Source organism: Siphonobacter curvatus (assembly GCF_002943425.1).
Taxonomy (GTDB): Bacteria; Bacteroidota; Bacteroidia; order Cytophagales; family Spirosomataceae; genus Siphonobacter; species Siphonobacter curvatus.
In genome coordinates, this window is record NZ_PTRA01000006.1 from 57672 (window position 1) to 173014 (window position 115343).

The 115343-nt window shown below is 47.3% G+C and carries 81 protein-coding genes (2 of these 81 cut by a window edge); 39 read left to right on the forward strand and 42 right to left on the reverse strand.

Annotation, left to right across the window (positions count from 1 at the left end; genetic code table 11):
* The 4 genes in view from C5O19_RS21875 to C5O19_RS21890 are tightly spaced (at most 36 nt apart) and all read left to right on the forward strand, a layout consistent with a single transcriptional unit that may run on beyond the window.
* A protein-coding gene (locus C5O19_RS21875) for a sensor histidine kinase (protein ID WP_104715522.1) crosses the window boundary here: on the forward strand, positions 1 to 1033 show its 3' portion. 320 nt of this gene lie to the left of the window's left edge; 1033 of the gene's 1353 nt are visible here — the last part of the coding sequence; its start codon lies off the left edge, out of view; the stop codon is at positions 1031 to 1033.
* 24 nt (positions 1034 to 1057) lie between these two features.
* On the forward strand, positions 1058 to 1432 hold the full coding sequence (locus tag C5O19_RS21880) for a response regulator (RefSeq protein WP_104715523.1): 375 nt from the start codon (positions 1058 to 1060) through the stop codon (positions 1430 to 1432).
* Complete coding sequence (locus C5O19_RS21885; protein WP_104715524.1) at positions 1429 to 2472, forward strand: adenylate/guanylate cyclase domain-containing protein; 1044 nt, start codon at positions 1429 to 1431, stop codon at positions 2470 to 2472. Before C5O19_RS21880 ends, C5O19_RS21885 begins: the two co-directional genes overlap by 4 nt.
* A gap of 36 nt (positions 2473 to 2508) precedes the next feature.
* Positions 2509 to 3102 carry an HD domain-containing protein gene (locus tag C5O19_RS21890; RefSeq protein ID WP_104715525.1) on the forward strand — a complete coding sequence of 198 codons (594 nt, stop codon included), beginning with the start codon at positions 2509 to 2511 and terminating at the stop codon, positions 3100 to 3102.
* On the opposite strand, the gene C5O19_RS21895 is transcribed toward C5O19_RS21890, so the two are convergent.
* A complete protein-coding gene (locus tag C5O19_RS21895) occupies positions 3083 to 6187 on the reverse strand; it encodes a cyclic nucleotide-binding domain-containing protein (RefSeq protein WP_104715526.1) in 3105 nt (1034 codons plus the stop codon). The two genes, C5O19_RS21890 and C5O19_RS21895, sit on opposite strands and share 20 nt — an antisense overlap.
* Before the next feature lie 145 nt (positions 6188 to 6332).
* Here C5O19_RS21895 and C5O19_RS21900 point away from each other — a divergent pair, with 145 nt between their 5' ends.
* Positions 6333 to 7349, forward strand: a complete 1017-nt coding sequence (locus C5O19_RS21900) for a hypothetical protein (RefSeq protein WP_243406476.1) — start codon at positions 6333 to 6335, stop codon at positions 7347 to 7349.
* A 131-nt stretch (positions 7350 to 7480) separates the two neighbouring features.
* A complete protein-coding gene (locus C5O19_RS21905; protein ID WP_104715527.1) occupies positions 7481 to 8809 on the forward strand; it encodes an OmpA family protein in 1329 nt (442 codons plus the stop codon).
* Between the two features lie 131 nt (positions 8810 to 8940).
* Here C5O19_RS21905 and C5O19_RS21910 read toward each other — a convergent pair whose 3' ends face one another.
* The 3 genes from C5O19_RS21910 to C5O19_RS21920 are packed head-to-tail and all read right to left on the reverse strand — an operon-like array spanning position 8941 to position 14530.
* Complete coding sequence (locus tag C5O19_RS21910; RefSeq protein ID WP_104715528.1) at positions 8941 to 12051, reverse strand: efflux RND transporter permease subunit; 3111 nt, start codon at positions 12049 to 12051, stop codon at positions 8941 to 8943.
* A gap of 24 nt (positions 12052 to 12075) precedes the next feature.
* The gene (locus tag C5O19_RS21915) at positions 12076 to 13182 is read right to left on the reverse strand and encodes an efflux RND transporter periplasmic adaptor subunit (RefSeq protein WP_104715529.1); all 1107 of its coding nucleotides are present in this window, start codon (positions 13180 to 13182) and stop codon (positions 12076 to 12078) included.
* Positions 13183 to 13189: 7 nt separating this feature from the next.
* Positions 13190 to 14530 carry a TolC family protein gene (locus tag C5O19_RS21920; RefSeq protein ID WP_104715530.1) on the reverse strand — a complete coding sequence of 447 codons (1341 nt, stop codon included), beginning with the start codon at positions 14528 to 14530 and terminating at the stop codon, positions 13190 to 13192.
* 377 nt (positions 14531 to 14907) lie between these two features.
* On the opposite strand from C5O19_RS21920, the gene C5O19_RS21925 reads away from it, so the two are divergent.
* From C5O19_RS21925 to C5O19_RS21940, 4 genes are all read left to right on the forward strand, one after another.
* Positions 14908 to 15597 carry a response regulator transcription factor gene (locus C5O19_RS21925; RefSeq protein WP_104715531.1) on the forward strand — a complete coding sequence of 230 codons (690 nt, stop codon included), beginning with the start codon at positions 14908 to 14910 and terminating at the stop codon, positions 15595 to 15597.
* A 2-nt stretch (positions 15598 to 15599) separates the two neighbouring features.
* On the forward strand, positions 15600 to 17027 hold the full coding sequence (locus C5O19_RS21930) for a sensor histidine kinase (protein ID WP_104715532.1): 1428 nt from the start codon (positions 15600 to 15602) through the stop codon (positions 17025 to 17027).
* An 80-nt stretch (positions 17028 to 17107) separates the two neighbouring features.
* On the forward strand, positions 17108 to 19225 hold the full coding sequence (locus tag C5O19_RS21935) for an outer membrane protein assembly factor BamB family protein (RefSeq protein WP_104715533.1): 2118 nt from the start codon (positions 17108 to 17110) through the stop codon (positions 19223 to 19225).
* A gap of 1381 nt (positions 19226 to 20606) precedes the next feature.
* Complete coding sequence (locus C5O19_RS21940; protein WP_104715534.1) at positions 20607 to 21509, forward strand: replication initiation protein; 903 nt, start codon at positions 20607 to 20609, stop codon at positions 21507 to 21509.
* 36 nt (positions 21510 to 21545) lie between these two features.
* On the opposite strand, the gene C5O19_RS21945 is transcribed toward C5O19_RS21940, so the two are convergent.
* Positions 21546 to 21911 carry a hypothetical protein gene (locus tag C5O19_RS21945; protein ID WP_104715535.1) on the reverse strand — a complete coding sequence of 122 codons (366 nt, stop codon included), beginning with the start codon at positions 21909 to 21911 and terminating at the stop codon, positions 21546 to 21548.
* A gap of 127 nt (positions 21912 to 22038) precedes the next feature.
* Complete coding sequence (locus C5O19_RS21950) at positions 22039 to 22695, reverse strand: AAA family ATPase (protein WP_104715536.1); 657 nt, start codon at positions 22693 to 22695, stop codon at positions 22039 to 22041.
* A gap of 1264 nt (positions 22696 to 23959) precedes the next feature.
* Here C5O19_RS21950 and C5O19_RS21955 point away from each other — a divergent pair.
* Entirely contained in the window at positions 23960 to 28027 is a 4068-nt protein-coding gene (locus C5O19_RS21955) for a hybrid sensor histidine kinase/response regulator transcription factor (RefSeq protein WP_207766517.1), read from the forward strand.
* A 70-nt stretch (positions 28028 to 28097) separates the two neighbouring features.
* Here the strand turns inward: C5O19_RS21955 and C5O19_RS21960 are convergent, their stop codons facing one another.
* Both C5O19_RS21960 and C5O19_RS21965 read right to left on the reverse strand, forming a co-directional pair.
* Complete coding sequence (locus tag C5O19_RS21960; RefSeq protein WP_104715537.1) at positions 28098 to 29288, reverse strand: glycoside hydrolase family 88 protein; 1191 nt, start codon at positions 29286 to 29288, stop codon at positions 28098 to 28100.
* Positions 29289 to 29295: 7 nt separating this feature from the next.
* Positions 29296 to 30465 carry an alginate lyase family protein gene (locus C5O19_RS21965; RefSeq protein ID WP_104715538.1) on the reverse strand — a complete coding sequence of 390 codons (1170 nt, stop codon included), beginning with the start codon at positions 30463 to 30465 and terminating at the stop codon, positions 29296 to 29298.
* Between the two features lie 381 nt (positions 30466 to 30846).
* Between C5O19_RS21965 and C5O19_RS21975 the strand changes: the two genes are divergently transcribed.
* Genes C5O19_RS21975 through C5O19_RS22000 form a run of 6 tightly spaced genes read left to right on the forward strand, consistent with a single transcriptional unit; the run spans position 30847 to position 40280 of the window.
* Positions 30847 to 33984 carry a SusC/RagA family TonB-linked outer membrane protein gene (locus C5O19_RS21975; protein WP_104715540.1) on the forward strand — a complete coding sequence of 1046 codons (3138 nt, stop codon included), beginning with the start codon at positions 30847 to 30849 and terminating at the stop codon, positions 33982 to 33984.
* A gap of 39 nt (positions 33985 to 34023) precedes the next feature.
* Complete coding sequence (locus C5O19_RS21980) at positions 34024 to 35724, forward strand: RagB/SusD family nutrient uptake outer membrane protein (RefSeq protein ID WP_104715541.1); 1701 nt, start codon at positions 34024 to 34026, stop codon at positions 35722 to 35724.
* 19 nt (positions 35725 to 35743) lie between these two features.
* Positions 35744 to 36127, forward strand: a complete 384-nt coding sequence (locus C5O19_RS21985) for a DUF5018 domain-containing protein (protein WP_104715542.1) — start codon at positions 35744 to 35746, stop codon at positions 36125 to 36127.
* Between the two features lies 1 nt (position 36128).
* Complete coding sequence (locus tag C5O19_RS21990) at positions 36129 to 37106, forward strand: DUF4466 family protein (RefSeq protein WP_104715543.1); 978 nt, start codon at positions 36129 to 36131, stop codon at positions 37104 to 37106.
* Positions 37107 to 37151: 45 nt separating this feature from the next.
* Positions 37152 to 38333: an alginate lyase family protein gene (locus C5O19_RS21995; protein WP_104715544.1), complete on the forward strand. Its 1182-nt coding sequence runs from the start codon at positions 37152 to 37154 to the stop codon at positions 38331 to 38333.
* 6 nt (positions 38334 to 38339) lie between these two features.
* Positions 38340 to 40280, forward strand: a complete 1941-nt coding sequence (locus C5O19_RS22000; RefSeq protein WP_104715545.1) for a heparinase II/III domain-containing protein — start codon at positions 38340 to 38342, stop codon at positions 40278 to 40280.
* 59 nt (positions 40281 to 40339) lie between these two features.
* On the opposite strand, the gene C5O19_RS22005 is transcribed toward C5O19_RS22000, so the two are convergent.
* The gene (locus tag C5O19_RS22005) at positions 40340 to 40612 is read right to left on the reverse strand and encodes a hypothetical protein (RefSeq protein WP_104715546.1); all 273 of its coding nucleotides are present in this window, start codon (positions 40610 to 40612) and stop codon (positions 40340 to 40342) included.
* 961 nt (positions 40613 to 41573) lie between these two features.
* Between C5O19_RS22005 and C5O19_RS22010 the strand changes: the two genes are divergently transcribed.
* Positions 41574 to 43049, forward strand: a complete 1476-nt coding sequence (locus C5O19_RS22010; protein ID WP_104715547.1) for a right-handed parallel beta-helix repeat-containing protein — start codon at positions 41574 to 41576, stop codon at positions 43047 to 43049.
* Positions 43050 to 43101: 52 nt separating this feature from the next.
* On the opposite strand, the gene C5O19_RS22015 is transcribed toward C5O19_RS22010, so the two are convergent.
* The 14 genes from C5O19_RS22015 to C5O19_RS22080 all read right to left on the reverse strand — a co-directional run bounded on the left by C5O19_RS22015 (position 43102) and on the right by C5O19_RS22080 (position 62591).
* Positions 43102 to 44664, reverse strand: a complete 1563-nt coding sequence (locus tag C5O19_RS22015; protein WP_104715548.1) for a hypothetical protein — start codon at positions 44662 to 44664, stop codon at positions 43102 to 43104.
* A 49-nt stretch (positions 44665 to 44713) separates the two neighbouring features.
* On the reverse strand, positions 44714 to 45913 hold the full coding sequence (locus C5O19_RS22020) for a glycosyltransferase family 4 protein (protein ID WP_104715549.1): 1200 nt from the start codon (positions 45911 to 45913) through the stop codon (positions 44714 to 44716).
* Positions 45914 to 45960: 47 nt separating this feature from the next.
* Positions 45961 to 47232, reverse strand: a complete 1272-nt coding sequence (locus tag C5O19_RS22025) for a glycosyltransferase family 4 protein (RefSeq protein ID WP_104715550.1) — start codon at positions 47230 to 47232, stop codon at positions 45961 to 45963.
* Between the two features lie 5 nt (positions 47233 to 47237).
* Positions 47238 to 48122, reverse strand: a complete 885-nt coding sequence (locus C5O19_RS22030; protein WP_104715551.1) for a glycosyltransferase family 2 protein — start codon at positions 48120 to 48122, stop codon at positions 47238 to 47240.
* Complete coding sequence (locus C5O19_RS22035; protein ID WP_104715552.1) at positions 48119 to 49360, reverse strand: O-antigen ligase family protein; 1242 nt, start codon at positions 49358 to 49360, stop codon at positions 48119 to 48121. The genes C5O19_RS22030 and C5O19_RS22035 overlap by 4 nt, the downstream gene beginning before the upstream one ends.
* Positions 49361 to 49387: 27 nt before the next feature.
* Positions 49388 to 50545, reverse strand: a complete 1158-nt coding sequence (locus C5O19_RS22040; RefSeq protein WP_104715553.1) for a glycosyltransferase family 4 protein — start codon at positions 50543 to 50545, stop codon at positions 49388 to 49390.
* A gap of 20 nt (positions 50546 to 50565) precedes the next feature.
* Complete coding sequence (locus C5O19_RS22045; RefSeq protein WP_243406477.1) at positions 50566 to 51939, reverse strand: flippase; 1374 nt, start codon at positions 51937 to 51939, stop codon at positions 50566 to 50568.
* Positions 51940 to 51966: 27 nt separating this feature from the next.
* Positions 51967 to 52887: a glycosyltransferase family 2 protein gene (locus C5O19_RS22050; protein WP_165796100.1), complete on the reverse strand. Its 921-nt coding sequence runs from the start codon at positions 52885 to 52887 to the stop codon at positions 51967 to 51969.
* 137 nt (positions 52888 to 53024) lie between these two features.
* Positions 53025 to 53705 carry a sugar transferase gene (locus tag C5O19_RS22055; protein WP_104715555.1) on the reverse strand — a complete coding sequence of 227 codons (681 nt, stop codon included), beginning with the start codon at positions 53703 to 53705 and terminating at the stop codon, positions 53025 to 53027.
* 31 nt (positions 53706 to 53736) lie between these two features.
* Positions 53737 to 56028 (reverse strand): GumC family protein, encoded by a 2292-nt coding sequence (locus tag C5O19_RS22060; protein ID WP_104715556.1) that lies wholly within the window; start codon positions 56026 to 56028, stop codon positions 53737 to 53739.
* A 1459-nt stretch (positions 56029 to 57487) separates the two neighbouring features.
* Positions 57488 to 58951 carry a right-handed parallel beta-helix repeat-containing protein gene (locus tag C5O19_RS22065; RefSeq protein WP_133163424.1) on the reverse strand — a complete coding sequence of 488 codons (1464 nt, stop codon included), beginning with the start codon at positions 58949 to 58951 and terminating at the stop codon, positions 57488 to 57490.
* A 158-nt stretch (positions 58952 to 59109) separates the two neighbouring features.
* The gene (locus tag C5O19_RS22070; protein WP_104715558.1) at positions 59110 to 60006 is read right to left on the reverse strand and encodes a glycosyltransferase family protein; all 897 of its coding nucleotides are present in this window, start codon (positions 60004 to 60006) and stop codon (positions 59110 to 59112) included.
* A gap of 355 nt (positions 60007 to 60361) precedes the next feature.
* The gene (locus C5O19_RS22075) at positions 60362 to 61234 is read right to left on the reverse strand and encodes a hypothetical protein (RefSeq protein ID WP_165796101.1); all 873 of its coding nucleotides are present in this window, start codon (positions 61232 to 61234) and stop codon (positions 60362 to 60364) included.
* Between the two features lie 610 nt (positions 61235 to 61844).
* The gene (locus C5O19_RS22080; protein WP_104715560.1) at positions 61845 to 62591 is read right to left on the reverse strand and encodes a WecB/TagA/CpsF family glycosyltransferase; all 747 of its coding nucleotides are present in this window, start codon (positions 62589 to 62591) and stop codon (positions 61845 to 61847) included.
* A gap of 661 nt (positions 62592 to 63252) precedes the next feature.
* Between C5O19_RS22080 and C5O19_RS22090 the strand changes: the two genes are divergently transcribed.
* The 4 genes from C5O19_RS22090 to C5O19_RS22105 all read left to right on the forward strand — a co-directional run bounded on the left by C5O19_RS22090 (position 63253) and on the right by C5O19_RS22105 (position 68586).
* Positions 63253 to 63528, forward strand: coding sequence for a hypothetical protein (locus tag C5O19_RS22090; protein WP_104715562.1), 276 nt, complete (start codon positions 63253 to 63255; stop codon positions 63526 to 63528).
* 137 nt (positions 63529 to 63665) lie between these two features.
* Positions 63666 to 64766 (forward strand): DUF2235 domain-containing protein, encoded by a 1101-nt coding sequence (locus tag C5O19_RS22095; protein ID WP_104715563.1) that lies wholly within the window; start codon positions 63666 to 63668, stop codon positions 64764 to 64766.
* A gap of 75 nt (positions 64767 to 64841) precedes the next feature.
* Positions 64842 to 66692, forward strand: coding sequence for a DNA/RNA non-specific endonuclease (locus C5O19_RS22100; RefSeq protein WP_104715564.1), 1851 nt, complete (start codon positions 64842 to 64844; stop codon positions 66690 to 66692).
* Between the two features lie 67 nt (positions 66693 to 66759).
* Positions 66760 to 68586 (forward strand): alpha-amylase family glycosyl hydrolase, encoded by a 1827-nt coding sequence (locus C5O19_RS22105; protein ID WP_104715565.1) that lies wholly within the window; start codon positions 66760 to 66762, stop codon positions 68584 to 68586.
* Positions 68587 to 68602: 16 nt separating this feature from the next.
* On the opposite strand, the gene C5O19_RS22110 is transcribed toward C5O19_RS22105, so the two are convergent.
* From C5O19_RS22110 to C5O19_RS22140, 6 genes are all read right to left on the reverse strand, one after another.
* Positions 68603 to 69256 (reverse strand): DMT family transporter, encoded by a 654-nt coding sequence (locus C5O19_RS22110; RefSeq protein ID WP_317046528.1) that lies wholly within the window; start codon positions 69254 to 69256, stop codon positions 68603 to 68605.
* A gap of 348 nt (positions 69257 to 69604) precedes the next feature.
* On the reverse strand, positions 69605 to 69841 hold the full coding sequence (locus tag C5O19_RS22120) for a hypothetical protein (protein WP_133163426.1): 237 nt from the start codon (positions 69839 to 69841) through the stop codon (positions 69605 to 69607).
* Positions 69838 to 75651, reverse strand: coding sequence for a serine protease (locus C5O19_RS26100; RefSeq protein WP_104715569.1), 5814 nt, complete (start codon positions 75649 to 75651; stop codon positions 69838 to 69840). The genes C5O19_RS22120 and C5O19_RS26100 overlap by 4 nt, the downstream gene beginning before the upstream one ends.
* Positions 75648 to 76844, reverse strand: coding sequence for an AVAST type 1 anti-phage system MBL fold metallo-hydrolase Avs1a (gene avs1a / locus C5O19_RS22130; RefSeq protein ID WP_104715570.1), 1197 nt, complete (start codon positions 76842 to 76844; stop codon positions 75648 to 75650). Before avs1a ends, C5O19_RS26100 begins: the two co-directional genes overlap by 4 nt.
* 335 nt (positions 76845 to 77179) lie before the next feature.
* On the reverse strand, positions 77180 to 77485 hold the full coding sequence (locus C5O19_RS22135; RefSeq protein WP_104715571.1) for a helix-turn-helix domain-containing protein: 306 nt from the start codon (positions 77483 to 77485) through the stop codon (positions 77180 to 77182).
* Between the two features lie 114 nt (positions 77486 to 77599).
* Complete coding sequence (locus tag C5O19_RS22140) at positions 77600 to 78925, reverse strand: MFS transporter (RefSeq protein WP_104715572.1); 1326 nt, start codon at positions 78923 to 78925, stop codon at positions 77600 to 77602.
* A gap of 364 nt (positions 78926 to 79289) precedes the next feature.
* Between C5O19_RS22140 and C5O19_RS22145 the strand changes: the two genes are divergently transcribed.
* From C5O19_RS22145 to C5O19_RS22155, 3 genes are all read left to right on the forward strand, one after another.
* Positions 79290 to 80195 carry a DUF1338 domain-containing protein gene (locus C5O19_RS22145; protein ID WP_104715573.1) on the forward strand — a complete coding sequence of 302 codons (906 nt, stop codon included), beginning with the start codon at positions 79290 to 79292 and terminating at the stop codon, positions 80193 to 80195.
* Between the two features lie 195 nt (positions 80196 to 80390).
* Positions 80391 to 80954, forward strand: a complete 564-nt coding sequence (locus C5O19_RS22150; protein ID WP_104715574.1) for a biliverdin-producing heme oxygenase — start codon at positions 80391 to 80393, stop codon at positions 80952 to 80954.
* Positions 80955 to 81009: 55 nt separating this feature from the next.
* On the forward strand, positions 81010 to 82119 hold the full coding sequence (locus C5O19_RS22155) for a pyridoxal phosphate-dependent aminotransferase (protein ID WP_104715575.1): 1110 nt from the start codon (positions 81010 to 81012) through the stop codon (positions 82117 to 82119).
* Between the two features lie 80 nt (positions 82120 to 82199).
* Here C5O19_RS22155 and C5O19_RS22160 read toward each other — a convergent pair whose 3' ends face one another.
* The 7 genes from C5O19_RS22160 to C5O19_RS22190 form a co-directional block, all read right to left on the reverse strand.
* The gene (locus C5O19_RS22160) at positions 82200 to 83321 is read right to left on the reverse strand and encodes a cysteine desulfurase family protein (RefSeq protein ID WP_104715576.1); all 1122 of its coding nucleotides are present in this window, start codon (positions 83319 to 83321) and stop codon (positions 82200 to 82202) included.
* A gap of 30 nt (positions 83322 to 83351) precedes the next feature.
* Positions 83352 to 84104, reverse strand: coding sequence for a DUF4397 domain-containing protein (locus tag C5O19_RS22165; RefSeq protein ID WP_104715577.1), 753 nt, complete (start codon positions 84102 to 84104; stop codon positions 83352 to 83354).
* A gap of 11 nt (positions 84105 to 84115) precedes the next feature.
* Positions 84116 to 86866 (reverse strand): TonB-dependent receptor, encoded by a 2751-nt coding sequence (locus C5O19_RS22170; protein WP_104715578.1) that lies wholly within the window; start codon positions 86864 to 86866, stop codon positions 84116 to 84118.
* 71 nt (positions 86867 to 86937) lie between these two features.
* Positions 86938 to 87885: a cytochrome-c peroxidase gene (locus tag C5O19_RS22175; protein WP_104715579.1), complete on the reverse strand. Its 948-nt coding sequence runs from the start codon at positions 87883 to 87885 to the stop codon at positions 86938 to 86940.
* On the reverse strand, positions 87882 to 88355 hold the full coding sequence (locus tag C5O19_RS22180) for a protein-disulfide reductase DsbD domain-containing protein (protein WP_104715580.1): 474 nt from the start codon (positions 88353 to 88355) through the stop codon (positions 87882 to 87884). The genes C5O19_RS22175 and C5O19_RS22180 overlap by 4 nt, the downstream gene beginning before the upstream one ends.
* Before the next feature lie 12 nt (positions 88356 to 88367).
* Complete coding sequence (locus C5O19_RS22185; RefSeq protein ID WP_104715581.1) at positions 88368 to 88976, reverse strand: YceI family protein; 609 nt, start codon at positions 88974 to 88976, stop codon at positions 88368 to 88370.
* Positions 88977 to 89076: 100 nt separating this feature from the next.
* Complete coding sequence (locus tag C5O19_RS22190) at positions 89077 to 90366, reverse strand: peroxiredoxin family protein (RefSeq protein ID WP_104715582.1); 1290 nt, start codon at positions 90364 to 90366, stop codon at positions 89077 to 89079.
* Positions 90367 to 90984: 618 nt separating this feature from the next.
* Between C5O19_RS22190 and C5O19_RS22195 the strand changes: the two genes are divergently transcribed.
* The 7 genes from C5O19_RS22195 to C5O19_RS22225 all read left to right on the forward strand — a co-directional run bounded on the left by C5O19_RS22195 (position 90985) and on the right by C5O19_RS22225 (position 102342).
* On the forward strand, positions 90985 to 91908 hold the full coding sequence (locus C5O19_RS22195) for an alpha/beta hydrolase (protein ID WP_243406478.1): 924 nt from the start codon (positions 90985 to 90987) through the stop codon (positions 91906 to 91908).
* Between the two features lie 30 nt (positions 91909 to 91938).
* Complete coding sequence (locus tag C5O19_RS22200) at positions 91939 to 92592, forward strand: Rossmann-fold NAD(P)-binding domain-containing protein (protein WP_104715583.1); 654 nt, start codon at positions 91939 to 91941, stop codon at positions 92590 to 92592.
* 581 nt (positions 92593 to 93173) lie between these two features.
* On the forward strand, positions 93174 to 94883 hold the full coding sequence (locus tag C5O19_RS22205; protein WP_133163427.1) for a tetratricopeptide repeat protein: 1710 nt from the start codon (positions 93174 to 93176) through the stop codon (positions 94881 to 94883).
* A 156-nt stretch (positions 94884 to 95039) separates the two neighbouring features.
* The gene (locus C5O19_RS22210) at positions 95040 to 98129 is read left to right on the forward strand and encodes a SusC/RagA family TonB-linked outer membrane protein (RefSeq protein WP_104715585.1); all 3090 of its coding nucleotides are present in this window, start codon (positions 95040 to 95042) and stop codon (positions 98127 to 98129) included.
* A 1-nt stretch (position 98130) separates the two neighbouring features.
* Positions 98131 to 99495, forward strand: a complete 1365-nt coding sequence (locus C5O19_RS22215) for a RagB/SusD family nutrient uptake outer membrane protein (protein ID WP_104715586.1) — start codon at positions 98131 to 98133, stop codon at positions 99493 to 99495.
* A gap of 30 nt (positions 99496 to 99525) precedes the next feature.
* The gene (locus C5O19_RS22220; RefSeq protein ID WP_104715587.1) at positions 99526 to 100536 is read left to right on the forward strand and encodes a TlpA disulfide reductase family protein; all 1011 of its coding nucleotides are present in this window, start codon (positions 99526 to 99528) and stop codon (positions 100534 to 100536) included.
* 246 nt (positions 100537 to 100782) lie between these two features.
* On the forward strand, positions 100783 to 102342 hold the full coding sequence (locus tag C5O19_RS22225) for a Fic family protein (RefSeq protein ID WP_104715588.1): 1560 nt from the start codon (positions 100783 to 100785) through the stop codon (positions 102340 to 102342).
* A gap of 51 nt (positions 102343 to 102393) precedes the next feature.
* Here C5O19_RS22225 and C5O19_RS22230 read toward each other — a convergent pair whose 3' ends face one another.
* The 3 genes from C5O19_RS22230 to C5O19_RS22240 are packed head-to-tail and all read right to left on the reverse strand — an operon-like array spanning position 102394 to position 104839.
* On the reverse strand, positions 102394 to 103407 hold the full coding sequence (locus C5O19_RS22230; protein WP_104715589.1) for a sensor histidine kinase: 1014 nt from the start codon (positions 103405 to 103407) through the stop codon (positions 102394 to 102396).
* Positions 103404 to 103871, reverse strand: coding sequence for a hypothetical protein (locus C5O19_RS22235; protein ID WP_133163428.1), 468 nt, complete (start codon positions 103869 to 103871; stop codon positions 103404 to 103406). Before C5O19_RS22235 ends, C5O19_RS22230 begins: the two co-directional genes overlap by 4 nt.
* Positions 103872 to 103885: 14 nt before the next feature.
* Entirely contained in the window at positions 103886 to 104839 is a 954-nt protein-coding gene (locus C5O19_RS22240; RefSeq protein WP_104715591.1) for a heme-binding domain-containing protein, read from the reverse strand.
* Positions 104840 to 105027: 188 nt separating this feature from the next.
* Here C5O19_RS22240 and C5O19_RS22245 point away from each other — a divergent pair, with 188 nt between their 5' ends.
* Together C5O19_RS22245 and C5O19_RS22250 are read left to right on the forward strand one after the other, a co-directional pair.
* The gene (locus C5O19_RS22245) at positions 105028 to 105930 is read left to right on the forward strand and encodes a helix-turn-helix domain-containing protein (RefSeq protein WP_104715592.1); all 903 of its coding nucleotides are present in this window, start codon (positions 105028 to 105030) and stop codon (positions 105928 to 105930) included.
* 82 nt (positions 105931 to 106012) lie between these two features.
* Positions 106013 to 106912, forward strand: a complete 900-nt coding sequence (locus C5O19_RS22250; RefSeq protein ID WP_104715593.1) for an oxidoreductase — start codon at positions 106013 to 106015, stop codon at positions 106910 to 106912.
* A 70-nt stretch (positions 106913 to 106982) separates the two neighbouring features.
* On the opposite strand, the gene C5O19_RS22255 is transcribed toward C5O19_RS22250, so the two are convergent.
* The gene (locus tag C5O19_RS22255) at positions 106983 to 107303 is read right to left on the reverse strand and encodes a thioredoxin domain-containing protein (protein WP_104715594.1); all 321 of its coding nucleotides are present in this window, start codon (positions 107301 to 107303) and stop codon (positions 106983 to 106985) included.
* Positions 107304 to 107455: 152 nt separating this feature from the next.
* Here C5O19_RS22255 and C5O19_RS22260 point away from each other — a divergent pair, with 152 nt between their 5' ends.
* The 3 genes from C5O19_RS22260 to C5O19_RS22270 all read left to right on the forward strand — a co-directional run bounded on the left by C5O19_RS22260 (position 107456) and on the right by C5O19_RS22270 (position 110948).
* On the forward strand, positions 107456 to 109006 hold the full coding sequence (locus C5O19_RS22260; RefSeq protein ID WP_104715595.1) for a sensor histidine kinase: 1551 nt from the start codon (positions 107456 to 107458) through the stop codon (positions 109004 to 109006).
* Positions 109007 to 109016: 10 nt separating this feature from the next.
* A complete protein-coding gene (locus C5O19_RS22265) occupies positions 109017 to 110063 on the forward strand; it encodes a response regulator (protein ID WP_104715596.1) in 1047 nt (348 codons plus the stop codon).
* Positions 110064 to 110153: 90 nt separating this feature from the next.
* A complete protein-coding gene (locus C5O19_RS22270) occupies positions 110154 to 110948 on the forward strand; it encodes an MBL fold metallo-hydrolase (protein ID WP_104715597.1) in 795 nt (264 codons plus the stop codon).
* Here the strand turns inward: C5O19_RS22270 and C5O19_RS22275 are convergent.
* Together C5O19_RS22275 and C5O19_RS22280 are read right to left on the reverse strand one after the other, a co-directional pair.
* The gene (locus C5O19_RS22275) at positions 110911 to 111390 is read right to left on the reverse strand and encodes a DinB family protein (protein ID WP_104715598.1); all 480 of its coding nucleotides are present in this window, start codon (positions 111388 to 111390) and stop codon (positions 110911 to 110913) included. The two genes, C5O19_RS22270 and C5O19_RS22275, sit on opposite strands and share 38 nt — an antisense overlap.
* A gap of 615 nt (positions 111391 to 112005) precedes the next feature.
* A complete protein-coding gene (locus tag C5O19_RS22280) occupies positions 112006 to 113004 on the reverse strand; it encodes an aldo/keto reductase (RefSeq protein WP_104715710.1) in 999 nt (332 codons plus the stop codon).
* A 178-nt stretch (positions 113005 to 113182) separates the two neighbouring features.
* Between C5O19_RS22280 and C5O19_RS22285 the strand changes: the two genes are divergently transcribed.
* The gene (locus C5O19_RS22285; protein ID WP_104715599.1) at positions 113183 to 114088 is read left to right on the forward strand and encodes a LysR family transcriptional regulator; all 906 of its coding nucleotides are present in this window, start codon (positions 113183 to 113185) and stop codon (positions 114086 to 114088) included.
* 561 nt (positions 114089 to 114649) lie between these two features.
* Positions 114650 to 115343 carry the 5' portion of an acyltransferase family protein gene (locus tag C5O19_RS22290; RefSeq protein WP_104715600.1) on the forward strand. The gene runs 572 nt beyond the window's last position, so the window shows 694 of its 1266 coding nt (coding positions 1–694); its start codon is at positions 114650 to 114652; its stop codon lies off the right edge, out of view.

A 115343-nucleotide genomic window follows, 5' to 3' on the forward strand; every position in this document is an offset into this window, starting at 1 on the left:
CTATGAACAATTTGACGATTACCTCAATGCCGCCCGCTTTTTCGCTTTCGTTTGGGTATTCGCGTTGTGGCTAAATAACCGAAAGCAGGAAAAAGCGTTGGAAAATGAACGCCTCCGACGGGAACAACAGGAGCAACTCAGTAAGGTAACCGAAGCCCAGAAAAACGAATTAGAAGTACTCGTTGCCGAACGTACCGCCGAACTTCGTCTACAAAAAGAAGAACTGGAAAAAGCCCTTGATCACCTAAAAGCTACGCAGAACCAACTCATTCACGCGGAGAAGATGGCTTCGCTTGGCGAACTGACGGCGGGTATTGCCCACGAAATCCAGAATCCCCTCAATTTCGTCAATAACTTCTCGGAAGTCAGCGTCGAACTCGTGGAAGAACTTCGGGAAGAGTCACAGAAGGAAACCCTGGATACGGAATTAGTCAGTGAATTACTCAGCGATATTGAGCAGAACCTTCAGAAAATTCAGCACCACGGCAAGCGGGCGGATAGCATCGTAAAAGGGATGCTTCAACACTCGCGTACGTCTTCGGGGCAGAAAGAAGCGATTGATCTGAACGCTCTGGCTGACGAGTACCTGCGACTGGCCTACCATGGCTTGCGGGCTAAGGATAAAACCTTCAACGCCAAACTGGTAACGGACTTTGATGCCAGTTTAGGCAAAATCAACGTATTACCGCAGGATTTGGGCCGGGTACTGCTGAATATGTTCACCAATGCCTTTTACGCCGTCTCCGAACGCAAGCGTCAACAACCACAAGGATATGAACCTACGGTAAGCATTCAGACGCAACGTACCCGCAAACAAATCGAAATACGGATTCGTGATAATGGTACGGGAATGCCCGAGCACGTCAAACAGAAAATTTTTCAGCCCTTTTTCACCACCAAACCCAGCGGACAGGGTACGGGTCTGGGCCTTTCCCTAAGCTATGACATCATTACCAAAGCCCACGGCGGTACGCTGGAAGTGATTTCCGAGCCGGATGCTTTTACTGAGTTTATTATTCGCCTGCCCGCCTAATCCAACGATTTTAACGATTTCTTCATGCATATATTAGTTGTAGACGACGAACCCGATGTTCAGTCGCTTTTTGAACAACGTTTTCGTCGCGAAATCCGAAGTGGAGAACTTCGCTTTATCTTTACTTTCTCCGGAGAAGAAGCCCTTACCCGCCTCGAGGATCAGCATTCGGAAATTGTACTCATTCTATCGGACATCAATATGCCCGGGATGAGTGGTCTGGAATTACTGGAATCCATTCGACAGTCGCACCCCATGGCCCCGCCGCTGGTCATGATGATTACCGCTTACGGAGACGAAGAAACGCACGCCAAAGCTCTCAGCCTAGGAGCGAATGATTTTTTAACCAAACCGCTTGATTTCAGCGAGTTAAAGCAGAAACTCAAAGACACATTATGAAGGCAAAGATTTTGGTTGTGGATGATGAAACGGATTTGGAAATACTCATCAAGCAGAAATTTCGTCGTCAGATTAGGGAAGGAAAGTACGAATTCATCTTCGCCCAGAATGGCGTGGAAGCCCTTCAGCAATTGCAGCAGCACCCGGATACGGATGTGGTGTTGAGTGACATCAACATGCCCGAAATGGATGGTTTAACCCTGCTGGTGAAACTTCACGAAACCAATCCTATCGTTAAGGCGGTCATCGTTTCGGCCTACGGTGATATGGAAAACATCCGCGTGGCGATGAACCGGGGGGCGTACGATTTTCTGTGTAAACCTGTGGATTTTGAGGACTTGGAAGTGACCATGCAGAAGACGTTGAAGCACGTCGATCAGCTCCGGCAAACGCTGAAAGCCATCAAAGAAAACGATATTCTGCGGATGTACGTCGATGAAAACGTACTCCAGTTTATGACCCGTTCGGAGTTCGAATCTTCGCTGACGGCTAACGAAACGGTACAGGGCACCGTCGTGTTCGTGGACATTTGCGGATTCACAGCGATCACCGAACGCGAGCCCGCTGATGTAGTAGTGAAGCTCATCAACTCGTACTTCGAAGTGATCGTAAAGGCCATCATTGCCCAGGGTGGCTATATCGATAAGTTCATTGGTGATGCCGTTATGGCCGTATTCCGGGGTGAATTTCACCTGGATCGGGCCATTGAAGCCTCGCTGGCCGTGCGTACGCAATTGTCGGAGATGGAAGAAGTTTTACCCGATCAGACCTTCCTCCCGCAGGTAGCCATTGGTATCAACTCGGGAGAAATGGTTTCGGGAAACATTGGTTCGGCTTCGCTCAAACGACTGGATTATACAGTGATTGGTGATACCGTCAATCTGGCCCAGCGATTGCAATCCGTGGCAAAACCCGGGCAGATCCTGATCAGTGATGCCGTGTATCAGCAAGTCAAAGAATCCTTCCAAGGTCAGCCTTTGGGCGAAATTACGCTCAAAAATAAAGCCCAACCCGTGGCAGTAGTCGAAGTACAGGCTTAATCGCACCACATGCATCCCTTCCAAACCTCTCCTAGTATGAACCTTATACAAGCCGAAGCATTCATTCTTGATTTACTACGGCAACAATTACCCGAAACGCTCTACTACCACGGTCTACACCATACGGAAGATGTGGTTCGGGCCGCCGAATGGCTGGCTCGGAGCGAAAAGATCGAAGATCAGGAATCGCTTATGCTATTACGTACAGCAGCCTTGTACCACGATTGTGGCTTCATGTATACCTATGAAAACCACGAAGAAGCGGGTTGTGAAGTGGTGGAGCAATGCTTGCCTACATTTGGCTATTCAACCGGGCAGATTGAGTTGATTTGCGGGATGATTCGGGCAACGAAGGTTCCGCAAAACCCGCAAACGCATCTGGAACAAATCCTCTGCGATGCGGATTTGGATTACCTAGGTCGGCTGGGTTTCGAGTCCATTTCCCATACTCTCTACCAGGAATTACAGGCCCGACACCTGATCGGTACGGAAGCAGAATGGCTACAGAAACAGATCACTTTTTTAAGCTCCCATCAGTATTGGACGGCCACGGCTCTCGCTTATCGGCAACCCGCCAAAGCCGTCCAACTGGAGCATCTGCAAAAGCAGGCTACTTTGCTTGAGCCGTAACCACTTCATTCTGATGGCGAATCCGCTGGCAAAGTACCCGCATCACGTTCCGCAGGACTTCGTCGCGTTCTTCCATCAGGTCATAAAAATCTTCCTGATCGATCCGGAATAACGTAGCGGCCGTTTGGGCAATCACCGTAGCCGAACGGGGTTCGGAATCCAGCAGGGCCAGTTCGCCGAAGAGATCACCCCGGCCCATTTCGGCCAGTAGCGTATCCTGATCATAAATTTCTATCTCCCCCGACAGAATTACGAACATACTATCGCCCAGATCGCCCTTTCGGATAATCACCTCTCCCGCCGGGAAATGCACCTGTTTCATAATCGGAATGATACTGGCGAGTACGTTTTCGGCGGTACTGGCAAACAAAGGCGTATTCTTCAGAATCTGTACCAGTTCGTGAGCCGAATGGCTGGACGTTGCGTGAGCGTGCATAGGCGTATTTTTTTCAAAAGCAGCGAGCGTGTTTTCCGCACTTTCGCTGAGTAAATGAATCGGATGTGATAGATAAGCCGTCACCAGTTTCGGATCCCCCACCCAGGAATTCCAGCGACGCAGGGCTACGCTGACGGTCCACTCCGTAAACAGGGTCGTTCCTTCCTCCAGAATAGAGGCTACCGACTCAGCCATCGATTCGGGTACAATGGAAGCCGACGCTTCCAGTTGCGTACGGAACAAGCGATACACGGGCCGGGGCACCAGGTTTTCGAGCATTTCGAGGGCGTTGGCACTCCGCTCCTGTGAAGGGTGTTGCAGACTCTGCTGAATCTGATTCAAAGCTTCGGCATCGTATAGTTTACTGAGTATCCGTAAAATTCGTTTCAGTACTCGCTCCATTTCGTAACCCAGAGCCGATTGCCATTCGGCATCCATCGCGGCGTACTGTCCCGCCTGAATCTGCTCGGCCAAAGCGAGTTCTTCGGAAAGCAACGTCTCAAAAAACAGTCGATTTTCGGATGATGAGGGAAAATGCCGCAACGAATGCAGAGCCGTTTCCCGTACCGTGCGGTCCGATTCTCCGGCCAGTCGCATCAACCATTGCTCGCTTTCGGGCGTTTGCAGGGTACTCAGCAACTGAGCCAGCATGCGTCGCTGTTCGGTGGGAGCGTCCAGCAGAGGCGTAAAGGCTGATAAGTTTTCACTCGCGGCCTGACGTAAGTTCCGCAGCGTAGCTCGTCCGTACGAACGGTCGTGTAGTAAAGTTAATAATTGAGGGACCAGTGACGAATGTCTACCCGCCGTTTCAATGGCCTGTTTTACCACCGCAGGCTGGGTACTTTGTAAGCCTTTCTGAACAAAAGCCGTATACTCCGTTAAGTGCAAATGACGGATTACTTCGAGAGCCGCAACCTGCTCTTCTTCGGTGGATGCGTTCACCCAGCGATCCAACTGTTCGCGGGCAATGCTATCGGTACGATCTTTCTGCAGGCGTCCGAGGAGAGCTCCTTTCTGAATACCCCGGTCGGGCGATTCGAGCAACTCCCGAATGGGCCCCGCCTGCTGAGCCAGGAGCTGGGCCGTCCGCTGGCGTACCTGCGGATGCGTATCCGTCAGTAAGGGTTGCAAGGGCATTTGTTTGGCCTCCGGACCCAGGCGTTCCAGAACCCCCAACCGCACCAACGCATCGGGATGTCGCAACAGCGGCAATGTTTTCTGAGCTAGTAAAGTCGGTTGATTTTCTTCAAACCACGCTACTGCTGCCAGTACCCGCTCGGGTGAAGGACTCGTTAAATCCTGTTCGGCAGCCAGAGCTATTTCGCCAGGCAGGGCTACCTGTTCGCCGGGCAGGAATCGCCGGGATAAGGCATCGCCCAGGGTATGCAGATAAAACCGATAGGCCCGTCGAATGAGCAGACCCGTGGCTACTGGAAAAATCAGCCAGAACCAGATGACTTTGCTTTCGCTCAGCGATAACCACTGCGAAAGTCCCAGCAACAAACCTGCCAGACCCAGGCCCAGCGGTTCGTACATGCCTTTGGCCAGGGTATGGCCCAGCAGCCGTTGTTGCGGCGTCAGGGGTTGGAAAAGGACCAGAAAAACCGCATCAAATAAAGAACGACGAATGACCTCTACCGAAACGTAGAGCAAGCAGGCCCACACTAACAGAACCGTTTCGTCGCCTACTACACTCCGGGTAATGGCCAATCCCAATAATCCAATCAATGCTACCAGCGGTAATACTAATAAGGAAGTCTGCACCCCCAAACGATCCAGTGCCCGCCGGGACAGCAGGAGCTTCACCAGCATCGCCAGTACATAGGTACCCGCCAGCCAGTAGCTGACGTAAGCAATTACTTCGGACTGATCATGAAAGCGGTGTTTGACGTCCAGAAAGAAGTTAAACTCAATTTTGGTTGCGAAACACGCCACGGTCAGGATACTCAGACACATGAAAAAGACCAGTTCGCTCCCACCAAACAACTGCTGAATCAAACGCGATTGTGGACGACGACGGGCCGTCGAACGATCGCGGGTACGAATGGCGTGCGAACGCAGCGTTAGTTTCAAGGTGAATAAAGCTCCCAGAAAGGCCAGTAACGAAACGCCCAGTAAGGTCAGCAAATCGGCGTGAGCGTGTACCAGAGCGGCCAGTACGGCCCCCAGAGCTTTGGCGGGCATGTCGCCTGAACTGATGATACTAAAGAGGCGTTTGCCCTGCCGCGTGTCGAACACCACCGCCGATACTCCCCAGAATTCCAGACTGGTCAGCAGATAGATCATCCGGTACCCGACCATGATGCCAATGGCCGCTATGATCGAATGTCCGACCCAAACCACCAGCATCACCAACAGGGTCATAACACTTACGGTCCAGAGTACGCGTAACGCGACGGAACTCAGCCCCAGATGATGTTCGTAATGAGCGTAGGCTTTACCGATCAGAATCATTCCAATAGCCGAGGCTATGTACGCCAGGGGTAAACTCGTAGCCGGGTCATTTTCCAGTAGAATGGCATTCGCGGCTACATATAATTGAATCGTTCCAATTCCTAAGAGAAAGTGATGGAGGAAAAAAAGCCAGACGGTACGGGTTTCTTCAGGATGTATTCCTAAATAACGACGGAAGCCATCGGTAGTAAGCATTGCCAAGCAGTTAATTGAGCGTTTTAAAGGTTAAGTATAGCTATTTTTCGCGAGCTACGGACGCAGAAACATAAATCTTCTGTTTATTTGAAGGCTTTTCTGCTCCATTTCGGCCGTTATTTGTGCTTCTCAACTCCTACCTACGATGGCTCTTCGCGTTGATTTACAAGGCTCTTTTCTACCTCTTTTTCCCCGTTTCAGCCGCTTACTGGGATTATTTTGTTTAACGTTGAGTCTGTGGGCTTTTCAACGAAGTGAGTCTTTTCCCGAAACTACGATTTCCAATGGACTGATCACCGCTAAACTGTATGTACCGGATGCTCAACGAGGGTATTACCGGGCGGAACGTTTTGACTGGTCGGGTGTCATTACCGATTTACAGTATCAGGGCCACTCCTTCTTCGGCCCCTGGTTCGATACACACGATCCCAAGGTAAATGACGCCATCACGGGTCCCGTAGAAGAATTTGTAGCTATAGGTTACGCAGCCGCCAAGCCCGGCGAAACCTTTCTGAAAATTGGTGTGGGTGCTTTGCGTAAAAAAGACACGACCGCGTACCGTTTTTATCATTCTTACGAAAACATAAATCCCGGTCACTGGACGACCCGCGTAAGCAAAGATCAGGTTACCTTCGTGCACGAACTAAGCGATGCGGCGGGGTATTCGTACCACTATGAAAAAACGGTTCGACTGCTTCCCAACAAACCCGTACTAGTATTGGAACATCGCCTGAAAAATACCGGTACTAAAACGATTGAAACGAACGTCTATAACCATAACTTCTTCGTACTGGATCGTCAGCCGACGGGTCCCGACTGCCGGGTCACGTTTCCGTTTGACCTCCAAACCCAGGGCGAGACGCAGGGACTAGGTACGCTGGCGGCGGTGGAAGGAAACACGTGGCGTTTTCTGAAGGAACTGGAGCCGGGTGAATCGACGCAGGTCTTCCTGACTGGCTTTGGTACAACCGCCAAAGACTACCACCTCCGCGTGGAAAACAAAAGTGTAGGGGTTAACGTCACCGGCGATCAACCGTTGACCCGAATCGTGTGCTGGGCCAAGCGTACGACGTTTTGCCCGGAACTATATATTCCAGTCAAGGCCGAACCGGGCAAGGAATTTCGCTGGAACATTCAATATACGTTCTTCACCAAAGAATAAACGTATTTAATCCTGCCTGACAACCGATAATCCATTTTTAGTTCGTGTTCGTACTTCTTAAAGCCGCAGGCTATGGCAGAAGTAACTATACTTGCTGCCGCATTTGAAACTCCTTAACTCTTTATTCAGGCATGCAGAAATTTTTGGTACTAGTAGTTGTCAGCATGTGGGCGGGCAATGCTCAGGCTCAATTGTTAGACCGTATTAAAAGTAGAGTAGAGCAGAAAGTAAATCAGAAGATTGACCAAACCATTGATCAATCGATCGACAAGGCCACTTCAAAAAAGAAAAAGAAGGAATCAAAAGCGGGCGAAGAGTCTACGCCACCTACGTCTGATCCCCACGGTTCCAATAGTACCGTGGGAACTTCTAACGATCCTACTCCGTCTGTTTCTCCAGCAGCGGCACCCGCTTCGCCCGTTACTTTTACCTCGTATTCACGCTTTGATTTTGTTCCGGGAGAAAAAATCATTGTTCACGAAGATTTCTCGCAGGATGCCATAGGCGATTTTCCGGCTCAATGGAATACGCGTACGGGTGGCGAACTGGTTACAGTGAACAATCGACCCGGAAAGTGGCTACGTATGAATCAGGATGGCGTTTTTTATCCGGAATATCTGACACAGGATTTGCCCGAAAATTTCACCCTGCAAATGGATGTGATGGCCTCTCCGGGCATCGCCGGTATTGGTACGTTTATCATTAGTCTGATGCAGACGAAAAATGCGGATGAGAAGTTTAGCTGGGGAGCCGATGAATCTACTTCGTCAACCCCCAATTTTAAAATTGGATTCCGGCCCAAATCTTCGGGTTCTGGAAGTATTCACTACTCCTCGCATCTGATCGGCTCGCAGCACCGGGACGGCTCTCCGGAATTCGTAGTTCCCAAGAAAAATGCGGTAAAGGTGTCCATTTGGCGACAAAAACAACGCGTTCGGGTTTATCTGGATAGTACCAAAGTGCTGGATCTGCCACGGGCACTGGAAACTACTACGGCCTTGAATTCACTCGTGCTGGCCGCTTATGCTCCGGATTACGATAAAAAAGAGGGAGCTTTTTTCGTGAGTAATATCGAGCTGGCGGTGGGTGCTCCGGATACCCGTAATAAACTGCTGACCGAAGGAAAATTTACCACACACGGGATTCTTTTCGATGTAAACAGTGATCGCATCAAGCCCGGTTCGTTCGGGGCCTTGCAGGATATTGCCAATGTTTTGAAGGAAAATGCCAGTCTACGCGTGAAGATCGTAGGTCATACCGACGCGGATGGGAATGAAAGCACGAATGTGGACCTGTCCAAACACCGGGCGGAATCGGTGAAAAGAATTCTGATCTCGGACTTTGGCCTGGATGCATCCCGACTGGAAACGGATGGGAAAGGCAAAACTCAACCCATCGATTCAAATGATACGCTGGTAGGAAAAGCGAATAATCGGCGGGTGGAGTTTTTGAAGTTATAAAAAGGACTCGATTGGCGTGTTAGATAATTTTGTATACTAGTACAGGTTTGGAAACCTGTACTAGTAAAGGAAAAAAACAAGAAGAGCGACGTATGGTTACGTCGCTCTTCTTGTTAGCATTAACTTAAACTCTATAACTGATCTACCAAGTGAGCATACGTCCGTCGGTAAGACATATAAAACACCAGCGGGAAGACCAGCAACGTCAGTAAGGTTGCCGTAATCAAGCCACCAATGACGACAATCGCCAGAGGTTTCGAAGTTTCTGAACCAATGCCCGTAGATAAAGCCGCCGGAATCAGACCAATCGCCGCCATCATGGCCGTCATGACCACGGGCCGGACCCGCGACAATACGCCCTGCGAAATGGACTGGTTGAGCGGAATTTTCTTTTGCAGATTCTTCTTGAATACCGAGATTAAGATTACGCCATTCTGAATACAGATTCCGAAGAGAGCAATGAATCCAATGCCCGCCGAGATACTGAAATTGACGTGCGTAATCAATAGAGCGGCAATCCCGCCAATGATGGCGAAGGGCACGTTTACCAGTACCAGTCCGGCGTCTTTGGCATTGCCAAACAGTACGAACAAAATCAGGAAAATGCCCAGTAAACTAATGGGTACTACCTGAGCCAGTCGAGCCGTGGCCCGTTGCTGGTTTTCAAAATCCCCCGCCCATTTCACCGTATAACCCGGAGGCAGTTTCACCGCAGCAGCTACTTTCTGCTGGGCTTCAGCCACGGCTCCGCCCATATCCCGACCGCGTACGGAAAATTTCACGGCTCCGTAGCGAACGTTCCCTTCGCGATAAATCAATACCGGACCCGTTTGTGTACTGATCGTGGCAATCTGTTTGATGGGAATTTCGGTATTGTTCATCGTCGGTACCATCAGATTGGCAATCTGTTCCTCAGTTGAGCGGAAGTTGGGGGCGTACCGAATCCGTAAATCAAAACGGCGTTCACCTTCGTAAATCTGCGTGGCAGCTTTACCGCCAATGGCCATTTCAACGACGGCCTGAGCATCGGTTTTATTCACCCCGTACAGAGCCAGCTTTTGCTCATCCAGCAAAATGTGCATTTCCGGCTGACCGATGTTCCGAATCACCCCTAGATCCGTAATTCCCGATACGGTAGCCAGTTGAGCGTCGATTTCTCCGGCTTTTTCTTCCAGAATGTTCAGATCCTTTCCGTAGATCTTCACAGCGATACTACCCTTCACCCCTGAGACGGCTTCGGCCACGTTGTCCATAATGGGTTGCGAAAAGCCAAAATCTACGCCGGGAAATACCGAAAGTTTTTTCTGCATCTGAGCGATCAGTTGCTCTTTCGTGATACCGCTTTTCCACTCGTCCTTTGGATAAATATCCACCAGAAACTCAATGTTGTAGAAGCCGGTCGGATCCGTACCATCGTTGGGACGTCCGGTTTGGGAAATCACTGCTTTTACCTCGGGGAACTGCTCGAATACCTTTCGCATCTGCGTCGTCAGGCGTACGGATTCGGGCAATGAAATCGACATCGGCATGGTCGCCCGTACGTAAATGGAACCTTCATTCAGTTCCGGCAGAAACTCCGTACCCAATAGTTTAAAACCAGCCAGCCCAATAACGACGAGTATCGTCGTAGCCAGCAGCGTTAGTTTCTTGTGGGCGTACGTAAAGCCAAAGCCTTTCATGGTAGAGCGGGTGATGAAATCCGTGAAGAAGTTATGTTTTTCTTTCACGTTTTTCTTCAGCAGCATACTGGCCAGTACGGGCACCAGCGTCAGCGTAAAAATCAGTGCTCCGAGTAAGGCAAAGCCCAAGGTCCAAGCCAGGGGCGAGAACATCTTTCCTTCTACTTTCTGAAACGAGAAGATGGGGACCAGACAGGTAATGATAATGGCTTTAGAAAAGAAAATGGCTTTACCCATTTCCGTACCCGTTTTCCGAATCACGCCCAGTTTAGCCATCTTGTTGAAACGGCTCATGCCTTCGCGGTGAGCCATCTCGTCCAACGTTACAAAAATACCCTCCACCATCACCACCGCTCCATCGACGATGATTCCAAAGTCAATGGCACCCATCGAAAGCAGGTTGGCCGACATACCTTTCAATCGCAAACAAATGAAGGCAAAGAGCAAAGCCAGCGGAATGACAATGGAAACGGTGACGGTCGTTCGCCAGTCGGCCATGAAAATAAAGACGATGACGGTTACGAAAATCAGACCTTCCAGCAGGTTGTGGGTAACGGTATGCGTAGAGAAGTTAATGAGCGTTTCGCGGTTGTAGAACGTATTGATTTTAACGTCCTCGGGTAAAATCGTGGTGTTCAGCTCCTTGATTTTATCCTTTACCCGGGCAATGACTTCACTGGGATTTTCACCCTTCCGCATAATCACTACTCCTTCGACAACGTCGTCTTCCTTGTCGCGACCAGCCTGACCCAGTCGGGGTAAAGCAGACTCTGCCACATCGGCCACGTTACGTACCATGATGGGCGTACCCTTCACGTTTTTGATTACCGTATTCTCAATGTCCTGTAAGTTGTCGAGCATCCCGATGCCACGGACCACATAGGCTTCCGAACTTTTTTCAATGACGTCGCCCCCCACGTTGAGGTTGGCACTTTGTACAGCCTGGAATACTTCAAGTGGTGTAATGCCGTAATCAAGCAGGCGGTGGGGATTGATGGAAATCTCGTACGCTTTGGCTTCCCCGCCATAGCTTACTACGTCGGCCACGCCGGGTACGCTTTTGAACTGACGGTCAATGACCCAGTCCTGAAGCGTTTTCAATTCCCGTACCGACCGCGTGGGTGACTTGAGCGTATAGCGGAGAATTTCCCCCGTAGGTCCGTAGGGCGGCTGTACTTCGGGTCGAATACCTTCGGGTAAATCCACATTACCTAGCAGGTTGTTTACCTGCTGACGGGCGAAGGCATCGTCTACCCCATCGTCAAACATGACATTGACGACGGACAACCCAAACAGCGTCGACGAGCGAATGTCCGTTTTTTTCTGCACGGAATTCAGCCCAATTTCCACCGGAATGGTAACGAATTTTTCCACCTCTTCAGCGGAACGTCCCGGCCACTGCGTAATGATCGTAATCCGGGTATTCGTAACGTCAGGAAACGCTTCAATAGGGGTATTCTGATAGCAGATGAAACCCGCCACAGCGGCCAGCAGCGTCAGAAAGAAGATCAAGAATTTGTTCTTCAGCGAGAAGGACAAAATACCTTTAATGAACTTATTCATGGGAAAGGTCGGAGCCCGGCTCCATTAATTATCTAAGGCATTGTAAATCAACAGTTGGTTTTTCGTTACAATTCGGTCGCCCGCCTGCAAGCCACTGTTTAAATAGACCGTATCCCCGATGGTTTTAAAGATGGTAACTTCACGTACAACGGGCTGATTCTGCCGATTGACGACGACAACGAAATTCCGGCTCTTGTCGAATACGAGTGCATTACCGGGAATTGCTATACGTTCCCCCTGTCCCGGATACGAAACAATGACGTTGGCAAACATCTCGGGCTTGAGTTTAAAGTCGGCATTGAGCAGCGTAATTCGCACCTTCATGGTCTTGCTATCGGGGTCGAGTACGTTGAAAACCTTATCGATTCGACCTTTGTATACTTGATCCGGATAAGCGATGGTTGTAATGGTTGCTTCATCGCCTTCATTAATGTTACTCAGGTCGGCTTCGTACACGTTTGCCATTACCCATACCTGATCGAGGTTAGAGATGGTGAACAGCGTTTCGGGATCATCCGACCGAAGTTCCATTCCGGAAGCGGCCGTTTTTTCCACGATGAAGCCACTAATCGGGGCCTTCACGATGTAGGAAGCTCCACTCCCACCCATGATGCGGCGGCGTTCGTTGACCCGGTCAACCTCCCCCTTCGCCGCGGACAATTGTCCACGAGCCGCAACGAGGTCTTTCTGGGAAGACAATCCGGCTTGCACCATGTCTTCGGCTACCTGCATATTTTTCTGAGCCAGAGCTAACTGTCCCTGAGCGGCAATCGCTTCCTGGTGCAAGTCAGCCAGATCGCCCGAACTGATGACTGCCAGCGTTTGTCCCTTTTGTACGTGGGCCCCCAGATCTGCTTTCACATTTTCAATGCGGCCGCCCACCAGTGAAAAAACCTTGACTACTTTGTCCTGGTTAAAGGTGACTTTGCCCGTTAACTGAAGTTCGTTGGTAATGGGTTTTAGCCGGGCGGTGTCAATGGTAGCTCCGGCCAGTAAGTTCGAATCAACGGGCGTGGCTTCAGCCGTTTGCGTATCTTTATCCGAGTCGGAATGACAACCGGTCATGCCCAGACTTAGCAGCAGAGCTCCGTACAGGCACCATTTGAGGGCGAGAAATGAATTCGTTTTCATGAGTAGTTTATCGACTGAATAGATTTGTTCCGACCGCGTAGCCTAACTCTTCGAGGCTTTGCATCCGGTTGTTCTGGAGTTGACGGTACTGAATCTGACTATTTTTATACGAATCGAAAAAGTCCAGAAACTCGACTACGTCGATATTTTGCTTGCGGTAATTCGTAGTTACGCCATCAATGAGACGCGAAAAGTCTTCGTTAAAGCGAGTATCAAACTGCTGGTATAACTGGTTGGTCTGGAGCACTTTTACATACGCTTTCTGTACTTCGCTCTGCACCTGCAATCGATAGGCGGCAATGCCCTGTTGACTGGCCTGCGTACGAATTTTTGCCGCTTCGATGTTGCCTTGGTTTTTATTGAAAATGGGTACGGGCAATCCAACGCCCACCCCGACATAATTTGAACCAAAAGCCCCGTTGCGGTCAAAGGTCGCCTGCACGGTCAGATCAGGTTTGGCCAATGCTTTCTGTAGAATCAGATTCTGCTGTTCAAGTTTGGACTGATCGGTATACGCTTTCAGATCGTACCGATTTTCCTCCGCCCGATTGTACAAATCATTCAGCGTCAGTGAAGCCGGATTGTAGGCTTCAAGCTCCTGTGTCGTAACTTCAGGCCGTACCACCGTCGCCGGATTCATATTTAATAGTACCGCCAATTCAGCCTGATCGTTGGCCAGTTGCAAGATAAGTGACTGTTTTTCCGTCGTCAGATTAAACAGATACGCTTTCAGCCGGGTTAGATCTTTCAGGGGAACGTTCCCTTTTTCGTACTGCTGCTGGTACAGCGTCACCGTCTGCTGAAGCGTCTGAATTTCCTCGTCGTAAATACTAATTGACTGTTGATTAAAGTACAGACTGTAAAACGTACTCCGCAGGTCATACCGCAACGTTCGGATCACATCCTGAAAACGGTCACGAGCAATTTCGGTACTGGTTTGAGCGATGGCCAATTGCTTGTTCCGTTTACCAGCCAGCAGCAGGAGCTGTTGCAACTGTACAATCTGTTCGGAATTACTTTGGCGAAATGGCAATATAGCCCGTTCCTTACCCGCGGTAGCCGTACCATTATTGTAAGGCATGATTTCAGCGTATATCGTAGGGTTAGGCCGAAGTTTTGCCTGTATTTCCTGCTTTTGTGACTCGCTGATGCCCAACTGAGCAATCATCAGGTTTAAGTTCTGCCGGGTAAATTGCTCTTCGGCCTGCGTTAAAGTCAGCTGAAGCGTATCAGTAGGGGCCGCTATTAGCGGTATTCCTTCCGTAACCTTTGGTTGAGCCTGGGCCTGAAAACCAAGCATAGCCACCAGAAAGGCGATTGGATAAATCAATGACTGACGTACTAACATGGAGTAGTTAAGAAAACGTAATAAATCCGAGGCATTTATCAATTAATCGGGTAAAATCATCCGTTTTACTGCCGCTGGTAAAACCCTCGTAACAAATGTAAATGCCTAAGGTTAGGCCAACATTAAGAGAAGTTAAAGACAGGATTAGAATTCGTTAAAGGTTATATAGTTCTATTTTTAAAGCTTAGGAAAATTGTATCTTTGGCCTATATAGGTCTGTTTTTCAGCGTTTTATCAAACCATTAAAGATTAGTACAGGAGTTTTAGTTAAACCGTAAAACCGCTCGTCGGTGATTAAAAAATTTTAATGTGAGGATTGACGTAGTAACTTGACTTTTCCTGAGTGATTTTAATACGCCACCTCGATTGGGTTCTGTATGCGGATATTAATTGTAGAAGATGAGTTAAAACTCGCTACTTCGCTCAAACGCGGATTGGACGAATACGGCTTTCAGGCCTCCGTAGCTCTGGATGGAGCTTCCGCGAAGAAAGCTCTGGAACTGGGAGAGATTAATCTGGTCATACTGGATATTAATTTGCCCGACATCAATGGGTACGACCTGTGTCGCTACATTCACGAACGAAACAGCCATATTCCCATCATTATCCTGACTGCTCTGGGTACGATTGAAAATAAACTCACGGGCTTCGACGCGGGTGCCGATGACTATCTGGTAAAACCCTTCGAGTTCAGTGAACTGCTAGCCCGCATTCAGGTAAGCCGCAAACGGACCCAGCAGTCCAGTACCTCTGCCGCTCACAGCCAATTGAGCATTGCGGATCTGGTACTCGATCTACGGGAAAAAACGGTAAGCCGGGCCGGTCGCACTGTTAACGTTACTCCCCGTGAAATTGCCTTGTTGGAGTACTTTTTGAGAAATCAGGGGACCGTACTCACCCGAAACGAAATTGCCGAAAACGTCTGGGATATTCCTTTTGACACAGGCACCAACCTGATTGATGTATACATTAATACCCTACGAAAGAAAATTGATAAGGATTTCACGACCAAACTCATCCATACCCGCAAAGGGATTGGTTACATCATGAAAGAAATGGCCGAATAAACATGCACCTCCGTACCCGCCTGTCCCTTACCTTCGTCGTTGTGGTTTCGCCCGTGCTGCTCCTGTTTCTGGCGAACTTTTACTACTACTTCTCTACCTCGAATCGGGATTACTTTCTGAATATCGTTAAAAACCGGGGTGTGACGATGACGCACCTCATGTCGCGGGGGGAATCGCTGGATCGTTCGCTGTTACGATGGATTGACGAAGGGACTTATACCTCTTTATCCAACCGCCGCGTAGCCATTTTCGATGAACAAAATCAACTCCTGTACGACAGTGGGGAGCTGGATGACAAGGAAATCCAGGAACCTCCCTTTACGATCACCGAACCGCTGTTACAACAGATTACCAGTCAGAAGGTAGTTTCGATCAGCGATGGCGAACGCATGGGTTACGGTCTTTTACTGCACAACTCCAAAGGGCAACGGTACAAAGTAGTTTCGTACGCCATTGATGATTACGGGCAGCAGAAAATGCACGAAATGATTACGGTCTCAGTAGCTACCCTGGTGATTGCCTTTTTGGTAGTTATCGTTCTGAGTCAGATTTTCGCCCGCCGCTCCATCAAACCGATCTCGAATATGATCGAAAAAATTGAGCAGATCAAAGTTTCAAATCTGGAATTACGCTTGCCCGTACCGCCCGACGCGGACGATGAGCTGAGTCGACTGGCGGTATCGTTTAATCAGATGCTCGACCGGATTTCCAGTTTCGAAATGCAACGGAGTTTTGTCTCTAACGCATCGCATGAGTTACGAACTCCTTTAACTCTGATTACCAACCAGATTGAGGTATCTTTAATTAAACCTCGTTCGAGTGAAGAGTATCAGAATTTATTAAAATCACTTCTGGAAGATATTAATCGCCTGAACGCGTTATCGAATGGATTGCTCGAACTAGCTCAGTTTGACGTGAAGGAAATTCAGGTGACTTGGGCAACCGTACAGCTCGACGAAGTGATCTACGAAGCCGTCGCTTCGGTACTGCATAAATACCCTAATTACCGCATCAGTTTTGCAACGGATGCTCAGGATGAAGATGAATCTTTACCCGCCATTGCCATAAGGGGTGAAGAATCGCTTTTACAAATGGCCTTTATGAATTTGATTGAAAACGGCTGTAAGTTCTCGTCCGATCATCATACGCAGATCACCGTGAAGCCTCATTCGGACTACGTCGAAGTACTTTTCGAAGATCAGGGTATCGGCATTGCCGAATCGGAGCTTGACTATATATTCCAGCCTTTCTACCGGGCTACCAATTCTCATGCGATCAAGGGAAACGGGATTGGTTTATCTCTCACCGAGAAGATTATTAAACTACACCGAGGCCGAATTATGGTAACTTCTCTACTGGATCAGGGTACCCGTTTTCAGGTGGACTTACCCTCTTTACCCGCCCTCAACGAAGAAGTAAAAGAAAGCTAGAGCATGGGTCTAGACATTATCATTTCTAAACAATCCGGCGTCCACTCGCCTTATAGCGTATAGGCATCGCCACCTACGTTATGAAATACCTTGCATTGATCGGAGCCTTCGCTCTGTTAGGCTGGAGTTGTAGCAGTCCCGAAAAACCCTCGGAAGATTGGCCCACGTACGGAGGCAACTACGCTGGTAACCGTTACTCTAAACTCGATCAGATTAATCGCAGCAATGTCTCGCAGCTTAAAGTAGCCTGGAGCTATAAGGCCGTTCAGGGGGAAAATCCGTTTGAGATTCAGTGTCAGCCTTTAATGATCCATGGAATCCTGTACGGAACGACGCCGCTCCTGAAGCTCTTCGCTTTGAAAGCCGATACGGGGGAAGAACTCTGGAAGTTTGACCCTTTCGAGAATCAGATCCCTACCTTCCATCCCATCCGGGGTTTGATGTACTGGCCGGAAGGGAAACGGATTTACTATTCGGCGGGCTCCCGGTTGTTTGCTTTGGATGCCGAGAAAGGCACGTTGGTGTCTGAATTTGGCGAGAAGGGTTCCATCGATTTACATGAAGGTGTAGGCGATGGCCTGGACCGGGACGTAAACGCGTTACCGGTTGATGCTACCAGTCCGGGCATCATTTATAAAGAAACCCTGGTAATGGGTTCGCGGGTAGGTGAAGGTACGGATGCCGCTCCCGGTTACATACGCGGTTTCGATGTCCGTTCGGGCAAACTCAAATGGGTTTTTCATACCATTCCTCACCCGGGTGAATACGGCTATGATACCTGGCCTAAAGATGCCTGGAAAAAGAGTGGGGCCGCTAATAATTGGGGAGGCATGGTATTGGATGAAAAACGTGGGGTGGTTTATCTCGGTACGGGCTCTCCCTCCAGTGATTTCTACGGGGGTGCTCGGGAAGGAACAAACCTTTTTTCTGACTGTATTCTGGCTCTAGACGCGGAGACGGGGAAACGACTCTGGCATTTCCAGACGATCCATCACGACTTATGGGATCGCGATATTCCCTGTTCACCAACGTTAACCACCGTAGTTCATCAGGGAAAAAAAGTAGAAGTAGTCGTACAGGCGACGAAAGACGGTCTGGTGTACGTATTGAACCGAGATACGGGAGAATCGCTGTTTCCGATTGAAGAAAGCCCGGTACCAACCGAAGCTCTCCCCGGTGAAAAGCCCTGGCCTACGCAAAAATACCCGTTGAAACCAGCTCCGCTCACGCGACAGTTTTTAACGGAAGCGGATATCACTACGCGTACCCCCGAGGCTCATGCCTTTGTACTGAAGCGTTTTCAGCAAACGCGTTCCGGAAACAAATTCATCCCGCCCAGCAAGGAAGGAACGCTGGTTTTTGGATTAGGAGGTGGAGCTGAATGGGGTGGCAGTGCCGTTGACGAGCAGGGTATTCTCTATCAAAATGCCAATGAGATGGTCTGGGATGTGCAAATGGAAGAATTTAAACGTCAGAAATCCCAACCGCTCTCGGGTGAAACGTTGTACCTCGATCATTGCTCGATTTGCCACGGCTCCGAACGTAAAGGCAATGGGGTCGAATACCCCGACTTACGGAATGTAAAAGCCAAGTATTCACCTCAACAGGTGATGCAAATTTTGCAGACGGGACGTGGCCGTATGCCTTCGTTTCAGCAGGTACCGGAAAAAACGCGTCTGGCCATTGTCAATTTTCTTTTGGGAATTAATAAGCCCATTCCGCCTGATCCCCATGATTCAAAGCCCGCGGTAACTACCGCTGATACACCACCCCCTCCACCTTATGTGAATACGGGTTGGAAACGTTTTCTCGATCCCGATGGCTATCCGGCTATTACGCCACCTTGGGGTACCCTGAATGCAATTGATCTTAACACGGGGGAATACCTTTGGAGAGTTGCACTTGGTGAGTTTCCGGAATTGACAAAGAAAGGACTACCTGTTACGGGAACGGAGAGCTACGGAGGTCCCTTGGTTACGGCTGGAGGTTTGGTATTCATAGCTGCTACAAAGGATGAACGCTTCCGGGCTTTCGACAAAAAAACGGGTAAAGTAGTGTGGGAATACCAACTGCCTGCGGGTGGTTTCGCTACACCCATGACGTATCAGATGAACGGGAAACAATATATTGTATTAGCCGTAGGTGGTGTTAAAAATGGGCATAAACCAGGGGGTTACTATCTCGCTTTCAGTTTATAACAGTTTTATTGAGGAACTAATTTTGACGTTAAAATTAGGGGTGTAATAGACGTTTTAAAGGACGTTTGCTATGCCGCTAATTTTAGTTTTATGTGTTTCTTCGTTACCCTCTTTCCAACACGAAAACTGGCAATAGAACCTGTCATTAGGATTCGAATAATATACGCAATGCAGTCGGTATTTCGGATCGATTGATGAATAGTCACTTTAGAGTAGGATTTGTAACCAGCTTGTAATCAGGGTAATCGATTGCTTTTCCTTTCGCCCCATCTTAATAAAATGTAGTTTGGTCGGTCATTGCCATTTCGGTAAATCCAATAGTATGGTTGAAGCTAAACCACTGATAATCAATAGGTCTATATTAAATAAAATGTGGTTTGGTCGGTCATTGCTGGACTCACATCAGCTTGATCCCAATCCTGATTCTTTAATAAAATGTAGTTTGGTCGTCCCGTATTTTACTTGAAAATATAGATTGTAATTATCTGAAAATCAGAGAATTAACATGTCAATTTTTACACAAACCGCTTAATAAAATGTAGTTTGGTCGGTGTATTTCCCAAGTCTCAAAAAGAACCTAGTGGTTTATTAAGATGTCTCATAATCAGCTAGTTATTTGTTTGTAGCGATTTTACACCTCTCGTAACCAATCATTTTGGAGGAGAAGGGTTTTAATAAAATGTATTTTGGTCGGTGTACACCTGCAAAGATGGATCGGGAAAGGATACTTCTAGGCTTTGTAGCCTTGCTGACCGGGGATCGGAATAAAAAAATGTAGTTTGGTCGGTGTGATGAAGTAAGATTTTAAGGACGAGTTCAATAAGAGCCTTTGTGAGGCCTTTAAATGGCTAACTGGAGTAAGGGTGAATGCTTCGCTTAGAAAATGGCTGAGAGAGGCTGTATTTGCGAGCTGTCGGTTCTGACGTTGGTTGAGTTAAGTTCACTTTCTAGGCCAATTGATAAACTAAAAATATAGTTCACGCCCTGACTCCCTTTTTTTCTTTGCCAAGCTTTTTGATTTTTTTGATTTTTTACAAAAGTCTTTTTTTGATTTCAACAGAAACGAAGCGGGGGGGCTTTTTTCATTCATCAAGAGTTTGTGTTTTTCAATATCTCTTGATAATCTCTTGAAGGGAAAAACGAGCGTTGTAATGAGTTGATTATTAGTATTTTACCTTGTGGATAACTTTTATAAAATGTAGTTTGGTCGGTAAAAACATGGACTTTGGTCGGTATTTTCCATTTAAAAAATGGGGTTTGGTCGGTAAACCCGATCCATAAAAATGTAGTTTGGTTGGTAATAAAATGTATTTGTTCAAACTAGGTACATTATATTCTTTTTTATGCGTTATTTGTTCAGTCATAGCCGATCTCTTAACCCATGAATGCACAGATAGAAATTTATCAGGACAACTTCCTTACACAGGCCCGTTACGAGATGACGGAGACGGAGCGAAATATCCTCTACATGGTTATTGCTCAGGTTCGTCCCGATGATTCACCCATGAAAGTCTATCAGGTTTCCATCAAGGAAATTGCAAAAATTATGGGTAGTGAAGAGATTAAATTTGAAGCGTATAAAAATGCAACGGCCCGCATCGTCACCCGACTCGTACAGGGGTATTTGCCCAACGGGGATTTCCTGCAGACGACCTTTGCCGCTTCGGCGAAGTACAAAAAAGGGACGGGCATTATCGAAATTGCCCTGTCCCAGGAAATTCGCCCTTTCTACGTTGATCTGAAAGAACGCTTTACAAAAATTCAGTTACAGGCCGCGATAAGTTTGCAGTCCATTTACGCCAAGCGGATTTACGAATTGTTGTGCATGTACAAGAACATGAAAAACAAGACCTTCCGTCGTAAGCTCGTGGATCTAAAGCTCATGCTGGGTGTGATGGATACCAAGACGGGCAAGGATAAATACCCCGTATGGACGCAATTTCAACGGGATGTACTGGAAGTAGCCAGTCGCGAAATTAACGGCCATACGGATCTGACTTTTACGTTCACGCCTATTCTGGGGGATCGTCCCGGTCGGGGTCGTAAACCCGTGGAACAGGTAGAGTTTGAAGTTTCCTACATTACGCCCAATGTCATTGATTTTAGTCCCCTGATGGATCGTCTGCTGAATCGTTTCAAGTTACGACAGGACCAGGCCGAGGAAGTCATCGAGTCCTTCCCGATCGAGAAGATTAATAAAATCCTTTACGACATCGAGGTACGGATGGCGAACAACGAAATCAAAAACGTAGGTAGCTATACCGCCAAATCATTTGGGCTGTAGAGGGCACTACAGCCCCTCCCCTACTCCATTCGGGACTTACTCAACGCCGTATTTACGTTTTTCCCGATCAATTTTCTCTTGTACGGCTTCGATGATCCAGTCCGTAACCGAAATGGAAATCTTACGGGTTCTACCCCGTTGTGGGCGGTGATTCCGCAGCTCCTTGATCATATGCGTTTCGCTTTCAGTTAACTCAATCGAAAAGCGTTTGAGTACTTCCGGCACAAGCACAGGTTCGGCTTTCGCGGGTTTAGGCTTGGCTTCTTTACGAGCGGGTTTTTCTTCCAGCTCTTTCTCAACCGGGCGAGTCGTAGAACCTCCCCGATTGATCACCTCCAGAATTTTATCTTCAGCAACCGAATCACTGGAAGCTTTCTTTTTGGGTGCGGATGAAATGGCCATAACGTGAATAGATACAGTGATATTTGCCTTAAAAAATACGTTAAAAGGAGAGCTTTATTTAACGTTAAATTAAAAGGTAAAAATAACGTTAATATTACTAACGAATATTAACGTAAAATAATTTAGGTTATCTATTGACAATCAAAGGATTAATTGCTTCAAATAATTTAGTTATTTCGGTCGTTGCTTTGGGGTCTTTCGCTTCCATTTCCACCACACCTAATCCTTGAGAAGCAGCGTTGGAATAAGCTTTCCGATTGATTAGCGGCGTGGGTAAATAAGTAAAAACTTCAGAAGCCTGTAAGAGTTCAGCGGCATCGTTATTGTCCGTGCCTTTCGGGTCTGCCCGATTCAAAAAGGCAAAGGCAGTTAAAGGAGTCGCCTGAACGGCCCGGATTTCCTGTACCAGTCGTTCGACTTTGTTCAAGGTCCACAAATCAAAACTACGGGGATTGAATGGTACCAAGTAGACGTCCGAAACGGTCATAGCTGCCCGCTGACTAGTCGTATCCCGACCTCCAGTATCAATTACAATGTGATCATACTTGGGTACTAGCTTTAAAATCTGACTACGAACCGCCTCTCCCGAGAGTTTAATGGCGGTAAATCCAATTTCTCCCTGCAGATTCTCTTCCCGCCAAGCCGTAAAATCAGTAGAGGTTTCCTGTTCATCGGCATCTACCAGTAAAACATCGAATCCCTGCTTGGACAGTAAGACCGTAAGGTTGGTCGCAATAGTCGTTTTCCCACTTCCACCTTTAATCCCTCCGACGGTAAAAACCATGGTTGTAACGTTTAAATTAGCGTTAAAAAAAGCGTTGGATATTACACTAAAACTGAAGTTGTTTATGCCGTTCAAAAATGAACTACTATTAGCTCTGGATTGATCGCTGATTTTGACTCGAAATTCAGAATGCCAAAACACGTTATTTTCAAACACAAATCCAAAGCTAATTAAAACTTTATTTTTGAATTCAATTTTAACTCTAATTTTAACGTTAAAATTGAATTTATTAAAGACGCTTAAAATTAAGGTTATATGAACGCTATAATTAACGCTCAAAACAAAACTGACAAAGCGTTAAAAATAACATTTATAACAAAGGTATAAAAGATGTTATTTTTGACGCTAAAAATAGCGTACAGAATGAATTTATAATCAACGTGTAAATTAGCTTATAACATATGTAAAAACAACGTTGATTTTAACGCTAAAAAGATGATCAATCTTACAATGTTTGACGTTAATTTTAACGTTAAAATAAAGGCTATGTCTTAATGATGAAATCTAAATTTTAACGTTAAAAAAAACGTTATTTTTGACGTATGTAAGGATTGATAAATAGCTATTAAATAGTTTATTAAATTAGATAAGTGTGCTAAAAACACATAAATAAACAATTGGACGGGTTTACTTATTAATTTAGAGACTTACACAATTTTTTGTCTTTATTAGCTAAGTCATTCGCTTCAGCAGAGAAATTAGATTCATAGAGATAGAGCCAGTGAATGAAATAGCAATCAAGGGTTATGTTGAGTAGTTTCAAAAATAGGAGAGGTGTTTATTGAAAATTTATAAAAGAAATCATCCAATATTGTTTCTTTTATAACCAGTAGAAGTGCAGTAGCTAATGCCCCTGATAACTGTGAAATAAATTTGTTTTGACAATGACTGTTAATATAAAATTTAATGTACAAAAATAACTTATACTGCTGCCGCGATGGTATAGTATTAACAACACTTTTAAGTGAATTTTATTCAGTTGTTCCGCCCTGAGAAAGAGGGGTTTACAAGTCGGTTGCTGAAGTACTAATCTGATGCAATGATAGGTTTCGCAAGAACGACCAAAATCAGATACGTAGGGCAAACTATCATGCATACAAAAAACGCAGGATAGGTTAAGTACGAACAAGAGAAACGGAGGACGACTCTTGAGTAATTCGACCCTTAGTCAGATAAAATAAAATATGATTATTAAACTAAAATATATGAATAAAAGTATCTTTGGTAGGGCCCGTTGAGCTAAGAAAACGAGTCTGAAAATTTCATGAATGCTCAAACAAGTACGGGCTGGCTTTGTATTCTCTATTTATTTTTCCTGATACCTTTTTGTCAGGGACAAATGACTAAGCCTGTCTTTTCCCATCTCAGTGTTGATGAAGGCTTATCGCAAAGCAGCGTATACGCGATTACCCAGGACCGTAAAGGTTTTATATGGTTAGGCACCCGCGATGGCTTAAACCGCTACGATTCCCGGCAGGTGGTCGTATATAGAAATCAGCCTACGCGGCGAAAGAACTTGCCGTCCAATACAATCAATGCTCTTTTGCACGATAGTCAGGGAAGGTTATGGGTGGGAACTAGTAAAGGCTTAGCTCTGTACAAATCTGAAGGAGACGATTTTGAACGTATTTCAGCACAGGGTTTGCCGGATTCCACCATTTTAAGTATTACCGAAGATCGGCGACATCGCGTGTGGGTCGGTACGTCGAAAGGGCTTTATCAGCTCGAAGGCCCGAAACCGTATCGACTGAAGTCCTTACGGAGCTATACTTATCAGCGTACTGAACCGAGTCACCCCAACACGCGGGCTCTGTTTGAAGACCGTCAGGGCAACCTATGGCTGGGAACGTCGCTGGGATTAACCCAACTAAAAGCCCGTGGAAACGGTCAGCTTGACATACACGATTATTTCCTGCAACCCGCCGATTCCGTCTACCATAATCTCTCGAACGGAATCAATACCATTGCTCAGGATCCGCAGGGGCGTTTGTGGCTGGGTACGGACCGAAAGGGGATTGCCGTATTTGACCCGCGTCTGGGAAAAATTAGTAGTTGGAATCCCGTACCGGGACTAGATCTATCCACGCAAACCATTCGTACCATTCAACCGGACGGAAGCGGACACTTCTGGATTGGTACCTTGTCGGGCTTGTACGTGGTGGCGTCGGATGGAAGCTGGTTTAAAACGCTAACCAATGAACCAACCGACGCGGAATCGCTGAGTGATAATTCGGTTCGATCCATCTTTCGCGATCGCGATGGTTCCATCTGGGTCGGAACCTATTACGGGGGCGTGGATTTCTACAGTCCCTACGCCCGACAATTTGGGTCCTTTGGTCCCTTGGGTGAAACGTTCAAAATCGCTGGACCGATACTACCCTCAACGGACGGACGGCAAATTTGGCTGGGTACGGAAGACCGGGGCGTCATGCTGATCAATGCCAATCGAAGCGTCGCTCGTCATTATCGCCACGATCCCAAAGATCCGAAGTCCCTTTCCAACGATAAAGTGAAATGCCTGCTGGCTGAGGGAAATCAGGGCTTGTGGATCGGCACGCTGAAGGGACTTAATTACCTGGATTTACGGACGCAGGTGATTACTCGTTTCCTGCACGAACCGAATAATCCTCACTCGTTGCCCAATGATCGCATTTACGATTTAAAACGGGATGCTCAGGGCAAACTATGGATCCTGACCAATCTGGGAGGTTTATGTGCATTCGATCCGAAAAACCAATCGTTTGAATCCTACGTACCCCGAGCGGGTCAGCATACGTCCTTGAGTTCAAGAAATGCCACGTGTTTATTACTCGATCATCAGCAGCAACTATGGGTAGGTACCACCAGCGGTCTAAACCGGAAACTACCCGGTCGGGACGCCTTTGTTCGCTACCAGCACCGCGAAACGGATCCGATGTCTCTCAGCAGTGATCACCTGGTTTGCCTGTACGAAGACCGCAAACACCGACTTTGGGTGGGCACGCGGGAAGGGGGATTGAATCTATTACGTCCCGGTCAGCAAGGATTCGAGCGATTTAGTACAGCCAATGGTCTGCCGAGTAATACGATCGTGGGTATCCAGGAAGACCGCCAGGGTCATTTATGGATTAGTACCGACAAAGGACTTGCCCATTTCGATCCGGAACACGCCCGCTTTGTACATTACAACCGGCATGATGGATTGGTATGCAAGGAATTCACCCCGAACTCCACGTATCAGGATCCGCAGGGCTATCTTTACTTTGGGGGCTATAACGGCATCGTTCATTTCCATCCCGACAGTATCCGTCGGAATACGCGGGTTCCTCAACTGGCGTTTACACAGGTCCGGTTGTTCAATGAACCGATTACCCGGCTTTCAGAAAGTGGAGAACCCGATATTGATTTTGAACGAGGCCTCACCTTTACGCATCAACAGAATGTATTTTCCATCGATTTTGCGGCGTTCAATTACATCAACTCGTCAAAAAATCGGTACGCTTACCAGTTGATGGGGTTTGATGAAGAATGGAATTACGTGTCAGAACCCCGGGCTTTGTACATGAACCTGAATCCGGGAACATATGTGCTACGCGTAAAAGGGTCGAATAATGATGACGTCTGGAATTCTAAACCCCTGGAGCTGACCATTACGGTATTACCGCCGCTCTGGAAAACACCCTTAGCGTACGTCGTGTATGCCCTGACGTTTGTGGCCTTGTTACGGTTGTGGTCAAGATTTAATCGTAACCGATTGCAACTGGCCCACGAATTACAGCGGGAACACGAAGAGAAAAAACGCCAGCAGGAACTCCATCAAACCAAGCTTAACTTTTTCACGGAAATCGCCCACGAAATTCGTACGCCTTTGACCCTGGTGATGGGGCCGCTGGAAGTACTGGCGAGCCAATACGGCCAGGAACCAGGCATTCATAAACAGGTTAGTCTGATGCGGGCCAGTACGGACCGCTTGTTACGCTTACTCAATCAGTTGCTGGATTTTCGAAAACACGAAACGGGCAATGTCCAGCTACAGCGGCAGCAGGCGGATTTCGTCCGCTTTCTCCGACAAATCGTACACTCGTTTCTCGGGCACGCCCGTTCGCGTCAGGTACAACTCAACTTCGAATCGGAAGGGGAAGAGATCCCCTTGTGGTTTGATGCGGGGGAAATGGAAAAAGTGATTTCCAACCTGTTAGTCAATGCCTTTAAATTTACGCCTGCCGGGGGGCGGATTACCGTGCAGGTACGGGCAACGCAGGAAGAAGTGACCTTGCTCATTGAAGATACGGGTCTGGGAATTCCAGCGGAAGAAATCAGTCAGATTTTCAAACAGTTCTATCAGGCGGATCGCCATCAGTCGCGGGATACGGGTTTTGGTCTGGGGCTAGCTTTGAGCAAAAGCATTGTTGAACAACATCAGGGACAAATCAGCGTGGAAAGCCAGGAGGCCGGTTTGGAACACACGGGCTTTACCCGATTCAAAATCACCTTACCCATCCTACCAGTCGAGGAGCCATTGGTTACTCTTCCAGAACCAGCGGTATGCGAAGCATTGCCAGTCGTTACCCGTTCGGAACCAGCCGCTGGAGAAAAGCCACTACTACTTATCGTAGAAGATCAGGCGGACATCCGAAATTATTTAGTTGATCTGCTGACCACGGAATATCAGGTGCTGGAAGCCAGTAATGGGGTAGAGGCCTGGGAAACGGCTTCGCAACTCTTACCCGATCTGTTGATTACGGACCTCGCCATGCCCGAAATGGATGGATTAACCCTGACGCATCGCCTCAAAACGGATGCACGTACCAGTCACATTCCGGTCATTATGCTGACGGCGAAAGATGGCGTTGATCATCAGTTATCGGGACTGCAAACGGGAGCCGATGATTACCTGACCAAACCCTTTCACCCGGTGTTACTACGGGCCCGCGTACAGAATCTGCTGTTGTTACGGCAGCAACTGAAGACGAAGTATCATCGCCTGATTACGCTACAGCCGCAGGCCCAGACGCTTGAACACCCGGACGAGAAGTTTTTAAATCAGCTCATGACGGTACTCGATCAACATTTAGCAGACCCGGATTTCAACGTAGGCAGTCTGGTGGCAGCGATGGGCATGAGTCGCCCCGTATTATTTCGAAAAGTAAAAATGTTGACGGATCGCTCCGTCGTGGATTTGCTGCGAACGACGCGACTGAAAAAGGCGAAAATGTTATTACAGCAACGCAAAGCCAACGTTTCGGAAATTGCTTTTGCCGTAGGCTTCAGTGATCCCAAATACTTCAGCCGGGCCTTCCGGGCCGAATTCGGTTTAACGCCAACGGAGTATAGTCAACAGGTAGTCACCTAAGAAACGCCGTCCTGAGTGTCGTGAGCCGTAAAAGGCCAGTGAATCGTTACGATTCACTGGCCTTTTCGTATTAAAACAAGGATTTCTTTTCGTTTAGCCGTTTCGCCCGTAATAAGGCTTCCAGCCAGTAATAATCGGCGTAAATCAGTGGTACGTCCACCTCACTGTTATGCGGTTTGGAACCCGTACTGTGCAGCAAAAGAAACCCATGACTACTCTTGGCAGGAGCCAGGTACGTTTTGGAAAGATTAGTCAGGATCTGATCAGCTTTGGCACGGTAATTAGCCTTGGGTGCGTAGGTACAGAGTTCGTACAAAGCGGAAGCCATCACCGTAGCCGCCGACACATCGCGGGGTTCGTTCGGAATACTGGGAGCATCGAAATCATAATACGGAACCAGATCCTTGGGCAAACGGGGGTGCTGGAGCAGAAAACGGGCGATGGCTTCGGCCTGTCGGAGAAAGGCCGGATCTTTCGTTTCCCGGTAACACAAGGTATAGCCGTATAAAGCCCAGGCCTGTCCCCGGGCCCAGGCCGACTCGTGGCTGTAACCCTGGTGAGTTTGCCTGGTGCGTACCTGTCCCGTCAGCGTATCGTAATCGACGACGTGATAAGAGCTGAAATCCGGTCGAAAGTGATTGTTCATCGTTGTGCGGGCGTGCGTGACGGCGATGTTGTAAAAAGAAGAATCCCCGGTCCACCGCGTGGCGGCAAACAGCAGTTCCAGATTCATCATATTGTCAATAATAACCGGGCACTGCCACACCTCCTGATGATGATCCCAGGAGCGGATGATTCCTGCCGCGGGTTTAAAGCGTTTTGACAGCGTACGGGCGGACTCGATGAGGATTTGTTTGTATGCGGGATCCTGCGTCAGACGATAGCCATTGCCGTAGCTACAATACATTTTAAAACCCATGTCGTGGGTGCGGGCGTTGGTTTTTTCGCCTTCCAGCCGGGATGTGTAGCGGCGGGCCTGCTCGGCCCATTCGGGCTTTCCGGTGTATTCGTATACATACCAGAGTTGGCCCGGAAAAAAACCACTCGTCCAGTCGCGGGCGGCCACCCGTTCGAGTTCGCCTTTCGCATTGAGGCTGCGGGGGGATACCAGCTTGGAGGCCTCTTTCGATTCCGCGATTTTCAACTCGCTAAGCATACGTAGGCTTTGTTCCTGGGCGTGTTGAAAAGATCGATCAATAAAGGTGGGAGATACAAACGCCCAGCTACTCGCCAGAGCAAGACCGATAAAAAGTCGTTTCATAGTTGAATTAGTTAGTACGGAATGAATGAGGAAGCCAGAGTAGGGGATGGCGAATCGGAAGGTTACGAATGACTTCTTCGTTTGCAGGCGTATGATCCCCTTTTTTCCAGGTTTGAAGCCATTCTGGTTGCTGAAAAGCCAGGGCTCCGAAAACCAGGAAAGGTTGAGCGACGGGCCAGTCGTCCCAGTACATCACATCGGGTGGCAAGGGCCAGCGATTCTTGTCAACGACGTAAGGGTAGAGGTAGCTGATGCCCCTGCGAATACTACGCCCGTCGGGTGTCTCATACGTCCAGAGGTTATCCCGCGGCGTAGAAGCAATCTGACAAATCATAGCCATCGCATCGAGGTTGAACAGCGAGTAACCGTAGGGTTTCGTCCGCCGTAGTTCGAGCGGAAAACTACCATCGGCGGCCATTTGCTGGGGAAGTAGAACGGTTTTGTACCAATCACGACATACGGCAAGCAGCGAGTCATGGCCGGTAAAGCGGGCAAACGCTGCCACCTGCATGACCCAGCACGTACCGTGATTATTCTTCGCCTCCCGTTCTTCGATTCCGTACGGATGGTGGGTCAGCCAGTGCAGGTACGTACGAAACCAGCGACGTACCACGGCGACGGTAGCGGCATCCAACTGTGCTTCCATCACCTGAACGGCCTGTACAACTTCCATTAAATGAATCGTATCGATGATACCAATGCCCCGCCCCGTAACCCGGCCTTTGATGGCCTGAGCGTACGTCAGGGAAGGATTCATGCGGGTCGTTGTATCGACAAACCAGGCCTTTAGGTGACGAAGAGCCTGCTCACTGTACCGTCGATCGGGTTGTAATACGTAGGCCGAGGCCAGTGCTCCCATGATCTGACTTAGCCGGATGAGGGCCTGTCGGTGGGCCACGAAGTTGTCGGGATTGCTCAGCCCGTCGCGTTGGAGGTACGGCCCCTGGAGATTCGTGGAGTCGGGCCACCAGTAATCGCCTTCCGAATAGAAATCATGGCGACCTCCGGCACTCCGGGGTGAGGTTTGGGCCGTAACCGTACGGGGCGGTTGTTGTAGAGCCCAGCGGACTTCAGCCTGTACAGAGGCTTGCAGGGTTTTTCGAATCTCGGCATTCAAATCAGCCTGACCGAAAGCATGTGTAGCAACGAAAGTCAGGCTTATCAGTAGCATTTTCATAACCTAGAGATAAGGGGTAGCGGCTTAATGAACGAGTGAAATCAGGTACAGCAACAGAGCCACCAACAGGCCCGTGCATCCTACTTCAATGAGCAGTAAACGAATTCTTCTTTTTTTCACGGAGGAAAACATCGGCCGGTGTAGGAAACAAAGGTAGCAGGGGTAAAAGCGGGGCAGGGGGGCTAAATGTATCAAAAAGGGGGAGGAATCGTTCGGGTGGGTGATAAAGCGTTCAAAGGGGTGGAGAAAGCGTTCCATTTAGATTATTCCAGTATTTTATAGACTTATATCTACTAATGTTGCAGTGGAGTTCATCGCTACTCCGGCCCCAGATAAGGCTCTTGCCTGCCTCTTATTCCACTACCTTACTCGATGTGTTTTATGCGTAAACCTCTATTTGCCACCTGCTGGCTAGGCTCCCTGGCTATTACGCTGCTGCTCGTAGCGGGGGAGGCTACCGCCCAGACACCGGGCAACAACCCACTACCCGCCAATCGGCCCAGCACGTATACGTTTACGGGACGGGTACTCGATGAAAAAGGCATGGGTATTCCCGGAGCCACTATCCAGCTCAAGGGAAGTCCTGCCGCCGGTACGACTTCCAACGCCGAAGGACAGTTTACTTTTCCCGTACCCACGGGCGGCGGTACACTGCTCGTCTCCGTTGTAGGATATATCACGCAGGAAGTGAATCTGACGAACGAAACGTCCCGAGACATTACCATGGCTCCCGATACAAAGGCCCTTAACGAAGTTGTGGTCGTTGGTTACGGTACCCAGAAGAAAGAAAACCTGACAGGAGCCGTCGCGGCCATCAACATCGATGAGAAAATTGCCAGCCGTTCGCTCAGCAACGTTTCCTCGGGCCTCTCCGGACTGGTACCGGGTCTTTCCGTACAGCAATCGACGGGCCAGGCCGGACGCAACAGTGCCAACTTGATTATTCGGGGACTCGGTACCGTTAATAACTCCGGTCCGCTGATTGTCGTGGATGGTATGCCTGACGTGGATATCAACCGCATCGACATGAACGATGTGGCCAGTATTTCAGTCCTGAAAGACGCGGCTTCAGCTTCCATTTACGGATCACGGGCGGCTAATGGTGTCGTACTGATTACGACTAAAAATGGTTCACAAAACAAAAAAGCCCAAATCAGTTACACCGGAACCTACGGCTTATCGCAGCCCACGAACTTTTACAACTACTTTGATGATTACGCCCGCTCCCTCACCATGCACATGCGGGCTTCGGGGGCTGGTGCTTCGTCAACGACGTTTCGGTACGGAACCGTGGAAGACTGGTTATCCAAAAGCCTGGTCGATCCCGTGAAATACCCGAATACGAACTGGTGGGACGTAATCCTGCGGGATAACGGTCGGATACAAACGCACAACCTCTCGGCTTCAGGGAGCAATGATCGGATGAATTTTTATCTGTCGGCGGGTATTCTGGATGAACTGGGCGTACTCATCAATCACAACTACAAACGTTATAACACGCGTTTTAACCTTGATTACAAAGTTCGCGACGCCATCAAAGTCGGCCTGCGGATGGACGGCCAGTGGTCGAAACAGGAGTATGCCAACCAGGAGGGATTCATCAATTACAGCGGTACGGATGGCTACGACATTCGGTACGCCATCGCCGGGATTTTGCCCTACGATCCGGCTACGGGTCGATACGGCGGCATCATGGCCTACGGCGAGGACGCTCAGGCTGCCAACATGTTTGCCCGGTATTCGGTGTACCATAACCAGCGGGATCGGCAGGAGATCAACGCCAATGTATATGGTGAATGGTTACCGCTGACTGGATTAACGTTTCGCGGGGATTTCGGACTGCGGTACTACAACCAGTTTACCAAAAGTTACAACGACCCGACCGACGTCTGGAATTTTCAGACCGATCAGATTGCCCGTACCATCGTAAACCCCAGTGCGGGCATTAGTAACAGTAATAATCAGGGATACAAAACACTCTTGCAGGGCCGGATTACGTATAATAAAACCCTATTTCGAAACCATCAGCTAACGGCTTTGCTGGGTTACACGGAAGAGTACTGGTTTAACCGAAACATGTCCGCCAGCCGTCTCGACCGGATCAATCCCTTACTTAGTGAAATTGACGCGGCCCTGACGACGACGCAAACCGCCGGAGGAAACAGCGACGCGGAGGGCTTACGCTCGGTAATTGGTCGTTTGAATTATGTCGTCAATGATAAGTACCTGTTCGAATTTACGGCCCGGTACGACGGGTCAAGTAAATTCCTGCCCGGCTATCAGTTTGGCTTTTTCCCGGCCGTATCAGCGGGCTGGCGTTTCTCGGAGGAGCCTTTTTTTCAGAATCTGACCTCGATTATTTCGTCGGGTAAACTCCGGGCCTCCCTTGGTAAACTGGGCAATAACTCGGGTGTCGGTCGCTACGAGCAACGGGACATTTTTAACCTGACCAATTACATCCTCAACGGAAAGATCGCCAAGGGCTTCAGTTCGGCCAAGATCATCAATGAGGACTTTTCCTGGGAACAAACCAACACGGCCAACGTAGGACTCGATCTGGCCTTTTTCGACGGACGACTGACCGCCGAGATCGATGCCTATACCAAACTCACCACGGGTATGATCCGGCCTTCGTCGCTATCCACGTTGCTTTCGGGGTACAACGCTCCCCGCATGAACATCGGAAAACTGCGGAACAACGGGATGGAAGTGAACCTGACGTACCGCACTAAAATAGGTCAGGTAAACCTGGGAGCAACGATGAACGTGAGCTTCAACCAGAATCGGTTGCTGGAATGGAATGAGTTTCTCGGTAAAGGTTATACGTACCTGAACATGCCTTATCACTACGCCTACAGTCGCGTATCGCAGGGCATTGCTCAGAGCTGGGAAGACATCGCCAATGCTCCATACCAGGGGCAGTACGTTTCGCCGGGCGATATTCTGTACCGCGACCTCAATGGCGATGGTCAGATCAACGACGAAGACCGCAAGGCCATGCCCCGTTTCAACCGGGAGCAACCCACGGGCAATTACGGCTTTAACCTCTTCGGTAACTACAAAGGTTTCGACCTGAGCATCTTGTGGCAGGCCGCTACGGGCCGGAAAGACTTCTGGCTGGAGCCTTTCAACAACGTCAATATTCCCGCCGCCCGGAATGCGTTTCAGGACTTTCATTGGAATGACACCTGGAATCTGGACAATCGCTCGGCTTCCTTACCCCGGCTGGTTACGGGTTCGGGTGGGAACAATCAGGCGGAGTCAACCTTCTGGCTGGACAACTTTGGCTACCTGCGTCTCAAGAACATTCAGGCAGGCTACAATATCCCCAGCAAATACACCACCCGCATCGGCGTAAGCCGGGTACGGGTCTATCTGACGGCTGAGAACTTGCTGACCTTCAGTAAGTACCGGGGTGTTGATCCCGAAAAAAGTACGACGCAATCGGGTGCCGACAATCAGGATGACCCCTTCCCGTTGCTCAAGTCGTATTCCTTTGGTTTGAACCTGAGTTTTTAATTCACCTTGACTTTTTCGCTCGTGAAACGATACATATCTATGGTGGGAATAGTACTGGTAGGCCTGAGTGCCTGTCAGAAAGACCTGCTCGATCAGGTACCCACTACTCAGCTTTCTTCGGATTTATTCTGGAAAACGACCGACGATGCCATTTTCGCCGTCAATGGTGTGTACGAAGCCAACCGCACGACCTTTGACCGCGAGTATTACTTCGACGGAGCCGGGGAATTCGTGCATACCCGGGGTACCAGCAACAACCAGGGGACGTACAACCCCGGAGCCATCGGTTCGAGTGGCAACTTTGGCTTCCTCTGGGGCGACTGTTACCGAACCATCAACCGGGCCAATTATGTACTCCAGAACATCGGTACGTTGCGGGCAAACCTGAGATCCGAAAGCGATCAGGCTCTGATGAACCGCCTGGTGGGCGAAGTACGCTTCCTGCGGGCTCTGAACTACTTCCGCCTGATTGACCTCTGGGGCGACGTGCCGTATTTCGGTCGCCGACTCAACGGCAATGCCGAAGCGTATACCCTGGCGCGTACGCCCCGGGCCGTCGTGAAAGATTCGATTCTGGCGGATCTCTCGTACGCCGCGAGTGTACTGCCCGACAACTATACGGGAGATAATCTGGGCCGGGCCTCGAAGCTGGCCGCCTGGGGCTTCAGCGGCAAAGTAAATCTGTACTGGGCCTGTTGGATGAAAAACCAAAACAATGCGGGTGAAGCCCAGAAGCATTACGCAGCAGCGGCAGCGGATTTCAAGAAAATCATCGACAAAAACATTCCGCTGTTTCGGAATGGCGAACCGGGGCCGGCGGACAATCCCAACTACTGGTACCTGTTTCAGTACTTCAACGAATACGATCCGGAAATTCTCTTTTCGGTACAGTTTGGTGGTCCTTTACTCAATCAGGGTGAAGAAATGCAGCGGGATTTTGGCTCGCGGAACACGGGCAACGGTCAGGTATGGGTGGCTCCGACCTATCGCCTGGTGAATCGGTATCAGCTTACGAGTACGGGTGATTTTGCTCCGTCCGTGGTATTGAGTCGCAATACTACGCTGGCCAACAGTGCGACCAATCCCCGTTCGTACGTCGGGCGGGATTACCGTATGCGGGCGACTATGCTCTGGGACGAACAGAAAATGCTTCGCCTGACGACGGACGGCCTGAACGTACAGGACAGCATTACCTTCCGCTTTGGGAACCGCGACGGGATTACATTCATTAACTACGACGGGGCTCCGGCGGGGTATATTTTCCGAAAATGGATTCGGCAAACCGGCGGTATTGGTCGGAGCGATGGCCCGCAGGATATGTACCTGATGCGACTGCCCGACGTTTGGCTCATGTACGCCGAAGCGGTCAACGAGCTCAGCGGACCCACGGCCGAACTGTTTGGCCTGCTCGACAAAATCCGTCGTCGGGGGAATCTGCCTCCTTTGAATCAGGCGAAGTTTTCGAGCAAGGATGAATTTTTCAAAGCTATCGAACAGGAGCGTATTGTAGAGCTGGTCGGAGAGGGGCACCGCTTCTTCGACATTCGCCGCTGGCGGAAAGCCGAAGAAATCTGGCCTATGCCCTCCGGTCAGGTGTTGTACGATTCGCAGGGAACCCGGATTCGCGATGAATTCGTGAATGCTCCCATCCGCGATTACCAGCGGTACTACCAATTCCAGATTCCGACGGGTGAGATTGAAGTTAACTCGCAGATTATCCAAAACGAACCGTGGTTCTAAGCTTGAAGATGCTTTTCCTATGAAACGACACTATTTATTCATACTCCTCGGACTGCTGGCTCTTTCCTGCACCAAAATGCCTATCGATGAAACGGGACTGCTGATTACTACTCGCTCCCAATGCTACATGACTTTCTTCGATTTACTCGGTTCGGATCACCGTACCGTACTGGTCAGTGGGCAGACCAAAATAGACACCGAAGCCCAGACCGTGACGGCGGTGGCTCGTTTTGGTACTAATCTGCAACGCGTCAAACCCTATTGCAGTGTAGTGACCGACGCCATTGTGGAACCAACCATGGGCATCTGGACGGACTATACGCAACCACAACAGTACACGGTTGTGTCGGGCAATCGGACGGTACGGAAAACTTATACAGTCACGGTAACCCTCCAGCAATAACATGAAAAAGCTATGGACTCTTTTACTGGCGGGAGTAGTGCTACAGGCCTGTCAGAAATCGGACGACGAAGCCAGTGGTCCGCTCCAAAACGACCTGCTCAAAAAAACGACGGGTCCCGCCGTTGTTGGTGATCGCATGGAATTTGCCTACGCCCTGGGTACGCTGGAAGGACAACTCAAAGAGGTACGGGTGGAAGCTACCATTGCCGGAGGAACGGGTACGGGATTCAGTCGGTATTCCTGGTATACGAACCGAAATACCGGCGTGGATCAACCCGTACAAACAGCTTCGGATACGACCACGACTGGAGCGGTTTCTACCGCTTCGCTCTTGGGAGGCGAGAATCAGTCAGCCGTTACGTTACGTTATTACTACGCTCCCACGGAAGAAGCCAAGGGCCGGGACGTGCGGTTTCGTTTCAGCGGTACTTCCTCAACGGGAAAAGAAGTACGGTTTGAATCACCGGCCTACCGCATCAGTCGCATGGATATGAAGCGTACTCTGCAACTCACCGACGGAGCTAAAGCCTACGTGTCCATTGCCGACATGGCGGTATACACGAAAGAAGAAGTGGAACGTAATAATCTGGCCGCCAAAATTGATTTCGTGTACCTCTACCGACCGACGTTAAGCGGCTTTACTTTCGGTCACGCCTGGGTTGCTCCTTCCCGAAGCGAATACCTGAGCGATGTAAGCCTACCTGCCGGACTAACGACGCGTACGCTGATGGATAAACGGGTGGACGTAAAAGATGCCCAGCTTCGCGGTACGGCGGGTTTTGATGTCTATATTGACGATATTGATCTAGAACGTACCACCTTTACTAATGCGTCGGATTACGCCTTTGGCTTAACGGCTGATCAGGGAGCGTTCGTCAAAACGGCCAATGGAGCTTACGCAGCTTATGTGTATGTCAATGCGGTGAATAATACCGAAAAGAGTATGACGGTGAGTATCAAACGACTACAACTTAATTAATGCGTTGAGGGCTTCCGTATCGGAAGCCCTTGCTACCTCCTGCTGATGAACCGACTAATCGCGTTACTCTTCTTTGCACTGACCATGCCCGCGTTGTGGGCCCAGCAAAAAGCTCCCACGTTTTTGCTCGATGGCACATTCCTGGCTCAGCAAAAAGCCCAAAGCAAACAGGGTGATGCGGCCGTACAACAGGCTTTGGAAGCGTTAATTCAACAGGCCCGGCAAACCCTGAACCATCCTACGTATTCGGTTACGTACAAAAGCAAAGTACCGCCGAGTGGAGATAAGCACGACTACATGAGCGTCGGTCCGTATTGGTGGCCCGATTCGACCAAGCCCGATGGGCTACCGTACATCCGCAAGGACGGTCGCATAAATCCGGAACGGTATACGATTAAGGATGCTACCTACCTGCACCAGCTTTGCGTGGATGTACAGCAATTGGCCGTAACCTATTATTTCACGGAAGATGAAACCTACGCCCGCCGGGCCGCCGAATTGCTACGCGTCTGGTTTTTGAATCCCGAAACCCGGATGAACCCGAACCTGAACTACGGGCAGGCAATTCCCGGAGTCACCGATGGGCGAGGAATCGGATTGATCGACAGCCGCTATTTTGCCGTATTGGTAGATGCCGTGCAACTGCTAAAACCCTCCAAAGCCTGGCCGAAAGCCGAGCATCAGGCTTTACAAAGTTGGTTCCGTACCTTTCTGGACTGGATGCAGACCAGTCCCGTCGGCAAAGACGAAGCCGATGAACACAACAACCACGGAACGTATTACGATTTCCAGGCAGTGGCCATGGCCCTATTCATTGAAGATACTGACCTGTCTCGCCGGATGCTGGAAAAGCAAACCCTGCCCCGCATCAGTAGTCAGTTCGCAGTCGATGGCAGTCAGCCGCACGAACTGGCCCGTACCGTTTCCTGGGGGTACTGCGTCATGAACCTGCAGGGCTTCTTTGGACTGGCCTTACTGGCGGAAAACTTGAACATGAATCTCTGGACCTATGAGACGCCCGAGGGGAAAGGACTCAAAAAAGCCTTCCTATGGCTATTACCCTACGCCGAAGGCAAAAAGCCCTGGACGCACCAGCAAATCAAAGCCATGCATCGGGAAGAATTTATTCCCTTACAGGCCCTGGCAGCTCGAAAATATTCGGACGTTCCCGCTGTAACGATCCCGAATCCCAGTGGTTTTTTCCGTCTTACCCAAGCCCTTTTTTAACGTTGCATGAAACGATACGTCCTCATTGGCTGGCTACTCTGGCTAGCTGGCCCGACTCTGGCTCAGCAAAACTTACTGAGTGGGCGATTTTCGGTGGAAGAACTGCGAAACGTACTGATTCCGGAGCGGGAATGGACGCCCTTTCCGCGTCGGGAAGATCGGGCGGGCTGGGCTCAGGCCGATTCCGGGATGATGAAGGCGTACGTGAAAAAGGCCGAAACCTATCTGAATTATGAATGGCCTTACGTACCCGCTACGAAATCCCTCCTGATTGAACGTACGGGTAATCGTGATGAATACCAAAGCATTAGCTTTCAGAAACGGGATGTGCTGGGGGTCCTGCTATTGGCGGAGATTTACGAAAATCAGGGGCGATTTGTAGACCCTATTATTGATGGCGTCTGGTCCATTTGTGAAGAATCTTTCTGGGGAGCTTCGGCTCATTTACCCCGCGAGGTTAAGGGTCTGGTGGATGTTTCCAAACCTTTTGTCGATTTGTTTGCGGCGGAAACGGCAACGTATCTGGCCTGGGTTGACTATTACCTGGGCGATAAATTGGACGCCGTAACCCCGCAAATTCGCAAACGTATCTATTACGAAACCAACCGCCGGATCTTTGAGCCACTCATGAATCAACCCCACAGCTGGATGCAAAGTCATGCCAATGGTCGGCCCCCCAATAACTGGAATCCCTGGATTTGTTCGAACTGGCTGAATGCTGTACTGCTGCTCGAAAAAGAGGATCAAAAACGGGCCGCAGCGGTACACAAACTGCTGGGCGTACTCGATAATTTTTTGAATCCCTACCCAGCCGATGGGGGCTGCGACGAAGGTCCGAGTTACTGGGGAGCGGCAGCCGCGTCTCTGTATGACAACGTTTCTCTGCTGAATACCGCCTCCCGGAATGCCTTTGCTTACGTGTATGCCGATGAAAAATTCCGGAACATGGGCCGCTTTATTTACCGGGCTCAAATCAGTCCCAACTACTTTTTAAACTTCGCCGACGCCGATCCCCAACCCAGTATGGCGGCTACGATGATCTACCGCTACGGCAAGGATATTCAGGATGCCAACATGATGCGGTTTGGAGCCTACTATCGCAAACCCGAAACGGGAGCCTTGCCGCGGTATCATTTCTTCCGCAATTTCTATGCACTCTTTATGCAGCAGGAATTTGAACGGGCGGACAAAGGACTGGCCCTGCCCGCTGACGTCTGGTTGCCGGATTTACAGGTATTCGCCGCCCGCGACCGGGCGGGTACCACCCAAGGTTTTTACCTGGCTGGTAAGGGAGGACATAATGATGAAAGTCACAATCACAATGACGTCGGCAACTATGTCGTATACTACGACGGACAACCACTGCTCATAGATGTCGGACGCGGTACGTACACGCGAAAAACCTTTAGTAGTCAGCGGTATGACATCTGGTACAACGGCTCCGCTTACCATAATCTGCCCACGATCAATGGTTTTAGTCAGCCACCAGGAAATACGTTTAAAGCCCAGCAAGTGACCTATCAGGGCGGAAAAGAACAGGTAACCTTTTCACTGGACTTCACTCAAGCCTATCCAGCCGAAGCAGGCGTGGTAAGTTGGAAACAGAGCATGCGTCTGAAGCGGGGTAGGGAGGTAACCATCACGGATCAGATTCACCTCAAAAAAGCCGATAGCCTCAGTCAGCATCTCATGACCTGCTACCCCGTAGAAATAGGGAAAGCGGGGCAGCTCATCATCTGTAGTAAAGGACAGAAAGGGCAGAGCCGTGATTTTGTGATAAAGTACGACTCCCGAAAATGGGAGCCATTCGTAGAAAAAGTAGCCCTGCAAACCCCAGAAGACCAAGGCATTCGAACCAAGTGGGGGGACACGATTTACCGGATTACGCTAAAACGGCTACAGCCTAAAACGGTCGATCTCTTCGCCGTAACCCTTGCTCCGCGGTGAGAACTCGCATAAAAAAGCCGCTTCCCGTACGGGAAGCGGCTTTTTGTGTGATGTTTTGCTTAAAGCTGTACTTTATTCTGTAAGGATTGTAAGGCTTCTTCCAGCGAATCAATCTGTTCAGGAGTCGCCTGGGCCTTTCCACTGGAAATGAACTGAAGAGCTTCCTGTACGTAGAAATAGTGTTCTAAATCCTGGAAATGATCAAACTCCTGATCGCTTTTATCTTTGGTAAGCAAATGAATGATCAGACGATTCTGGGCTTTCAAACGGGCCATTTCTGATAAAATGGCATTCATATCAATACTGTTTACAAAGATCTCGGCGGTGTTCATAGAGTGATAGATTGACATAAGACGTGTACTAAGAGAATCATTGGTATAATTTCGTGCCATACCTAGTATCCTTGACGCAAAAGATTCGATTTTCCCCTCTAAATGTCATTGGTAATGTAATTTTTTATCCCTCATAAGTGCGGAAAATAATCTACACAGCCCTGATTCTCAGCGAAAGATGACTTAAACCTCCTGAACATACTATTGTTTTGAATTTTTTTGATTTTGATATGAACAAATCAAATAATTTTATGAAAAGTAGAGGTAAACGCTTGCAGAACTTAAAGAGCTAGTTAATTTTATTCACCATTTCTCAAGCGAGTCCTTTGAGCGATCTTCATGTAAGTTATACTAAAAACATTTAGTTCTGACCGGAGGATTCGGTTCAAGGCTTGGTATCATCTTTTATTTACTGATTCGTAAGCAAAAGATAAACGTTTTTTTACTCCTTCCTTCAATCTCAGCAAGTAATACAATAATCTGATACAGAAGCTTTCTGGAAGATGAGCCTGCCAGCAATACCGACTAGAGATGACTTTGAATTAACAGACCCGCATGGAAACTTAGTCTGGAGCCGTAAGACCCATTCCATTAGCCACTACCAGGTTGTGTCCATTACTGAAAAGCGTATACACCACTATTTACTATAAGCTATTTAATAAATGAAATAAGCGTAATCGCTTGTTAACATCCTTTCTATCGAAACAACTTACCGCCGCCATCGGGAGTGTTGCCGGTTCTTCGCATGCCTTACGCATGCTATGTTTATCCGTTTTGTTTCTTTGTTAACTTCATGCGTATAGTGATAAACGTTAGTGTTAATACAGGCACTGATGTACTGAATTTCCGTGGAGTTTACTGAAACCGAAGCTGCTTTGTAACTGCACCTTGTCTGCTCAAGGTCAGAACTGTATTGCCCTTTGCTGATCAAATCTACCTACTATCAAAACGAATACATCTGATGAAGTCTTCATTTGCTACCCAAATGGTATCCCTACTAGGCATTGCCATGCTTTTTACGCAGTGCCAGAAGGACGAACGAGTAGCTCCGCATGCTACGACGCTGTCGTCAACCGTGAAATCCATGAGTTTGGATGAAATCCGGGCCATCCGTACGAACCTGGCTCCGGACAGTATTTACCTGACGGATCAGGGAAAACAGGGCCTTTTTAAATTAGTCAGTACGGATAAAAAAAGTACGGACAATACGGGTATTACCCTGGTTACCAGCAACGGGTTACGCTACAAGCGGGCGTTTACCGGTGCTGCCAATGCCACCTGGTTTGGCGTAAGTACGACCGATTCGGATATTGGGCCGGAGCTACAGGAGGCTGTCAATGCTCACAACGTAGTAACGATCCCCGACGGAGCGTATTCGCAGGTGACGAAAGTGATTCTGCGTAGTAACGTAACCATCAAAGGAAACCCCGGTAAGGTAACGCTGAAACTCAACGGACCCGGGTATATTTCCTTCCAGAACTTCTGGAGTGAACAACAACTGGAAAACATTACCATCGACGGGATCAACTGGGAGGTCTCTTCAACGGCAAAAGTCGTAGGTTCGTACGGACCCATTACCATTGACGGCCCGACGGTGAAAAATCTGTTGGTACAAAATTGCCAGAGCATCCACACGTCGAAAACGGCCAACGTAAACTGGTTTTTCCTGAAAGTATCTCCGGGTAAATCGACCGATAACATCATCGTTCGGAATAACTACGCCCGGGGTGGACGCATGGGCGTCGAGTTTCTGGCTCAACGATTACCGCAGAAATACCTCGGTAAGAACATTACGGTATCAGGAAACCGATTTGAGAAATGCAGCTTTGGTATCTCGATTGCCGGTTCATTCGACAACGTAACCGTCGATGCCAACTACCTGAAGGATTGCCCGACTTACGGCGTAGAATTTGCCGGATGGTTGCATAACTCGACCTTATCGAATAACCGTTTTGAAGGAAAATTTTCGGATTTATTCGCCGGAAACTGGGAAAACGATGGCGACGGGACTATTGGAGAGGGTACTCACATGTATGGTAACCGTACCATTGGCACCTGCACGGGCAAATGGACGATTCGGAATGGTTTCAATATGCTGATGGAAAACAATTACATCAATATGACGGGTGTACTGGACCTGACGGGATCGACCAAAAATGCTCAGATTACGGGTAATAAAATTATTAGTACGACTGAAAACAAAGTAATCCAGATCAACTACGTGGGGAACCTGCGTTTCATTAATAACTACATCAGCAATGAAAATGTAAAAAATAGCTGGCTGGTGATTATCGTAAACGGAGCCGGAGCGACGAACAATCTTTTCACGAACAATATAATCGTGAAAAGCTCAGGGGGGTATGTTGGCTACGGAAACGGTGCCAGCATTAAGTTCTATAATAACTATGACAAAGACGGGAACTTGATTTCGCTTTAATCGAAACGTTTATAAGAATAAATTAAAAAGGGCACCTCTTGAGGTGCCCTTTTTAATTGAACGTACATTCCAGCAGGCGATGCCCGTTGATGTCCATGGGTAGCTGGCGAACCACTTTGATCTGGTGGGAGTCAATGAAGTTTTCCATCTGGTAATGACTCGCTTCATCGACTACGTAGAAATGCGGAAAATTCGCCTTGGTAAACTCTTTAGCCGGAGTCAGTCCCGGTACCTGGTATTTATCCCGAACCGATTTAAGAATCTTGTGTTCGACGGTAGCACTGAGAATATTAGTCGGTACCGCAGCCGTGGGCCAATGAATCAGGTAATGCACCGGTTGCGGAAACTTATGAAACCAAAGGGGGAGAAAGTAATCGGCCGTTTCAACAAAAACCGGATACCGAGGGTCCAGTTGCGGTAGATAGGAGAGAATGCCCTTCGGAAAGTGAACGATTTTTCGATTCTGATAGAATACAAAGGCTCCGATCAGTAGAGCATACAAGGGGGCGAGTCGATACCAGCCCGACAGCTTGGGGGGCGTATAGAATTGATAAAAGGCGTACATCAACTGAAAAATAACTAACAGATGATTCGGCCACAGGTACCGGCTAATGAAAACCGATGTATGTACCAGACTCACCCCAAGCGAAATCAGAATGGTACTGAAATAGATAAAGCCCGACAGGAGATAAAACTGAAACGCCGCATCCGTACGAAAAGCCGCGTATCCATCTCTGCGTTTTTTACGAAGGATGAAAACGAAAAGAAAAGCCAAGGCAAAAAAGCGGAGGTAGGGCAGAAAGGAAAACCAGCTACGTTGTTCGAGCGAATACGAAAGCGTAGGGCTTAGCTCACCGATGGTAGTAAAGAAGCTTTCCCAAGTGGGAAGTGGAATCCAGGAGTGAGGTTTCCCAGCTTCGGTCTGGATCTGAAAACTAGTAAACCAAAACGCCGCCCACAGAAGTAGTGTAATCAAGTGAGCCGCCATCGGCCAGACATACGCCGCTTGCCGCGACCAGAGCCAAAGCAAAAAAAAGAAAGCTCCCGAAGCCGCGAGGTAAAACAGGCCAAAATTGTGCGTCAAACTCAGGCCCAGTCCCAGCAGTACAAAGAGCCCCAGCAAACGACGATTATGCGGTTCGGCAATCAGGCGATGAAGTACGATAAAGTAGGGCAGACTAATCAGAAAAAACAGGGCATAAGAGCGAACCTGCGTTGCTAAGGTTAAGTTGAGGTAGGTGAAGGCGGCAATCAGGGTAATGAGCAGAAAGTTGAACAGCGGCGTACCCAATAGGGTCGTGCTGTACCAGAAAAACAAAGCCATCGTCAGAGCAAAAAAGACGATGGATACCATTCGTAAAAACTGAAAGTCGAGCGAAATAGCGTGTCCCAGTATCCAATACACATTCACAAATAGGGGAGGGTTGGCGTCCATCCCGCTTACCAGAGCATCGTTAGCATGGGCTAGCGAAGGGTCCGAAACGAGCAGATAACTCAGTACCTCATCCATCCACAACCAGTGATCTTTAAAAAATAAAGAAAGGATCAGGCTCAGCGAAAAGATCAAAAAGATCCCGATACTGAACGGTAGCGTTTGAGTAGATATACGATTCATGAGGACACGGTTTGGTGGGAAGAATAGGGCGGTAATACCTACAGGTACTTTAGGCCAGTACAGCCGCTGACTCCGTCACGCCGTAAGTCTGGTAAATCTCAAGGTATTGCCGGGCTACCGTCTCTAGGGGGAATCGGGCCCGTACCATTTCCAGTCCTTGTTGAGACAGTCGTCTGTACAAAGCGGCGTCCGTCAGTAACTGATGCATGGCCTCGGTCATCGCTTCGACTTTAGTAACATCTACCAGCAGCCCACCGTCCTGTACCACCCAGGGGACGGCTCCACTGTCTTTCCCGGCCACAACCGGAATGCCGTAACTCATGGCTTCCACGAGTACCATCCCGAACGACTCTTCCAGCGAACTATGCAGCACGAACGTACTCCGGGAAATATTCTCCAGTACCGTTGAATACTTCGTTGTGCCCATAAAGACGACATTAGAAATGCCCTGTTCTCGGCAGAATACTTCCGCTTCTTTTCCGGGTTCAAAGGCGGTACCCATGGCCCATAACTCGGCATTAGGGTGCCGTTGAAGCAATGCCTTAAAAGACAGGAGAGCATTGATATTATTCTTCCGGTCGTCCCAGCCATTCACGACGACGCTGATGATGGGTTTCGTGACGGGGGCCGGTTCGCCCAGTTGGTCGGGTAAGGTTACTGGATTAGGTACGACCAGTACTTTTTGCGAAGCCCAGTGACTGACCGAATCGGCCATGTAGGGTGATACGGCCGTAAACCAGAGACCCTTGCGAAATACCTGCCGGGCCATCAGGAGCAGGAAAAAACGGTTGAGGGTACGAACGTAATTGAAAATTACCTGGGCGTTGTCGTGTATTGTAATAATGGCGTTGGAGGTGTATGACAAGGCCGCCATCGCAAATTCGTAGGTCCAGTGTGCATGTACCACTTCCGGCTGAAAGCGATCCAGAATTTCCCGCATTCGCCGCCGCTCGAACCGGTAAAAGTCCAGGTTACGACCGATACGTTTGCCATTGGGGCGAAAGATCCGTTGTCGGCAGGGCACGACCACGTAGGTAAGCAATCCATCTTCCAGAATAAAAGACGGCTCGTCCGCACTCAGCGTATCGTCGTGGGTAATCGCCAGGACCCGATGGCCCATGTTGAGATACGCCTTGATTAAATTGGTGATGAGCGGTGCCCCCTCACGGCCCTTAGGATAGGAGGGCTGAATAGCGGAGGCCGGAAGTAAATCCCGGGTAGCGATAAAGCCTAGGATAGCAATGTGCATGGTTTCGTCCAATAGAAAATGAAAGAAAACGACTTTTGAAGTACCATTTAAGACGCGGATACCTGAACCGATGAATGGGAAGCCGAAGGCTGCATGAGAGTCGGGTACAGTTCATCCACAAAACGGCGAATTTTCTGGTCCCAGATCAGTTCTTTGGCGATTTCGTAACCAGCCAGCCCCATTTGTCGGCGTTCATCGGGATGGGCCGCCATCCATTCCACGCCACGGGCCAGAGCATCTACCACTTCCGTTTCATTCGTAACCGGAACTTTGATGCCGTTACTACCATTCACTAATTCGCCCTGACCGTGTAAATCCAGCGTCAGAATCGGCATACAGTACGACATGGCTTCTACCAACTGGTGCGGACAGGAATCTCGTAAACTGGTAAAAAACAGAACGTCCGAATCAATGTAGTACTGTTTCATCTGATCGTACGAAACTTGTCCCACCCAATTGACGCGGTTTTCGACGCCGTAAGTTTGGACGTATCCGGGAATGTGCTCGACCATTTCACCTTGCCCACCCACAATCGTAAGCCGTACTGAAAGCTTAGGATCAACTTTACTCAGGGCTTGAATAGTCAATTCCAAAGCCTTACGGGGCAGCATCCGACCCGTCCAAAGCAGTTCGAGGGTTGCCTTAGGCGGATGAGCGGTGACTTCGCGGGGGAGAAAATTCAAAGCCATACCTACATCCCAAATACGCTCAATGGGTTGGGTCGGTCGTAATCGCCGGACCAGATCATACGTATCATTATTGGTAACAATGACCAGATCGGCTTTTTTCAACATTCGGAAATACGCGGGATTGGTATACTCCAGCACTTTGCCGACAATATCCCGCATCCATTCGCGGGTCCAGTGCGAGCCAAAGTAGCGTTTAAGAGCTTTGGGAGCCCGCTGGCCGCCACCAGCGGGTCCAAAGATGAGAGGCTTACCTAGTTTATACAGGAAGCTTCCCAGTTGCAAACTGCCATACGTGGCATGATGAATCAAATCAAAGTTGTGTTGCTGGTCGAGTTTCCTCGCCATCTGATACGCCGCCCATTGCCAGTACAGGTAATGGAAATACATACCGATGAGTCCTTTCCAGCAAAATTTATCTACCCAGGCCGGTACTCGTACGTAATGAACCCGCAGGTTGGGATAGAATCCATCCGCCAGAATCGGATCGATTCGGTCTTTCCCATCAACTAGCGTCAGGCAGTGTACTTCCAATCCGCTAGTACTGAGATGAGTGGCGTAGTTCCAGCCGTTGCCCTGCTCAGAGCCCATGTTAGGAATACAGGCGTAGGCCGACAGAAGTATCTTTTTCATAGGGCTTACAAGGGTTTCATTAATCGCATTTTACGCAGGAAAAATCCGGCACAAATGCGTCCGACGTCGAAGCAGAAGTAAACGAGTTTAGTCTTGGAATGGTCAATGGCAAAGTTGTAGCGAACCTTCAGATTCGTTGGCGACTTGATGGACGTGAAGCTCTCGATAAATTGCTTGGTCGTAATCATCCGTTCCACCTGAATGCCGCTAGCACTCACGAATTCCTGTACTACGCTTTTCACATCGACAATCAGCGGATACCCGGCTTTTTTTGCCCGAACTGAGAAATCGATGTCGGACATGTAATGAATGTATTTCTTGGAATCGAACAGGCCGATTTTTTCGAATACTTCCATCGGAATCAGCGTGCCGCGTCCGGGTAGTGAATCCGAGACCACGTGATCGGTACGGCGAACGAGCTCCTGATAATCGAAGTTATAATCTTCGGCCATGTGACGGCCCCCGGCCAGGTACAGCTCACAGACGGTACCGCAGAATTCAAGTTTATTTGGCTCGTCGCTGTTGACACTGACTGAACCGACGAGACAGGGCTGAAACCGGTCGTACGCATTCAGGAGCGATTGCAGGTAATCCGGCTCCATTTTGGTATCGTCGTTGAGCGTCAATACAAAGTTTGCCTCACTGCGATCCTGATGTTGCAGGGCGTACCGAATGCCCCAGTTGGTGGCTTCCGTCCACCATAGACTTCCGTCACCCGTCAGAACAATCGTCTCCGGAAATTTTTCCTGGATCATTTCCGCCGTACCATCCGAGGAACCGTCATCCACGACAATGGCCTGAAAATTACGGTACGTTTGAGCCGACAAACAGGCCAGGCATTGTTCGGTGAACGCTTTTCGGTTATGGACGGGGATGACAACACTAATCATACGGGTTGGGAATTAATAGTTTCTTCGGATAGAATGACAAGCTCGGGTTCGGAAGGCGATTCGAAGTCCTCCGACTCGTTGGGGTAAAGGGCGTAATACATTGCCAAGCCCACAAAACCCCAGAAGTACACGGGTAATTGGTACGAAATGCTGAAAAACAGTCCACTGATGAGAAAGCCAAACAGTGTGGATTGCTCGGTCGTGAAAACCTCGTTGCGGCGGTACATAACCACCAGCGTTCCCACAATCAAGAGCATATTCAGGAAAAGGCCCACGGCTCCGTAGTTGTACAGCATATCGATGTACTGTGAGTGAATGATGGTGCCTTTTTCGGGAAAATCTTCGTTCTCCATGATCTCGCCCCGGTCGTACCCTTCGTACCGCCAGCCGAGCAGCAAGCGGTCCGGAATCTTGCTGAGGTAAAACTCTGACTGTTCGAGTCGCCAGCTACCAGTTTCATCTTCCTTGGGATCGAGAATCCCTCCGACGTTGTCGAGGAAAGCCTGCGTTTTGGCTTCGGGTAGCAGCGTAACCGCCGGAGCCAATAAGCCAAGCATTACTAAAAAGGTACCGAACGTTTTGCCGAGCGGTAAAGCCTGTTCCGTAATTTTTCCAAACAAGCCAAACACCACCAGCAGAAAGGCAGCCGCACCCGCCGCCGAGATGACCGAGCGGTGCAACAGAAAAACAATGAGTGCGAAGGTCAGTACGGATTTAAAAAAGTCGGAGAGCCGGTGTTCCCGTAGGTACGTGATCATGTAGTACAGGAAGGGAATGGTCAGGTACAGGGCTTCGGGAGCGGTAACCGTACGGCTTTCGGAGGTCAGGCTGTACGAGAAAATTTGCCCGAGGAAAATCTGATTAATCAGGTAAAAGCTAAAAATCAACCAGTTGGCATACTTGAGTTTAAACGGTCGGGCCTGCGTAGCCACGTAGTACGTAACCATTGCCAGTCCACTATAAAAAAACCGCTTGATGACGAAGTACGAATACATCCACGTACCGTAGAGGTACTTCGATTCGAGTACGAGCAGGACGACGCCCAGCAACATCGGCCAGGCCATTACTTTAAAAAAAGTAGGATAATGTAAGTAACAAACCACCAGGGCGGGTATGCCGATGAGGGCGACCACGTTGGTAAGTTTATCCAGAAAGGGGCTCAGCGTATTGCCCCCGTGACTGAGAGCACTGACCCCAAACAGGAGTACAAATAAAAGAATGCGATAAATCCAGACCATACAAAGGCTTGTGGGCGGTTCGACCTATTAAACGGGAATGGCTTGTGCCGTGACCAGCAACGGCTCCTGAGCCGTTTGCCGGTAAAAAGTAATCAACTCGTTGACCGACTTGCGGTGATTGAATTTGTAATCAGCGTGAATGGCCTGAGCTTCGGCCAGACTTGCTCGTCTGTCGGCTTCGAAATAGGGAGCAATTTCGCTGGCCAGACTCCGGGCGTCAGTACCCCGCAATGGTCCATTCGATTCGGGCAACATTTCTGGGATACCTCCCACGGGCAAAGCCAGTACGGGCGTTTGGACCGCGAAAGCCTCGATGATCGAGTACGGACAGTTATCATTCAGGGCCGTATGAATATACAGGTCACTCTGAGCGACGAGCTGCCAGGGAGCGGTGTGCCGTCCGTAAAATTTCACCTGTTCTTTCAGACCCAGCGTTTCGGCGAGCTGCTCATACTCCTGCCGTTTGGGACCATCGCCAATCAGCCAGATGTTGAAATTGGAAAGGTTACGTGAGCGTAGTTCGTGACCAATTTCAATTAGCAGTTTCTGGTTTTTCCGTTCATCGATATGCCCTACATTCGTAATGGTCAGGGTAGGGGAGGGAGTCCGGGAAACGGACACTCCTTCGAGTTGCACCGTATTCGGCAGTACGCGTTTAGTAATGTCTTCGGGCAACAGGTGCCGCGACTGGGTATAAGCGTAGTTGGAAACGAATACGTAATTCTTCACGTACGAGAACAGGTATTGGTACCAGGCCGTCAGTTGGCGGGTAAACGAGGGCTTCAAGGCATACGCTAGTACCAGTTCCTTCACCGGATCATCGTTGAAATGACAGGTCAGTACAATGGGCGTCCGGCGGCCCAGGGCCAGGTAAGCGGCAACGCCCGAGCGTACATCCTGAGCGTGGATCAGGTCGATACCCGCATTCCGATGTTTACGAGTTGCCAGGTACAAACCCGTGAAATAGGCAAACTCATCGTACACGACCCAGGAGGCTCCTCCCAGCGGACGCATGATGCGTTTGAGTACGCCGAGCACTTTCTTCCAGACGGTAGGTGTATGTGAGGCATCCACTTGCGTCACCTGCACGCCTTCGCGGGTCAGATCCTTGGCCAGCGTTCGGCAGTAGGTAACCACGCCCGAGGGCGAGGTAGGAACGAGGAAAGTAGCGATTAATACGTTCATGGCGTGGTCGGTTGAAATCGTTAACGTTGCCGAAAACTCTGAATACGTTCTTTACTGAAAGCCACCGCTTCCCGCAGGTAGGCCAGTTTTACAACCTGAATGCCCTGCGAACGCAGGTGTACATAAAAGGCCAGGATGACGAAAATCTCCGTGATAACCCAGGAGTACGAAACACCAATGTGGCCCAATTGCTTGATGAGCAAAGCATTCAGGCTTAAACTAATAATAGAAGCAAGAGCAGAAATACGGAAAAAGGCTTTATCCATTCGCAGGTTGATCATGGTATGAACGCCCAGCAAATTATTCAAACCCAGCGTAATGGGTAAAATCGATACAATGCGTAGGACGACAACGGCTTCCTCAAACTGATCGCCGTAGAACAGGTGAATGAAGAGGGGAGCGATGATGTACAATCCAATGGTAATCAGGGTCATCAGTACTACAACGGGGAAGAAGATCGTCCGTACTACTTTGAGACCTGCTTCCTTACCCTGTCCAAAAGCCCGGGCTACAATGGGAAAGAAAGCCTGGCTCAGGGCCAGCGATACGAAGGACTGCGTAATGCCCGCGATACGAGTCCCCGCCGAAAAAATCCCAACGCTGTAGGCCGTTGAGAAAATACCTAGCAGAAACGTATTGGAACCCGCGTAGATCGTGGCTACTACCGAGGTAAAAAATAAGGTACTATCGTCTTTAAAACGTTTCAGCAGTTGAGCAATCGATGGGAAGGTATACGTCAAATCAAACCGCCGCAAGGCTACGACAAAGGCAGCTACGCTGATGAGTACTTGTGCGATGCTTAGCGACAGATTCTGGTAAATGTAATCGTTGGGTTCACGGATAAAGATGAAGACTGTAAAGGTGAAGAGTACCTTCACGATGGTATTAAAAATGGCCACCCGCCCCAGATCTTCCATAGCCTGGTACAGCCAAATGGGAAAGAGCACAATCCCCAGGCAACTGATATATGTACAAACGTGCAGCCACCAATGAGCCCGAAACTCCTCCACAAAATACGTAATGCCTCCAAATATGACCGTTGAAAGCACCCAGAGTAGGGCTTTGCCCGACATCACTTCACTAAAAATCTGGTTGACCAGCGATTTATTGTGGCGGTCGGCGGCAATGGCTCGTACCGCTGCCGTATCAAAACCATAATTGATCAATAAGGTAAAGTACGCTACGTAAGCTTGGGAAAAGTTAAGTAATCCCAGCCGTTCGGGGCCGATGATGCGAACCACATAAGGTACCGTAAGTAAGGGCAGCAGCATATTCGCCACGTTGACGCTGAAGAGCGAAGCCACGTTAATGGCAAACCGCTTCATGGTCGACTTGGAGAGAGCAACCGGGGGCTTTTCTATGACGGGTTCATCCAGTACTTTTTCTTCAATCATAGGTAATGGCGGGTTAATGGGGCCTCGCTAAGCAGTACTTTTTTTATTAAGGAAGCGGTACAACCGTACCGTTTTTATGCCATCGGGGTACTTTCTGAAATTGTTAAAAATACTGTCAAGGGCCGCTTCACCGTAAATCAGAAAATCATACATCCGGTGTTTTCGCTTGGAACGGAGTTGTACAAAAGTTTCCCGTAACGACCATTGCAGAAAAACCATAATCCCGTACTTATTGCCGTGCATATTCTGAAAAATTCGTCGCTGGTTTCGTACGGCATAGTACTGTTTCCAGGCTCCGGGCCAGGGAATACCGTTTCGATCAAAGGACGGCGGATGGTAGAAAACGGAATTGGTAACCGTTACTACCGAAAACCCCATTTTGATGGCCCGGGTCATGTATTCCACTTCGTCACCCCAGATAAATAATTTACGGTCGGGCAGGCCAATATGTTTAATAACCTGTCGGTGAATGAGCGTACCGTTGAAAAAAGAGGCAACGCCATACACCAGGTCCACCTGGGTCATATCGGTTACTTTCCGATAACTCTTATTGGGCCGATCAACATAAAAGGCCAACTCGGAATGATCCTTATTACTGATCGATACGCAATTTTTAATGCAAGGTCCGATATTCGGCGATTCCAGTAGGGCCCGTAAGGCACCCGGTGTGGCCACACAATCGTCGTCCATGCACCAAATCCACTCGTACTCCGCCTCGTAGGCTGTCTCGATACCCGTAGCGAATCCACCGGCTCCCCCGCAGTTGGCCTGGGTAGTGACGAGCAATTCGGGTTGGGTTGCCAGCCAATCGGCCGTACCATCCGTACTGCCATTGTTGATCACAAATATGGCTTGTACCGGAAACGTCTGTTGCTGTAAACTGGTAATACAAATTTTGAGGTCTTCTAGCCGGTTATAGGTTACTACTACGGCAGCTACTTTTTTCATGCGAAATACCAGGTTATCCATTCAATATAGTTCATAGGGACAAGGGGGATAACGGACTGATACAAGGAACTCTTTCAATAAAACCAGTGGATCTTAGCAGCAAGCAGACTGAAGTAGCGGTTCAATGAGACTTAATACTAAAAAGCGTTTTTATTACCCGTGGCAGCCGCTTTGATGGTCCACCAGCAAATGGTAGCGTCCAGGCGAGCGGATTGCCGATGAATGTACAGGTGATCATAGCGAATGCGTTGTTTCATTTTACTGAGATGTTCGGTTTCACCACGTGCTCCCCGGGACTGAGCCAGGCCAGTAATGCCGGGAAGTACGGTATACCTTTCCTTGTAGCCGGGCATCGAATGCCAATACTGGGCATCCAAGGCTACCGGGTGGGGGCGTGGTCCGACAATACTCATATCACCCAGTAACACATTAATAAACTGGGGCATTTCGTCCAGATTCGTTTTCCGTAGATAACGACCCAGAGGCGTAATGCGGGAGTCGTTGCGGGTGGCTTGCTTGAAATCAGCATTTTCCTCGTAACGCATCGTCCGGAATTTAAAGCAACGAAAGGGCTTGCCATTCCGGCCGGTGCGTAGCTGAACAAACAGGATTGGTCCCGGGGAAGTCAGCTTGATGAGCAGACTGATCAGGGGAAGCAGCCACACCAGCACCAGGACGGTTACGGAACTAGCCACGGCCAAATCAAACATCCGTTTTTTGAAAAACTGAGTCGGATTGGGTTGAGCGTGCGTAGGCGTAAACAGCGTCTGATTGGTAATCGGTATTCGGACAGCCTTCTTGTTTATCGTGAGTGACATCGTATGGCAGTTTATGGGATGAAGGCAAACGCTATTTATACGAGTAACTATTCTTGTAGTTGTAGTGGTACGATTCGCCACCCGCTACACCATTCAAAATAATGTTGAGGTTGTTGAAGCGGCGTTCGCGATGCAAAACGTCCAGTTCCTTGAGGGCCGTTTTGGGCGTTACATTATGACGGATCACAAACAGGGTGGCATCGGCCATGGGCGAAACCAGTTGGGCATCAGTGACAATACCTACCGGAGGAGCATCCACGATGATGTACGAGAAGCGTTCGCGTAGTTCCTGAAGGAGCTGGGGCAGTCGAGGACCACTCAGCAATTCCGAGGGATTAGACGGCAGTGGACCACTCGGAATAACGAAGTAGTTCGGGTAGCCCGGAACGGGTTTAATAATTTCTTCGAGGGAGGCTTCTTCGTTAAGATAGTCGCTGATTCCGATATCATTCTGCACATCGAACACCTGGTGAATGCGTGGCATCCGCATATCCATCTCTAAGATGACGGTCGGTTGCTTCATCAGGGCTAGGCTCGCTCCCAGGTTCATGGAGATGAAAGACTTCCCTTCACCACTGATACTAGAGGTAAATAAAAGCACGTGACTTTCGTCCATTCCACCCCGGCGTAAGTGAAGGTTAGTACGGATGGAACGAATCTGTTCGGCGATAATCGATTTGCTGTGCTGAGCGATCACAAGCTGATCTTTCTCCCGCTTCTTCATGACTTCACCCAAGATGGGAACGCGGGTTACGCCTTCCACGTCTACCCGACGCATCACGCGACCATTGAGAACTCCTTTGCTGGCAATTGCTGCCGTGGGTACCAGAAAACCGATCAGACCAAATAGGGCGTAAATCACCACGCCTACGGGTTTCACGGGCATTGCTCCGCTTTCAGCCGCATCGATGGTATAATTCTCGGGCACGCTCGCGGCGAAGGCAACGGCCATTTCTTCGCGTTTCTGTAACAGATAATTGTAGAGGTTATTCTTAATGGATTGTTGACGCGTAATGTCGATCAGTAAGCGTTCCTGTTGAGGAATGTCGCGAATGCTATTTTCAAGCCGAGCGTTTTTCTGTTCATACTGCTTTTGGGAATTGAGCAGCATGGTCTTCATCGTTTGTACGTTCTGGCTGATGTTCTGCCGTGTGGACCGGATCTGATCGTCCATACCTTTAATCATGGGATTGGCATCCGTGGTCGTTTGGCTAAGTTGCTGCCGCTGTAACTGCAATTGGGAAAGCTTGTCGAGTTGTCCCAGCAGTACCGGATCGTTCAGCCCTATCGTGGCGGGTGTCAATCCCTGCTCATCCGATTGCGTACTGATGAATTTCTGTAAATCGTTCAGCGTAGCCAATTGAATATTTACCTGATTCAGCTGATTGTCATTTTGCTGGGTGGATTCCAGAAAAGTAGCTGCCTGCGTACCCAAATCGGTAATAGAACGAGCCGACTTGTATCGTTCGACGCGTTTTTCTACGTTCGACAAATCGCCTGATACCGCCCGGAGTCGGTCTTCAATCAACTGAATGGTTTGCGTCGCTACGCGGTTTTTATCCGCTAGCGTCCGATCATTGTACGCTTTAGCCAGGTTATTCAGAATAGCGTCGGCTTTTTCGGGTACTGCATCTTCGAGTTTCAGGTGTACTACGGAAGAAGTTTTGCTAGTAGCTTCCGCTTTCATATTGCCTAAATAGCCTTTGATGGCAGCATTTCGCGGGAGGAGCTGTACAATCAAGGGCTCGGTCTGAGCGTTGACCGCCTGCCGGGTAAGTACGCGAATCTGACCGGTAGGCAATTGAATACTTGTATTGAGCGGGTAGATCTTTCCGTCGATATTCACCTGCTTCTCATTGACAAAACTCAGCTCCAGCGGTTTTTTATACAGGGCATTCTTGGGCTTCTCGGCCAGAACAGTCACGGGCGATTCCTGAAAGATTTCCCGCTTACCGAATGAGGTTTGGTGATAGTATTTGGTCTGTAGTTGCAAGGCATCTACTACTTGGCCCATGAGCGAGGAAGAGGTTAGGACTTCAATCTCATTTTCAACGGCCTTTTTGGAGGTATAGACGTCAAGTTCTTTAAGCGGATTAGCCTGAACATTACCCTTCTTTTCATCCTGTAATAACAAACTTAGCTCACTACGATAAATCGGCTGCTTAAATAAAAGGTAGACGTATGCTCCTGCCAATGTCAGGACGAGCGATACGACATACCAGGGCCATCGGTTCAAATAAGGAAGTAAGGAAGCCCTAAGATTGATATTCTTAGAATCGACTACTTGATAAGATTCGTAAGGCGGAGTTGGTTTGGCTTGCATACGTATTCAGATGATGTGAGTAGGAAATGATTCTTACTAACAGATCGCTAAAACAGAATGATTAAGATCTTGAGTAAACGTCAGTAAATGAGGCGGGCATGACACGCAACATGACAGACAAGCACTCTCTGATGCTCAAGCATAAATGACTGAGAGAGAAGCTTTTGGCTTGAATGTAGAGAAGTGAAACGCCCATTGCCTGTAAGGTGGCCGAAGCTTATCACCTTTAAGCGGAAAGATTTCGTTTTGATCAAAGACCTAATACGAGCTGCTTTTACAAAAGTCTGGATTGCGGCCGACTTAAAGTTACGATAAGCGAGGGTTGTAAAAGCAGTACGTGCAAGGGTAGGCGTATAGATCAGAGTAGTTTTCCAACCATAAGCATGAAGGGATAAAACGTACGAAATATTTTTCGATAGGCGGAAAAACGATCTACTATTCATGAGTTGACACAATACATTCTGACCTAAAGCAAGGCATATAAACCCTTTAATAGGATGAAAGAAAAAGGATGATCAATAGACAACACGGTACCGATTGAATACGTAGGGTTCGTATTCAATAGAATGTCGAAATGCTGAGTACACGAGGACTAGAAGAACAGGCCAGTAAAAAAATCATTTCCCAATTCCAAGGAAATAGGGAATCTGATTAAATACAGTAGTTAATCTATACACGCGGACTTAACAAATAGCAGGTAGTGGCGAAACTACTAGCAGGATTCGGTACCGGCGGAGCACCAACTACTGGCGGGTAGATAAGGATAATTGGCGGAGTAATGGAATGAAATAGACACTTTTGTTAATGAGCAACTAATGTATTCAGAAAGCTCATTTTGTGTTAACAGGAGTACTAAGTTAGTAAAGGATTTGTAAATATACGTTTGTTCGGAGCGGAATGAACAAACCTAATAAATAAATTTTCTTTACCATTTAAAAAGGCTAAAAGTTCATGCCAACTTAACTACTATACGTAAGGGAGACGGTCAATTTAATGTCTGATTAATGAATTGAATTATTTAAAGAATAGACAAAAGGTTAATATTTAGCAACTTATCACTAATATTCGAAAAAAACGGGCCATATTTCATGCGGAGGCGGCTGTATAAATATAATAGATTTTTTACCAATTAACCGTGATTAGTGAAAAAATAATGTAAAATTGGGAACAATTATTCCCTTTAATAAGGTATTATTTCTACACTCCTATAATTATCATAAATAAAAACAATATATTCCTATTTACACTGATAAATTAAGTATATGCCATTAAGAATCGTTTAATTATTGGATTATAACAATATAATCGATAAAAGTTAACAGATTGTCCATGTTTGGTCTATTAATGACAGTTTCATTGCTGGTAAACATTTGTTCAAATCTGAGACCGCTACCCATAAAAAAACACGTCCATGTAAAGTCTTTGAACTTTATATAGACGTGTAGAAGAAAGATAAAACCTACTGAACTATTCTACCTGATTCATCCTGGTTGTCAGAAGCTTTATAAGTACCTCCATCGGCACCTTCCATATATTTTCCTCCTGGACCTTTCGTGAAGCGATTAGAAGTCAAAACATGATTCAGCGATTTATTTCCGTAAGCCATGAACATAGCCTGATTGGCAGAGGCATTACGGTTGGAAATACTATTGTTAGTAAAACGATTATTGGACGTATTGTCACAGATAATAACTTTACTAGACATACTTTCAATTGTATTATCATTAAACGATCCACCATTGGATGAGTGCGAAATTTCAATCATACCCGTCATATTGAACTTGTTATTCGCAAAAGCGAACGTTCCGCCGTTGTATAGAGCTATTCCTCCCGTACAACGTCCAATGGTTTCGTTACCCGTGATGGTCATTCCTCCTGTAACACTCCCGTTTCCGTTTCCATCATTAGAGCCAATGAAGAACTTATCAAACTTCCCTTCGAATTTATTGCTATTGATTTTTACATTACGTAAAGCACCAGCGATTTCAATGCCGTACAAGCTGCAATTTTTAACAGTATTATTCTCAACTGTGATATTTTCCATAGGTCCCGAGAGGGAAATACCGAAATGACAGTCGTAAAACGTATTATTACTGACCTCGATATTTTTTCCAACGTATTTGTTGTAATTATCGTGATTGAAAATCTCACATCCCATACGTCTAGCTCGTACGACATTGTTTTTAACCACAATATTTTCAGCCGATTTTCCCGCAGGAATTTTCAAGGTTAGCCAGTTCGTACTATCCTTGGAATCATAATCTTTACTCGTACAATTTTGAATGGTTAAATTAGCCACATTAGGACTGTCAATATAAATGGTGCCAAATGTGCCATTTTCCCGCGTCGTAACATTCCAGGACAAGCCATCAATCACCACATTGTTCAAATCTATTTTAGGGTCAATGGCATTGGCAAGCGATACATACGTGGCGGGTAAGGTAATCAGTACCTTGCCCGGGTTAGCTTGTAACTTCATGTTACTCCGCAGCCGTACTGTCGTTCGCTGGCGGTACGATCCATCCGGAATAAAGACATCATCAGCCCCATTAACCGCGTTTTGAAGTTCAGGACCGATATCATCATCGGAGGGGAGCACATCAAACCATAGTGCATTGGCAGGACCCGTATATTCGCGTTTGTAGCGAATTCCGTGGCTAGTAACCAACGTTACACCCAAGTTATCGGCGGTTTTTCGGTCCCCCTGATCTAGATTAAAAAGGCCCTGTTTCCGAGCATCAGTAATGTAAATCCGACTCGGTAAAGGCAGTGAACCAAAGTCTCTTAACTGAGCAATGGTAAGCGTATCCGTCCGTTGTTCGACCGGTTCGTTAAAATTGTCATCAGCCTTTTTACAGGAAGCATTGATACAAAAAAGTATCATCAGGGAACATAGCCCTGCCATATGTGGTAGTTTCTTCATGGTTTTTGAATGGGAAATCGGGACCAGTAAATCCTGTTTCAGGTTGGTAATGAACCGTATATAATCTAGCACTTTTTCTTATAAAAGATTATATACATGGCTTATACCAAGGGATTACGGATCACGTATAAAACCCCTGATCCATTACAGAAAATACCTTAACGCATCCCGGCGTATGTTTTGAGTTTGTTGTAAATACGAGTGACCACGCTATACTTTTGTAAGGTCTTCTGGTGATAATAAGGCGTAGTTTCTACGTGCGTCGAAAGTTTAAATTCCCGTTGCGAACCTTGATCTAGCGTAGTTTTATAGCGGTTGTAAATATTCGTGTGAGTAGCCTCGTTTCCAAAGCCAATATTCTGTACCTTAGAAACCGTTGGGTAAACGGTTAATCCATTCCCTTTAAAACGATTATAACAGAAACGAATATCCCAGGCATCCGATCGTCCTTCCATTTGATCTTCCAGCATTTTTACTAAGTCTGATCCACCCTGATTGAAGGCTCGTTGCTGGGATTTATCCTGACTGAATTCAGAATAATCTACTAATTCCCAATCAATCGACAACCAGCGATCCCGCCAAGTTGCCCAACCCCAAGGACTATGTCTCGGAACAAAGTAGGATTCATAGGGATAATCGCTAGGGCGTTCGAAAGGAAACGTATAGCCCGCTATTGAATAGATTTTTTTATCGTTTTTGTACTGCGTTAAACTCTGGTTCATATAATCCAGAAAGTTAGGAGCAGTGATCAAATCGTCTTCTACAATTATAGCCGTTGGGTAGCGGTTCAAAACATAACTAATGCCACGAATGATAGAATCCGCACAGCCAATGTTGGATTTGGCATAATCCCGATAAATACTTTTAAACCCGGTAATTTCATCAAGCACTTGATGTACTTCGTACACCTTTGGCCAGTCTTCCGCTTTTTTAGGGGCATCTACGAAAATAAATAAATCACTTTCGGAAGCTAAATGGTTTTTTTGCAAAGCTTCGACGGTAGCTCGTAATTCTCGGGCCCGTTTGTAAGCAAATAAAATCACGGGTGCATTCATGGGTATTTTGAAAATTTAGGTTGTTTATCGGGTATAGTCATTACCCTTATTTTACATTCGTACTGGATTTGAAAAGGTATCTATCAACTTAACTTTTGCGTTGAATTATTAGATAGTTATTTGCTAGATAATTATTTAAGTTATTACATGCTTTAATTATTTATTATCGATTAATAAATACACTTTATGTTTATTAAATAGCTATGGCCATATTTAGCCTATGGATGTTTACTTTATTGTTAATTACTAAAATCGTATCTCCGCTCTATTATCTACGTTAAGTTTATCCAGACTCTCAAGTATCAGATGCTGACTATACCTAATTCCGTATTTTAGTTAGTCCTCAGTACATTTTCTAAATCAGTTCCTCAGAGTGGCTATTCAGTACTCTTTTTTTACTTTCTTTAGTTAGATGAAGCTTCATCTGAACTAACTGAGCGACTTGTATTAGACGGTTTTGAAAGGAACGATCTTTTGCGTTTTTAAAAGGTTCTGAGGTATCGAGCTTCTTTGGTTCAACCTCCGCCAGTGTTGTTTTAAGCGTATTCGGTACGGAGGTGAGTATAGGTTGGACCTGTACTTGCTTTTGCTGACAGAAGCTCGGGAACCACTCACATTGGTGCTGATAAGCAGTATACACTCCGAAAAGTAGACCGCTAATTAGTAGTAGCGAGCCACCAATGTACGATCTGCTCAGGGTTGTCCAGCGACTTGTTGGATGAGCGATTAAGGCCACTTCTCTGATTTCTGATTCCGCTTGGATAAATAAAAGGGCAGACTGTGGCTTCGGAAATGATTGACTACTTAAATAACGTATGTGTATATACGTTATTTTGTTGGATGCTTCAATCCGCGAGTTTGCTCGGTAATCGGGGTATTGATCGCTTGCTATCTGGAATAACTCAGGGCGGTCGCTGTGGATAGAAATAGATTTAACTGTTGCGTCAGGTTGTACGGTCAGGAGTGCAAATTCAGGTTTCGAAACCTTGACTGGATGAAAGTCAATGACTGTTGTGCTGAGTTCAAGATGCAGTTTATGTTCAATCAGACAAGGTTTTAGTTGTTCGATTGAAGAATTACGCAAAGCATCTGTCTGTTGTAAAGAACTTATGGGGCACATCCCCGAATGAGTAGCAGGTACCCGTGTAGATTCGGCCGAAAAGCTATGAAAGCTGTTCGGAACAGGGTCATGGGATAGTTTACTAAAATAAGGCTTTCGTATAGACATACTTCTTCCGTATTCTTTGAAACAGCCTTTGCTCAAAAGAAAGCAAGTCTGTCAAAGAGTTTAGTATCGAACATTTCGCAAACGACTGTCCTACTTTTGGCGGAAAAAGTATGGAAAAAAGCGGTTGATGTTATTTCAGAACATTCACCAAGTTTTGTAGCGGTATACCTGGTCAAATACTCAATATATTAACATACAATAATCATGCCAATTCAAAATGAACGTATAGTGGGGAAGTTATCTCCCGTAATCGTTCGCTTCTTTAATTCAACTCTTCCTGGTAGGGTAAAATCCATCCCAACAAAACTGAAAAACTGAGATGCTAGGACCATGCACTTTATATCAGTTGTTGTTGAAACAAAAAATACTATTGTACAATGGCTAATTAAAATATAACTAATCTTATGAGCGGTAAGATTACGGATGTAAAGTGAAGAAAACGGCGGTATATCCTCAGTATGACGGTGTTAAGTTAAAGACTCAAACCAATACTGCCAAATATCTGCCTGTTTTTCTTCGAAAATTTACGTTTAACTTTCACAAAATCTCGACGTAAAATGTACTATTTTGAGTTCGTGACAATTATCCGTAAGGCTTGTTTCGCCTCTAGCTAAGAAGCTTTGGGTTGAAGCATTGCCCGCGTAACTAACCAGATATACGTACTATTGGTGATGGCGTAACGTTTGAATAGGCGACGGGGCTCAAGCATAAAACGGTAAACCCATTCCAATCCGGACGCTCGCATCCAGTTAGGTGCCTTGGATTGTAAGCCTACCATCATGGGCAAGGCCCCTCCAATACCAATCATGGCTGCCTGAACTTTTCCTTTCATAGCGGCCATCCATCGTTCCTGTTTAGGACAGCCTAGTGCTACAAAAACAAGCTGGGCTCCACTGCGATTAATCATGGCTGCCGTTTCATCCTCCTCGGCGGACGTTAAGGGTCGGAAGGGAGGACTGTAATAACCCGCTACCTGCAATTGAGGATGGGTCTTTTTTAAATATCGATCGGTTGCCTCTAGCATTTGGGGCGTTCCTCCGTAGAAATACACAGCAATACCCTTCTTCTCGGCTTCCGCTATCAAGTCGGGCATCAAATCAAGCCCGGCGACCCGTTCCTGATCGTATCCGTGAATGAGTTTAAGTCCCCAGGTAAGGGGCCTTCCATCGGGAGTAGCCATGTCTGCCTGATTCACCACCTCCGCAAAGGATGCGTCCCGATACGCTTCGACCAGCATGTGTACGTTTGAAACGCAGGTATAGGCTGAAGTTCGTTGTTGGGCCATGGCAATCTGACGATCAATGAAACTGGCATAATGACCCGTCGTCAAATCAATACTAATAAGTTTCTTTTTCATGAGATGAGGGTAAACAGCTCAATCCGTACGTTACACAGAAATTCTCTGGCGATCAAAATCGCTGAAAACACTTGGCTAAATGGGAATTCAAAACCCTTGATGACGGATCGAGGGTACTTTTAGCTGCGGCGGTGGCGGCCGACGAAGAGGAATGGAATCCGGTTTGCTCCGGTTAGTTGGCGAATACTTAAACCGACTGCAAACCATATTGTTTTTCGAACTGGAAAATAACGTCCATACAAGTGGGCGAATCAGCCAGACCTCAAGGGCAATCTACTAGGGAATTAGGGACTGAACAGGCCAGGGGAGGGGCGGAGTAAAGTGCTTGTTCAGCGGGGCTAAATTAATCTAATAATATTGTAAATGCCTACTATTCATTAGTTTTATTTTGCAATAGAACCTTATTGTAGGTGTAGATTGTTTCGGATTTAGCCGTTTCACAAAACGAATACTTCTGCAGATATAAAGTTGAGAAAAGTTTGTAAAAGTTTTCAACGGAGGGATTACTGAAATCAAACGTCCCCACCCAGGACTCTTCTGCAATTCCTTCGTTTGTCAACTCCGTCCCTCAAATTGGGGATTGGTCCTCCTCCTGGGCGACCGTTACCTTTGTTGCCACCGGGTAAGGACCGGCAAACGTTCAACCAAATCTATCAATCCTATGAAAAAGCAACAAAGCGTGTATGCGTTCGGAATAGGCATTCTGTTCTTAAGCCTGATGAGCTGTTCGAAAAGTGGTCCCGGTGCTACGAACGCCTGCGAAAACCAGGCGGACAAGATAGCTGCCGCCGCCAATGCCTATGTCAGCAATCCGGGCAAAAATACCTGCGAGGCTTACAAAGCTGCGATTAACGATCTTTTCAAAACTTGCCCCACGTATTACACGGGTGTCTCGAAACAGACCTTGGAGGATTTCAACAATACACCCTGTCAGTAAAGCCGTCCAAAATGATTCTTCAAGCACAGGGCTAGTTTCGCTCGTAAAAGCCTACAGACTCAAGGCAAGGAAACGTTTTCTATTCATCTTTGGAAGGCAGGGCCATTCAGGTTGCTGCCTGGATACCTTCAACCGCTATGCGTAAAAACATCATCATCTGTTGTGATGGAACGGCCAACGAGCTTGACGAGCCGAACCGTACCTCCAATGTTATGCAGTTGTTCTGCCACCTCAAGGATGTTGATTCGCAACGGCAGGTTGCCTACTACGATCCGGGCGTGGGCACTCGCGGGTATTCGTTCTTGGATGGCTGGGACCAGATTACGGGCTGGACGGTAGACGAAAACGTAAAGCAGGCGTATGAATTCCTGATGAATTTTTACGAAGCCGGCGACCGTATCTACCTCTTCGGCTTCAGTCGGGGAGCCTATACCGTTCGCGTACTGACGGGACTCCTCGCCAAATGCGGCATTCTGCACAAACGAAATACGAATCTCATCGACTATGCTTTTAAAATATTCCGGCGACGGAATAATGAGGGGCAAGCCAAAAACTTCCGGGACATTCTCTCGCGAACCGTAGACGTACATTTCCTGGGCGTTTGGGATACCGTAAGTACCGTTTTACGAAAAGGATACTTGAGCCCCTTACCCGACTATTTCCGGGATACCATTCTATCGAGTCAGGTGCGGTATGCCTGTCAGGCCTTGGCCATTGATGATCGCCGTCGGAGTCTGTTCAAACCCATTCGCTGGAGTCCGCCCGAGGGATTAGATCGCATGGAGCAAGTGTGGTTCGCCGGAGCCCATTCAGATGTGGGAGGCGGATACCAATCCGATCCCGATACTAAACGACGCATGGCTAACCTCCCGCTTCGCTGGATGATGAAACGGGCGTATGTGCATGGTCTACTACTGAACGATTTTACCGATCTTGAAAGCATTGCCCGACTCGACGACGCCCTGGCTACTCTTCACTGGCCGCATCGGCGTATGCCCTGGAAACTCTTGCCTTTCTTAAACGGAAGTCGTACGATTCCCGCCGCCGAAGCAACGCGGGACCAGACGAAGCTACTATACCCCCGTTTGCACGAATCCGTTCTGTATCGCCTGCACCATCCCGTTACTAAGTACCATCCCGACAATCTGCCCGTCGAATATGATGTCGTGGACGATGCCGGGCGGGTGCTCCGCCAGGTCAGAGTAACCCGGCCGTCGGTCTCACTGGCGGAAGTGTAAACCAATGGCGGATGCTGGAAACAAGCCGGGCGTTTGAGCGTTGTAGGAGAGTCGCCTTAACTTTTATCCGATCTCATGGCTCAGCAAAACCAAGCAACGTACGCCCCGAACTTCATGGAGAAACTCAAACAGTTTGTCCGGACACGGGGAGCGGATTATTTACTGGACAAGAACATTTCTTCCATTGGGATAGGGTATAAGTGTGTGGATGGAAAAAGAAGCCGGGAAGTAGTCATCCAGTTTACCGTCGAAACGAAAGTACAGCCGGAAGTGCTGCCTTCGCTCGGCACAATACTCATTCCCGGGGCCATCGTAGTGGATGGTCAGGAAGTCCCGACCGATGTACTGGAGCGAAGTTTCCAGGCTTCGTTTTTGGTGGTGGATGAACGGGTATCCAACCCCCGCAAAATTCATCTGGATCCTATCGTTCCGGGAATCAGCGTATCGCATCATCAACTCTCGGCGGGTACCCTTGGGTGCATCGTATACGGACGAACGGACGGAACCCCGTACGTGCTGAGTAACTGGCACATTTTGCAGGGTCCGCTGGGACAACTCGGCGATACGATTGTACAGCCAGGGCCGCACGACGATAACCGGATCGAACGCAATCGACTGGGCCGACTGGTACGCTCACACCTGGGAGCTGCGGGAGACTGTGCGATCGCCAGTATCGAAACGCGGAATTTTGATGCTAGCGTTTTTGAACTGGACGTCGTACCGAATCAACTCGGCGAACCCGAACTGGGGGATACAGTCGTGAAGAGCGGACGAACCTCGGGTGTGACACACGGCATCGTGACTCGGGTGCATACGATGGCTAAAATCAACTACGGATTTCCAATCGGGGAGCAGTCGATTGGTGGCTTCGAAATCAGTCTGGACCCGGATCATGCACCCACGGTTGGGGAGCTGAGTCAGGCTGGCGACTCGGGATCAATCTGGCTTTTCAAAACACCCGAAGGACAACCAAGTCCGATTCTGGCGGGCTTACACTTTGCGGGAGAGTCTTCGGGGAGTCCCGAGCAATATGCCCTGGCCTGTTATCCGCGTTCGGTATTCGAGAAGTTGGACATCAGTTTAGTACCGCCCCAGCACGCACTTCCGCCCGAATTAGGGTTTAACCCTGCTTTTCTTGGACCGGCAGTAGCTGTACCCAAGCTTTCGACGGATCAGCAACTGGATGCGGTTCTGCTCGGGGGTTCCGAAATCATTCCGTATACGCACTTTTCCCTCGCCATGAGTAAATCCCGACGGTTTGCCTATTGGGTAGCCTGGAATATTGACGGCGGAAACCTCAAGAAAATTACGCGTAAAAACCTGAGCTTCGCACTGGACCCCCGCTTGCCCGCCGAATACCAGGTGGGCGATTCGCTGTACGCCAGCAATCGTCTGGATCGGGGACATATTGCCCGACGGGCCGATCTGATCTGGGGCACCATGGCCGAAGCTCAGCAAGCCAATAAAGACTCCTTTTTCTTCACCAACATTACCCCGCAGATGGACAATTTCAACCAGAGTTCGCAGGGTGGAATCTGGGGGAAACTGGAAGATGCCGTATTCGAACAAACGGAGGTGGATCACTTAAAAGTAAGTGTCATCGGCGGACCCGTTTTCCGAACGGATGATCAGGTCTTTCGCGGCGTAGCCATTCCACGTGAATTTTATAAAATTCTGGCTTATGTAGAAGCGGGCACATTGAAAGTCAGGGCATTCCTGCTTACGCAGAATCTCAATGATTTATCCTTTTTGAATTTAGATGCCTTTAAAGTGTACCAGGTAAGTCTGACGGAACTTGAGCAACGAGCGGGTTTTACACTTTCGGACCTTTTGAAAAACGCCGACGATTTTGCTCTGGAGGTGCGTGGGATGCTGGCTCCAGTTGAACGGCAACCCCTGTCGTCGCTTTCGGATATTCAGTGGTAGGAAAAGGAGCGGAAGCACGGCGAAAAAACGAGTAATCATTTCTTAGACCTTCGATACTGATTTGATTATGGAACCGATTCAATCCTTTCGCGAGCTTTCGCTTCCGGCGGTCCTTCGCCCTTCGTACCATCCATCGCCGCTGGCCTGGGAAGATCAGGTCCTGTATTTTCTGTTACTCGACCGGTTTTCCGATGGGCAGGAACAGGACTATTTGAACAATGAAGGCCAGCTCGTTACTACAGGACAAACACCCCGTTTCCAACCTGAAGACGCCGGTAATGCCCTGACGCCCGATGCTGAAGCCTGGCAGCAGGCAGGCGAACGTTTTGTGGGCGGAACGCTCCGTGGACTGAAAAGTAAGATCGGTTATCTGAAACGCCTAGGAATTTCAGCGATCTGGATTAGTCCGGTTTTCAAACAAGTCGCCTCGCAGGAAACGTATCACGGCTACGGAATCCAGAATTTTCTGGAAATCGAACCCCGCTTCGGAACGCAGCAGGACTTAATCGACGTCGTGGAAACGGCCCATGAGCACGGCATCTACGTAATTCTGGATATTATTTTAAACCATTCTGGTGACGTATTTGCCTACGAAACCGGACAACCCGTATACGCCAGCGGTGCGGTTTTTCCGGTACGCGGATATCGAAATGCGGAGGGGCAGCCTACATTACCCTTTGCTCCGCAAGCAGTCGGAGCTTGGCCTGATGGAGCCGTGTGGCCCTCCGAACTCCAGCAGCCCCAAACCTTTACCCGAAAAGGTAAAATTCAGTATTGGGATCACGACCCGGAATTTTTGGAAGGCGATTTCGAATCCCTGAAAGACATTCATCACGGTTACGGACCTCTGGATGCCTACCGGCCTTCCGAGGCACTCCTGCACCTCGCCGAAGCGTATAAATACTGGATTGCCCTGGCGGATCTCGATGGCTTTCGAATCGATACCGTAAAGCACATGGACCTGGGAGCGACCCGTTTTTTCTCTTCGGTCATCCGGGAATTTACCTTAGCAATCGGCAAGGAAAATTTTTACCTGATCGGAGAAATAACGGGCGGTCGTCAGCGGGCATTTACCACGCTGGAACTTACGGGACTCGATGCGGCACTGGGTATCGACGATATTCCCGACAAACTGGAATACCTGGTAAAAGGCTACCGTAACCCAGCGGAATACTTCAGTTTGTTTCGCAATTCAGAATTAGTTCAGAAAGAATCGCACAGCTGGTTTCGGAATAAGGTAGTTACCCTGTTCGACGATCACGATCAGGTACGGAAGGGGCCACAAAAGGCTCGTTTTTGTGCCGATGCGATGGGCTCCCGGCAATTATTGGCGGTGATCGGTTTCAATGTTACTTCGCTGGGTATTCCCTGTTTGTACTACGGAACGGAGCAGGCGTTTGACGGACACGGTGCCCACGACCGCTATATCCGGGAGAGTATGTTTGGGGGAGCCTTCGGAGCCTTTCGTAGCAAAGGAGTGCATTTTTTTCGGGAGGATAGCCCCTGGTTTCCTGAAATTAGCAAGCTACTGGCGGTACGCAAACAGGAAATCGCCCTGCGACGGGGTCGGCAATACCTGCGGGAAATTTCCGGCGATGGCACCCATTTTGGTTATCCGCGTCTTTGGGGAGCGTCCATGCAGTCGGTCGTAGCCTGGTCCCGGATTTTGCATACGCAGGAAGTACTCTGTGCTTTCAATACCGACGTCAATCAAAGCCAAACAGCCTGGGTCACCGTAGATAATGACCTCCATACCACTGGCGACGTACTTGCCTGTCTGTACACTAACCATCCAGAGGCTACTTTTACGAATGTGTCAGTCGCAGCCCGTAACGGTAAGGCAGTTCAGCTTACTCTGCCGCCGGGTGGTTTCGTCCTCTATAAAAAGCAGTAGCGATCCTTTCAAAAATTTACTTACGGAAAGTAATGGCGATCCCCGTCAGCAACAGGATTCCACCCAGCATCATGCAAGCAGAGAGTTGTTCGCCCAGCAGCAGCCACGCTAGGAGGGCGGTCAAAACGGCCTGGCTGAGTAAACTAATGGACACCTGCTGAGCGGGAATATGCGTCAAGGCATAACTCACCGAAAACCAGCCCAGGAGTTGACAAACCAATGCCTGCGTCAACAACGATTCCCAAACCAGAGTGGAAAAGCCGTTTAGCTTCTCTCCCCCTAAAAGGCACAAAAACAGCAGCAAGATACTCCCAACGGTGGTCATGCAGGCCATGAAATTGAGGATGTTAACATTTCGCAGTACTTTTTTGCTGAGCATGAGGTAGGCGGCGTAACAAATCCCGGAGAGCAGGCCTAATCCAAATCCTCGATCAAAGGCCAGGTCCGCAAAAAGTTGAAACCCCATAAAAAGGACCAGCCCTGCCAGGGCGACCACCACACCCAGCCAGAAAAACCGATTAGGCTTTTGCGGCAGAAACAAAAAAGAAGTCAGCCCTACCCAAATCGGAGACAGATTCGTAAGCAAGCTGGCCTGGGTTGCTGAAGAATACTGAATGGAGAGATTCCAGGAGGCAATATCTAAAAGAATCTTAATATATATATAATCTATTGATTATTAATGCGTTAATATAAATAATATTCATAACATGTGAAACAATGCAGAAACATAATTCGTTAACCTTTAATGATCTAAAAAACAAATTTCTGGATCATTAAAGGTTAAGCTAATGAAAGCCCATGTTAGTGTTTCTCACGATTGACATGCATCATGTTGTTAAACATAGTTGCTGTCAATCGTGCCATTTCATCTACAGTATTCAAATTACCTCTCTGATTAGGGGATAATCTGGCATTTTGTATACCTCTAATTGTTCTAACATTAGAATTTGAAATAGAGATTTCATCTCTTCTGAATCCTTCCTGTAATAGGAACATATTTCGTTCAAATTCCTTTCTACTATTCATTATTATTAAATTTGTCTTTATCGAAGGTGTTTAAAGTATTTGCTAATAGCCTAGTAGTTTCATCTATAGTTGACAAATTAATTCTCCTATTTGGCGAAAACTTAGCATTAGATAAACCGTTGATTAGCCTAGGAATTAAAGGCATTTTTAACTTTTTAGTTCTTGCACTTTCAGCAAGTAAGTTTAAATGTTTTTCGAATTCTTTTCTACTATTGGGAATAATCATCATTTTAATACTTTTCGGTCAAATACATTAATATACATGATATTGTAATTTCTAACGACTTTCCAAATCAACTTATAATCTGACTTAATTGAATCAAGTAAATTGAAAGGTATAGTCGTACAAAAAGCAGTTTGCTGGGCTACTCCTTTATACTTAGTGTCCCAATTTCGTCCTCGTCTCCAATACATTGAAGATATACTTTTTGAAAATTCAGGCAAAATTTCATCAATATAAAGACTTAATTCAGAAGGTACAAACTCACTTCCCGTGATAGAACCCACATGCATACTTTTAACAAACAATGGAATGATATCTTTATAATCTTCAAGAAAATGGGGATAAGAATTAGCTGGGAATGTTGGTTCTGAATAATAAATATCAATTTCTTTATATTTTTCAATGGGAATTAGGTAAGATGTAAGTTCTATACTTAAATGTGATTCACTATATGTGTCCACAAATCTACTATAGAATAAATTTAAGGGGAATTCTTTATTAATAGTAATTTTGTCAAAATCAATATATCTTTTATCAAAAATATTATTTAATGCAAGTATTAAGTCATCTTCTATTAGAGTGATATTGACATGAAGTTTATTTTCTGGAAATGTTGGTTGATAAAATCTTAAGATATTAGCTACATTTTCTTTATTTTCAAATAATACACAAGGGCTGATGGCAATATTGATGCAATATCTCAGAATTGTATCAAAATCAGATACTAAATCTATTTCATAGTCATCGTTGAAGCTTCTATTAATATAACCATCAATCTTCTTAGTCTCCTTAATAGGTAGAGGGGATAATTTATCAATTAAATCTAAAAGTGTTATTGCAAATTTTTTATTTAAAATCTCAAGATCATTTAGTTCAACAAGGATGTCCATTACAGAGTCTAAGTAATCCTGATCAAAAAAAACGTCTCCGTTATTTGTATTATTTAATGCAAATAATTGCTCATATTTATTGATTAGTATATCTAAATTCGTATCACTATTGTTTCTTAATTCATAGAGTGAATCAAGAATTGTGTTGTTAATCATAAAATGTTTAACCTTAAATAATTCTGTTTCATTATTGTCTAAAATAATTTTAAATGATTCTGAAAAGCCAGGAGGATTCAATTTAGAAATTTGATGAATAACGGATGCAGATAATTCTTTAGATATACTATATCCATCATTGATTATTTCACTTACTAAAGCAGAAATAATTGTTTCCGACATAGTAGTTCCTAACCATGTTAATATCTCAATCGTTCTATTTTTGACAATTAATGATGGATGATTTAAAAACCATATTAGAAATTCAAGTAAAAGCTTGTCTTCCTGAGATGATAAATGAGTACCTTTGTTATTTATTAACCAGTCATATTTTTTGAACATATGATCTGGCGTTCGAACCATTAAATCTATATGTTCAAGTACAGATGACAACACTAACTGCTTTTCAGATTCATCATCACTTTTCTTTAGAAATTCTATTATTCGATTTGCAATTATCCATTCTTCAGAATAAGGTTCATTAATAATTAAATCTTTAATATCTTTAATTAATTCAGAAGGGCTATCATAGCTTTCAGTTAAAAGATCCCTAATTTCATTTATTTTATGAGAGTAATTGTTTGACCATATGCCATATTTTTGATCTTGTATTCTCTGCAAAGCCTCTATTATAATTATTCTAGCACCATTTTTATTCTCAACATCAAGTTTGCCCTGAGCGGATTTTTTAGCATCAATTAATGAATTTAATGGGTCATCGTCTTCTAAAAGAGACTCTTTATCTAATGTGCTTTCTAATTTATGCGTAGGACTCATCCCAACGGATTCTAAATAACTTTTTAATCTATCAATGTTTGATAAGCTTAGTTCGTTTATAAGGCATTGGAGGTATTCAGTTCGGAGTTCGTCATTCACTTCCGTGATTACAAACTTAGATAGTCGTTTAAATAATACATCCAAATTATCCACTACTTCATTTTCGGAATAATTTAAAATATTAGCTTGAACTTTAGCATATCCGCTTAAATATCGATCATCACCTAGTATGAAGAGTTCACTTAATCCCCAAGCAACCATAGAGCCCTTGCAATTAATATTCAGAAGCATATTCAATATGCCACTCTGTTCTTCAATTGCCTTTGCACCTAATACGTAACCAGTACCCTTATATGGCATATCTACTTTACCTGATTCCGCATTAGTCAGAATTGTTTCATAGTCAGGGAATAATAAATATTTAAAATAATTAATTGAATCATTGATTAATCCAACTTGTGCTAAATCTCCTACAAACTCGGCTTGTTGATCCCTAACATATCTTTGGAATGTCATTTCTCCAGAAGCGTGATGTAAATGAGCAGCGAATTTTTGTAAGTATGTAAAATCTCCTCCCTTTGGAATAATGTTTGAAACTGCAGTATTGATTATTCCTAACTGCGCTTCTTTATACCAAGAGGGACCCATAGAATAATTAATCATTTCTTTAAAGATAGAATTAGCTTTAATGTTGTTATTTATCTGAGCGTAAAGTTCTACTAGTCTTAATAAGTATTCATTTCTCTCCCATCTATTCTCTGTTGTATCTAAAATGTGTTGTTCTAATGTTTTAATTATTTTAAAAGCTGAATGTTCATGCTCAGGATTTTTAATAAGGTCTTTAGCTATAATGAAAAGGCTTTCAATGTATCCCTCAGTATATAAGCCAAGCTGATAATATTTCTCACCAGTGATTTTATCAATAAATATCTTAACTTGCTCAGGCAAATGCTCTACAAGAAGGTTTACTAAATTGTCATATATGTATGGATATATTGTTTCAGGTATAGCATAGCTACGCTCCCAATACATTCTAATTTTTAGATCAGGAATTAAATTTTCGATTAACTGTATTATATTTGATTCAAGTGATTTAATTACGGATATATTATTATCAATTTTATAACGTTTTATTTTACCTACAATATAAAATAAATAATCAAAAGTAGATTTAATATTGATTTCCCAATCGTGAAAGTCATACTTAAAATTTGGTAATGGTGGGTATGAGTTAGTGGCATCAAAAAATCCTAAACATTCTTTATGTAGTCTGTACTTGTGTATCTGCTGATAATTAAGATCTACTCCATTTTCTTCCCTTATCTCAAATAAGATTTCTGTTGAATAAAATTCTTTATAAATCTTTTCTATAATATCAACTCGCTTAGATTTCTTTGTAAGCACATGTAAGCAAATGAAATAATAGTCAGAATGTATACCATATTTATCAATTGAATATTCTAAATCTGTAATCCAATCCAATAAAAAACTATCGTCTACCTTATTAGGACTTTTAGCCTGAAAATTTAAAGCCTCATAAATGCATAGAGCAATATAACCACTGAATCTAGAGTCACCTTTAAGATAATCTTCTACCGTTTTGACGAATGGAGGTAAATTAAGTCTCCATATAAGATAGCCGTGATTGTAAGATCCAACATCATCTTTAAATTTTTCGACCTCTTCTTCATGATTTTCATCGTATTTTATCATTTTAATGATGTTCCCTAAAATAGTATAAAACTCTGTATTTGCAGCTTCAAAATCATGGCTAGCAGATAGAGTAACAGCTTTAAACTTTAATCTAATAAAACGATTTAATGATTCATCATCTAATTTGCTTTCTAATATGTTCTTACAAGTTTGATTAATTACATTTAATAAAATTTCAGCTTCATCGTAGGCTTCATATTCATAAAATTTGTATAATAAGCTCAAAGCGTCACCATCACTTACGATTAATGTATCATTACGAATAATATATCTGATTGCTTCTGCTGGTTTATTTAATGCTAATAAAGCATTAACAAGAAAATATGCATTTTCATAAAATAGAGTATTATATCTGAAATTTACTCGTTTAGAAAGTAGTAATAATGAAATAACTTTATGCGATAAGCCCAATCCAGCTGCAATACTTAAACAAGTTTTTATATCAGCTAAGACAACATCAGGGTTTACGCTATTTAATGTACATTCATCTACCCACTTTTGATTACATTCATCTATCGCCATCTTTCTAAGTTTCTCATCACCATTTGCCAAATGATAAACCCGTTCAGAAATACCAAAACTTGTTTGAGGGTTTTTTATAATAAAATTAGAAATATTTTCTTGAATTATAATATTAATACTTTTACTATTTTTATTTACATAATCAGAAAAAGAAGTATGATAGATACTTAGAGAGTCATTGTCTCTTAGTAAATGTTGTATTCTTTTAAAACTTACAATAAAACTATGTTTAGTCGATTCTGGTAAAAGTTCTTGTAAAGTATCTATTTCAACAGGAATTCTTAATCGTGCTAAAGTAGATACCAACCAAATTTCATCAGTTTGTTCACCAAGCTGTTCCCATATCTTTATATAATAATTTTCAATATCGCCACCGATTGCTGGTATTGAATCAATCCAACTATCTATCGAATCAGATTCAGAGCTTTCTAATAAATTTTTAGTGAGATACCGCATGTATAGCGGATGTCCCTCGGATTTGTGAGCAAGCTGACTTATTTGGGTAGTTTTAAGTTGCTTATCTTTTAATTGTTGAGATAAGAATTTTTCAGCGCTTTGAATTGATAAAGGTGTTACTTTTATAATATTTGAACTCTTTATAGATCCTTTTAACGTTAGAGGTAATATGTCAATTGAAGTGCATGACAAGATTATTTTAAAGTTTGCAGGTAAATTTCCTGGTAGGACAGATAGGTAATCCGCTATTCTAAGTTTGTTTACATCATCTAAACCATCAATTATCAGAAATCCTATTTCCCCTTTCTGATTATAATAACTTGATAGTTGATGTATGATTTGATGTATATTTGCTAATCTTTCATTTAAAGAAATTTCTTTTAAAGGTTTTGGTGGTAAGTTATTAAATAATGCATAGTAGCAAGCTTCTTCTATCCACTTAATGAAAAACTCCTGAGTTGCTCTTATCTGTGTTGGATATTCTTCGTTGTCTGGTACTTTAACAAAAAAACGACCTGCAATTACATGTTTGCTATCCTCTAGTTCTAATTGTGCTGCAATAGTGGTTTTCCCTGAACCTGGATTTCCAGTGATTAAAAAATAACTAGAAGAAATATTTGCTCTAATTACATTATTTATTTCTGATATAACTTCTAGGTTTGGAGTGCTATCGGATATGTCTTTTTCTATTGAGTTTGGTATAGATTGATCTTTATTAATTAAGGTTTGAATGTCATGTTTTATTAGATACTCACTAATGCTTTTTATGCTTGTAGCACCCAGAGTACCTACATTATCATACCCTATAACACCTACAACAAAACCATCAATAATTAATGCTGAGCCAGATAGTCCATCAAATTGTTCAAGATTAGAGTATTGACTGCATTCCAAATCCACATCCCATTTTGTTCCATGATTTATTCTTGAAACTGTACCATTATATCTTCCGCCTGAATTTACTCTTATTACTGGAAAGCCATATGATTCCCAGTTCTCATTGTAACGTAATTCTGTATTTTTTAATGGAAGAAAGCTAATTTTATCTGTTATTTTAATATTAGTATAAAGAAGAGCTACATCTCGACTATCTATTTTTTCAATTAATTCTGCATTTATAATTGTACCGTCCTCAAAGCGTATGCAGATAGGATTTTCTTCAGAGACGGTATGTGCAGATGTTAATAACACCTGTCTTTCATTACTAGAAAATACAAAAAAGGCAGTACCTGTTTTCTTTCCACATGTAATTCTTACAGTAGCACTTTCGATATTTTTTGGATCGAGTATTTTTGGAATCATAATGTTATAGTGTAAGGTTCCTGATTTAAATAATTAATAGAGTAATTCCAATTGTTTTTCCATTCTTCATTATCAAAGTATGTGGAATTTTCGGTGATGTAATTAAAATATAGTTCTCTACATGATTTTGATGGACGACTTATTATATGGGCAATCGTTTCTCTATGTGGGTGATTATGGTTATCTCCATTTGTAGAGAAAATATATTTAGTTGAGTCAATTTTATCTAGTAAGTCTTTATTGATGTTATGAAAACTTCCATGATGAGATACTTTGATAAGATCAAATTTTATTAATCCTTTTTCATCATATTCCTTAAGAGATTGTACTATTATATCAGGATGTGCATCGGCAAGAAATAACAGTTTTTTTTCTTGGATTTCTAAAATAAAAGAAATTGAGCTTCCATTTGTTATAGTTGTGTCGTCGTCGAATGGTTTTAGTAATAATTCTTCTATGGACTCTTTAGTTGAAGAAATATGGGGTGATTTTTTTTTGAGCATGTCTTTTTCCCAAGACATATGCATCTCAAAAGCATCATCATACAATTCAGATTTAATTTCTTCATATTTGGTACCGTATTTTTCTAATTCATTTTTCCAGAGAATTTTCAATTTTCCTAATTTTTCATTATTTGGTGACAATAGAATTATTTGAGTATTTTCATCTATACTTATTTCTTTTTTATAATCTATTGATACTGCATTTCTATCAAAATCAGTATTCCAGTTATAATCACCTTGTAAAATCAGTGCTCCTACTGTTGTACCTTGTATAGCACTAATTTCTTGCTGCCCATACATGTCTCCTTTCCTTACTGCATACCCCTTCTGAGTTATCTGATTAAGTATTTTTTCTTGGCTATTATCAATATATGTTTGCTCATTATGGTGTAGATGTCTAAATGTATTATGCCATATTTCCTTAATTTCAATAAAAGCCTCAGAGTTATTATCTTTTAAAAGCCGTATAGCTCCTTGAATATGATCTTTATCTATATGGGTTATAATCAATTTCTCTATTACTTCCCCTTTCTCAGCAATTCTTATCAAATCCTTTTTCAAATATTTCTTTATGGTATCTACATATCCGCAATCAATTATCAAATGTTTTTTACTATCATTTACCCCCCCGAAGCTTATTAAGAAGCAATCGCCATTCTTAGCTGGATATGTTTTTATATTAATGTTCATTTTATCTCAAGTTAAATAATTTCTTTTATTTAACGACCGTGCTTAAAGGTAGTGAAATGTACTCAACTCTTACGTGTACTATGGCTCGGTGCTGGGGATGATACAGCCTTAGTTTCCATTGTATTGATAGTGGCCGAACTTACCCTCCTATAAGCGACAGCCCCCTTCATAGGCATTTTACTAGATCCATTCTTCTTTTCCAGTAGTTCTCTAATCCAGTCAAGCTCCTTTCTCATGGAGGTAATCATCTCCATGATTTGACCGAGTTCTGGAATATGTATCTCTAAGACGGATGATCTTTTCGATAAGATAATCGGAGAGATCAAGCACCCTTATCAAACAGACTTAAATTCTTCCAGATATTTCTCTAAAGCCTTCCTAGTAATGCGTACGGTCTTGGCATCTTCTACAGATTCAAGTTTTCCTTCCCGTCTTAACCGGTCTATCGCCTGGGGATTGGGCTTCGCGTTTGCAGAATGGAGTCTAAGGAATTCGGCTGCTTCTGTTTTGGTGAAAACTTCCTGACGGGTCGGTAGGGTTTGTTGAAATTTCTGAAGAGCCTGCTCGACGGCTTGCGTGATTAAGGCCTGATGGTGGGATGGCTGTAGAGTAACAAGCGTGATAACAGGTAATAGATGCATAAGTAGAGAATAAACTTCACCCGAATTAGAATCGGATAGATACTGATACAGAGAATGCCCGCAAATAACCACAGGCGGGGAGAGCCGGAAGAAGACGTCATACGCATGGATAACTCAATAGTGCGAAGCCAGCGTGTGATAAGCCCGGGATCGCATTGCCAGCAGGGTAACGATAAAGCCGATGATCCCCGTGAGGGTGAATAAAAGGGCTAAGCCACGGTCCGAGCCGGTACCAAACCAGGATCCGAGCCACTGAACGCCCGCTCCGGTAGTCATGAAAGGAATAAAAATGTACTGGGCAATGGGACCGATCAGTAGGGCCGTAATCGGTGAAGCGGCCTGTTCCAGACTCTGAGAAAAGCCAAACACCCGCCCCAGTCGATCGGGCGGAATCACCTTCTGTACAATGGTCTGTTCGGCGGCTTCTACTACGGGAATCAGACACATGTAGATTAGAAGTCCGACGCTTAGCAGTACAATCGAAGCATGCAACGTAAAGAAAATGCAGACAAACCACATGATCAGATTGGTGAGAAATAGCGTACGTAACGGCTTGCCACCGAGGCCCTGACGAGCAACAATGAGTCCACCAATAATAAAACCCAGACTCAGGAAACCCCAGAGGATGCCCCAAACCTGTACCGACACCAGCGACAGTCCGTAGGCATCCATCAGGGACATGAATACGCCGCCCAGAAAGTTATTAAAGCAGTTGAAAAAGATCAGCCCGAATAAACCGGGGATTTCCTGAATGATAGCAATGGTATGACGAACGTTAAAACTGACCGGCGGAGCTTCGCTATGCACGTGGGTAAGTTCCTGAATAGAAAGGGTAGTGAGATGGAAGACCACCAGTAACGTCAGGCCAATGGCCAGTATGAGCGTCCAGAACATCCCTAGAAAGCCAATTACCAGGCCACTAAAAATGGAAGCGGCCAGGAACGATACGCCATTGGCCGTCCCTACCATCCCATTGGCTTTGTCACGTTGAGATTCGGGAAGAAGAATGGTGACCAGGGTGGAAAGGGCAATGCTGCGGAGGTTTCCAGCAATAGCCCCAATCAAAGCCAGCGTAATAAACATCCAGAGTTGCCAGCTGCCGGGATTCCGGAACGTTGTCTCGGCGGTAGAAAGGTAAATGCCCGCGGCCACGACATACAGCAACAGCGAACTGCTACTCGAAAGGAGCATGGCTAGCTTCTTGGGGTAACGATCTACGAGTGTACCCAGGAAAAAGCCCGTAACGGCGACTGTTCCCGAATAAACTCCTGCCATGATGGAAGTGGTTAATACGGATTTCGTTTCCAGATATACCCAGAAGGTCAGGGCAAACCAGACAAAATTATTGGTTAATGAAGCCGCCAGAGTATTGATCAGAACGGCTAGAAAGGTCTTGTTTTGGAGGGGCTGTTCAGATTCTTTTGACTCGGAGGTATTCATGCCGTATATGCATTTAGAGTGGGCAAAGGTAAAGCAATCCGGGCAAGAGCAAGCGGGGATTTCCGCCAAACGGCAGGGCCGATCGCGACTATTTTTCTTACGGGAATGTCAAACGATCCGTTCCGTCAGTTGCGGAATAAAAGCATCTGGATTTAACTTGACTTTAAATTGATTAGTGAGGATAATGTAACCATTGACCAAGCATACGGAATCTTTTATACCTTTCCTTTTAATTGAGCATTAGCTACGTCGCCTTTAATACACCATTTTTATCCGCATTACTGGCTGGCTAGTACAGTATTCGGATTAAAAAGCAACCGTTTCCGGGGACGAAACGTACACTAAAATAAAAGCACCCATTTCCATGACTTCTCCATCTTCCATCACCCAACAGTTGCTTGACCGCCTCTGGGAACGGTACCAGCAACGCGTACCTTATGCCCGACGTTACGCAGCATTAGTTCTTGAAAAAGGAGGTCAGGTCGTCAATGATCACTGTGCGTTCCGGACGTTCAACACGCGTACGGGCGAACAAACACCCGGATTAGAAGCCATTGGTTTTATTCTGGAATGTTTGGGATACCAGAAAATAAGTCCGTACGCTTTTCCGACCAAACACCTGAATTCCTGGCATTACCAGCACCCCACGGAGGCTCACTTTCCCAAGTTTTTTGTCACGCAACTCGACGTAACCCAACTTTCCGGGCGGGCTCAGCAATTACTTTCGGAGGCCGTTGCTCATACGCCGGATTTGCTGGCGGGCACCCCGCGGGAATCATTACAGCGATTAAAAGATCAGCAGGAGCTTGAAGATGAATCGGCGGTAACGCTGGTATCAGCCCTGGAAAATTTCTTTACGCGACCCTGGCCGGCTCCACCTCGCGATACGGTTTTGGCTTTAAACGAAGAATCGCAGTTTGCGGCCTGGACCCTGCTGCACGGGAATGCGGTCAATCACTTCACGGCTTACATTAACTTTCAGCAGGTTCCTGAATGGCCCGATCTGGAAACAACCATAGCGGGTTTACAAGCCGCGGGCATTCCGATGAAAAGTCAAATCGAAGGAGAGCGGGGCAGTAAATTACGCCAGTCGTCGACGCAGGCCGTCGACGAGGATTGTCCCGTAACCGAAGCCGATGGAAGTACAGGAACCCTCCGCTGGAGTTATGCCTACTACGAACTGGCCGAGCGGGGTCAGGAAAATGGAGTCTGGTTTGAGGGTTTTCTGGGAGATCAGGCTACCAATCTTTTTGAAATGACGAAACGGTAATTTTAGGACTATTCTTCGGCCGTATTTAAAGGACCCAACTTCGTCTGGGTAAATAACGAAGCTTTAAAAAGGACGTTTTCGTTTTGGAAGTTCGTACCCTTGCAACCTTTGGGGCAAGAAAGCGGTTACTGGGTAAGAACTTTATTCGAAGGAACGCTTAAGTTATCCTTCGATTTGCATGAACGTATACGAAGAATGTTAAGTCTTATTCTGAAAGAAGATACCCGCACCTCCCATCAGCAACTTGAAAAACAGGTCGTTCAGCGGTTGAAAGCCATCACGAACAAAGCCGATTACGCTGATTTTTTGAAGCATTTCTACGCCTACTTTCACGCGGTTGAACAGGCCATCGCTCCCTATATTACGCCGCAGGTACTACCCGATTACGCACAACGTCGCCACGCCTCCTTTCTGAAGGCGGATCTGGAAACCCTGGGCAGTACGAGTGACGACTTACCCGCTGCTACGGCCCCGACCATCGCGACGACGGTAGAGGCCCTAGGAGCTTTGTACGTCATGGAAGGTTCTATCATGGGGGGTAGTATTATCGTGAAAATGCTGGAAAAAGTGGGCATTACGGAAGGAATTTCCTTTTTTTCGGGGTATGGACCCGCTACGGGAAGTATGTGGAAAACCTTTACAGAAGTGCTCAACGCTCAGGGCCGTACCGAAGCGGATGAAGCCCAAGCCGTCGCTGCGGCAAACGAAACCTTTACGCGTTTCGGTGACGTATTTGTCGAAAATCGCGTAACCGAATAAAGTCGGTGAGTAAATAACGGGCGTATGACTCGAAACGTATCTATCCGTGTGCCGCATGAAGGTCCCTTTCAGGATTTCCAATCCGTTTACTGATTTTGGCTATTCGCTGGCTCTGTTAGCCTTGTCCTTTGCGTCATTGGCTCAATCGCAGCCGAGCGAAATTACGCTTTCGCTGAATGAAAATCCTTACGGTCCTGCTCCCGGCGTATTCTCGCGACTGGAGGCCGAAAAGGGTCGATTGAGTCGGTACACGGGCGACGAAGGTAAGGCTCTGGTAGAGGCCATTGCCAGACGGGAAGGGGTTTCTCCTGAACAGATTATTACCGGCGAAATACTTGAGCAACTGGGGATTTACCTCGGCCTGAAAGGTGGAGCGGGCGGGGAGTTTATGTATGCCGTGCCGGGCTATCCGGCTCTGGTGAATGCCGCCGCCCGGGTGGGGGGAAAAGTAGTTGCGGTGCCTTTGAATGCAAATAAAAGCAACGATCTGGCGGCGTTCCGACAGGAACTGACGGAACGCACGCAGGCCGTATTTCTGGTCAATCCCCACAATCCTTCCGGTACGGTGACGGAGCGAAAAATGTTTCATGATTTTATTCACGAGGTATCTAGCCGTGCCCTAGTCATTGTGGATGAAGCTTACCTGGAATTTACGGATGACTTTCAGGGACGTACAGCCGTAAATAACCTTCGTGAAGGGGACAATGTGCTGGTTTTTCGAACCTTCGCCAAGGCCTACGGTCTGACAGGACTCTCGATTGGTTATGCCGTAACCACTCCGAGTTTAGCCGCCTATTTAAAAAATCAGGGTTTGGGCAATGTCCATGACCTGAATCGACTTTCGGTAGTGGCGGCTCTGGCCTCGCTGGAAGATCGCTCGTACTTGCCCCGCGTCACGCAGGCTATTCAAAGCGAGCGGCAGCGATGGACAAAGCTTCTGGATGAACTTAAACTGCCCCATACTGATTCGCAAGCTAATTTTGTGTATTTTGATACGGGTAAACCTTACGCGGAAGTGGAAGATGCTTTCCGAAAGGCGGGCCTCCGCATTGGCCGGGCATTTGCTCCGTATGCGACCTGGGTACGAATTACGATTGGGTTACCGGAAGAAAATTCAAAAGCTCAGGCGGTCTTGAAACGAATCGTGGCAAAGCCCAATAGATAAAAAAGCTGCGAATACGCTTCGCAGCTTTTCTGTAACCGTTTGCTTCAATACAGAATCGCCCCTGACGGAGTGAGGTAAGGTCAGAAGACGTGGTAATGCAGGGAGGCTGAAGGTAGAACAGACTGCTCCTGATAGACTTCCCGTAGAATACGGATGACTGAATGAATTTCCTGAAATGTATTGTCTGGTCCCATAGAAAAACGAATGGTTTCCGGTGAGAAATTGGCCGTAAATTCCCGGCGTAAGTTCGCGGGTTTGCTCCAGTCAATGTGTCCATTAGCGGCAGTAATGCCTCGCTGTTGAAGCGTACGAAGCAACGACACTCCCGAAGCAAGCGGCGGAAATGAGACGTGCAACAGGCCGGGTAAACATTGGGTTAAACTGCGACTGGGGCCCAGAAAAGGGGTGGCCGGAAAGAGTCGGGTCAGTTCGTAAATAAAATAACTTTTCAGGTCATTTAAATACTTCATGCGGCTGGCCTGCTGGGCCAGCGAAAGCTCCAGGGCTTTCGTCATCCCCACAATTCCCGCCAGATTTTCGGTGGCCAGTACATTCTCCGGAATAGCCACTCGGGTACTGCCTCTTTGGTTGGGAGCCGTCAGTAACAATCCAATTCCTTCGGGCCCACCAAATTTCGCCGCCGAGGCTGTCGCAAAATCCAGTATACCCAGTGGAACTGAAAGTTTACCGACGGTCTGGGCCGTATCGCTGTGAAAAAGTGTCCGGTACCGCTGACTAACGGAGGCAATAACGTCTAGGTCGAGTACATGTCCGGTTTCATCATTCCCGTGCATCAGGCTGAGCAGACTTTGCGGGTATATTTGTAACAGCCGGATCAGGTCGGGTAAAATTACCCGCCCCTGTTCATCCAGAGCCGTATAATGTATCCGAATAAGTCCCCGCTGTTCGAGTTGCTCCAGTGGACGCAGTACAGAGGGGTGTTCGAGTCGGGAAGTAATGACATGCCGAACCGTAGTCTCCGAGAAGCTGTACTGCAGGGCTCGTTTATTCGCTTCCGTACCGCCGGTAGTAAAGTGAACCTGAGCAGGCATTATCTGTAATAATTCGGCAATATGCTGGCGATAGATGCCAATGAGCCGATCTCGCTCCGTAGCCGACCGCTCGCTCTGGTAAAGCAATAGAGCCTCCTGAACCGCAGGCGATAACGGCGTACGGGCCGCATGGTTGAAGTAATGATTCATGGCGTTGGTTGGGATGAAGTGTGAACGTAGTTAATTATGGACAATACTTACCAGCCGTAGCGGCGAGCCCTGTGTAAAGACTGTATAGATTTTACCTTCCTGTAAAGCAACGGAAGCCGCAGAGAGTAACGGTTTGCCCGCTGCATCACTCAGATTCAGGGTTTTTGTACCCGCGTTGACTTCCACGAAAGGTCCTAACGTATAAGCACTGAGGGTTTCGCCGGAGAGGGCGGAGTTGGCGGCCCGGCCATAAGGTACGTCCCGCAGCAAGACATCGCCTCCCGTCAGTGAAAGGGCCCCCAGATCGGGTGAAAGATTGACAAAGCGTAGTTTAGCTTTACCCGCTGGCGGCGTGGCCAGATTATCGTAAAAGAGAATGAGCGAATCACCGACACTTCGATTTTTACGAACAGCAAAAACCGTATGGTAATAATCCGGAATCGGACCATTCGGACCACCTGAACCCGTAAACGCAGCACTATTGCCAAACTGCTGGGAAACTTTATAACTGGTACCTGATCCTTCGGTCAGGTTGAACTGCACATTGCCGTACACCGTGGGCAGGTAAGCCGAAGCCTCTCCCGTCGCGAGTGGTTTGGTGGTGACTTGGTTCGTGAAAGTCCAGAAATGGACGGGGCTTGCCGAGGCACGGGCATTTACAAAACGGACATAAGCTGCCAGCGAGGGACGTTCGGAAGCATGAATATCCAGGTAATCGGCTTTCGTACAGCCGACGAGCGAAAGCAGCCCGGCCAGACCTGCCCATATAAAGATTTTTTTCATAGGAAATGCGATTAAAAGATGGCGGAGAGGCGGGCAAATGGTTGTATACCCGCACTACCGTTTTGAATGCCTACCACCGTAGGGTTTCGAAGACTAGGAACCTGGGTGTAATCGCCGAGTATGTCGAAGAGATTATTAACCCCCGCCGTAACCTGAATGGCTGATGTAAGGCGGTAACCAAACGACAGGTCCGTTACCCAGATCGGATTCAATTTCTGGAAAAAATAATCAGGTTTTGGGAAGGTGGCATTCTGGGCCGCTGCCGTCGTGACGGAGCCGAAATACACCGTACGCAGCAGGTAGTTGAAGCGACCCTGGTGAAAAAACGCCTGAATGGTTACTTTCTGACTTGGAATATTGGAAGTGACCCGGGCTTTTTCGCCTTCGTTGAAAATGATGTAGCGATACGCTTCTAGTCCTTTCGGCGTATTCACCTTCGTCACCTCGTTTGATACAAAGTTTCCTCCCACCAGAAAGGTTAGCTGGCCGCCACGAAACGGCGTTTTGTAACTGCCCGTAAACTCCAGGCCTTTGGTTCGGGTACTAAACGAGTTATAGAAAAATTTCGCCTGAGTCGTACCCGTCTGTACAAACAGGTTTCGAACTTCCAAAGGTAAGTTGGTATCCGTGGCGGAAAAGTTTCCGGTATTTCCCACGCGATTGTCAACGTCTACCCAGTAGGCATCGGCGGTCAATTCTACCTTTCGTACTGGTTGTGAAGTAAAGCCGATGGTATAGCCTTTCGATTTTTCGGGCGTCAGGCTAGGGAAACCCAGGGCCCGGGTAGCGGCACTTTTGTTGGAAGCCGTAACCTGATCAATCGCCCGCCCCTGTTGAAAACTAGTGGAGGTTTCCGTATAATAAAACTGAGCTAAATCCGGAGCCCGAAAACCGGTATTATACGATCCACGAATATTCAGCCAGTCGGCGAATTTGTAACGGGTGGCTACTTTGTAAGTCGTCACATTTCCAAAATCCGAGAAATTCTCCACCCGGAATGCTCCCGAAAGCAGCCAGGCCGTAGTCAGGTTAGCTTCCAAATCCACGTATCCGGCAGAAATGGAACGGTTGACGTTGACTTCATTGGCCGGACGAAAACCCGCGTGAATCTGAGAACCAGGGGAGAGGCCGTTTAAGGCTACACTGCCCGCATTGTTCAGGAACGGAATTCCCGCTGTCGTGGTGTCCAGGTCGTAAATGGTTCGTAAGTCAGCCTTGCTGTAAGAAGCCTCTTCCCCGGCGATAATCTGATAGGTTTCCACCCGGTACTGAGCCCCAAAGGCTACGTTCAATCCTTTCAATACTCGGTCAAAATAGCGACTGATGTCCAGACTAGCCGTATTCTGGCTCGCATTGTACTTTCCGGCATCAAAGCTTGTAGGGCTTTTTAAACCTAAACTGGCATTAATGGAGTTGGTAATCACGTTGCCGAAATCGTTTTTGCCGTATACGTTCGAAACATCCACGTTCCAGTTATGAATTTTGCCTTTGATGCCTAGCGTTAAGGATTTATCCGTAATGATGTTGTCCATGGCGGGCAGAAAGCCGTCGGGATACAGAAAGGAGTTGGTACGCTCCGTCCAGCCGGGCAAGCGATACACGGCCGTAAACTGCGAGTTCCGGTGACTGATTCCACCAAAAGCATAGATTTCGGCTTCTTCTTTTAAGGGTACGGCCGCATTGAAAAAGAGCAATGCATCTTTCGCCTTATTGGAACCACCGCCCCGCTGGTCGAAAAAATGACGGTCGATTCCGCGTTTGGCCAGAAGGGCTTCATCAATTTCCTTCGTGTAAATTGCGTCATACGCTCGCGTATTGGCTCCACCACCGTAAATAGGACCATTGTACAAACCCGCGTCATTCCGTCCGGGAGTCAGAGAAATACCCTGCGTGGCGAATTCGGCCGTAGCGTTGAAAAATCCACCCCGGTTGCCTAACGCGAAACCGTAATTGGCACTGGTCCGACTGGTTGCTCCATCGCCGCGACGGCGGGTGCTGAGGGTGGAGGTGGCCGTCAGCTCGTCCGTACTTTTTCGTAGCACAAGGTTGATCACTCCGGCAATGGCATCCGATCCATACTGGGCGGCCGCTCCGTCCCGCAGGATTTCTACCCGTTCAATTGCCCCCGTAGGAATGGAGTTAAGATCATAGCCCGTAGCCCCATTACCAAGGCCGCCCCAGTTGACATTCGAGCTTTTATGACGACGTTTGCCGTTGACCAGCACCAGTACCTGATCGACTCCCAGGCCTCGTAATTGAGACAGGTTGAGTGCTGAACCCGCATCTCCGGCGTTGCTGCCATTTACGGAATGAAAAGAGGGCGATACGTATTGCAGCAACTGTGTAATACTCACCTGCGGAGCCGATTCTTTTAAAGGTTTGAGGTCGATGACGTCCACTGCAACGGGGGAATCGGTGCGGGTACGACTGGCGTTTCTCGAACCGACGACCTCAATTTCACCCAACTGATTGGCAGCGGCTTCTAAGCGAACGTTCAACGAGTTTTGGTTACTCAGCAAAATTTCCTGACTTTGAAAACCAATGGCCGAAACGACTAGCGTAGAACCTTTACTAATGGAAAGTTTGAAATTCCCCTGTGTATCGGTTAGGGTCCCCGTATTCGTTCCTTTAACGTATACTGAAGCTCCGGAAACGGGAGCGTTTTCGGTCGCGGAAACGACATTACCGGACAAAATTCGTTGCTGAGCCCGAAGCCCAACACTTACCAGCAAGAATAAGCTCAGGTAAAACAAATGCTTCATATAAATATACTTAGTATATAGATTTAATAGTTTAATTAGTTAAAGAAAACCCGAACCATATTCGGTTCGGGTTACTTATTGCGGGTTAGGAATTGATCGTCTGTTAAGGCGTGTAAAAACGCTTCCAGATCGTTCATCTCCGCTTCACTTAGGTTCAGGGGTGTATTGAGTGAAGGATCTCGATTAAAACCGTTTTTAATAAATTGATCGGGGTGATTGTAGTACTGGATCACTTCCCGTAAGGTTTTGAACATACCATTGTGCATATACGGAGCCGTCAACGCCACGTTGCGTAGGCCCGGTACTTTGAAATGACCGAGGTAAGTACTATCCTTTACAATTTTAAATCGGCCTTGATCAATAAGCGTCTTGCCGTCGAAGAGTCCGATGTTTTTAAAGCGATCGGCCGTAAAATCTTCGCCAGAATGACAGTTAGCACAGTTAGCCTTCCCAATAAACAGATTTCGACCCCGAACGGCGGCAGCAGACATGGCTCCGTCATCGCCGTTGATATAGCGATCATAGGGTGTGTTGCTGGTTTCCAATGTTCGTTCGTAAGCCGCCAGTACTTCCCCCAGCTGGGCCGCTGTCACCTCTGTTTTATAGAGTTTTCGAAAAGCCTTTGCGTAAGCTTTGTCGCCATTAAGGCGGGATACGGCTTCGGCGATGGGCAAGTTCATTTCAGTTGGGTTGGCGATCGGCTCCAGAGCCTGCATTTCTAAAGACGATGCCCGCCCATCCCAAAAGAGTTGCAACCGACCTGCCAAGTTCATCGCCGAAGGCGTATTCCGTTCGCCGGGTCGCTGATGGACGCCTAGACTGAAGGACAAGGTATCGGCAAAGGCAAATTCAGGTTTGTGACAGGAAGCACAGCTGATGGTACGATCTTCGGAAAGAATAGGGTCAAAAAAGAGCTTTTTACCCAGTCCAACTTTTGTAAGGGGTTCTTCCGTATACGTAAAACTGAAGTTTAACACGAGTAACGAAAGCCCCCCTAGTGCGAGCAATAGGGCTTTCATTGGGCATTACGGGGATCAAAGTTAAACGCCTGCCGGAAAGGAACGCATAAGCCCTTTTTTTCGTGACAAACCTGTCCGGTAATGTATCCCGTGAAAAAATAATCGAGTTTATCGATGCGGACTTTCTGCCTAAATTCCGCCCGTTTCGTAAAATAGGAAACGTCCAGATCCCAGGTTTTGTCCTTTTTTGTCAGGGGGTCTACCGGTACGACCGGACCTACGGGGGAGAAGGTACCATTCGATACAAATTCAAAAGCCGTAGGTTGGGGCCCCACATCCGCCACAAAATCCGAAGAGTACAGCAGCCAGCCTTTTTCTACCTTAGCGGTCAGGATCAAATCCACCTCGTCGCCGGGTTGAAGGGCCGTTTTGGAAAGGTGGTATTCCCACGTAATCTGCTTGTTTTCCTGAGCCCATAGTAAAGTCACGCTAGCCAGAAAAAGGGCTAGCCCAGTCCATACTTTTTTCATCTTGGTAGGTGGTTAGCGACTGGCGGTTGCTGAACCGGTGGCGTTGGCTACCAGATTGATATCCAGCTCGAAATCGTTGTGGATGGCTTTGTCACCCAGATTTTCGAAGAAATTGGTTGATCGGAATTTAATGTCATATTGCGTGCGGTCCACGGGAATTTTGGCTGTAGCCGTCAACTGAGCTTTGTCGGCTTTTACGGTTGCGGGGAAGCTAACTTCTTTCGTAATCCCCTTGATGGTCAGTTTGCCTTTCACCTGCACCTGATTGCCCGACTGTGGTGTAACGGAGGTAATCACGAAAGTTGATTTGGGGTGTTTATCCACCGCAAAGAAATCATCACCTTTCAGGTGGTTTACCAGCTTTTGGTTATACTCCTGTTCCTTTAAATCCGTGACGGTCAGGGTACGCAGATCCGTTTCGAAAGTACCGCCTTTGAGTTTTCCATTTTCGGCCGTCAGGGTTCCGCTGCTGAGGCTTACGTTTCCGAAATGTTCACCGGTTACTTTTTTGCCTTTCCAGACAACCGTACTTTTTTGCGTATCGACTTTGTAAGAAACCGTAGCCTGTGGTTTTGTAAACGCCAGCGATGTTAGGGCCAGCAGAGCGAGTATTTTTTTCATGAGAAAGATGAGATGGAATGTGAAACGTTGCGTGGTGAAAGGAGTACCGGATAAAGTACCCGGTACTCGAAATCATGGCAAATCAACTTTGACCAAAGGATTAGCGGGCCGCTACGTCACGGGTAGCGGGAGCTTCTTCGGCAATGTATTTGTCGAGGTCCTTATTCCACTTTTTGACGTAGCTTTTGTAGTATTTTCCGGTGATTTCGCCCGTGTAACCCGTATGAATTTGTTTAACGGTACCATCCCTTCCGATGATGATGGTCGTCGGGAAGGCCATCATTTTATTGAGGGCCGCAAATTTTTCCGAGGCTAGTTTCTTGTCCGCCAGACCCCCGAAAAGGATGTCATACTCAATGCCATACTTTTCCTTGAGTTTGCCTAGGGTATATTTGGCGTAATTGAGGTCGTCTTTCTGTTCAAAACCTACAGCAATGGCTTCAACGCCGCGGTGTTTGTTCGCCTTGAACCAGGGTGATAAGAAGGCCGTCTGGTCGGTGCAGTTGGGGCACCAAGTACCGATGATTTCGACAATTACGACCTTGCCTTTGTATTTAGGATCGCTCAGTTTAACGGTTTTCCCGTTCAGGTCCGGAAACTCGAAATCAAGCTTGTTTTGTCCTTCTTTGAGTTGCGTAAGGGCATAGGGATCAGGCAACTCGGCTTTTTTGTTTTTCGTCCACTCCAGCTTTTGGGTCACGTACAATCCCCGGTCGATTTCAGCCGACAGGGTTTTGTCTTCATTGATTTTTCCTTTGATCAATACTGGATTCGGGCCCGTGAATCCGGAAAGGACAAATTCATTGCCCTGAACGGTCCCTTCCAGTTCTCGAGAATCGCCCACCACGGTCATGATTACGCCCGTGAGTTTGTTTCCTTTCTGCTCAAGTAGTGCTACCTGATTAGCTACGGGCTCTTTACTAATGAGTTTAATCTCCCATTTGCCGGAAAGATTGGCCGTTGGAGCAATGTCTTTGCCTGGTTCTACGAAGCGATAGGTTTTTCCGTATTCGGCCGTGAAGGGTAGTGAATTTCCCCGCAAACTCGGTACCAGACTACGATATTCGCCCGTCAGGTGTCCGTCGGGATGTACCTTGGCCACCAGAGCAGCATCGTAGGTATTCATTTTGATGAACAATGAATCGGGAGCCGTTTGCTTGACGTGGAAGTGATCCCGGCGGGTACCGTTGATGAGCGAGAAGGTCGCATCTTCCGCTTCGTGCCCTTTTACTTCGAAATTAAAAGGTACTTTCTGTTCGTTGATGGTAAATACTCCCCGCCAAACTCCTTCTTTGGGGAAAAGCGTTTGTTGAGCCTGCGAAGTGAAACCACTGAGTACGGACAAGGTAAGGGCAGTCCCTTTCAGCAAAGAAATGGCATTCTTTTTCATGTGAGATGAAATTGGTGGTGAACAGTTGAGCAGAGTACGGCCAAAAGCCGGTACGGGAAGGAAGTACGTTTACAGCGGTGCAGGCAGGGCCGAGGTAAACAAACTTCCAAGATAGGAAGGGTTGGATGTACTTAATTTAACAACAGCAGCAGGTGCTAGTAAACGGTGTCATAACGACGTTGTTGGGTTTATAGTTGGTACTGACCTGGGCCGCCTCGTCCGATTCTAGTTAGAAACGTAGTAGCGATAGCCCACTCCTTTCTTCATTTTTCTATAAGCCGCAACTACTTTTGCAGGGAAGTAATTGATGACGACTCTGCAAAGATAGAGTACCCAAATTTACATATCCAAATAAATCTATAGAATTTATAGACTAATAGGTGTTAAGTTTTTGCCTCTGATGAATAATGTGCTTATTTTTAGATACTTACCTAGAATGAAAAGGAGTGGCATAGTATATAAATACTAAGAAACGTTTAGCCGAAATCAACTGATTTAGAAGGTGTGATCATAAACTTGATACTAAAGGCAAGGTACAGGATAGTTCAGGATAACGGTTTTTCAATGGCATTCCACAGCATTCCCTATCTTTAGTCCGTCATATGAACCTCTAACGTTATGTCTTACCTCTGGAAAGTGGCCCTGCCAATGCTGGTCCTTTCGCTAGCTGCACTACTACCAACGCAGGCTCAGCAAGTCATTCCTCTGTATTCAGGGGCCATTCCGAACGCGAAAGCCTACGCCATGAAGGAAATCGTTAATGCCGAACCCGGCGGTCGGGTTCAAGGATACCGCAAAGTATCTCAACCCACGCTAACAATCTTTTTACCCAAAGAAAATCCGACGGGTACGGGCGTCGTCATCTATCCCGGTGGCGGTTATGTGTCAGAGAGTTATAATGGCGAAGGCGTAAAAATTGCCGAAACCTTCGTGAAGCATGGTATAGCCGCCTTCGTTGTGAAGTATCGCCTGCCCAGCGATTCGATCATGGTCGATAAAAGTATTGGGCCCCTGCAGGACGCTCAGCAAGCCATTCGGCTGGTACGCGAACGGGCTAAGGAATGGCAACTGCAATCCGATCGTATAGGCATTATGGGTTTCTCTGCGGGTGGCCACCTGGCTTCTACAGCAGGAACCAAATTTAATACGCCCGTGATTGAAAACCCCGGTCGTGTTAGTCTGCGGCCCGATTTCATGATTCTGATTTATCCCGTTATTTCGATGAGTGAAACGCTGGCTCACCAAGGATCCCGTACGAGCTTATTGGGCGAAAAGCCGAGCCAGGAACTCATCGAGCGATTTTCTAACGAACGGCACGTGACGGATCAGACGCCACCGACATACCTGACGCATACTGGTGACGACAAAGTGGTGGATGTAGACAATAGTATCGTTTTTTATGAAGCTTTACGGCATCATCGCGTCCCCGCTGAAATGCACCTGTATCCGACAGGAAATCACGGTTTTGTACTCAAATTACCTACGGAAGAATGGATGCAGCCACTCTTTGGCTGGATGAAAAAGAATGGTTGGGTTCAATAAACGTTTACTCCAATTTAAACCATCACCGCGATGAAAATCAAAGCAATCATTACTGGAGCTACGGGTATGGTAGGCGAAGGGGTACTGTTCGAATGCCTGAAGCATCCCGACGTTGAGCAGGTGCTGGTGATCAACCGGAAGCCAGGGGGCTTATCCCATCCTAAACTGAAAGAAATCATCCATAAGGATTTCTTCAATCTGCAACCCATTGCTTCGCAACTGGCCGGTTTCAATGCCTGTTATTTCTGTCTAGGCGTATCGTCGGTCGGTATGAGTCAGGAAGAGTACAGGCGAACTACTTACGATCTGACGCTCCATTTCGCCCAGACGGTCGCTCAATACAATTCGGATCTGACCTTTTGTTACGTTACCGGGGCGGGAACAAATGAGCAGGGTCGCATCGCCTGGGCTCGGGTGAAGGGAGCCACCGAAAGTGCCTTAATGCGTTTGTTTCCCAAAGCATATATGTTTCGTCCTGGTTTTATGAAAGCGGTGCCCGGCCAGAAAAATGTAAAAAGTTTTTATAAATGGATTGCCTGGGTCTACCCGCTGGGGCGAGCCCTGTTTCCCGGGGGCTTCTGTACGCTGGAAGAAGTAGGGCAGGCCATGATTCACGCCGCTCAAAAAGGTTATCCCAAGGCAGTACTGGAAGTGAAAGACATCGTAACACTGGCACGAACGTAAGTAGACATGGGAAAAGCTGAAACGTATAAAAACAAACGGCTGGCGAGTATTTATTATAGGTTGGAGGAAGTACTGCTCTTTGAACGTTCCGTTATTCACCTAGACGGAGTTTAGCACTTCTTACTGGCAGGAAAGGTTTTCATCTTTTGATAGTAGTTAACCGTTTTAAGTTATTACAATCAAAACTCTGCACGGACGCCATACATCCAGGTCCCGGCCTATCGCATTCCATGCGGGGCATCCCATGCCGGAATTCCATTCTGGGACTGAAGCCGCCAACCATTCCATGGGGCCCCCTCGGCAATGCGGTGGGACTGAGCAAGAGGAGTGAGCGGCGGGCGTGCCGGCATGGGATGCCCCGCATGGAATGCATACGGACTACATAACCAGCTGTGCCTGTGGGACGAAGATGGATCTATCTAAAACAGAACTTTCATTACTATAAAACAAATCATCAATTTTAAAATTTCTCACAAATAGTATACTAATTATATAGAGTAAATATATATTTGATGCGGATTTGTAACTATCCGCTGTACAAGTTCTTTTGGTTCACTTGTACCTATCCCGTCTGCTTCCCTATGAAACGCTCTTTATTTGCTCTGTGTCTACTTTCTATACCAGCCTTCAGCCAACGTGTGTACCACGATGACCATCATCACGATCCCGAAGGTCGAACGATGAATCACGATCACCTGGTCCATATTCAGGAGTACCGAAAAGAAACAGTATATATTCATAACCTGCCTGCTCCGGAAATTATGACGGGCATTGGGACTTCCGACCTGAGCATTCAAACCAAAAATCCGCTGACCCAACGGTATTTTAGTCAGGGCGTTGCTCTGCTTCACAGCTTTTGGGATTTTGAAGCGTACCGGGCCTTTAAAGAAGCTTCCCGTCAGGACTCCACCGCTATTATGCCGTACTGGGGTATTTACAGTGCCATTGGTTCGATGGAAGGGGATGATTTTGCTGCCGACCGTATCCGGGCGGTGAGAAAACTGAAAGAACTGAAAGCCAAGGCAAATCCGCACGAAAGACGCTACGCGGAGGCCGTCCTGGCCCGCGATGTACCGGGAGCCAGCGGAAAAAAAGAATACGAGCGAATCCTGGAGTTACTCGTTCATGAATACCCGGAAGATGTAGACGCAAAACTCTTTTTAGCCCTGAGCAAAATGAGCGGCTACGATCTGAAACTCAATCCGCGGGAGGGCACGATGTACGCTGAATATCTGCTCCGGGATGTCCTTAAATCCCACCCTGATAATGCCGGAGCCCATCATTACTGGATTCACCTCAAAGAAAATTGTTGCCCGGCCGAAGCCCTCGAAAGCTGCGAAGTACTGCCCAAACTAGGACCCGCCTCGAGTCACTTGGTACACATGCCGGGCCACGTGTACTACAAGCTGGGGGAGTATCAGAAAGCCTTCGATACGTTTAAAGCTTCCGTTGCCGTCGATTCCGTTTACATGAAAAAACAGGGTATTCAGGAAGTCGATGCCTGGAATTATATCCACAATATCAATTACTTACTGGCCAACTGTGCCGAAGACGGACGTTATGCGACGGCCCTATATTACGCCGAGAAACTACAGAATATGCCCGCTTCCAAAGAGCGGAAACGCAAGTACGAAGGCCGGTTTTTCTATCAGGGTATTCTGGCTCCCGTGAAAATGGAAATCTGTTTTGGCTACTACGACCGGGCTGCCAAACGCTTGCAGGCCATTTCACCCCGCGATAGTCTGTATTCGGTGAAAGCAATGGCTTACAAAGACGGGCTATACTACTTCGCGGCGGGTATGGACGCGATACGCCGAAACAAGGTGGAAGAGGCCCAGAAGTACGTCGATGCCCTTGATGCCACGCTGTGGCGGAATGTGAATCAATTTAATGAAGAAGACGTCATCAATACACGCCGGGTAAATGACCTCAACGTGGCTTCACTTGAATTACAGGGGCTCATCAAAAATGCCCAGGGGCATCGGGATGAAGCCATTGCCTTACTCGAAAAAGCAAAAATCAAGGAAGAGGAATTGGGCTACAGCGAACCGCCTTCCTACGCTCGTCCCGTACTGATCAGTCTGGCCGAGGTCCATTTGCAAGCCAAGCACTACGAACACGCGATTCACGCCTATGAGGAATTACTTAAAAAACACCCGCATTCGGCTAATGGCTTGTGGGGTTTGTATAAAGTGTACCAGAAAAAAGGCGACGCGGCGAAAGCCAAAGAATACGCAGCATTACTGGCCAAAACGGCTCGCTACGGTGAGAAAAGTCTGTATCCGCTTTAGTTCTTAGTACAACCAACCCAATCCTTTATACCACCCAATCGCATGATTTACGTGGCTAACCCGTGAAAGTTAGCCTGTGAGAAAGCTATGTCCTTGTGTGACGTATATATATAATCGTTAACTATTCTTTTTCTCTCTCATCTATCCATTTATTTCATGTATTCAAGGTTAAATCAAGTGGGACCTCGCTGGTTGAAGGTAGCCAGTCTGGCGGCGGTACTGGGCCTGAGCGAAGGTATTCCGCTACGGACCCATGCCCTTCCTTCCGTTACCTCGTTTCGTCATCGGGCGTTTCCGATTCAGGGTCGCGTAACCGATGCCAACGGCGAAGCCCTGCCGGGGGTGAGTGTTCGACAGAAAAACTCGACTATCGGTACCATAACTGATGCCAATGGGCAGTTTAAACTGGACGTGGCTCAAGCCAGTGACGTGCTGATTTTCTCCTTTGTTGGCTACAGCACCCAGGAGGTTACGGTTGGGTCTCAAAAACAGCTATCGGTACAGTTGGTATCCGCCAATCAGGAACTCAATGAAGTGGTAGTCGTAGGGTACGCTCAGGTGAAAAAAGGGGCCGAAACAAGTGCGGTCTCCATAGTCAAAGGCGTAGATCTGAAAAACCAGCACGGCGTTAGTTTCAGTGAACGGGTACAGGGTTTGACGCCGGGTTTACAGATTTCTTCCAACTCGGGCGTCGAAGGCGGGAGCGTGCTGGTTCGCCTGCGGGGGGCTACGTCGATCAATGCCGGGAATGATCCGCTCTATGTGATTGACGGGGTATTTATCAACAGCAATTCATTACAGGGCGTACGGACGGGTGGTCAGACCACCAATCCACTGGCCGATATTAATCCCAACGATATTGAAAATATTGAAGTACTTAAGGATGCTAACGCCACGGCCGTATACGGGGCCCGAGGAGCCAATGGGGTAATCATCATTACGACCAAACGGGGTTCCAAAAATGGCAAAACCAAGATCAATTTTTCTACTTCGGTAGGCGTTGCCAAAGCTCCTAAACTCTGGGACCTGACTACGGGTCCGCAGCACGCCGAAATTCTTAACGAGCAGTGGATCAATGATGGTAATCCAGCGGCTACGCGTCCTTTCCGTCCCGTTAGTGAAGGAGGGCAGGGGAACCCACAAGATCAGGGAACGTACGACCGACTGAGTCTGGTGTTTCGAACGGCGGTACAGCAATCCAACAATCTGTCGATTACGGGCGGGAATGAAAAAACGCAGTTCTACCTGGGCGGCGAAGTCACCAATCAGAATTCCATTCTGAAACTACAGGATTTCCAGCGATTGGGATTCCGGGTCAATGTTGACCATCAGATTAATAAGAAACTACAGGTCGGATTAAGTACCTCCTACAGTGCAACGAAGCGGCAATTGGCCCGTACCGGTGACACGGGCGGGATTTTGAATACGGGATTACATACCCCAACGCTCACGCCCCTCTTCGCGGCGGATGGTTCCTATAACCGCGGGGAACGCTTCAACAACCCCTACGTACTCCTGGAAAATTCCAACAACTACGCGTACGGAAAACACCTGATTGCCAATGCATATCTGAAATGGAACCTTACGAAAGATCTCACCTTCAAAAGCTCCTGGAGTCTGGACGACAACTACTACAACGAAGCCGTTTACTACAACGCCAATCTGACGGAAGGAAGAGCTACCAATGGGAGTGCCACCAACGCGACCACGCTCGACCGTACCTGGATTGCCGAACAATTGCTCAATTACATTGCTCCCCTGGGCGAAAAGCATTTCCTGACCGTTTTTCTGGGGAATACACTCCAGAGGAATGAATTTCAACGTTCCACGATTACCGGTACCAACTTTCCCAGTACGCAGTTCACCACCATCTCAGCCGCCGCCATCACGACGGGCAGTACCACCGGCATTACGCCTTCGGGCCTGATTTCGTACTTTGGCGGAGCTAATTATAGTTTCGACAGTCGGTACAGCGTGGATTTAAACGTGCGTACGGATGCTTCCTCCCGCTTCGGGGCCAACAATCGCTGGGGTACTTTTCCTTCAGCAGGGGTGTCCTGGCGGTTAGGACAGGAGCGATTCATTCGGGAGAATGTGCGATTTGTGAATGATCTGAAACTGAAAGCCAGTATTGGTTGGACGGGTAACCAGAGCATCCCCGATTTTGCTTCGCTGGGGCTGTGGTCGGGAGGTAACAACTACCTTGATCGTCCCGGGGTGTCGCCGGCTCAGCTGGCAAACCAGAATTTGAAGTGGGAAACGACTCGCCAGTGGAACGTGGGTTTGGAGGCCGCTTTGTTTGCGAACCGACTGAAGTTTGAATGGGATGTGTACAACAAATACACCACGGATTTGCTGCTGCAGGTACCGATTCCGGCTAAAACGGGCTTTTCATCGTCCTTCCAGAACTTAGGCGAAATGAGTAACAAAGGCTTTGAATTCCAGATTACGTCCGTGAACATTTCCAGTAACAAGCTCGAATGGACGACCAGCTTCAACGTAGCCCACAACGTCAATACCATTGAGAAGCTGCCCATTTCGTTCACGCAGTACAACCGCGACTGGGTACGCCTCCAGGAAGGTCAGCCCATGTATTCGTTCTGGCTGTACAAACAATTGTACGTCGATCCGCAAACGGGCAATGCCGTATATGATGATTCCCGAACGAAGGATGGTAAAATTACTACTGATGACCGCCAGATTGTAGGCAATGCCTGGCCCGCGTACTACGGCGGCTTACGGAACAGTTTCCGTTTCAACAGCTTCGACTTCTCGTTCTTCTTTTACTTCTCGCAGGGAAATAAAGTCTTTAACATGAACCGCTACTTTCAGGAACACGCGGGTTCACGGGGTACGTCCTGGTCCTTGCTCGCCAGCCAGATGCGACGCTGGCAGCAACCTGGTGACGTAACGGACATTCCCCGGGTGACCATTTTACCCAACGCCGACGGTAGCTACAACCATAATTTTGAAAGCAGCCGTTTTCTGGAAGATGCGTCGTTTATCCGTCTACGAAGCGTAGCTCTGGGCTATTCTCTGCCAACCGCCATTTTGTCGAAAGTACGCCTACAACAAGCTCGTCTGTACGTCAACGCTACCAACCTGCTGACCTTCACCAAATACTCGGGACCTGATCCGGAAATCAATACCGCTCAGGATTACGCGAACGCTACCGTTCAGGGCCTTGATTTTTCCATGCCTCCGCACCCCCGTACGGTCGAAGTAGGTTTAAATCTCACGTTTTAACATGAAAAGAAAATCCTTTTTACATACCTCAGGTTTGGTACTGGTAGCTCTGACGGGCCTGCTGACGACTGCCTGCCGATCTTATTTTCTGGACGTAGAACCGCAGCAAAGCATTTCGGATCAGTCGGTTATTGTTGATGCAGCGACGGCGGAAGTTGCCCTGCTGGGCGTGTACGACAAGCTACAGTCGAGCAATTACTACGGCGGCGACGGCTACCAGGCCGCCGCGTATCTGGCGGGTGGCGATAACCTGTGGGTCGGTACACTAAATTATTACAGCAACTTCATCACGCATTCGTACCGTTCGGACAATACATTGCTCAACAACGTCTGGTCCACGATTTATACGGCGGTCAACGGAGCGAACAATGTAATCGACAAAGTAGAGAAGCTGGATAACCGGGTCATTACCGAAGCCGTACGCAAACAGTACATTGGCGAAGCGTATGTCCTGCGTTCTCTGGCTTTGTTCGACTTGGCCCGGGCCTGGGGCAATGTACCGATCATTTTAAAACCGACGACTTCGCCCAACGATTTCGATGGCATTAAACAAAGTACGCAAAAGGACGTATACCGGCAGGTACTGGCCGATCTGACCACCGCCGAAAACCTTCTGCCCGCCCGCGTGGACCGCAACCGCGTGACCCTGAACACGGTTTACGCCCTGAAGGCTCGTGTGCATTTGTACAACGGTGATTTTCAGGAAGCGGAAACCTACGCATCCAAACTGATTGCGGATAGCAATTATGAACTGGTAAGCTGGGCTACGATCCTGAACGGAAAAAACACCAAAGAATCCATTTTCGAGCTGGCGTACAGTACCGCCGACCGTAGTGCTCACTACGGTTCCTGGTCGAACGATGGGTACCGGAATCAGTTCTGCCCCGGTCCTGACATCTACGCTTTGCTGCAAAATCCAGCGACGGGCGGGGAACGGAAACAGCTCATCAAGGATATTTCTACACCAGCTATTCGCAATTACTTCGTACAATTGCTGTACTGGCGATCTACGTCCGACAATCCGACGTACCTGTTCCGAATCGCTGAACAGTATCTGATCCGTTCGGAAGCCCGTATCAAAAAAGCAACGCCCGACGTCGCGGGTGCTCTGGCCGATCTGAACGCGGTACGGGCTCGCTCGAAAGTGGCGGCGTTGACGGTGACTACGGCAACGGAACTGGCACTGGCTCTGGAGAACGAACGGCGGGTAGAATTTGCCTTTGAACCGCACCGCTGGTTTGATCTGGTACGAACCAACCGGGCGGCAACAGTACTCGGTGTAACGGATGCCAATAAATGGATTTTTCCCATTCCGTACAATGATTTAGCCGCTGATAAGGATTTAGTGCAAAATCCGGGATATTAAATACGATCTTTCCATCAAATCAATGCTCGCATGAATCTGCTCAAATCTTTAACACTCGCGGTAAGCCTCGGTCTGGCTACGCTCGCTCAGGCTCAAACACCTGTTACCCTCACCGGAACCGTAGCCGGCGTGAACACGGGCAAGGTGTATTTGCAACGCTTTCACAACAAAATGTTCTTTACGGTGGAGGCCGTACCCGTCAAAGATGGGAAATTTCAGATTCAGCGAAAATTGAAGCTACCAGAAGTGTACGCACTGACGCTGGATACGACCCGGGGCAATCAATTCCTGTTTCTGGATGCCGGCGATACGCAAGTGGCGATCCAGCTGGATAGTGCTCAATATTACCGGAATACGAAAATAAACGGCTCGCAGGGACAGGATTTATTAGCCAGCTTTCGGCAGGGGAAAGAAGGTGAAATTCAGGCCTTTATCTCGAAACACCCGACATCCATTGTTCCGACTTATATTCTTTACCGTGAATATTCCTATCGTCTGACACCGGATGAAATTGAAAAAAATGTAGCTCTATTGGACGCATCCTTACAGAAAACACCCTACGTACAAACGCTTAAACAGCTCGTTACTACGTTGCGGAGCGTGCAGGTAGGAGAAAAAGCGAAGGACTTTCAGGCGAATACGCCCGACGGTAAACCGCTGCGTTTGTCGAGCTTGTACGGTAAGAGTTACGTATTGATCGACTTTTGGGCGGCCTGGTGCGGTCCCTGCCGTCGGGAAAATCCCAATCTGGTAAAAACCTATAATCAGTACAAGGATCAGGGCTTCACGATTCTGGGCGTATCCCTCGACAAAACAAAAGAAGCCTGGCTGAAAGCTATTGAAAAAGATCAATTGACCTGGCCTCAGGTTACGGATCTGGCGTACTGGAATAGTGCTCCGGCTCAACTCTACGGGGTACGGGCAATTCCCTCGAACGTTTTACTGGATGCGGAAGGGCGGATTGTGGCCCGTAACTTACGGGGTGAAGAACTGGCGGCCAAGCTGGAAGATTTGTATCGAAAGTCAGCGGCTAACAAGTAAATTAATCGATAGGCGAACCGGGATTTCTCAGCCTGAGGGGGTTGGGATTCCCGGTTTATTCATGTTAGTACTATTAGAGCACGACAGGTTTCGCATTGTCTGTATCAGTAAACATTAGGATTATACGATTACTGGCAATAAAAACAGTCTATGCATAAATGTTTTTCATAAAAAATTATATATGTAAGCATTTTTCATAAAAAATAAGTAAATTTCATACGTTTACGATACCCTTTAGTTGAACGTATGACGTATCCGATTATTCCTTCTCTGGTTACCGTTTTTCTGGATCGTACTACTCCTGAACCCGGAGAACTCGCGGGCTACGCGGCCTTGCTACAGGCCTATGAGCTGGCGATTCCCTTACCGGATCGACTGACGATTATTAGTCAAAAACACCGCCAATACCAGACGGAAGAATGGCAGGTCTTTACCCCCAGATATCGACCCGAGGAAACGCTTGCGGCCCACCTGACCTTTGCCCTGAAATACGAAGGTATCGAACTGGGGCTGCTCAAAAAGCTATTCGAAACGCTGGGGCCGCAGCCGATTGTAGAATGGGTAACCCAGGAACCATTGGGGCAGTACAGTCGGAAAGTATGGTTTCTGTACGAATGGCTCCTGGAGGAACTACTCGACGTGCCGGATCTGACGACGGGAAATTACCTGGATGTGGTCGAGGAGCGGCTGCAATACGGAAGTACGAGTGAGCGAATACCCACGAAGCGACAGCGGATTCGGAACAATCTACCGGGCGTGCGGGAATTTTGTCCGATGATTCGAAAAACGCCGGTACTAGAGAGTTACCAGCAACTAGACTTATCCCAGCACATTAAACAGATGATTGGGAAAATTCATCCGGACGTGATGGGCCGAACGGCGGCTTTTTTGCTGTTAAAGGATTCGAAAGCCTCCTACGCCATTGAGGGCGAAAAGCCGCCACAAACCCGGGCCCAGCGGTGGGGGAGGGCCTTGGGACAAGCCGGACAGAAACTCCTGACCGCCGAAGAATTGGTGCGTTTACAGCAGATCGTCATTGACAACCCCCGCTTTACGAAAATGGGCTTTCGGGAACAGGAAGGCTTCATTGGCGAACACGACCGACGGGTAGGCACGCCCATGCCGGATCATATTTCTGCTCGCTGGAAGGATTTGCCAACGCTGATGCAGGGGCTGCTGGAAACTAGTCAAAAATTAGAGCAGGACGTTTCCTTTGATGCTGTACTGGCGGCGGCGGTCGTGGCGTTCGGTTTTGTATTCATTCACCCTTTCGTGGATGGCAACGGGCGTATTCATCGCTACCTGATTCATCACGTGCTGGCGGCCAAAGGGTACGTGACCAAGGGCCTTATTTTTCCCGTTTCGGCCATCATTTTAGAACACATTGAAACGTATCGGCAGGTACTGGAGGCCTTCTCCAAACCCCGGCTGGATAGGATCGAATGGAAACCAACGATCGATCACAATGTGGAAGTACTAAACGAAACCGTGGACCTGTACCGCTACTTCGATGCGACTAAGGCGGCTGAGTTCCTGTACGAATGCGTGAAACAAACGGCCCAGCAAACGATTCCGGAAGAAGTAGCCTATTTAGAGCAGTACGACCAGTTAAAGAGTTACCTGGATGACACCTTCGAAATGCCCGACGATCTGGTAGCTCTGCTGGTACGATTCCTGGAACAGGGCAATGGAAAGCTTTCCGAACGGGCGAAGGCAAAGGAATTTAAGGCACTAACGGCCCCTGAGGTTGAAGCGATTGAACAGGTTTTCCAGGAGATTTTTCTGGATGACCAGATCGGTAGCTAATCAAAGAAACCCGTTTATCCGAAGTACTAGGTTGCGAAAAACAGTCTGGCCTCAAGATCGAGAATAACTAGCGATGATGGGCAATTTTACCCGAAAAACGTCCGTATCCGATTCTACTCGAATGGTTTGCTCGACCAGATGGGTATAACGGGTGTTGATGTTCTCCAGTCCCATTTTCGTAGAAGCGACCTGTCCGCGTTTGATCTGGATATCATTTTCCACGACCAGAAAATCGCTTTCTTCGTAAATCCGGATGTGCAGGGGCTTTTCCAGGGAGACGACGTTGTGTTTGGTACAGTTTTCGACCAGCAACTGAAGCGTAAAGGGCGGAATCAGCGAATGTTGCGTAGCTTCCGATACTTGGGTGGTCAGATCAATACCCGCATCAAAACGGGCTTTCAGCAAAAAAAGATACGACTGAATGATTTCCAGTTCGTCGGTCAAGGGAATCAGATCCAGCTTGCGACTTTCGAGGGTATAGCGATAAAAGTCGGAGAGTTTAAGAATGAATTCTACGCTATGCTCGTCTTCGCTTTCCACCATGGATTTCAGGGTGTTCAAACTATTGAACAGAAAATGCGGGTTAACCTGCTGCCGGAGTAATTCGAATTGAGCCTCCAGGTGATCCGACTTGATGCGTTCGAGCTCAACGCCCACCTGTTGAGTCTGGTAACTTTGATACAACAAATGCAGGAACATGTAGAACATCACGTTGATAAGTATACCCCGCGTTTCTACCATCAACATGACTGGACCAAAATGAATGTGCGATAAAATGAGTTGCTGAACACAGGCCAGTACAAACATAACGACCAGGCCCAACAGCAGACTCATCACCAGATGCCGTACGGAAAATCCGATGGTTCGGTTCTTTTCGTCTGGGAACGAGTACAGATTGTAATACCACACAAAGAGAGCGAATACCAGGGTGATCATTGAATTGACCACGGCTTCTGCCAGCGGAAAGGGCCTCTCGGCAATTTTCGGCACGGAAGACAGCAGGCTCAGCAGTAATGAGCTGAGCCAGATCATCCGCCTGGAAACTTTAAAAATGGGTTTTTTCATGGAATACTAGCAAAGGAGTCCTCCGGAAAAACCGAGGGCCGTTGAGCTAAAATCATACGGATGCGAGCCTGTGTATCCGGAACGGGTTCCGGCGTTGATTGTTGCAATTGGTAATGTAAAATCAATCCTTTGGAAGGCCGGTTTTGGTACGTCAGGGTTTCCACACGTTCCAGTTTACCATTGATAGTGCTACCAAACCAGTACGGGCTCGCCAAGGATTTCCAAGTCGCTAAGGTAAAGGTTTCGCCTCCAACGGGATGAGCATGGCCCGATAAAGCGGCGTCAAAGGCGGCTTGGTTACCGTAAAGCGTGGACATTGTACCTGCTTTTTTGTTGAAGAAAGAAGTAATGACCCGTAAGCCTTTTGAGTCAAATACCTCACGAATAGAAGTAGATGGGGAACGGTCGGGCTGACAGGCGATACTACCAGCCAATAGGAAGATCAAAAGAAAATAAGTTTTCATAGCCAGCGTCATGATTAGTGAAGATCAGCTTTTCGAAGGGGTATATCGAACACATAGCCATTTTTATCGGCCAGTTTATGACAGTTAAAACAGGTGGTTTGAAAAGCCAGCGACTGGCCGTAGGGCTTTAATCCCAAACCATTGAATCGGGCGAAACCCCAGCCTTCCGTATCTGGAAAACGCTGGTCATCCTTGATCATAATCTGGACGTTGTTGAATCTGCCTGTCCGTACCTCGCCACTAGCCTCTTCCAACTGATCCCAGACGACTTTCACAATAACGGAACCCTGGGGCCAGGGCCGGATTTGATCTTTTTCAATGGCTTTTACCGCAATGTCATTGCCATAAATGACCCGCATGGTACCGCTATCGAAACGGGTGGTCGTACTGATGGGTTTCCAGTTTTTGTAATCGTCGAAATAGGCAATTCCATTGAGGGCCACTGGCGTTTGAGGTCGTTGCGTCGCGTGCTCTTTGTACTGTTCAAATTCCAGATCAGCAGCGTGTATTTTCGCTGCATCAGCCGGTTTGGCCTGGGCCAGAGAAATTGCGTACGAACGGAGGGCCTCGATTTCCCGCGGAGTAACCTTTGCCGAAGGATGTACGAGCGTGTACGATTGGAGAGGCATCCGGCCCGCATCGAGCATGTTGACGATTTCGTAAATTTTATTCTGCTGATCGGCGGGACTCAGGCTATCCCAGGTTGAAAAATTTAATCCCGCTCGGGCATCCCGAACGTCCTGAGCCACCAGCCAGGACGCCGGAGCTACACGGTCGTACCAGCGTAAATTCGTTTCATTGGAATGGCAATCGTAACAGGCCCGTTCGAACAGAGCCGTTACGGGAGCCGGGCCTTTAAATTTTCCCGTTACGGGCGGATTCGGAATGGCGGGTGAAGTAACCTGTAAGCTTATTCCAATAAAAACCAGCAAGGCTACTGTCAGAAGGGTGCGTTTGGACCGTTTCATACGTGCATTGAATTTGTAGGTCCAAAACTATTTTTGCCTTCTTCGTTGTAAAAGGTCAACAGCGTCAAGGCCGACATCTTCGGGCGTCAAGTGGACACTTTGCAGGGGCAATCGATTCTTGAGCAGGAACCTTGTTCTGCCTTTTGCTCTTATGCTGATCGTAAGTCAAATCTTTTACCGTTGAAACGATGGCTGCTTTCCTGAGCGTAGAAAACCTTTACAAAAACATTCATACGGATCAGCCTGCCCCTGTTCTGGCAGTTACCGGCCATTTCGATGTATTGAAGCTGGAAGACCTGCACATTCCTCAACCACACCCCTACAACCGACGCGATTATTACAAAATCAGCCTTGTCACGGGTCATAGTTTCATTCATTACGCCCGACAAACCTTTGAGATTCGGGAAAGTGCTTTGGTTTTCACCAATCCCATGCTACCCTACCAGTGGGAACGAAAGAGCGAAGAACAACGCGGCTATGTCTGCGTGTTTACCGAGGCCTTTTTTAATCAATTTTTACCGATCAAACAGTATCCCGTTTTTCAACAGCCCGCGTACGCAGTGTTGCCCCTAACAAGTGACGAGGCGGATCGTTTTGAAAGCCTGTTTTTGCAATTGAAGGCGGAATTACAATCCGACTACGCGTACAAGGACGATTTTGTGCGGACTCAGGTACTGAACCTGATTCATCTCGCTCAGAAAATGCAGCCCGCGGGTAATCCTACCGGCGTAGCAACGAACGCAACCGAGCGACTGGCCACCTTGTTTACGGATTTGCTGGACCGGCAGTTTCCCATCGAAAATAACGACCAACGCCTGTCCCTACACACGGCAGCGTCTTTCGCCGAGCCGTTGGGCGTACACGTTAATTACCTCAACCGAGCCGTGAAGGAAGTAACCAACAAAACCACAAGCCAGTGGATTGCCGAAAAAATCATCCTCGAAGCCCGGTACTTGCTAACGCATACATCCTGGACCATTACTGACATTGCCTGGAGTTTAGGGTTTGAGGAAGCGAATCATTTTTCTGCCTTTTTCAAGAAGCATACCCAACAAACGCCGAATCAGTTTCGGAAACTCGCCCCGGTTTGATTTCGGTAGTTTTGCGTTTGTTTTTCGTACGATGGATGACTTCATTTGCTTCGACCTTTGCGGTATAAATCACGCAAGCGTTATGTGGACGAACGAACAAATCAGTAATCAAAGCGGTAAAGTAGCTTTTATTACTGGAGCCAACAGTGGGATTGGCCTGGAAACCGCCCGGGCTCTTTATCAGGCCGGAGCAAAGGTCATTCTGGCCAGCCGCGACGCCGCGAAAGCTCAGGCGGCTCTTCAGGAAATCGAACAATCCGGCGGGGAGGGGAGTCTGGAAATCGCTGTATTGGATTTAACCAGTCTTGAGGCCGTACGAGTTTGTGCCGAGCAATTCCGTCAGCGACATGCTCAACTCGATATACTCATTAACAACGCTGGCGTAATGACTCCACCGGCTTCGCAAACGGCTGAGGGATACGAGCTTCAGTTTGGCGTCAATTTTCTGGGGCATTTTGCATTAACGGGCTATTTGTATCCTTTACTACAAGCCACACCCGGTAGTCGCGTGGTGACGGTAACCAGTCTGGCGTACCAGAGCGGGCACCTGGATTTCGAAAATTTACGGCTCGAAAAGCCCTATGATGCCGCTCGCGAGTACAGTCAAAGCAAGCTGGCTGATCTATTGTTTACCCAAGCGTTGCAACAACGAATCGAAGCCAAGGGCGATGCAATCCTTTCTCTGGCCGCTCACCCCGGCGTCACGCAGTCGCAGTTGTCGCGTTACATGAGTCCAAAAGCGTATCAGCAGGCTGTTGACCGTTTCGGTGAATTAATGCCTCCGGTCCAGGGGGCCTTACCTTCGTTGTACGCGGCGGTAGCTCCGGACGTGGTGCCGGGGGGCTTCTACGGTCCGGATCAGGACGGGGGCTTAAGGGGTTATCCGATTTTGACCGCAATACAGGCTAATGTACGGGATCCGGAAGTAGCTAAAACCTTATGGGAAAAAGCCGAAAGCAGTACGGGTCTTGTATATCCTTAATCAGTAAAACGCCGATGGGTCGTACTTGTCAAAGTACGACCCATCGGCGTTTTAAAGCTGTCTTTTGTTTTCAAGAGGGAGTAGCCAATGCCGTTTCCAATTGCTCCGGATTGAGCATACCTTCGTATCGCCATCGTTCCATTCCCTGCTCAACGAGTACAAATGCTGGAAAGATCGTCACATTGAAACTACGAACGACTTCTGGATGGTACAGGCTTTCAATGCCCAGTACATCGACGGGTCCGCGACGGATGCGTTCCATTTCTTCTTTTACCTTTTGCACCAATCCTGCCAAAGCCTTTGCCGGGGCTTCTCCAAAAAAAACAAGCAGCACGGGCCGAATGACAGATTCTAGGTTCTGTGAAGGGCCAACGATTTCAAAGGCTTTCATAGAGCGAATTTGGCTCATTCCGCCTTTTTGTCGCATGAGGGCTGTCAGCTTCAGCCCTGATTTTGCTCAATGTTTTTTTTGCCTGAACTGAATTTAATAACTTGCCCGCTCGGATACGGACTGTTTTTTCCGGTTAGTAACGCCGCCTATGCATGAATGACGAGCTTGACTACCATATACTCAGTAACCTTCTTTTCGATGAATCGGAAGATTTAATGGCTCTTTACGCCCTGCGTACGGAGCAGTTTATTCGAATCAATCCGGCGGGTTGCCGACTCCTCGGGTATGCCTCCGAAACGGAGGCATTGGCTCAGGCGAAAGCTCATTTTTCCTGGGGAGCCGCCCATGCTACCGAACAGGAAATTGAATTAATGCGGGCCGATGGACAGTCTTTAAAAGGTCTGGTTCGAATCACAGCTTTCAAAGGAATTTCCGGTGAATACCAATTGATTCGGCTGAAAAACCTGGAGCTGATGCAACACATGCAGCAGCAGTTGGAGGCCAATGATCGCCGCTACGAGGCCGTATTTACCAATGCCACCATCGGGATCATTGTATCCGACCGACAGGGAAAGATAGTCTCGTGTAATGCCCTGGGTTATCGACTGTTGGGGTACGAAGAAGGGGAATTACTGGGTCAATCCATTGAATTGCTAGTACCTGAAAGCAAGCGGGGCTCGCATGTACACGATCGAGAATCTTTTTACCGCCACCCGCAGGTACGGGCGATGGGTCATAACCGCGATCTGTACGCTCAGCGGAAGGATGGTTCGGTATTTCCGGTTGAAATCAGTTTGAGTTATTTTCAGGTGGAGGAAGAACTCTACGCCGTAGGATATATCATCGACATTACCTTCAAAAAAGAAGCCGAACGGGCCCTACTCTTACAAAACCAACGGATTGAACGTCTCAACGAAGACCTGGAGCAGAAAGTAGCCGACCGTACGCACGCGTTGATGACGACCTTAAGCCAGCTGGAGCGTTCTAAAGACGAACTGGCCAAGGCTCTGGAGACGGAGCGGGAATTGGGCGAACTAAAGTCACGCTTTGTCTCCATGGCTTCCCATGAGTTCCGTACCCCACTCACAACGGTACTAACTTCGGCTTCGCTGATTGAAAAATATCCGGCAACGGAACAACAGGACAAACGCCTTCGACACGTTCAACGCATCACGGCTTCGGTGAATCACCTGAATGATATTCTGGAAGAATTTCTATCCGTGGGTAAGCTCGAAGAAGGAAAAGTGGAGGCCCGCATTACGTTGGTGGCTCTGGAACCGCTGATTCAGGAAGTTCTCAGTGATATTCAGGGATTACGGAAAAACGGACAGGACTTTGAATTAGACCTGCAAACGCCGGATTTGTTTCCGACGGATGCTTCGCTGCTACGGAAAATTCTGGTCAACCTGCTTTCCAACGCCGTCAAGTATTCTGGCGAGCATACGGTCATAACCATACAGGCGACTCTGGAAGGGACAGGCCTGTGCCTGGCTATTCAGGATCAAGGGATTGGTATTTCCAAAGAAGATCAAAAGCATTTATTTGAACGATTTTTTCGAGCGAAAAACGCCATTAATTATCAGGGAACGGGCTTAGGCCTGCACATCGTGATGAAGTACCTGGAATTACTGCGGGGGGCCATTACGCTAAAAAGTGAATTGGAAAAAGGGACGCTCGTAACCATTCATTTACCTGGTCAATAGCTCTATACCTATGAAAACAATTTTGTTGATTGAAGACAACTCGGACATCCGGGAGAATACGTGTGAAATTCTGGAACTGGCTGGTTACAACGTCGTAACGGCCGAAAACGGTAAAGTGGGCGTTGAAAAAGCCCTGGCTGCCAAGCCGGATCTGGTAATTTGTGACATCATGATGCCCGTGCTGGATGGCTACGGAGTCTTGCATATTTTTTCGCGGAATACTACGCTGGCGGGTACGCCTTTCATCTTTCTGACGGCTAAAACCGAACGGAGTGAATTCAGAAAAGGTATGGAATTGGGAGCCGATGATTACCTGACCAAACCCTTCGACGAAAGTGAATTGCTCAGTGCCATTGAAGGCCGCCTCAAACGCTTTGAACAACTGGACCAGACGCGTACGGATTACGACCTGAAAAGCAACGGATTGGAAGCTTTTCTGGACGATGCCCAAACGAAGCTCGAATCCCTTTCGGCGGACCGGAAGGTGCATACCATTCCCAAAAAGCAGTACATCTACGCTGAAGGTGATCAGCCGTTGCGTTTGTACTTCGTGAAAAGCGGAAAGATCAAAACGATCAAGACCAATGCCGACGGGAAAGAATTCATTACGGGCATTTACGAAGAAGGATCGTTTTTCGGGTATCTGGCCTTGCTGGAGAACCGGGAGTATACTGACTCAGCCGTAGCTCTGGAAGATAGCCAGTTGCATTACATTCCCAAGGAAGACTTTCAGCAACTGCTTTCGGCGAATCGCTCCGTGAGTCAGGAATTTATTCGCTTACTAGCCGGACACGTAGCCGAACGGGAACAGCAATTGCTGACGATGGCCTACGGATCACTGCGGCGGCGGGTGGCGGATACGCTACTACACCTGCACACCTCCATGGGCGAACAAGTCATCAAGTACTCGCGGGACGACTTGGCATCGATGGTGGGTACGGCTACCGAGTCCCTTATTCGCACGCTGAGCGAATTCAAACAGGACGGACTCATTGAAATTGCCGGTTCTTCCATCCGGATCCTGCAACCCGAAAAATTACGGCGAGCAGGTTGGTAGACATCAGTAGGTGACCGGGGTCCGAGTCCCTTACAACTCAACCTTTGAAAAGATTGCATTCGTCAGAAGTCAAGCCGTATCTTTGAGACTATGTCTCTTTTTATTACGTCTTTAAATTCGGGTAGTAACGGCAATTGTTACTACGTAGGCAACGGGCAGGATGCGGTTTTGATCGATGTAGGGATATCCTGTCGGCAAATCGAATCCCGGTTGCGGCGGTTGAGCTTGTCGGTACATACCATCAAGGCCATTTTTATCTCGCACGAGCATACCGACCACATCAGCGGGACCACCAATTTTGCCCGTAAATATCAGCTGCCCGTCTACCTGACACCGAAGACCTTGCGATCGGCCCGATTGCTGGGCGAGGGCTTAGCTATTCGTTTTTTATCCAGTACCGATCCCGTATGGGTGGGCGATCTATGCGTGAAAGCGTTCCCTAAATTTCACGATGCCGCGGATCCCCATAGTTTCATGGTTTCGTACGAAGGCACGCGGGTTGGGGTTTTCACGGATTTGGGACAGACCTGTACGGGCCTCATTGAACATTTCAGTCAGTGCCACGCCGCCTTTCTGGAAGCCAATTACGATGAAGCCATGCTGGAACAGGGACGTTATCCGTATTTTCTCAAACAGCGTATTCGGGGCGGTCATGGGCATTTGTCCAACCAGCAGGCACTGGATTTGCTGCGTACCCACAAGCCTGCGTACATGAGCCACGTTATTCTTTCGCACTTATCGAAGGAAAATAACTGCCCCATTCGGGCCCGAGAACTGTTCCTGCCGCACATGGATACGACTGAATTGGTGGTGGCTTCTCGTTTGCAGGAAACGCCCATTTATCACATCAAAGCTCGAGAAGTGGAGCAGCCTGTATTTTCTTAATTAGTACAATCTGTCCTAGGTGGTAATGAGTATGCTCAATCATGCCCTGAATGTTCCGGTAATAACTGCCGTATTTTTCATCGGCAAAGGCTTCCTCCAGCATAGAGTCGGGTAATGATTCGACCCGTTGAGCCATCGTTTCAACATCCGACCAGACTTTTGCCAACAGGTTTTCCCAATCTTCCTGCGATTGAATGGGCGGATGGTCAAAGCTGAACCGGTCACTCGCCTGCAGGGGTTGACCCTGCAATACCCGGAGCTGAGCCGCTACGTAGTAGTGAATGTGGTAGGTAAGGGCGGCGATGGTGTTTAACGTCAAAACCTGGGCAGTAGCTTGCTGCCAGCTGAGGTTCGTAAGGTGTTCTTTCAGGCAAACCGTAGTCCAATTACCTCCGAAAAAAACATGGCGTAGATGCTGGGCGAGAGGAGTAGCTGTATTCATAAGGATTTAGAGATGATGTGATTTCTAAAGAGGGCCAAAAGATCAGTACTAAGCCAAAGGGTTAATCAACGGAGCGTATAGTTTAGCACGAAGTTTAAACCGATTAACTTGGAAACAATCTATTCAGCTACCGGAACCTACCTACTGGAATTGAAGTCGCTTACGGCCGAGGCCTTGTGTGTACCCTCGTAATGGTCGGACTCAACTTCTTTACCTACGAAGCCGACGGAATGAGGCCCTTTGTGGCAATAGTCCTTTAGGTCATTCTTCTACGAACACTTAAAGGTTATTCGCAAAGGTCAGATCAATGATCCGAAACTGAACGTCCCTGTACAATTGTCGCAATTTATCGCCAAAAACAAAGGGAAAGCGGATGCTAAGCGGAAAGAATGATTCCTTGAAGCAGGCTTTACCGAAGCCGCCTTGATGGAATTAGTAATCTGGATTACGGTTCGTACCTTCACCCATTATGCCTTTGCCCTAACAGTAATTTCGTTCGCCGAACCCTGAATAGTCATAGAATAGGCGTATGAGTGAAAGGTCCGTAGGAAGTGCCTACGGACCTTTTTGTAATAGTTAATGGAGGTATACCGCTAAACGTCCCAATAGCATGTCTTAACGTTCACCCACCCAATGCGGGTAAATCAGTGTTGGGGAGGTAAGGATAGTTAATTCTGCCAAATGTTCGTCTGATAAAGACCAGCCCACCGAATCTAGATTTTCGATCAATTGTGCTTCGTTTCTTGCCCCAATAATGATATTAGAAACGGTATCTTGCTGCAAGAGCCAATTGAGGGACACCTGTGAAATAGTTTTACCCGTTTCGGTAGCGATCCGTTCCAGCGTATCCACGACCGTATAGAGGTACTCGTCATCCACTGGCGGCGAGCCTATGGCTCCGCCCAACTGGATTCGTCCTTGGGCAATGGGTTGATTGCGTTTGATTTTTCCCGTCAGTCGGCCCCAGCCCAGTGGGCTCCATACCATCAAGCCCGTATGCTGGTCTTTGATCAAAGGCCTCAGCTCCTGCTCATAATCACGTCCAATCAAGGAATAATATCCCTGATAGATTACATATTTTTCCAGATTGTATTTTTCCGAAACGGATAAGGATTTCATCAGTTGCCAGGCAGCGAAATTGGAACACCCAATGTATCGGACTTTTCCACTAATCACCAGGTTATCCAAGGTCCGTAAGGTTTCTTCGAGTGGCGTTTGGCTGTCAAAACCGTGCATGAAATACACATCAATATAGTCCGTACCTAAACGCTTTAAGCTGTCATGGACGGCATTTATGAGGTGAAAACGGGAGGAACCTTTATCGTTCAGGCCTTCACTCATGGTGAACGAACCTTTCGTAGCCAGAATGGTTTTATGCCTTTTGCCCCGTATGGCTTGCCCTAGGATTTCTTCCGAAGCTCCCTGAGAGTACACATTGGCAGTATCAAAGAAATTTACGCCCCTTTCCATACTGATGTCAATCAATCGCGAAGCTTCTTTAACATCGGTCTGCCCCCATCGTCCGAAGAACTCATTGGTGCCGCCGAACGTCCCGGTGCCTAAACTTAAGACGGGTACGTTAAGTCCCGAATGACCTAATTTTCTGTATTCCATTTTAATTGATTTTGTTGTAAATGATGGGAACCATGACCGATTTTTCCAGTACATCTTTTCCCAGGGATACTCGTTAAAAATGGTAGCATCTTTAGGAGATCCGAGGACAAATTTCAGAAGCATTTATGTATTGATAAAATAACTTAAATGATACATTTGTATCAGAAATATAATAGTTATGCAATGGAATTTGGAATGGCTTAGAACCTTTAGAGCCATCTACGAGAAGGGTACTTTATCGGCCGCAGCCCAAGAGTTGTTCATATCACAACCGGGGGTAAGTCTACACCTCAATTCGCTGGAAGCGTATGCGGGGTACAAACTTTTTGATCGTTCGCCGCGAAAAATGGTACCTACCGAAAAAGGTAAAATCCTGTATAATTTCATCCTTGAACCGCTACAAAAACTGGAGAGTGCCGAGCAGCATTTTCACCGACGATCGCAGTCCGAACGGATCACTATCAGTGTAGGGATGTGTTTCGAAACGTTTCAGTATACCTTGGAAGAACATGTAGCGAGTCTACCCTTTAATCTGATTATCAAGTTCGGTTTGTACCCACAAATGCAGGCAGATTTAGACAACGGTTTACTGGACATGATCGTCACCTCTCAAAAGGGTAATCAACAAAACCTGGTTTACGAACCGTTCTCTAAAGAAAGAATTGTACTCATTGCGGGGAGCAAAACCGATATATCTACACTCGCATGCTTATTAGAAGAAGGCAATACGACAGAAACAAAGGAATTTTTGAAGCAACAGTTGTGGTACAGTACGGCCGGCGATATGGAACACCTGAGAAATTTCTGGTCGAAAAATTTTAGCGAACATCCCGACTTCAGTCCTAATTATATCGTACCTAATATCAGTTCCATTATCCGTTGTTTGAGTGACAACGAGGGTTTTTCCATCGTGCCGGACTTTCTTTGTCGGGAGGCACTGGATGCGGGAAAGATTAAACTAATCTGGCAAGGAAACCAACCCTGGGAAAACACGCTCTACTTCGGTACCCGTAAGAAAACCATGCATCAACAAGAGCTAGATCAACTCAAAAAGCTATTTGAAAAAAAGTGGGAAAGAGTATAGAGGTTTTCCCTGAAGTTCACAGAGGTTATTAATCTGGGGTGACGTTTCTGGTTCAAAGGTATGCTCAGCCCTTTCTTCAATACCTTTTTGTGAAACGTTCGATCACGTTCCGAAAAGAATTTAATAGCCTCCTGTACTTAGAACTAGCACGTACAGTATGTTGACTATTTCCTGCTTGAGTAGTACTAAGAGGTTATTCCATGATACTAGCACGGACTTTCCTATACGCCTTTTGCCGGAGTACCACGGTTAAAACGAAGACAGGTCGTATCTATTCCTGTAAATAAATTACTTACTGAATGTAAGAAAAGCAAAACAATGGCGGAGTTGGGTGGTTAGTAAGATTAATAAGGGCCAATAAATCCTGAATGAACCCAAGAACAGGTCATTATAAAATCAGTGTTTTGGGGTTGCTTTGATTACCACCTAAGTCCGCCGCCTTTTCTGCTATCCGTACTTTTCTTTGATCGGTACACTCGTATTCAGTTCCATTCCGTACGCTTTCCAATTCGATAACTATATACCCTATTATTCCGCCGAAGGGTTGTTCAATTAAGCTCTATGAACTTACCCAGCGATGGTCTGTCTACCGTTGTAGTCCCGCCGAGTCGATTTTACGCCTTAGATGCAAGCCGGGCTGTGGCCTTGTTGTTAGGCATCTTTTATCACGGCATTGAACCGTTTATTCAGTATAAACCGGGAAATGCCTACTTCACCCACGATAACACCAGTAGTTCGCTACTTGATTTTGTGTTTTTTACGCTGCATGCTTTTCGAATGCACGCATTCTTTCTGATTGCGGGCTTTTTCGCTCATCAGCTCTATCACAAACGCGGAGTAGCTGGTTTTGTGGAGCATCGGTTCAAACGCGTAATCTTGCCATTGGTACTCTTTTGGCCGCCGCTACACCTCATCTTTCGGGCCTTACGCATTTGGGGCCGCCAGCGATTGAAAGATTTCTCCGAAACACCGGGGCAGCAGGCGGTTTCTCCCTGGCTTACGTCCTGGAATGAATTCTGGAGTGGACAATGGTTCAATCCCGAGGGATTACTTATGCCGCTCTACCACCTTTGGTTTCTGTATTACCTGGTTTTATTCTGCGGTACGGCCCTTTTGGTTCGTCCACTGCTGGTTACGGTGTTGAAATCAATGGGTAAGTTTCTTCCCCGATTCGATTCATTTTTCCGCCAGCTCATGTACAAACCCTGGGCCGCCTGGGTGGTTGGGCTGGTGGTGGCAGTCGCCATGCTGCGAA

Excerpts from the sequence above, each read along its gene's own strand:
- C5O19_RS22150 (WP_104715574.1), top strand. The coding sequence starts at position 80,391 with ATGTTAAGTCTTATTCTGAAAGAAGATACCCGCACCTCCCATCAGCAA.
- C5O19_RS22285 (WP_104715599.1), top strand. The coding sequence starts at position 113,183 with ATGCAATGGAATTTGGAATGGCTTAGAACCTTTAGAGCCATCTACGAG.
- C5O19_RS22245 (WP_104715592.1), top strand. The coding sequence starts at position 105,028 with ATGGCTGCTTTCCTGAGCGTAGAAAACCTTTACAAAAACATTCATACG.
- C5O19_RS21900 (WP_243406476.1), top strand. The coding sequence starts at position 6,333 with ATGGCTCTTCGCGTTGATTTACAAGGCTCTTTTCTACCTCTTTTTCCC.
- C5O19_RS22040 (WP_104715553.1), bottom strand. The coding sequence starts at position 50,545 with ATGAACGTATTAATCGCTACTTTCCTCGTTCCTACCTCGCCCTCGGGC.
- C5O19_RS22255 (WP_104715594.1), bottom strand. The coding sequence starts at position 107,303 with ATGAAAGCCTTTGAAATCGTTGGCCCTTCACAGAACCTAGAATCTGTC.
- C5O19_RS22250 (WP_104715593.1), top strand. The coding sequence starts at position 106,013 with ATGTGGACGAACGAACAAATCAGTAATCAAAGCGGTAAAGTAGCTTTT.
- C5O19_RS22225 (WP_104715588.1), top strand. The coding sequence starts at position 100,783 with ATGACGTATCCGATTATTCCTTCTCTGGTTACCGTTTTTCTGGATCGT.
- C5O19_RS22015 (WP_104715548.1), bottom strand. The coding sequence starts at position 44,664 with ATGAATCGTATATCTACTCAAACGCTACCGTTCAGTATCGGGATCTTT.
- C5O19_RS22020 (WP_104715549.1), bottom strand. The coding sequence starts at position 45,913 with ATGCACATTGCTATCCTAGGCTTTATCGCTACCCGGGATTTACTTCCG.
- C5O19_RS22230 (WP_104715589.1), bottom strand. The coding sequence starts at position 103,407 with ATGAAAAAACCCATTTTTAAAGTTTCCAGGCGGATGATCTGGCTCAGC.
- C5O19_RS21990 (WP_104715543.1), top strand. The coding sequence starts at position 36,129 with ATGAAAAAGCTATGGACTCTTTTACTGGCGGGAGTAGTGCTACAGGCC.
- C5O19_RS21930 (WP_104715532.1), top strand. The coding sequence starts at position 15,600 with ATGCACCTCCGTACCCGCCTGTCCCTTACCTTCGTCGTTGTGGTTTCG.
- C5O19_RS22160 (WP_104715576.1), bottom strand. The coding sequence starts at position 83,321 with ATGAATCATTACTTCAACCATGCGGCCCGTACGCCGTTATCGCCTGCG.
- C5O19_RS22045 (WP_243406477.1), bottom strand. The coding sequence starts at position 51,939 with ATGATTGAAGAAAAAGTACTGGATGAACCCGTCATAGAAAAGCCCCCG.
- C5O19_RS22155 (WP_104715575.1), top strand. The coding sequence starts at position 81,010 with ATGAAGGTCCCTTTCAGGATTTCCAATCCGTTTACTGATTTTGGCTAT.
- C5O19_RS21935 (WP_104715533.1), top strand. The coding sequence starts at position 17,108 with ATGAAATACCTTGCATTGATCGGAGCCTTCGCTCTGTTAGGCTGGAGT.
- C5O19_RS22065 (WP_133163424.1), bottom strand. The coding sequence starts at position 58,951 with ATGAAGAAACTACCACATATGGCAGGGCTATGTTCCCTGATGATACTT.
- C5O19_RS22235 (WP_133163428.1), bottom strand. The coding sequence starts at position 103,871 with ATGAAAACTTATTTTCTTTTGATCTTCCTATTGGCTGGTAGTATCGCC.
- C5O19_RS22030 (WP_104715551.1), bottom strand. The coding sequence starts at position 48,122 with ATGATTAGTGTTGTCATCCCCGTCCATAACCGAAAAGCGTTCACCGAA.
- C5O19_RS22175 (WP_104715579.1), bottom strand. The coding sequence starts at position 87,885 with ATGAAAGCCCTATTGCTCGCACTAGGGGGGCTTTCGTTACTCGTGTTA.
- C5O19_RS21895 (WP_104715526.1), bottom strand. The coding sequence starts at position 6,187 with ATGCTTACTACCGATGGCTTCCGTCGTTATTTAGGAATACATCCTGAA.
- C5O19_RS22205 (WP_133163427.1), top strand. The coding sequence starts at position 93,174 with ATGAAACGCTCTTTATTTGCTCTGTGTCTACTTTCTATACCAGCCTTC.
- C5O19_RS22025 (WP_104715550.1), bottom strand. The coding sequence starts at position 47,232 with ATGAAAAAGATACTTCTGTCGGCCTACGCCTGTATTCCTAACATGGGC.
- C5O19_RS21920 (WP_104715530.1), bottom strand. The coding sequence starts at position 14,530 with ATGTTAGTACGTCAGTCATTGATTTATCCAATCGCCTTTCTGGTGGCT.
- C5O19_RS22165 (WP_104715577.1), bottom strand. The coding sequence starts at position 84,104 with ATGAAAAAAATCTTTATATGGGCAGGTCTGGCCGGGCTGCTTTCGCTC.
- C5O19_RS22240 (WP_104715591.1), bottom strand. The coding sequence starts at position 104,839 with ATGAAACGGTCCAAACGCACCCTTCTGACAGTAGCCTTGCTGGTTTTT.
- C5O19_RS21960 (WP_104715537.1), bottom strand. The coding sequence starts at position 29,288 with ATGAAACGACTTTTTATCGGTCTTGCTCTGGCGAGTAGCTGGGCGTTT.
- C5O19_RS22050 (WP_165796100.1), bottom strand. The coding sequence starts at position 52,887 with ATGAAAAAAGTAGCTGCCGTAGTAGTAACCTATAACCGGCTAGAAGAC.
- C5O19_RS22180 (WP_104715580.1), bottom strand. The coding sequence starts at position 88,355 with ATGAAAAAAGTATGGACTGGGCTAGCCCTTTTTCTGGCTAGCGTGACT.
- C5O19_RS21915 (WP_104715529.1), bottom strand. The coding sequence starts at position 13,182 with ATGAAAACGAATTCATTTCTCGCCCTCAAATGGTGCCTGTACGGAGCT.
- C5O19_RS22170 (WP_104715578.1), bottom strand. The coding sequence starts at position 86,866 with ATGAAGCATTTGTTTTACCTGAGCTTATTCTTGCTGGTAAGTGTTGGG.
- C5O19_RS22095 (WP_104715563.1), top strand. The coding sequence starts at position 63,666 with ATGCGTAAAAACATCATCATCTGTTGTGATGGAACGGCCAACGAGCTT.
- C5O19_RS22275 (WP_104715598.1), bottom strand. The coding sequence starts at position 111,390 with ATGAATACAGCTACTCCTCTCGCCCAGCATCTACGCCATGTTTTTTTC.
- C5O19_RS22265 (WP_104715596.1), top strand. The coding sequence starts at position 109,017 with ATGAAAACAATTTTGTTGATTGAAGACAACTCGGACATCCGGGAGAAT.
- C5O19_RS22200 (WP_104715583.1), top strand. The coding sequence starts at position 91,939 with ATGAAAATCAAAGCAATCATTACTGGAGCTACGGGTATGGTAGGCGAA.
- C5O19_RS21890 (WP_104715525.1), top strand. The coding sequence starts at position 2,509 with ATGAACCTTATACAAGCCGAAGCATTCATTCTTGATTTACTACGGCAA.
- C5O19_RS22010 (WP_104715547.1), top strand. The coding sequence starts at position 41,574 with ATGAAGTCTTCATTTGCTACCCAAATGGTATCCCTACTAGGCATTGCC.
- C5O19_RS22195 (WP_243406478.1), top strand. The coding sequence starts at position 90,985 with ATGTCTTACCTCTGGAAAGTGGCCCTGCCAATGCTGGTCCTTTCGCTA.
- C5O19_RS22090 (WP_104715562.1), top strand. The coding sequence starts at position 63,253 with ATGAAAAAGCAACAAAGCGTGTATGCGTTCGGAATAGGCATTCTGTTC.
- C5O19_RS22075 (WP_165796101.1), bottom strand. The coding sequence starts at position 61,234 with ATGTCTATACGAAAGCCTTATTTTAGTAAACTATCCCATGACCCTGTT.
- C5O19_RS26100 (WP_104715569.1), bottom strand. The coding sequence starts at position 75,651 with ATGATTCCAAAAATACTCGATCCAAAAAATATCGAAAGTGCTACTGTA.
- C5O19_RS22080 (WP_104715560.1), bottom strand. The coding sequence starts at position 62,591 with ATGAAAAAGAAACTTATTAGTATTGATTTGACGACGGGTCATTATGCC.
- C5O19_RS21945 (WP_104715535.1), bottom strand. The coding sequence starts at position 21,911 with ATGGCCATTTCATCCGCACCCAAAAAGAAAGCTTCCAGTGATTCGGTT.
- C5O19_RS22145 (WP_104715573.1), top strand. The coding sequence starts at position 79,290 with ATGACTTCTCCATCTTCCATCACCCAACAGTTGCTTGACCGCCTCTGG.
- C5O19_RS22260 (WP_104715595.1), top strand. The coding sequence starts at position 107,456 with ATGAATGACGAGCTTGACTACCATATACTCAGTAACCTTCTTTTCGAT.
- C5O19_RS21995 (WP_104715544.1), top strand. The coding sequence starts at position 37,152 with ATGAACCGACTAATCGCGTTACTCTTCTTTGCACTGACCATGCCCGCG.
- C5O19_RS22135 (WP_104715571.1), bottom strand. The coding sequence starts at position 77,485 with ATGCATCTATTACCTGTTATCACGCTTGTTACTCTACAGCCATCCCAC.
- C5O19_RS21940 (WP_104715534.1), top strand. The coding sequence starts at position 20,607 with ATGAATGCACAGATAGAAATTTATCAGGACAACTTCCTTACACAGGCC.
- C5O19_RS21975 (WP_104715540.1), top strand. The coding sequence starts at position 30,847 with ATGCGTAAACCTCTATTTGCCACCTGCTGGCTAGGCTCCCTGGCTATT.
- C5O19_RS22270 (WP_104715597.1), top strand. The coding sequence starts at position 110,154 with ATGTCTCTTTTTATTACGTCTTTAAATTCGGGTAGTAACGGCAATTGT.
- C5O19_RS21905 (WP_104715527.1), top strand. The coding sequence starts at position 7,481 with ATGCAGAAATTTTTGGTACTAGTAGTTGTCAGCATGTGGGCGGGCAAT.
- C5O19_RS22055 (WP_104715555.1), bottom strand. The coding sequence starts at position 53,705 with ATGTCACTCACGATAAACAAGAAGGCTGTCCGAATACCGATTACCAAT.
- C5O19_RS22100 (WP_104715564.1), top strand. The coding sequence starts at position 64,842 with ATGGCTCAGCAAAACCAAGCAACGTACGCCCCGAACTTCATGGAGAAA.
- C5O19_RS21880 (WP_104715523.1), top strand. The coding sequence starts at position 1,058 with ATGCATATATTAGTTGTAGACGACGAACCCGATGTTCAGTCGCTTTTT.
- avs1a (WP_104715570.1), bottom strand. The coding sequence starts at position 76,844 with ATGAACATTAATATAAAAACATATCCAGCTAAGAATGGCGATTGCTTC.
- C5O19_RS22280 (WP_104715710.1), bottom strand. The coding sequence starts at position 113,004 with ATGGAATACAGAAAATTAGGTCATTCGGGACTTAACGTACCCGTCTTA.
- C5O19_RS22190 (WP_104715582.1), bottom strand. The coding sequence starts at position 90,366 with ATGAAAAAGAATGCCATTTCTTTGCTGAAAGGGACTGCCCTTACCTTG.
- C5O19_RS22185 (WP_104715581.1), bottom strand. The coding sequence starts at position 88,976 with ATGAAAAAAATACTCGCTCTGCTGGCCCTAACATCGCTGGCGTTTACA.
- C5O19_RS21965 (WP_104715538.1), bottom strand. The coding sequence starts at position 30,465 with ATGAAAATGCTACTGATAAGCCTGACTTTCGTTGCTACACATGCTTTC.
- C5O19_RS22210 (WP_104715585.1), top strand. The coding sequence starts at position 95,040 with ATGTATTCAAGGTTAAATCAAGTGGGACCTCGCTGGTTGAAGGTAGCC.
- C5O19_RS22060 (WP_104715556.1), bottom strand. The coding sequence starts at position 56,028 with ATGCAAGCCAAACCAACTCCGCCTTACGAATCTTATCAAGTAGTCGAT.
- C5O19_RS21955 (WP_207766517.1), top strand. The coding sequence starts at position 23,960 with ATGAATGCTCAAACAAGTACGGGCTGGCTTTGTATTCTCTATTTATTT.
- C5O19_RS21885 (WP_104715524.1), top strand. The coding sequence starts at position 1,429 with ATGAAGGCAAAGATTTTGGTTGTGGATGATGAAACGGATTTGGAAATA.
- C5O19_RS22005 (WP_104715546.1), bottom strand. The coding sequence starts at position 40,612 with ATGAACACCGCCGAGATCTTTGTAAACAGTATTGATATGAATGCCATT.
- C5O19_RS21950 (WP_104715536.1), bottom strand. The coding sequence starts at position 22,695 with ATGGTTTTTACCGTCGGAGGGATTAAAGGTGGAAGTGGGAAAACGACT.
- C5O19_RS22070 (WP_104715558.1), bottom strand. The coding sequence starts at position 60,006 with ATGAATGCACCCGTGATTTTATTTGCTTACAAACGGGCCCGAGAATTA.
- C5O19_RS21910 (WP_104715528.1), bottom strand. The coding sequence starts at position 12,051 with ATGAATAAGTTCATTAAAGGTATTTTGTCCTTCTCGCTGAAGAACAAA.
- C5O19_RS22220 (WP_104715587.1), top strand. The coding sequence starts at position 99,526 with ATGAATCTGCTCAAATCTTTAACACTCGCGGTAAGCCTCGGTCTGGCT.
- C5O19_RS22000 (WP_104715545.1), top strand. The coding sequence starts at position 38,340 with ATGAAACGATACGTCCTCATTGGCTGGCTACTCTGGCTAGCTGGCCCG.
- C5O19_RS22140 (WP_104715572.1), bottom strand. The coding sequence starts at position 78,925 with ATGAATACCTCCGAGTCAAAAGAATCTGAACAGCCCCTCCAAAACAAG.
- C5O19_RS22035 (WP_104715552.1), bottom strand. The coding sequence starts at position 49,360 with ATGGTCTGGATTTATCGCATTCTTTTATTTGTACTCCTGTTTGGGGTC.
- C5O19_RS22215 (WP_104715586.1), top strand. The coding sequence starts at position 98,131 with ATGAAAAGAAAATCCTTTTTACATACCTCAGGTTTGGTACTGGTAGCT.
- C5O19_RS22105 (WP_104715565.1), top strand. The coding sequence starts at position 66,760 with ATGGAACCGATTCAATCCTTTCGCGAGCTTTCGCTTCCGGCGGTCCTT.
- C5O19_RS22120 (WP_133163426.1), bottom strand. The coding sequence starts at position 69,841 with ATGATGATTATTCCCAATAGTAGAAAAGAATTCGAAAAACATTTAAAC.
- C5O19_RS21980 (WP_104715541.1), top strand. The coding sequence starts at position 34,024 with ATGGTGGGAATAGTACTGGTAGGCCTGAGTGCCTGTCAGAAAGACCTG.
- C5O19_RS21925 (WP_104715531.1), top strand. The coding sequence starts at position 14,908 with ATGCGGATATTAATTGTAGAAGATGAGTTAAAACTCGCTACTTCGCTC.
- C5O19_RS21985 (WP_104715542.1), top strand. The coding sequence starts at position 35,744 with ATGAAACGACACTATTTATTCATACTCCTCGGACTGCTGGCTCTTTCC.